This is a genomic window from Stenotrophomonas sp. pho (assembly GCF_006228405.1).
Lineage (GTDB): Bacteria > Pseudomonadota > Gammaproteobacteria > Xanthomonadales > Xanthomonadaceae > Stenotrophomonas > Stenotrophomonas sepilia.
This window is the reverse complement of sequence record NZ_CP029759.1, coordinates 1788990-1904332: the sequence shown is the minus strand read 5'-3', so window position 1 is coordinate 1904332 and position 115343 is coordinate 1788990. Positions and strand designations below refer to the sequence as shown.

At 66.1% G+C, this 115343-nt stretch carries 85 protein-coding genes and 13 pseudogenes (1 of these 98 only partly in view); 38 read left to right on the top strand and 60 right to left on the bottom strand.

The window, feature by feature from the left end; translation table 11 throughout:
• Window positions 1-379 precede the first annotated feature (379 nt).
• The gene (locus DL544_RS08975; RefSeq protein ID WP_065177495.1) at window positions 380-3499 is read left to right on the top strand and encodes a discoidin domain-containing protein; all 3120 of its coding nucleotides are present in this window, start codon (window positions 380-382) and stop codon (window positions 3497-3499) included.
• A 174-nt stretch (window positions 3500-3673) separates the two neighbouring features.
• On the opposite strand, the gene DL544_RS08970 is transcribed toward DL544_RS08975, so the two are convergent.
• From DL544_RS08970 to DL544_RS08930, 9 genes and pseudogenes are all read right to left on the bottom strand, one after another.
• Window positions 3674-4651 carry an ABC transporter substrate-binding protein gene (locus DL544_RS08970; protein WP_139727019.1) on the bottom strand — a complete coding sequence of 326 codons (978 nt, stop codon included), beginning with the start codon at window positions 4649-4651 and terminating at the stop codon, window positions 3674-3676.
• A 16-nt stretch (window positions 4652-4667) separates the two neighbouring features.
• Window positions 4668-6410, bottom strand: coding sequence for an amino acid ABC transporter permease/ATP-binding protein (locus DL544_RS22225; protein ID WP_139727018.1), 1743 nt, complete (start codon window positions 6408-6410; stop codon window positions 4668-4670).
• A pseudogene (locus DL544_RS08960) lies at window positions 6407-6957 on the bottom strand (GNAT family N-acetyltransferase). The gene DL544_RS22225 and the pseudogene DL544_RS08960 overlap by 4 nt, the downstream one beginning before the upstream one ends.
• Entirely contained in the window at window positions 6954-8174 is a 1221-nt protein-coding gene (locus tag DL544_RS08955; protein WP_139727017.1) for a M20 aminoacylase family protein, read from the bottom strand. The pseudogene DL544_RS08960 and the gene DL544_RS08955 overlap by 4 nt, the downstream one beginning before the upstream one ends.
• A gap of 4 nt (window positions 8175-8178) precedes the next feature.
• The gene (locus DL544_RS08950; protein ID WP_139727016.1) at window positions 8179-9522 is read right to left on the bottom strand and encodes an LLM class flavin-dependent oxidoreductase; all 1344 of its coding nucleotides are present in this window, start codon (window positions 9520-9522) and stop codon (window positions 8179-8181) included.
• A 19-nt stretch (window positions 9523-9541) separates the two neighbouring features.
• Window positions 9542-10519 (bottom strand): MsnO8 family LLM class oxidoreductase, encoded by a 978-nt coding sequence (locus DL544_RS08945; protein ID WP_005416278.1) that lies wholly within the window; start codon window positions 10517-10519, stop codon window positions 9542-9544.
• A 14-nt stretch (window positions 10520-10533) separates the two neighbouring features.
• Complete coding sequence (locus tag DL544_RS08940; RefSeq protein ID WP_139727015.1) at window positions 10534-10896, bottom strand: DUF3088 family protein; 363 nt, start codon at window positions 10894-10896, stop codon at window positions 10534-10536.
• A gap of 156 nt (window positions 10897-11052) precedes the next feature.
• A complete protein-coding gene (msuE, locus tag DL544_RS08935; protein ID WP_139727014.1) occupies window positions 11053-11634 on the bottom strand; it encodes an FMN reductase in 582 nt (193 codons plus the stop codon).
• A gap of 52 nt (window positions 11635-11686) precedes the next feature.
• The gene (locus DL544_RS08930) at window positions 11687-14263 is read right to left on the bottom strand and encodes a TonB-dependent receptor plug domain-containing protein (protein ID WP_139727013.1); all 2577 of its coding nucleotides are present in this window, start codon (window positions 14261-14263) and stop codon (window positions 11687-11689) included.
• A 338-nt stretch (window positions 14264-14601) separates the two neighbouring features.
• Between DL544_RS08930 and ftrA the strand changes: the two genes are divergently transcribed.
• From ftrA to DL544_RS08915, 3 genes are all read left to right on the top strand, one after another.
• Entirely contained in the window at window positions 14602-15603 is a 1002-nt protein-coding gene (gene ftrA / locus DL544_RS08925; RefSeq protein ID WP_065177487.1) for a transcriptional regulator FtrA, read from the top strand.
• A gap of 95 nt (window positions 15604-15698) precedes the next feature.
• Entirely contained in the window at window positions 15699-16142 is a 444-nt protein-coding gene (locus DL544_RS08920; protein WP_139727012.1) for a BLUF domain-containing protein, read from the top strand.
• A gap of 148 nt (window positions 16143-16290) precedes the next feature.
• Entirely contained in the window at window positions 16291-16707 is a 417-nt protein-coding gene (locus DL544_RS08915; RefSeq protein WP_255313101.1) for a chemotaxis protein CheW, read from the top strand.
• 11 nt (window positions 16708-16718) lie between these two features.
• Here the strand turns inward: DL544_RS08915 and DL544_RS08910 are convergent, their stop codons facing one another.
• A complete protein-coding gene (locus tag DL544_RS08910) occupies window positions 16719-17219 on the bottom strand; it encodes a hypothetical protein (protein ID WP_065185144.1) in 501 nt (166 codons plus the stop codon).
• 92 nt (window positions 17220-17311) lie between these two features.
• Window positions 17312-17899, bottom strand: coding sequence for a TetR/AcrR family transcriptional regulator (locus tag DL544_RS08905; RefSeq protein WP_139727010.1), 588 nt, complete (start codon window positions 17897-17899; stop codon window positions 17312-17314).
• A 233-nt stretch (window positions 17900-18132) separates the two neighbouring features.
• Here DL544_RS08905 and DL544_RS08900 point away from each other — a divergent pair.
• The 3 genes and pseudogenes from DL544_RS08900 to DL544_RS08890 all read left to right on the top strand — a co-directional run bounded on the left by DL544_RS08900 (window position 18133) and on the right by DL544_RS08890 (window position 19374).
• Window positions 18133-18587 (top strand): annotated as a pseudogene (locus tag DL544_RS08900) (SRPBCC family protein).
• An 11-nt stretch (window positions 18588-18598) separates the two neighbouring features.
• Complete coding sequence (locus tag DL544_RS08895) at window positions 18599-18913, top strand: ArsR/SmtB family transcription factor (protein ID WP_005416268.1); 315 nt, start codon at window positions 18599-18601, stop codon at window positions 18911-18913.
• Window positions 18914-18915: 2 nt separating this feature from the next.
• On the top strand, window positions 18916-19374 hold the full coding sequence (locus tag DL544_RS08890; protein WP_139727009.1) for an SRPBCC family protein: 459 nt from the start codon (window positions 18916-18918) through the stop codon (window positions 19372-19374).
• Between the two features lie 53 nt (window positions 19375-19427).
• Here the strand turns inward: DL544_RS08890 and DL544_RS08885 are convergent, their stop codons facing one another.
• On the bottom strand, window positions 19428-20714 hold the full coding sequence (locus tag DL544_RS08885) for an alpha/beta hydrolase family protein (protein WP_139727008.1): 1287 nt from the start codon (window positions 20712-20714) through the stop codon (window positions 19428-19430).
• A 143-nt stretch (window positions 20715-20857) separates the two neighbouring features.
• On the opposite strand from DL544_RS08885, the gene DL544_RS08880 reads away from it, so the two are divergent.
• Complete coding sequence (locus DL544_RS08880) at window positions 20858-21229, top strand: DUF4180 domain-containing protein (protein WP_139727007.1); 372 nt, start codon at window positions 20858-20860, stop codon at window positions 21227-21229.
• Here the strand turns inward: DL544_RS08880 and DL544_RS08875 are convergent.
• The 4 genes from DL544_RS08875 to DL544_RS08860 all read right to left on the bottom strand — a co-directional run bounded on the left by DL544_RS08875 (window position 21226) and on the right by DL544_RS08860 (window position 24942).
• Window positions 21226-22008, bottom strand: coding sequence for a 3-hydroxybutyrate dehydrogenase (locus tag DL544_RS08875; RefSeq protein WP_139727006.1), 783 nt, complete (start codon window positions 22006-22008; stop codon window positions 21226-21228). The two genes, DL544_RS08880 and DL544_RS08875, sit on opposite strands and share 4 nt — an antisense overlap.
• 83 nt (window positions 22009-22091) lie before the next feature.
• Entirely contained in the window at window positions 22092-22571 is a 480-nt protein-coding gene (locus DL544_RS08870; RefSeq protein ID WP_235645942.1) for a hypothetical protein, read from the bottom strand.
• Between the two features lie 78 nt (window positions 22572-22649).
• Window positions 22650-23381: a hypothetical protein gene (locus DL544_RS08865; protein WP_139727005.1), complete on the bottom strand. Its 732-nt coding sequence runs from the start codon at window positions 23379-23381 to the stop codon at window positions 22650-22652.
• A 91-nt stretch (window positions 23382-23472) separates the two neighbouring features.
• Entirely contained in the window at window positions 23473-24942 is a 1470-nt protein-coding gene (locus tag DL544_RS08860) for a DUF1963 domain-containing protein (protein ID WP_139727004.1), read from the bottom strand.
• A 281-nt stretch (window positions 24943-25223) separates the two neighbouring features.
• Here DL544_RS08860 and DL544_RS08855 point away from each other — a divergent pair, with 281 nt between their 5' ends.
• On the top strand, window positions 25224-25799 hold the full coding sequence (locus DL544_RS08855; protein ID WP_139727003.1) for a 5' nucleotidase, NT5C type: 576 nt from the start codon (window positions 25224-25226) through the stop codon (window positions 25797-25799).
• A gap of 88 nt (window positions 25800-25887) precedes the next feature.
• On the opposite strand, the gene DL544_RS08850 is transcribed toward DL544_RS08855, so the two are convergent.
• Complete coding sequence (locus tag DL544_RS08850; RefSeq protein ID WP_139727002.1) at window positions 25888-26727, bottom strand: type 1 glutamine amidotransferase domain-containing protein; 840 nt, start codon at window positions 26725-26727, stop codon at window positions 25888-25890.
• Window positions 26728-26823: 96 nt separating this feature from the next.
• Here DL544_RS08850 and DL544_RS08845 point away from each other — a divergent pair, with 96 nt between their 5' ends.
• From DL544_RS08845 to DL544_RS08830, 4 genes and pseudogenes are all read left to right on the top strand, one after another.
• Window positions 26824-27741 (top strand): LysR family transcriptional regulator, encoded by a 918-nt coding sequence (locus tag DL544_RS08845; RefSeq protein WP_139727001.1) that lies wholly within the window; start codon window positions 26824-26826, stop codon window positions 27739-27741.
• 544 nt (window positions 27742-28285) lie between these two features.
• Entirely contained in the window at window positions 28286-28642 is a 357-nt protein-coding gene (locus DL544_RS08840; protein WP_139727000.1) for a hypothetical protein, read from the top strand.
• Window positions 28643-28800: 158 nt separating this feature from the next.
• A pseudogene (locus DL544_RS08835) lies at window positions 28801-31454 on the top strand (TrlF family AAA-like ATPase).
• Window positions 31455-31869: 415 nt separating this feature from the next.
• Window positions 31870-32397: a hypothetical protein gene (locus tag DL544_RS08830; protein WP_139726999.1), complete on the top strand. Its 528-nt coding sequence runs from the start codon at window positions 31870-31872 to the stop codon at window positions 32395-32397.
• 166 nt (window positions 32398-32563) lie between these two features.
• On the opposite strand, the pseudogene guaA reads toward DL544_RS08830, so the two are convergent.
• The 13 genes and pseudogenes from guaA to ndk form a co-directional block, all read right to left on the bottom strand.
• Window positions 32564-34128, bottom strand: a pseudogene (gene guaA, locus DL544_RS08825) (glutamine-hydrolyzing GMP synthase).
• Window positions 34125-34601 (bottom strand): hypothetical protein, encoded by a 477-nt coding sequence (locus tag DL544_RS08820; RefSeq protein WP_171955986.1) that lies wholly within the window; start codon window positions 34599-34601, stop codon window positions 34125-34127. Before DL544_RS08820 ends, guaA begins: the two are co-directional and overlap by 4 nt.
• 107 nt (window positions 34602-34708) lie before the next feature.
• Window positions 34709-36166, bottom strand: a complete 1458-nt coding sequence (gene guaB, locus DL544_RS08815; protein WP_032958143.1) for an IMP dehydrogenase — start codon at window positions 36164-36166, stop codon at window positions 34709-34711.
• Between the two features lie 420 nt (window positions 36167-36586).
• On the bottom strand, window positions 36587-37465 hold the full coding sequence (gene folD, locus DL544_RS08810; protein ID WP_005416247.1) for a bifunctional methylenetetrahydrofolate dehydrogenase/methenyltetrahydrofolate cyclohydrolase FolD: 879 nt from the start codon (window positions 37463-37465) through the stop codon (window positions 36587-36589).
• A gap of 377 nt (window positions 37466-37842) precedes the next feature.
• Window positions 37843-39675, bottom strand: a complete 1833-nt coding sequence (locus DL544_RS08805) for a monovalent cation:proton antiporter-2 (CPA2) family protein (RefSeq protein WP_139726997.1) — start codon at window positions 39673-39675, stop codon at window positions 37843-37845.
• Window positions 39676-39998: 323 nt separating this feature from the next.
• Entirely contained in the window at window positions 39999-41135 is a 1137-nt protein-coding gene (gene moeB / locus DL544_RS08800; RefSeq protein ID WP_139726996.1) for a molybdopterin-synthase adenylyltransferase MoeB, read from the bottom strand.
• Between the two features lie 185 nt (window positions 41136-41320).
• Window positions 41321-42718, bottom strand: a complete 1398-nt coding sequence (gene der / locus DL544_RS08795) for a ribosome biogenesis GTPase Der (RefSeq protein WP_005413118.1) — start codon at window positions 42716-42718, stop codon at window positions 41321-41323.
• Window positions 42719-42737: 19 nt separating this feature from the next.
• Window positions 42738-43946: an outer membrane protein assembly factor BamB gene (bamB, locus tag DL544_RS08790; RefSeq protein ID WP_139726995.1), complete on the bottom strand. Its 1209-nt coding sequence runs from the start codon at window positions 43944-43946 to the stop codon at window positions 42738-42740.
• Entirely contained in the window at window positions 43946-44584 is a 639-nt protein-coding gene (locus DL544_RS08785; RefSeq protein WP_005416242.1) for a YfgM family protein, read from the bottom strand. The genes bamB and DL544_RS08785 overlap by 1 nt, the downstream gene beginning before the upstream one ends.
• A 65-nt stretch (window positions 44585-44649) precedes the next feature.
• A pseudogene (locus tag DL544_RS08780) lies at window positions 44650-45517 on the bottom strand (RodZ domain-containing protein).
• A gap of 18 nt (window positions 45518-45535) precedes the next feature.
• Window positions 45536-46319, bottom strand: a pseudogene (gene pilW, locus DL544_RS08775) (type IV pilus biogenesis/stability protein PilW).
• Window positions 46306-47511: a dual-specificity RNA methyltransferase RlmN gene (rlmN, locus tag DL544_RS08770; RefSeq protein WP_005409296.1), complete on the bottom strand. Its 1206-nt coding sequence runs from the start codon at window positions 47509-47511 to the stop codon at window positions 46306-46308. Before rlmN ends, pilW begins: the two are co-directional and overlap by 14 nt.
• Before the next feature lie 10 nt (window positions 47512-47521).
• Window positions 47522-47947, bottom strand: a complete 426-nt coding sequence (gene ndk / locus DL544_RS08765) for a nucleoside-diphosphate kinase (RefSeq protein ID WP_005409295.1) — start codon at window positions 47945-47947, stop codon at window positions 47522-47524.
• A gap of 369 nt (window positions 47948-48316) precedes the next feature.
• Here ndk and DL544_RS08760 point away from each other — a divergent pair, with 369 nt between their 5' ends.
• The 3 genes from DL544_RS08760 (at window position 48317) to DL544_RS08750 (ending at window position 52660) form a co-directional block, all read left to right on the top strand.
• Window positions 48317-48970 (top strand): TetR/AcrR family transcriptional regulator, encoded by a 654-nt coding sequence (locus DL544_RS08760; protein ID WP_005416238.1) that lies wholly within the window; start codon window positions 48317-48319, stop codon window positions 48968-48970.
• 39 nt (window positions 48971-49009) lie between these two features.
• Window positions 49010-51382, top strand: coding sequence for a 3-hydroxyacyl-CoA dehydrogenase/enoyl-CoA hydratase family protein (locus DL544_RS08755; RefSeq protein ID WP_111201353.1), 2373 nt, complete (start codon window positions 49010-49012; stop codon window positions 51380-51382).
• A gap of 69 nt (window positions 51383-51451) precedes the next feature.
• Window positions 51452-52660 carry an acetyl-CoA C-acyltransferase gene (locus DL544_RS08750; protein WP_005416236.1) on the top strand — a complete coding sequence of 403 codons (1209 nt, stop codon included), beginning with the start codon at window positions 51452-51454 and terminating at the stop codon, window positions 52658-52660.
• Window positions 52661-53032: 372 nt separating this feature from the next.
• Here the strand turns inward: DL544_RS08750 and galU are convergent, their stop codons facing one another.
• The 8 genes from galU to cmk form a co-directional block, all read right to left on the bottom strand.
• Window positions 53033-53911 carry a UTP--glucose-1-phosphate uridylyltransferase GalU gene (galU, locus tag DL544_RS08745; protein WP_032954121.1) on the bottom strand — a complete coding sequence of 293 codons (879 nt, stop codon included), beginning with the start codon at window positions 53909-53911 and terminating at the stop codon, window positions 53033-53035.
• Complete coding sequence (locus DL544_RS08740) at window positions 53908-55821, bottom strand: polysaccharide biosynthesis protein (RefSeq protein ID WP_032954120.1); 1914 nt, start codon at window positions 55819-55821, stop codon at window positions 53908-53910. The genes galU and DL544_RS08740 overlap by 4 nt, the downstream gene beginning before the upstream one ends.
• A gap of 3 nt (window positions 55822-55824) precedes the next feature.
• Window positions 55825-56814 carry an MraY family glycosyltransferase gene (locus DL544_RS08735; RefSeq protein ID WP_139726994.1) on the bottom strand — a complete coding sequence of 330 codons (990 nt, stop codon included), beginning with the start codon at window positions 56812-56814 and terminating at the stop codon, window positions 55825-55827.
• A gap of 3 nt (window positions 56815-56817) precedes the next feature.
• The gene (gene lapB, locus DL544_RS08730; RefSeq protein ID WP_005416232.1) at window positions 56818-57996 is read right to left on the bottom strand and encodes a lipopolysaccharide assembly protein LapB; all 1179 of its coding nucleotides are present in this window, start codon (window positions 57994-57996) and stop codon (window positions 56818-56820) included.
• Window positions 57927-58286: a lipopolysaccharide assembly protein LapA domain-containing protein gene (locus DL544_RS08725; protein ID WP_139726993.1), complete on the bottom strand. Its 360-nt coding sequence runs from the start codon at window positions 58284-58286 to the stop codon at window positions 57927-57929. The genes lapB and DL544_RS08725 overlap by 70 nt, the downstream gene beginning before the upstream one ends.
• 77 nt (window positions 58287-58363) lie before the next feature.
• Window positions 58364-58669: an integration host factor subunit beta gene (locus DL544_RS08720; RefSeq protein ID WP_005409286.1), complete on the bottom strand. Its 306-nt coding sequence runs from the start codon at window positions 58667-58669 to the stop codon at window positions 58364-58366.
• A gap of 87 nt (window positions 58670-58756) precedes the next feature.
• Window positions 58757-60442, bottom strand: a complete 1686-nt coding sequence (gene rpsA, locus DL544_RS08715; protein ID WP_005416230.1) for a 30S ribosomal protein S1 — start codon at window positions 60440-60442, stop codon at window positions 58757-58759.
• Window positions 60443-60640: 198 nt separating this feature from the next.
• Window positions 60641-61318 (bottom strand): (d)CMP kinase, encoded by a 678-nt coding sequence (cmk, locus tag DL544_RS08710; RefSeq protein WP_049411481.1) that lies wholly within the window; start codon window positions 61316-61318, stop codon window positions 60641-60643.
• 197 nt (window positions 61319-61515) lie between these two features.
• Here cmk and ykgO point away from each other — a divergent pair, with 197 nt between their 5' ends.
• The 6 genes and pseudogenes from ykgO to DL544_RS08680 all read left to right on the top strand — a co-directional run.
• Complete coding sequence (ykgO, locus tag DL544_RS08705; protein WP_005409283.1) at window positions 61516-61641, top strand: type B 50S ribosomal protein L36; 126 nt, start codon at window positions 61516-61518, stop codon at window positions 61639-61641.
• Between the two features lie 175 nt (window positions 61642-61816).
• Complete coding sequence (locus DL544_RS08700) at window positions 61817-62116, top strand: hypothetical protein (RefSeq protein WP_227837998.1); 300 nt, start codon at window positions 61817-61819, stop codon at window positions 62114-62116.
• Window positions 62117-62155: 39 nt separating this feature from the next.
• Window positions 62156-63193, top strand: a complete 1038-nt coding sequence (locus DL544_RS08695) for an agmatine deiminase family protein (RefSeq protein WP_005416227.1) — start codon at window positions 62156-62158, stop codon at window positions 63191-63193.
• 161 nt (window positions 63194-63354) lie between these two features.
• Complete coding sequence (locus DL544_RS08690) at window positions 63355-64242, top strand: carbon-nitrogen hydrolase (RefSeq protein WP_005416226.1); 888 nt, start codon at window positions 63355-63357, stop codon at window positions 64240-64242.
• Between the two features lie 14 nt (window positions 64243-64256).
• On the top strand, window positions 64257-64787 hold the full coding sequence (locus tag DL544_RS08685) for a GNAT family N-acetyltransferase (RefSeq protein ID WP_005416225.1): 531 nt from the start codon (window positions 64257-64259) through the stop codon (window positions 64785-64787).
• A 4-nt stretch (window positions 64788-64791) separates the two neighbouring features.
• A pseudogene (locus DL544_RS08680) lies at window positions 64792-66009 on the top strand (TraB/GumN family protein); the annotation flags it as partial.
• A 254-nt stretch (window positions 66010-66263) separates the two neighbouring features.
• Here DL544_RS08680 and DL544_RS08675 read toward each other — a convergent pair.
• From DL544_RS08675 to DL544_RS08665, 3 genes are read right to left on the bottom strand one after another with little or no spacing between them, the layout of a single operon-like run.
• Window positions 66264-69350, bottom strand: a complete 3087-nt coding sequence (locus tag DL544_RS08675) for an efflux RND transporter permease subunit (protein WP_065185171.1) — start codon at window positions 69348-69350, stop codon at window positions 66264-66266.
• On the bottom strand, window positions 69347-72868 hold the full coding sequence (locus DL544_RS08670) for an efflux RND transporter permease subunit (RefSeq protein WP_053499673.1): 3522 nt from the start codon (window positions 72866-72868) through the stop codon (window positions 69347-69349). The genes DL544_RS08675 and DL544_RS08670 overlap by 4 nt, the downstream gene beginning before the upstream one ends.
• Window positions 72865-74010, bottom strand: coding sequence for an efflux RND transporter periplasmic adaptor subunit (locus DL544_RS08665; RefSeq protein ID WP_005416220.1), 1146 nt, complete (start codon window positions 74008-74010; stop codon window positions 72865-72867). Before DL544_RS08665 ends, DL544_RS08670 begins: the two co-directional genes overlap by 4 nt.
• A 205-nt stretch (window positions 74011-74215) precedes the next feature.
• Here DL544_RS08665 and DL544_RS08660 point away from each other — a divergent pair, with 205 nt between their 5' ends.
• Together DL544_RS08660 and DL544_RS08655 are read left to right on the top strand one after the other, a co-directional pair.
• Entirely contained in the window at window positions 74216-74599 is a 384-nt protein-coding gene (locus tag DL544_RS08660; protein WP_061477913.1) for a c-type cytochrome, read from the top strand.
• Window positions 74600-74608: 9 nt separating this feature from the next.
• Window positions 74609-75070 carry a c-type cytochrome gene (locus DL544_RS08655; RefSeq protein ID WP_005416218.1) on the top strand — a complete coding sequence of 154 codons (462 nt, stop codon included), beginning with the start codon at window positions 74609-74611 and terminating at the stop codon, window positions 75068-75070.
• 159 nt (window positions 75071-75229) lie between these two features.
• Here the strand turns inward: DL544_RS08655 and DL544_RS08650 are convergent, their stop codons facing one another.
• The gene (locus DL544_RS08650; RefSeq protein ID WP_065185173.1) at window positions 75230-77113 is read right to left on the bottom strand and encodes an ATP-binding cassette domain-containing protein; all 1884 of its coding nucleotides are present in this window, start codon (window positions 77111-77113) and stop codon (window positions 75230-75232) included.
• A 408-nt stretch (window positions 77114-77521) separates the two neighbouring features.
• Window positions 77522-78396, bottom strand: a pseudogene (locus DL544_RS08645) (LysR family transcriptional regulator).
• A 102-nt stretch (window positions 78397-78498) separates the two neighbouring features.
• Here DL544_RS08645 and DL544_RS08640 point away from each other — a divergent pair.
• Together DL544_RS08640 and dbpA are read left to right on the top strand one after the other, a co-directional pair.
• On the top strand, window positions 78499-79578 hold the full coding sequence (locus tag DL544_RS08640) for a YeiH family protein (RefSeq protein WP_053501305.1): 1080 nt from the start codon (window positions 78499-78501) through the stop codon (window positions 79576-79578).
• Between the two features lie 102 nt (window positions 79579-79680).
• Window positions 79681-81057 (top strand): ATP-dependent RNA helicase DbpA, encoded by a 1377-nt coding sequence (gene dbpA / locus DL544_RS08635; RefSeq protein ID WP_139726992.1) that lies wholly within the window; start codon window positions 79681-79683, stop codon window positions 81055-81057.
• 92 nt (window positions 81058-81149) lie between these two features.
• Here dbpA and DL544_RS08630 read toward each other — a convergent pair whose 3' ends face one another.
• The 4 genes from DL544_RS08630 to DL544_RS08615 all read right to left on the bottom strand — a co-directional run bounded on the left by DL544_RS08630 (window position 81150) and on the right by DL544_RS08615 (window position 84757).
• Entirely contained in the window at window positions 81150-81686 is a 537-nt protein-coding gene (locus DL544_RS08630; RefSeq protein ID WP_065185177.1) for an adenine phosphoribosyltransferase, read from the bottom strand.
• 387 nt (window positions 81687-82073) lie between these two features.
• Window positions 82074-83675, bottom strand: a complete 1602-nt coding sequence (locus tag DL544_RS08625) for a protein adenylyltransferase SelO (RefSeq protein ID WP_139728094.1) — start codon at window positions 83673-83675, stop codon at window positions 82074-82076.
• Window positions 83671-84360, bottom strand: coding sequence for a glutathione S-transferase family protein (locus tag DL544_RS08620; RefSeq protein WP_065195926.1), 690 nt, complete (start codon window positions 84358-84360; stop codon window positions 83671-83673). Before DL544_RS08620 ends, DL544_RS08625 begins: the two co-directional genes overlap by 5 nt.
• Before the next feature lie 187 nt (window positions 84361-84547).
• A complete protein-coding gene (locus DL544_RS08615; RefSeq protein ID WP_005416210.1) occupies window positions 84548-84757 on the bottom strand; it encodes a cold-shock protein in 210 nt (69 codons plus the stop codon).
• Window positions 84758-85059: 302 nt separating this feature from the next.
• Between DL544_RS08615 and DL544_RS08610 the strand changes: the two genes are divergently transcribed.
• Window positions 85060-85548, top strand: coding sequence for a YaiI/YqxD family protein (locus DL544_RS08610; RefSeq protein ID WP_065185179.1), 489 nt, complete (start codon window positions 85060-85062; stop codon window positions 85546-85548).
• Between the two features lie 13 nt (window positions 85549-85561).
• On the opposite strand, the gene DL544_RS08605 is transcribed toward DL544_RS08610, so the two are convergent.
• The gene (locus DL544_RS08605) at window positions 85562-86431 is read right to left on the bottom strand and encodes a pseudouridine synthase (RefSeq protein WP_065195925.1); all 870 of its coding nucleotides are present in this window, start codon (window positions 86429-86431) and stop codon (window positions 85562-85564) included.
• Between the two features lie 123 nt (window positions 86432-86554).
• Here DL544_RS08605 and DL544_RS08600 point away from each other — a divergent pair, with 123 nt between their 5' ends.
• From DL544_RS08600 to DL544_RS08590, 3 genes and pseudogenes are all read left to right on the top strand, one after another.
• The gene (locus tag DL544_RS08600; RefSeq protein WP_139726991.1) at window positions 86555-87103 is read left to right on the top strand and encodes a YaeQ family protein; all 549 of its coding nucleotides are present in this window, start codon (window positions 86555-86557) and stop codon (window positions 87101-87103) included.
• Window positions 87100-88283 (top strand): annotated as a pseudogene (locus DL544_RS08595) (BaiN/RdsA family NAD(P)/FAD-dependent oxidoreductase). The gene DL544_RS08600 and the pseudogene DL544_RS08595 overlap by 4 nt, the downstream one beginning before the upstream one ends.
• A 91-nt stretch (window positions 88284-88374) precedes the next feature.
• On the top strand, window positions 88375-90444 hold the full coding sequence (locus DL544_RS08590) for an EAL domain-containing response regulator (RefSeq protein ID WP_005416205.1): 2070 nt from the start codon (window positions 88375-88377) through the stop codon (window positions 90442-90444).
• 108 nt (window positions 90445-90552) lie between these two features.
• On the opposite strand, the gene fabV is transcribed toward DL544_RS08590, so the two are convergent.
• The 6 genes from fabV to queA all read right to left on the bottom strand — a co-directional run bounded on the left by fabV (window position 90553) and on the right by queA (window position 98296).
• Window positions 90553-91812, bottom strand: a complete 1260-nt coding sequence (gene fabV, locus DL544_RS08585; RefSeq protein WP_065195923.1) for an enoyl-ACP reductase FabV — start codon at window positions 91810-91812, stop codon at window positions 90553-90555.
• Between the two features lie 715 nt (window positions 91813-92527).
• Window positions 92528-93508, bottom strand: a complete 981-nt coding sequence (secF, locus tag DL544_RS08575; protein ID WP_065185182.1) for a protein translocase subunit SecF — start codon at window positions 93506-93508, stop codon at window positions 92528-92530.
• A gap of 16 nt (window positions 93509-93524) precedes the next feature.
• A complete protein-coding gene (gene secD, locus DL544_RS08570) occupies window positions 93525-95381 on the bottom strand; it encodes a protein translocase subunit SecD (RefSeq protein WP_065195922.1) in 1857 nt (618 codons plus the stop codon).
• A 61-nt stretch (window positions 95382-95442) separates the two neighbouring features.
• Window positions 95443-95787 carry a preprotein translocase subunit YajC gene (yajC, locus tag DL544_RS08565; RefSeq protein WP_005416201.1) on the bottom strand — a complete coding sequence of 115 codons (345 nt, stop codon included), beginning with the start codon at window positions 95785-95787 and terminating at the stop codon, window positions 95443-95445.
• Window positions 95788-95921: 134 nt separating this feature from the next.
• Window positions 95922-97052, bottom strand: coding sequence for a tRNA guanosine(34) transglycosylase Tgt (gene tgt / locus DL544_RS08560; RefSeq protein ID WP_014646826.1), 1131 nt, complete (start codon window positions 97050-97052; stop codon window positions 95922-95924).
• Window positions 97053-97228: 176 nt separating this feature from the next.
• The gene (queA, locus tag DL544_RS08555) at window positions 97229-98296 is read right to left on the bottom strand and encodes a tRNA preQ1(34) S-adenosylmethionine ribosyltransferase-isomerase QueA (RefSeq protein ID WP_065185185.1); all 1068 of its coding nucleotides are present in this window, start codon (window positions 98294-98296) and stop codon (window positions 97229-97231) included.
• A gap of 210 nt (window positions 98297-98506) precedes the next feature.
• On the opposite strand from queA, the gene DL544_RS08550 reads away from it, so the two are divergent.
• Together DL544_RS08550 and DL544_RS08545 are read left to right on the top strand one after the other, a co-directional pair.
• A complete protein-coding gene (locus DL544_RS08550) occupies window positions 98507-100003 on the top strand; it encodes an aminotransferase class III-fold pyridoxal phosphate-dependent enzyme (RefSeq protein ID WP_139726989.1) in 1497 nt (498 codons plus the stop codon).
• A 344-nt stretch (window positions 100004-100347) separates the two neighbouring features.
• Window positions 100348-100941, top strand: coding sequence for an LOG family protein (locus DL544_RS08545; protein ID WP_005416197.1), 594 nt, complete (start codon window positions 100348-100350; stop codon window positions 100939-100941).
• A 19-nt stretch (window positions 100942-100960) separates the two neighbouring features.
• Here DL544_RS08545 and DL544_RS08540 read toward each other — a convergent pair whose 3' ends face one another.
• Window positions 100961-103801 carry a bifunctional diguanylate cyclase/phosphodiesterase gene (locus tag DL544_RS08540; protein ID WP_065195920.1) on the bottom strand — a complete coding sequence of 947 codons (2841 nt, stop codon included), beginning with the start codon at window positions 103799-103801 and terminating at the stop codon, window positions 100961-100963.
• Window positions 103802-104047: 246 nt separating this feature from the next.
• Here DL544_RS08540 and DL544_RS08535 point away from each other — a divergent pair, with 246 nt between their 5' ends.
• From DL544_RS08535 to DL544_RS08515, 5 genes and pseudogenes are all read left to right on the top strand, one after another.
• On the top strand, window positions 104048-104566 hold the full coding sequence (locus DL544_RS08535) for an RNA polymerase sigma factor (RefSeq protein ID WP_229298559.1): 519 nt from the start codon (window positions 104048-104050) through the stop codon (window positions 104564-104566).
• Window positions 104563-105558, top strand: coding sequence for a hypothetical protein (locus DL544_RS08530; RefSeq protein ID WP_065185188.1), 996 nt, complete (start codon window positions 104563-104565; stop codon window positions 105556-105558). The genes DL544_RS08535 and DL544_RS08530 overlap by 4 nt, the downstream gene beginning before the upstream one ends.
• A 40-nt stretch (window positions 105559-105598) precedes the next feature.
• Window positions 105599-106194 (top strand): annotated as a pseudogene (locus DL544_RS08525) (IMPACT family protein).
• Window positions 106187-107958, top strand: a pseudogene (locus tag DL544_RS08520) (ABC transporter transmembrane domain-containing protein). The pseudogenes DL544_RS08525 and DL544_RS08520 overlap by 8 nt, the downstream one beginning before the upstream one ends.
• 70 nt (window positions 107959-108028) lie before the next feature.
• Window positions 108029-108223 carry a hypothetical protein gene (locus tag DL544_RS08515; protein ID WP_005416191.1) on the top strand — a complete coding sequence of 65 codons (195 nt, stop codon included), beginning with the start codon at window positions 108029-108031 and terminating at the stop codon, window positions 108221-108223.
• 259 nt (window positions 108224-108482) lie between these two features.
• Here DL544_RS08515 and DL544_RS08510 read toward each other — a convergent pair whose 3' ends face one another.
• The 3 genes and pseudogenes from DL544_RS08510 to DL544_RS08500 all read right to left on the bottom strand — a co-directional run bounded on the left by DL544_RS08510 (window position 108483) and on the right by DL544_RS08500 (window position 111989).
• The gene (locus DL544_RS08510) at window positions 108483-109607 is read right to left on the bottom strand and encodes a prephenate dehydrogenase (protein ID WP_065195917.1); all 1125 of its coding nucleotides are present in this window, start codon (window positions 109605-109607) and stop codon (window positions 108483-108485) included.
• The gene (gene pdxY / locus DL544_RS08505; protein ID WP_139726988.1) at window positions 109604-110512 is read right to left on the bottom strand and encodes a pyridoxal kinase; all 909 of its coding nucleotides are present in this window, start codon (window positions 110510-110512) and stop codon (window positions 109604-109606) included. Before pdxY ends, DL544_RS08510 begins: the two co-directional genes overlap by 4 nt.
• 279 nt (window positions 110513-110791) lie before the next feature.
• Window positions 110792-111989 (bottom strand): annotated as a pseudogene (locus DL544_RS08500) (MFS transporter).
• 72 nt (window positions 111990-112061) lie between these two features.
• On the opposite strand from DL544_RS08500, the gene DL544_RS08495 reads away from it, so the two are divergent.
• Window positions 112062-112859 (top strand): AraC family transcriptional regulator, encoded by a 798-nt coding sequence (locus DL544_RS08495; protein ID WP_139726987.1) that lies wholly within the window; start codon window positions 112062-112064, stop codon window positions 112857-112859.
• A gap of 122 nt (window positions 112860-112981) precedes the next feature.
• Here the strand turns inward: DL544_RS08495 and dnaJ are convergent, their stop codons facing one another.
• Window positions 112982-114106 (bottom strand): molecular chaperone DnaJ, encoded by a 1125-nt coding sequence (gene dnaJ, locus DL544_RS08490; protein WP_065179664.1) that lies wholly within the window; start codon window positions 114104-114106, stop codon window positions 112982-112984.
• 154 nt (window positions 114107-114260) lie between these two features.
• Window positions 114261-115343: pseudogene (gene dnaK / locus DL544_RS08485) on the bottom strand (molecular chaperone DnaK); it runs 839 nt beyond the window's last position.

Below are 115343 nucleotides of genomic sequence, written 5' to 3'. Positions count from 1 at the left end.
CCGCATCGGCAATCGGTGTCGTTGTAAGGGCAATACATCCGGCCCCACGCATGGCCGCCCGCCATACGGAGCCTCCACCCACGATCCTCCGCGAACTGCAACGCCGCTTCGATGTCCTTGTCTGGATGACGCGCTCGAGACATTCCTTGTTCTCCATAGTCTGCACACGGCTCACATTGGTTGTCAAATGACAACCACGTGGACGGACTTTCGACGTGCCCTAGCCAATCCGCGCTACACGTCCAGAGCCACATCCGTCAGCCCTCCCGTGATGGCAGCGCCAGCGTCCAGCGGCGCTGCAGTGCGTCATGTAACCGTTTACATCCCTTGCTAGCGTAGCGCTCGCCCGATTCCGGTCGAACCTGCGAGGCTGTCCGTAATGACATTGCGCGCCGAACGCTACAAGGTTTCCACACCGTTCTTCCCATTGCGCCCTGCCGCTGCCCTGCTGTTGGCCGCCCTGGCCTCCAGCGCACAGGCACAGACCCTTCCCCCGCGCAGCCAATGGCAGGCCAGCAGTTCCTCGCAGCAAGTGCCGGCGATGGCGATCAGCCACCTGATCGACGGCAACCCGAAGACCGTTACCGGCGGCGCGTTCAGTCCGGGCCACTGGTTCCAGATCGACCTGGGCGCGCCCACCCTGCTGGCCGGCGCACGCCTCACCTGGGACGTATCGAACCCGGAAGGCTATTCACTGCAGACCTCAATGGATGGCAGGCAGTGGCAGACCGCGTACACGATGGCCGATTCGCTGGGCGATGTGGAAACGCTGTACTTCGCGCCGCGCCAGGCGCGCTACCTGCGGCTGGCCAGCCCGCAGCGCACTTCCGATTGGGGCGTGTCGATCTTCGAGATGGAGCCGCTGGACAGCACGCTCAGCGCACGCATCAGCGGTATCGATGCAACGCAGGCAGCGGCGCTCTGGCAAGGCGGCGGCACCGTCGCGATGCCGGCCGGGGCAAATGGATCCCATACGTTCGAGATCACGCTGCCGCAGGCCCAATCAACGGCTGGCCTGGTGGTCGACTGGGCCGATGGCGCACGAGGCGCCGCCCGACTACAGGCGCAGGATGCACAGGGCCGTTGGCAGGACCTCGCACACGATGCACAGGCGGCCAGTCACCGGCAAAGCTGGCTGGCCGCCACTGCAGCACAGCCATTGCGTGCTTTCCGCCTGAGCGTGGACGGCGCTGCGCCACGGATCGCACGCCTGCGCCTGCTCGGTCCTAAAGCCGTGATGACGCCGATGAAGCAGTATCAGATCGTTGCCAGCGGCGCCCAGCGCGCGTTGTTCCCGGCCTCGCTGCAGATGCAGCAGACCTACTGGACGGCCGTGGGTGTGCATGCAGGACGACAGAAATCGATCTTCGACGAGTACGGCAACCTGGAAGCCTTCAAGGGCGCGCCACTGGTGCAGCCGATCTGGCGTAGCGCTGACGGGCGCGCCGCAGGTGCCGCCGGGCAGGCAATGCAGCATGCCCTGCGCGACGGCTGGAAGCCGATGCCCTCTGCCACCTGGTCACCGCAACCCGGCCTGCAGCTGCGCAGTGAAGTATTTGCCATCGAGCGCGATGGCCAGCCGGTGACCTTCCTGCGGCATCGGCTGCAGAACACGGGAAGCACCAAGATCGAAGGCACGCTCAGCCTGGTGGTGCGCCCGATGCAGATGAATCCACCGTGGCAGAACGGCGGGCTGTCCCCGATCCGCGAGGTCACCATCGACGGGCAAGCCCTGCGTATCAATGGCCGCACGCTGCTGCAGTCGCTCACGCCGGTGGCTGCGTCGGGTGCGGCGCCATTCGGCAAGGATGGCGCAACGGAGATCACCGCGACCCTCGCTGCCGGCCAGCTGCCTTCCACGCAACAGGTGCGTGATGATCAGGGGCTTGCCTCGGCTGCATTGAACTACCGCGTCTCGTTGGCGCCGGGAACCAGTGATGCCGTCGTGGTCGCGTTCCCGTTGGGCACCGCCGCCGCCGATGCCAATGGCGTGCTGCCCGAAGCGCCTGCGCTGGATCTGGCCACGCTGCCCCACGATGCCAGTGCGGCGTTTGATTCACTGGCCACGCAGGCGTCTGCGGACTGGCAGGCACGGCTGGGCCAGGTCGGCCTGCGCCTGCCCGATCCGTCGCTGGTGGACATGCTGCGCGCGCAGGCCGCCTACATGCTGATCAACCAGACCGGTCCAGCCATGCAGCCCGGCCCGCGCAACTACAACCGTTCCTTCATCCGCGACGGCATGGCCACCTCGGCGGTGCTGCTGCGCATGGGGGAAGCCCGCGTGGCGCGCGACTACCTAGCCTGGTACAGCGAGCACGGCGTGCATCCCAACGGCCTGGTCTCACCGATCCTCAACGACGATGGCAGCGTCAACACCGGCTTTGGATCAGACATCGAGTACGACAGTCAGGGCCAGTACGTCGCGCTGGTGGCCGATGTCGCGCGCCTGGACGGCGGCCCCGAGTCTGTGCGTGGCTATCTGCCGAAAGTGAAAGCAGCGCTGCGCTTCCTGCAGGAACTGCGCGAACGCACGCTGGTGCCCGGTTACAAGGCTGACCAGCCTTCGCCGGAACGGTTCGCGGGCATTCTTGCGCCGTCGATCAGCCATGAGGGCTACCCGTCACCCACCCACAGCTATTGGGATGACTATTGGGGCCTGAAGGGCTGGCACGACGGTGCCTGGCTGGCCGAATCGCTGGGCGACCACGAGACCGCAGCCTGGGCGCGCGAACAATACAAGCTGCTCTACGACGCACTGCATGCCTCGATCCGGGCGACGATGGCGTGGAAGGGCATCGACTTCATTCCCTCTTCGGCCGACCTGGGCGATGGCGATCCCACCGGCGTTTCGATCGCACTGGACCCGACCGGCGCACAGAGCGTGTTGCCCGCCGACGCGTTGCGGACAACCTTTGCGCGCTATCTGGAGGACGTGCGCAAGCGCAGCCAGCCCGGTGCGCTGTACGCGTACACACCGTACGAGATCCGCAACGTGCTGAGTTACGTACACCTGGGCCAGCCGCAGGTCGCCGATGAGCTGCTGCAGGGGCTGCTGCATGACCGGCGCCCGCTTCAGTGGCAGGTGCTGGCCGAGGTCGTGCACTCACGCCTGCGCTTTCCTCGCTACCTGGGCGACATGCCGCACACCTGGATCGGTGCCGAATACGGCCGCACGCTGTTCGGCATGCTGATGCGCGAAGACGATGATGCGCTCTCACTGCTGCCGGGCACGCCCCCCTCGTGGGTGGCGGGCGATGGATTGGCGGTGGAACGCCTGCCCACCGCGTATGGCACGTTGCAGATGCAGGCACGGCAACGCGACGGCACGCTATCGATCACGCTGGGCAAGGGCCTGCGCAGTGGGACGGCGGTGAAGGTCTGGTGGCCGGCGCGGACGATGCCGAAGACCGTGCGTGTGGATGGGCGCGACGTTACCGCGTTCGATGCGGAGGGCGTGCGCCTGGCAAGACCATTCAGAACGCTGGAGGCGCGTTGGTAGAGCAGCCGAGCATGGCTCGGCTCTACGGAAAGCAGACTCCACCAGTAGATCCACGCGATGGGTGGATGCTCCTGCAGAGTCGAGCCATGCTCGACTCATCGCGCACCGCGCGAACTGCAGCCGAGCATGGCTCGGCTTTACAGAAGCAGCGGTAGCGCCGGGCCACGCCCGGTGTCATTGCAGCGTCGGCAACCCCGGCGGATTGGTCTGCGATTGCGGCACCGCCTCCTCGGCCAGGTTCCAGCGCGCCAATGCCTGCGCATAGGTGCCGCTGCCGATCTGGGTGTTCAACGCCTGCGTCACCGCATCGGCCAGGCCGCTGCCCTTGCGCGTGGTCACCGAGATCGCCGCAGCGTTCGGCCAGCCACCGGGGAACAGGCCCACGCGCCGCACCTTGCCATCGCGTGCCGAGTAGGCGCCGGTGGCATTGGGCTCGAACGAGACATCGGCGCGGCCAGTGATCACCGCCAAGCGGCCGACCACGGCGTCGTCGAAGTACTGGTACTCCACCGGCTTCAGCCCGGCCGCAATGTTCTGCCGGTCCCACTGCCGCAGGATCTGGTCCTGGTTGGTGCTGGCACCCACCACCACTTTCAGCCCGGCCACATCAGCGGGCTTTTCGATCTTCTGGATGGGCCCGTCGCTGCGCGTATAGATGCCCAGAAGATCGTAGCGGTAGCTGGAGAAGTCGAACTTCTTCTTGCGCTCTTCGGTCACCGTCACGTTCGACAGCACCGCATCGTACTTGCCCGATTCCAGCCCCAGCGGCCAGTCCGCCCACGCGACCGGCACGATCACCAGCTTCAGGCCCAACGCACCGGCGATCAGCCGCGCGATGTCCGGCTCGATGCCGACCACGTCCTTGCTGTCGGCGCCGTAGTCGGCCAGCGGCAGCTGCCCCGGATGGGTGGCCACGGTAAACGCCCCAGGGGTGACGAACTGATAACCGGCGGGGATCAACGCCTTCGCCTTCGGGTCGAAGGTGCCCTTCAGGACGGCCGTGTTCGCGCCGGCCAGGCTGGTCGCGGCTATGGTGCCTGCATCCGGTGCCTGGCGCACGCGCGAGTAGACGATACCGGCAATGCCGATGACCAGCACCGCCACGATCAACAGGGTGCTGCGCGAGGGACAACGCGATGCTGCACGACTCATGGTGCTCCTTCCGGGGTTACAGGGTCTTGGCCAGGAAATCGGCCGTGCGTTGCTGGCGCGGCTGCTCGAACACGGCGTCGGGCGTGCCCTGCTCGATCACCCGGCCCTGGTCCATCATCACCACGTGGTCGGCCACGCGGCGGGCGAAGCTCAGCTCATGGGTGACGATCACCAGCGTGGTACCGGAACGGGCCAGTTCTTCGATCACGCTCAGCACCTCGGCCACCAGTTCCGGATCCAGCGCCGACGTGGGTTCGTCGAACAGCAGCACCTTCGGCTGCAGCGCCAGCGCGCGGGCAATCGCGATGCGCTGCTGCTGGCCACCGGACAGCTGGCGCGGGAAGGCATCGGCCCTGTCGGCCAGGCCGACCCGCTCCAGCAGCGTGCGCGCCTGTTGTTCGGCCTGCGCACGTGGCACGCCACGTACCGCGATCGGTGCCTCGATGATGTTCTCCAGCGCGGTCAGGTGCGGGAACAGATTGAAGCCCTGGAACACCATGCCCACCTCGGCACGCCGACGGCGGATCTCACGCTCGGGCAGTTCGTACAGGGTGTCACCGTCACGGCGGTAGCCGATCAACTGGCCGCCGACGGTCACGTAGCCGCTGTCGGCACGCTCCAGGTGGTTGATCAGCCGCAGCAGCGTGGACTTGCCGGCGCCCGATGGGCCGATCAGCACCGTCACGCTGCCGGCGCGCAGGTCCAGGTTCACATCCTCCAGCACCGGCTGGTCGCCAAACACCTTGCCTACGCCGTGCAGCGACACCGCCGCGCCCTCGCCGGCATCCACCTGCGCGGCGATGCGCGGGCGGTTGACCACGCGCGGTGCGGCATCACTCTGCACGCGCGGCGATGACACGCGCGATGCCGAGCGCTCGCGCTGCAGTTGGCCGCGCGCGAAGCGCTGCTCCACGCGTCGCTGCAGCAATGAAAGTACGGTCAGGATCACCAGGTACCAGACCGTGGCCACCATCAGCAGCGGCACCACTTCCAGGTTACGGCGGTAGATCACCTGCACGGTGTAGAACAGCTCCGGCAGCGCCAGCACGTAGACCACCGAAGTGCTCTTGGCCAGGCCGATCACATCGTTGAACGCGGCCGGCAGGATCGAGCGCATCGCCTGCGGCAGGATGATGCGGCGGACCTGGCGGCCACGTGGCAGGCCCAGCGCTGCCGCGGCCTCGTACTGGCCGTGGTCAACCGACAGGATGCCGCCCCGGATCACTTCGGCCGAGAACGCGGCCTGGTTCAGGGTCAGGCCCAGCACTGCGGCAGTGAACACACCGATCAGCTGCGTGGTCGGGTACGAGAACAGGTTGATGCCGGTGAACGGCACGCCCAGCTCGATGGTGCTGTACAGGTAGCCCAGATTGTTCAGCAGCAGCAACAGCACCAGCAGCGGGATCGAGCGGAACAGCCACACGTAGCCCCACGACACCGCCGACAGCAGCGGCGAGCCGGAGACGCGGGCCAGCGCAAGCAACGTGCCCAAGGCGAAGCCGAGGCCAGTACCGAGCGCGGTCAGCAGCAGCGTGCGGCCCAGTCCCTCAAGCACCGGGCGCGCGAAGAACCATTCGGCGAAGGTGCCCCAGCCCCAGCGCGGATTGCCCAGCACGGACTGCAGCCCGATCAGGATCAGCGCCAGTGCCAGCACCGTGCCGAAGACCTGCAGCGGATGCCGGGCCGGCACGATCTTCAGCGCCGGCGCTGGCGCCGGCCGGGTTGCAATGCCATCCAGCGCGGTCGAAGGCGTGCTCACGCGTGGGCTCCTTGCAGCTGGGTCTGTGCAGGCACGATGGGGGGCGCCGGTGCCCGCAGGTGCTTTTCGAACGGCAGGTGCGCAATGGTTTCGGGATCCGCATCCAGATCGAACAGCGCGGTGTAACCATGGCTGAGGTACAGGCCAACAGCTTCAGGCTGGCGGAAGCCCGTCGTCAGGAACACCCGCCGATACCCTTGCCGCGCCGCCTGCTCTTCCAGCTCCTGCAGCACGCGCCGCGCAATGCCCTGGCGACGCAGCCCGGGCAGCGTCCAGATGCGTTTGAATTCGGCGGTATCCGGATCACGGTGCGGCATGAACGCACCGCCGGAAATCGCCACCCGTCGCGCAGCAGCAGCACGAAGGCGCCCACCGGGGCCGCAAAGGCCTGCGCCGGATAGCGCTGCAGCTCCTCGCGGGCGCTGCCACCGATGCGTCGACGCACGTCGGCGTAGCGGCTGTCGTACTCCTGCTCCAGGCCGTCGAACAGCGGCCGCGCCAGTGGGTCATCCACCGAGGTGTAGAGGAAGCGTTCGTTGCTGCTCATGCCACGTCCTTCACCAGATAGTCTTCGGCCAGCCGTGCCCACAGGCTGGCAGCGGGTGCAATGGCGGCGTCGTTGAACACATAGCGTGGGCTGTGCAACGGTGCGCTGTCGCCGTTGCCGACGAACACGAAGCTGCCGGGCCGCGCCTGCAGCAGGAAGGCAAAGTCCTCACTGGCGGTGCGCGGTGCGAAGTCGGGCACCACCTGTTCGGCGCCGAAGCCCTGCACCGCCACCTTGCGGACGTAGGCGGTCTGCTGCGGGTGGTTGATCACGCTGGGGAAGCCGCGCGGGAATTCAATCTCGGCGCGCGCGCCGAACGCGGCGGCGGTCTGCTCGGCAAGTTCCGTGACCCGGCGTCGCAGCGTGTCGCGCACCTCGGGCAGGTAGGCGCGCACGGTCAGCTTCAGCTCGACCACGTCCGGAATCACATTGGCGGCCTGGCCGCCGTGGATCGAGCCGACGGTGACCACGCCCATCTGCCGCGGATCGACATTGCGCGACACCACGCTCTGCAGCGCGGTAACGATGTGCGCTGCCGCCAGGATCGGGTCAATGCTGCCCTGCGGCTCGGCACCGTGGCCGCCCTTGCCGATCACCTTCAGCCGCGCCCAGTCCACCGACGCCATCGCCGGGCCATCGACAAAGCCGAAGTGCCCCACCGGCGCGCCCGGCCAGTTGTGCAGCCCATAGATCGCATCCACCGGGAAGCGTTCGAACAGGCCATCGGCAATCATCTTCGACGCGCCCGAACCCGTCTCCTCTGCAGGCTGGAATACCAGCTGCAGGGTGCCGTCGATATTGCCGTGATGGGCCAGGTAATGCGCGGCGGACAGCAGGATGGCGGTATGGCCATCGTGACCACAGGCATGCATCAGGCCCTCGGTCTGGCTGGCGTAGGCCAGGCCGGAGTCCTCGCGGATCGGCAGCGCATCGATGTCGGCACGCAGCCCCAGCCGACGACTGCCCTGCCCACGCTGCAACGTACCGACCACGCCGGTACCGCCGAGGCCAGTGGTCACGTCATAACCCCATTGCTGCAGAAGTTCGGCCACACGTGCGCTGGTGCGATGCTCCTCGAAGGCCAGCTCCGGGTGCCGGTGCAGGTCATGGCGGATCGCAATGGCGGCCTCGACGCGTGCTGCGATTTCGGGCAGTACGCCTATTGTTGGGGAGTTCCGCCGGGCCTGGCCCGGTGCTACTGCGGTTTCTCCGCTCATTGCCCTACCCCACCTTCCGCGCCGGTTCGGCGTCGGTCGCATACCGGCTGGCCTTGTACGGCAGGCCCAGATGCTCGCGCAGCGTCTGCCCTTCCAGCGCGCGCTGGTGGTAGCCGCGCGCCTGCAGGATCGGCAGCACCTGGGTCACGAAATCGTCCAGGCCCTCGCGCTGCGCGGCGAAGCCGAGAATGAAGCCATCGCTGGCACCGGCATCGAACCAGCGGATCAGCTCATCGGCCACGTGCTCCGGTGTGCCGATGAAGTTCGGCCGTGGGCTCACTGCTTCCAGTGCCACCTGGCGCAGGCTCAGCCCCTTTTCTCGCGCATCCTGCTTGATGCGATCGGTGGTGGAACGGAACGCGTTGCTGCCAATGTCACCCAACTCCGGGAAGGGCGCGTCCGGATCGTACTGGCTGAAATTATGGTGATCGAAGAAGCGCCCCAGGTACGCCAGCGCATCCTCAAGCGTGGCCAGTGCGGCAATCGCCTGGTACTTGGCTTCGGCCTCTTCGGCCGTGCGGCCGACGATGGGGCCGATGCCCGGGAAGATTTTCACATCGTTGGCGCTGCGGCCATGCGCGATCGCCGAGTTCTTCACCTTCTGGGTGAACGCGCGGGTTTCTTCCAGCGACGGCGAATGAGTGAACACCGCGTCGGCATACTTGCCGGCCAGCGCGATGCCGTCGTCGGACGAACCGGCCTGGAAGATCACCGGCTGGCCCTGTGGCGAACGCTGGATGTTGAGCGGCCCTTCCACCTGGAAGAAGCGGCCCTTGTGGTCGAGGCGGCGGAACTTTTCCGGCGCGAAGAATGTACCGCTGTCGCGCTCGCGCACGAAGGCGTCGTCGTCCCACGAATCCCACAGCCCCTGCACGACGTCCAGGTACTCATCGGCGATCTGGTAGCGCAGCGCATGTTCCGGGTGTGGCCGGCCATAGTTGCGGCCCGAACCCTCCAACGGCGAGGTCACCACGTTCCAGCCGGCGCGGCCGCCGCTGAGCAGATCCAGCGAGGCGAACTGGCGGGCCACGGTGAACGGGTCGCTGTAGGAGGTCGACAGCGTGCCGGCCAGGCCGATCTTCTTCGTTGCCGTGGCCAGTGCCGACAGCAGCGAGATCGGCTCGAAGCGGTTGAGGAAGTGCGGGATCGACTTCTCGTTGATGTACAGGCCGTCGGCCACGAAGCCGAAGGCGATGCCGTTGTCCTCGGCGGTGCGCGCGATGTCGATGTAGAACTGCAGGTTGACGCTGGCATCAGCCGGATTGGACGGATGCTTCCAGGCATGCATGTGGCTGCCGGGGCCCTGCAGCATGATGCCGAACGGAATGTGGCGCGCGGTCGTGCTCATTGGGGATCGCTCCTGCAGGTCAGGCCACCGCCGCGCGCGGCGCGGGCGACAGCAGTTCGAGGGATGTCAGGCGTGCGTCGAGGTCGGCCACCGGCGCGTCGAGGATGAACTCACCCACGCCGAAGCGTCGGTGCAGCGCATCCAGTTCGCCGCGTACCTGTTGCGCATCGCCGGACAGCACGCTTGGCCGTGTTTCCTCGATGCGGAAGTCCGCCACACCTACCTGGCGTGCATACTCGGCAGCTGCCTCGGGGCTGGGCAGGTTCACTGTCTGCCCCGGGCCAAGATGCAGCTTGTAGACGCGCAGCGCACCGATATGGCGTGCGGCTGCTTCGGCAGTCGGCGCGGCGAAGGCCACCGTGGCCAGCAACGGCGGTTGCGTGGAGACACCGCGGTAGGCGTCGAACGCGGCCTCGATGTGTTTCGGGTCGCCATCAAAGTGCGCGGCATACACGAAGCGCCAGCCGAGCTCGGCCGCCTGCTGCGCACTCTGCGGGCTGGCACCGAGCAGGAAGCGCTCCGGCGCCTGCTGTGGAATCGGGCGCGCCAGCGCCTCGGTTGCGGCACCGGACAGATAGCCCTCCAGGTCGCGCAGCTGCTGGTCGAAATCGGCGAATGCCGGGCGTCCCGCCGCCAGCGCGGCGGTCGATGCTGGCAGGCCACCGGGCGCCTTGCCCACGCCCAGATCCACGCGCCCCGGTGCCAACGCCGCCAGCAGGTTGAAGCTCTCGGCCACCTTGTACGGCGCATAGTGGCGCAGCATCACTCCGCCACTGCCGATGCGGATGCGACGGGTCTGCGCCAGCACCCAGGCGGCCAGCACTTCCGGCGCCGGGCTGGCAAGCGCCGGCGCGGCATGATGCTCGGCAAACCAGTACCGGTGATAGCCCAGCTGCTCGGCACGCTGCGCCAACTGCAGGCTGTTGCGCAGCGCCTGCTCTGGCGAGGCGCCTTCGGCCACCGGGCTCTTGTCCAAGACGCTGATCAGATAGCTCAAGGTCGTGTCCTCGCTCAGGGGTGGGCCACGGGAATGCCAAGCAATCCGTTCAGCGCAGCCAGGATCGGCTCGGCACCGGAGATGTACTGGCGGTCCTGATGCGCGCCACTGGCCAGCTCGCTGCGCACGCCCTGCGGCAGCACCAGCGTGGGCAACGACTGGTCCTGCTCGCCGATCTCGGCGATCACCTCGCGGCGTGGCCGCGCGAAACCAATGCGACGTACGTCCAGCTGCGCGTCGAGGCCGTCGATGCTCGACAGCGCCCCTTCCAGCAGCAGGCTGTGCCGGCAGAAGAAGCGCTGGCCAGGAATCTGGCCATCCTCGAACTCGCGGTCGAGCAGGAACAGGATGGGTTTGCTTGCTGCGTCCAACGCCACGGGAGTGTCCTCATCAGGGCCGGCAATGCGATGCCGCTTCGATTTCGATGCTAGGGATGCCGGTGCTTGCGGTGGCGGTGCCAGGCGACAATCGGCGGTCAGATCCGGCCACGCAGATGCGCCTTGGCCATATGCAAAGCGCCGCCGGTTATGGCATCAGGCGATGCGTCGCAGTGGCGCCGCTACCGCCAGCGCCTGCGTAGCCAGATGCCCGACCGCACGCTCGGTCGCCAGCGCGATGCGGGCCTGCAACGCTGCACTGTTGAGGTGCTCGCCATCAAAGTCGGCCGGCGTGGCATACACCCCGATCGGCAGCGTGTGCGCCTGCAGGAAGCTGAACAACGGCCGCAACTGGTGGTCGATCACCAGTGCATGGCGCTCGCTGCCACCGGTCGCCGCCAGCAGCACCGGTGTATCCACCAGCGCCTCCAGCTCGATGAAGTCGACCAGGTGCTTGAACAGCCCCGGATACGACCCCCGATACACCGGCGCGGCCACCACCAGCAGCTCGGCCGCCTCGATCGTCTGCAACGCCTGCTCCACCGCAGGCTCCGCCTCATCGCGCGACAACGACTGCCCCAGCGAGCGCGCGATCGGCGCCAGCTCCACCACCTCCACGCTGGCGTGTACCCGCTGCTGCAACGACGCCAACAGGTGCCGCACCAGCAGCAACGTGCGCGATGTCGCCGAACTGGTCGGCGACCCCACCACTGCCACCACCTTCAATGCAGAAGACATGAAATGCTCCTCGATGATGCCGGACCACGTCCGGCCGCCTTTGGCGTGAACCTCAAAACCGGTAACTGACCCGCCCGTACCAGTACGCGCCGACGTTGCTCAACACGTCGCCGTTGTCCCAGGTCGTCTCGATGCTCGCCACATCGGTGGCACTGCGCGCGTACTCCGGCACCCTGCGCGTGCGCTTGTCGAACACGTTGTTGACGCCCAGCGCCGCGCTCCAGCCCGCACCCAGCTCCACCGCACCTGAAAGGTTGGTCACCAGCACCGGCGGCTGCCTGTATTCCACGCCGTTGTTCAGGCGCTTGATCGGTCCGTAGTAGGTGAAATCCAGGTTCGAGCGCCAGCGCCCGTTCTGCCAGCCCACGCCCGCCACCTGGGTGTAGCTGGGCGTGCGGAAGCGCAGTGCGTACTCGCTGGATTTGGTCAGCAGGTTGATATTGGGCAGCCCCTGCAGCGCCGCCGGAATATCACTGACCTTCCGGATCGTGGTGCGGCCGACGTTGGCCGCATAGCTCCAGCGCAGCTTGCCCCACGCCGTTTCCTGGTTCGCTTCCAGGGTCAGCTCGACACCGCGTGTGCGGGTATTGCCCACATTGGTGAAGTAGCTGGCATAGAACGCATCACCCGGCAGGATGCTGATGCCGGCCGACCCCAGCAGTGCATCGATGGTGTTCTTCTGCGCTGCGCTCAGCACCGTGCCGCTGTTGTCGGTGATGCGCGCCGGATCCTGTGCGTTGTAGCCGATCTGGCTGGACTGACCGAGCTGGCCACGGATGTCGATCTGGTAGGCATCCACGGCCAGGTGGAACGCCGGGCTCGGGTCCCAGGTCACGCCCAGGCTGTAGTTGGTGGCCTTTTCCGGCTTCAGCGGTGTGGCACCCAACGCATTCGCCGCCGGCGAAGACACCTGTGCCACCAGCGTGGTGCCGCACGGGCAGCTGCCGGTGGCCTGGTAGAACTGCGCGCCCAGGCTGGGCGCATGGAAGCCATTGCTGACCGTCGCGCGTACACCCAGCGCATCGGTGAAATCGAAGCGGGTGGTCAGGCGGCCGGTCGAGACACTGCCGAAGTCGGAATGGTCTTCCCAGCGCGCGGCCGCATCCAGATACCAACGTGAGGTGATGTTGGCGGCCGCACCCACGTACACCGCCTTGCTGTTGCGGGTGGCCTTCACCGCGTCCGCAGTGGAATAGCCGACGAACGCTGCAGCACCAAAGCCGGTGTACGACTCCCACTGCCCCGCCCCGCGCTCGTACTGTTCATGCTGGTACTCAGCACCTGCGCTCACTTCCAGCGGCGAAGCGAATGCCGCCACCTCGAAGCCACGGCGCAGGTCGAGGTTGGCGATGCCCTGCTGGTAGTCCAGCTTGCCGTCGTAGAAATCGGTGGGCGAGCCGGGGTACTGCAGCGAGTAGTTCACCGAGTTGCGGGTATAGGTGCGCACCGTGCTGCGATTGCCGGTCAGGCTGGCGTCGTAATCCCAGCCCGCGATCTGGCCTTTCACACCTGCGGTGCCGGTGTACTGCTTCTCCTTGGTTTCCAGCACCGGCAGGAAGCCATCGGGAAACACGCTCAGCACACCCGGCGCCTTGTAGGTGGTGAAGATGGTCGCCGGCAGGCGGAAATTCTGGATCGCCTGCGCGGTTCGATCACTGGCGGTGGCATTGGCGTAGAACTGGGCGCTCTCGCCCAGGCCATGGCCCACGTTCACCGCAAACGCCTTCAGCGCATACGATGGCGAACTGAGGATGGTGTTGGCCTCGGCATCGCGGTTGGCCTCGGCCGGGTTCGGCGATGCGCCGGCCGGCAACCGGTTGTTCGGTCGCAGCGCGACCAGATTGCCGTTGGCATCTACCGCCGGATAGCTCAGATAGCCATCGATGTAGCGGCGGGTACGGATCGCGTGGTGCTGCCGCGTGGTTTCGCCCGACAGGTTGACGAAGCCATCGGCGCCCCACGGCAGGCCCACGTTGGCACGCACGCTGGTGCGCGCGCCATCGCCATCAATGCTCTGCCCGCTTTCCACGGAAAGCTCGCCACCGTGTGCCTGCGATTTCAGGATCACGTTGACCACGCCGGTGATCGCGTCCGAACCATAGATGGCCGACGCGCCATCGCGCAGCACTTCCACATGGTCGATCGCCGAGACTGGAATCAACGCCAGGTCAGCCCAGGCATGGCCGGGGAAACCGCCGCCGTTGGCACCGCTCACATAGGCACTGGCATTGCGGCGCTTGCCGTTCACCAGCACCAGCGTGTAACCCGGCGAGAGATTGCGCAGCTGGTAGCCACGGATCAGGCTCTCCTGGTCGCTCTGGTAGCCACCGATCTGGCTCAGCGACGGCAGGCTGCGCTGCAACGCTTCCAGCAGGTTGGCCTGGCCGGTCGCAGCAAGGTCCTCTGCGGAAATCACATCGATCGGGGTGGAACTGTTCTTCACCGTGCGCGTGCTGGTGCGCGACCCGGTAACGACCACCGCATCCAGCGTGGACGCTGCCACGTTGGCCGTTGCAGCGGTGGCAGCAGGATCCGCATCGGCGTCAGCCGCATGGCCAGGCGATGCGGCCAGAACGCTGGCGATCAGGACGGCGAGAGTGTTCAGCACAGGGGCGTGGGCAGCAGGCATGGGGGCTCGTGGGGGTGGGCCGGAAACACGCTTCCATTCAAGGGCCTGTTCACCCACCGCGACAGGCGCGATCGCGTCACCCAGCCGTAACATCCGGCCACCCACATGACCGCTGGTAATGACGTTAGGTGGCCGCAACGGTGCGCTGCTGCCTGTAGAGCCGAGCCCACGCTCGGCTGCTCTTCGCGACGGCGTCAGATGCATCCCCCCTGCCGGTATTGAGCCGAGCGTGGGCTCGGCTCTACAAGAGGGGAGCGACTGCTCCATATGCCTGGCAGGCATCACCTCATGCCCGCGCACCACGCAGCGCCACGCATCTCCACCCGTAGCATCAAACCATGCCCAGCCCACCCGCTGATCCCACCGCGCCGCTCGTCACCATCGTCGCCTGCCACGGCCAGGGGCTGTTCGAGTTCGGTTGTGCGGTTGGCCTGTTCGCACCGGTGCGGCCAGAACTGGGCGTGGCCTGGTACCGCACCCAGCTGTGCGCGGGTGAACCCGGCGCACTGCGCATGCTCGGCAATGTACAGGTGCAGCTGCCCTACGATCTCAGCACTGTTGATGACGCCGACATCATCGTCATTCCCGGATGGCGCGAACCCAGCGAACGCCCGCCGCAGGCACTGCTCGATGCACTCATCCGCGCCCACGCCCGTGGCGCACGCATCGCCTCGATCTGCTCTGGCGCCTTCGTGCTGGCCTGGGCCGGGCTGCTCGATGGCCGCCAGGCCACCACGCACTGGCGCCTCACCGAAGCACTCGCACGCGACTTCCCGCGCATCGACGTCCGCGAGGATGTGCTGTACGTGGATACCGGCAGCATCATCACTTCGGCCGGCTCGGCCACCGGCATGGACATGATGCTGCACATGGTGCGCAAGGATTACGGCGCGCGCGTGGCCAACCTGGTGGCCGAACGGCTGGTGCTGGCGCCATGGCGTGATGCCGAACGCAGCCAGCGTGTCAGCCGTGCCATTCCCAACGGCGAGCCCACGCGGCTGGCGAAACTGATGGAATGGATGCGCCGCAACCTGCGCGAGCCGCACTCGCTGGGCAGTCTTGCCGAGCAGGCCGCGCTCAGCCAGCGCACGCTGCAGCGGCAGTTCCTGGAAGCCACCGGCCTGTCACCCATCGACTGGCTGATCCGCGAGCGCGTGGCATTCGCCCGCGAGCTGCTGGAAACCACCGACCGGCCGCTGCAGTGGATTGCCGAGCAGGCCGGCTTTGGTTCGCAGGAGTCGTTCCGCCGGCACTTCCGCGGCCAGGTGGACGCCAGTCCTACCCAATACCGCAGCCAGCATCGCGGCGGAATTGGCGCGGATCGGTTGGTGGGCTGCTGATCCAACGCATCACTCCCCGGTGATGCGTGAGGAAAGGCTCACGGCAGGCTATGGCGGCCCACGTATAGTGACGGGCGTCACAAGAAGCCCCTTCCATGCTCCACGCATTTGCCTACTCCAGCCACATGTCGACTGGGCTTTCCGATGAAATGCTCCGGCAGATCGTGTCCCGCTCTGCCACGTTCAACCGTCGCGTGGACGTTACCGGAGCGCTGCTCGTCGACGGGCAGCGGTTTTTCCAGTACGTCGAAGGCCCGCCCGACGGCCTGGAGGCGGTCAAGCGCCGCATCCATGACAGTCGCTCGCATGCTGCCGTCGTGCCGGTACTGGACATGGCCATCAGCGCGCGTGCGGTTCCCTATTGGGCCATGACCCGCATCGAGACCGGGCAGGTCGTGGTGTCCGGCCTGGTCAATGCGCGATGGGACGAATTTGGCCATGCCGTTCCGGGCATGGATCAGCTCGTCGGCCTGCTGCGTCCGCACTTTCCGCGCATCGGCCTGCTCAGTGCGCACCATGCGTCCGTCGGATCCAGCTGAACCGCCGCCCTGCGCGCGTAGTCCCACGCGGCCGCGTGCTCCCTGCGCACGTCATCATTCAAGCCGCGTTACCCATCGTTCCTGCCAGATCCACAGCATGCCTGTACCCGCTCAACCTTCAACGCAAACACGTGCCTCGCCCGCCGAGTTGTTCGAGGTCATCGTCCTTCGTGCAGCCACGGCCCTGTTCGCGATCGACGTCCAGGCTGCCGTGGAAATACGCGGCCCCGAGACCTTCGGCCCCGCAGATCATCAGGGCCGGCGGACCCTGGAGGTACGGGGGCAGCCGTTGCCGGTAGCCGACCTGCGCAGGCTCAGCGGGCAACCGGCATTCGATGGCGGCAGCCCAGCCATGCTGTTGATCAGCGCCGGCACCGCAACCCTGGCGCTGGCGGTAGATGAAGTGCTGGAAATCGAAACACCGGACGCATCTCCAGACGCAGCCTCGCCGGCGCAGGGTCGACCGTTCAACTTCTGCAGCCGGCACGTTCGGGTGGATGCCACACGTTCGGCTGCGCTGATCGAACCGCAGTCGCTGCTGGCCGCGCTCGCGGTGCGGGACTGAGGCGCCTCTGCTCAAGGGCGCCTGCGAACCGGTTGAAACCGCATGCGCCAGCACTGCGCGGCAAAGCCGATCACAAACACCACCGTCAATCCCAGCAGCGTGTGCAGCACCACCGGCGCCATCGGCGCAGCCGCAATCGGATGCGCTGCCGGCAACCGTGTCAGCGTTTCATTCACGCCTGGCACCAGCGACAGCAGGAAGCTGAAGGACAGCGCAAATGTCGACAGGTAAGGTGCGGCGCCACCCAGCCAGCGCAGCCGGGCCGCCAGCACGCCGCCGAACGCCACCAGCAGCACGATCACTCCGAATGCGTGGCCCGGGTTGATCCCGCCCGTACTGGAGACGGTGAACGACGTTGCCACCGACAGCACCAGCCCAAGCAGGTACAGCTTGCCGGAGCGTGTCGCGGGGTCGATCGCGCGATGGCGAATGAAGGCATACAGGCCGGCGAACACCGGTACAAGGCTGACGGCCGTGTGGATCACGCCCAGCGTGGACAGAGAGTGCGACATGGAACATCTCCAAGGGTTGATTGAACCTACTAGTAGGTAGACTTCTAGATCAAAGAAAAGGCCTACGTTGCCGCAGGCCCACCACACATCCATCAGGCAGCCGCGCTCACCCGCGCGATGGCCAGCCGTGCCAGCGCAGCAAACGTCGCCGCATCGCCGAAACCGCGCGCGGCCAGCATCGCGCCATGCACCGATGACATGAACGCCCTGGCCTCATCGGCCACCGAACCCTGCAGGCGCAGTTGACCCAGCGCCGCGCCCTTTTCCAACGTGAGCGCCAACCAGCCACTCAAATCCTCGAAATGCCCGCGTACTTCTTCGGCAATCTCCGCAGGGATCATCGGCGCCTCGGCCGCCAGCATCGCGCAGATGCAGAACGAAGACGTGCCACCGCCAATACAGCTCGACCAGTAGTCCACATACGCGTTGAGCTCCTGCAGCGGGTCGTCCAGCTGCCGGTCCAGCAGCGCCAGGCCTTCGCGCGCCTCGGCCCGGTACAGCTCAACCACCGTGCGCACCAGGTCCGCCTTGCTGGGGAAATGGTGATGGATGCTGGCCTTGCTGATGTTCACCCGCGCCGACACATCGGCGTAGCTGAAACCGTTGTAGCCACCGGCCTCCAGCAGCGAACGGGCATGCGCCAGGATCTCCTGGGCTTTGGGCGAGAGCGACTCTTTCATGCCGCCAACCTACTAGTAGGTTGAATCGCTGTCAACTCCCCGCAGCCGGGTGGGCAGCATCTGCTAGTGCCGGCCGCTGGCCGGCAACTGCACGCACCCAACTCCACCGGGATGCCGGCCAGCGGCCGGCACTACCACATCCGGGCGTTCGTGGCCGGTTTTGACATGCAGGTATTTACCTGCATATAGTCCACTCAAGGGCGGCGCCTGCCGGCCCATGCGAGGAACCTGCAATGGTGGATATCACACACCGCGTCGGCATCAAGGCCCCGCTAGCCAGGTGTACCAGGCCTTGGCCACCCCCGAAGGAGTTGCCGGATGGTGGGCTGAGGATACCCATGGCGACCGCGAGGTTGGCGGCACCGTCAAGGTGCGTTTCACCAACAACGGCCAGGAAATCGGCGCCATGGAAATGAAGCTGGAACAGCTCATTCCCGGCGAGCTCGTGCTCTGGCAGTTCCTCGCCGGTCCTGCTGAATGGATAGGTACCCACGTGCGCTTCGCGCTGAAGCAGGAGGGCGACTACTGCATCGTCCTGTTCACCCACGAAGGCTGGAAGGAACGCGTCGAGTTCACCTCCCACTGCAGCACCAAGTGGGCGGTCTTCCTGCTGAGCCTCAAGTCCCTGCTGGAAACCGGCAAGGGCCAACCCAACCCCCACGACGTCAGGATCGACAACTGGAACTGAAGACGCCCCGCATGAATGCAGACAAGGTGTTCAAGGCCTTGGCCGACCCCACGCGCCGGACGCTGCTGGACCTGCTCTGCGAAGACAACGGCCAGACGCTGGGCCAGCTGTGCGAGCACCTGGACATGGCCCGGCAATCGGTCACCCAGCACCTGGGCCTGCTGGAAGACGCCAATTTGATCAGCACCGTGCGCCGTGGCCGCGAGAAGCTGCACTTCATCAACCCGGTGCCGCTGCATGAAGTCTACGAGCGCTGGGTACGCAAGTTCGAGCAGCAGCGCCTGAGCCTGCTGCATGACCTGAAACGCGAACTGGAAGGAGAATGACGATGTCCGCAGAGACCACCCGCTTCATCCACGTGATCTACATCGCGTCCACGCCACAGAAGGTGTTCGAGGCCATCACCCGCCCCGAGATCGCCAGCCGCTACTGGGGCCACGAGAACGTCTCGGACTGGAAACCCGGCTCGCGCTGGCAGCACGTGCGCGCCGACGAAACGCGCTCGGTCGAGCTGGTCGGCGAAGTGGTGGAAAGCACCCCGCCCTCGCGGCTGGTCATCACCTGGGCCGCCGCCTCGCAGGCCGACAATCCCGATGCCTACAGCCGGGTCACCTTCGAGATCGTGCCCTACCAGGACATGGTGCGGCTGACCGTCACCCACGACGAATTGGAACCCGGCAGCGACATGGATACCGGCATCCGCCAGGGCTGGCCGATCGTGCTGTCGAGCCTGAAGTCGCTGCTGGAGACCGGCAAGGGATTGGATGTGTTTGCGAAGCCGAGCTGAGTCGTGCCGCTATCGGCGGCGGAGCGCCATCCGCCGCCTGCGCCACCATCCGCTCAATCGCTCACTGTGCGCGCGCGCCCGTATTGTCCGTGCACATCCTGCTTGATCCAATCCGCCAGCAGGCGCAGATAGCCGTCGGTGATCCGCGTCGACACGCGGTTGCCCTCGGCATCGGTGCGGAACTCGACCATGCCATGGTCGGTGTCGGGGAACAGGTAGGTCTCGATCGGCTGTCCTGACGCGCGCAGGCGCGACAGGATCGAACGCGTGGCGGCAATCGGCGCGGCGCGGTCCTGCTCGGCCAGCACCCATAGCAGCGGCACCTTCAAACGGCGCAGCGCAGCCTCGGCATCGTAGTCCCAGATCAGCTCCAGGTTGTCGAAGCGCGCGCGACCGATCCGGCGCAGGTCGGCGTCGCTCATGCGCAGCATATCGCCGCTGTATTCGCCACTGATGGTCTTTGCCCACGGCGCGGCACCCACCTGCGCACGCACCTTCGCCAGCGCCTCGAAACCTTCACTGAAATGCGTGCGCATCAGCTGCGCGGTGGCCCCTGACAGCTGCCCGACCTGCGCCAACGCCGCCGCATCCAGCTGCATGCGCCGTGCCTCATCGAACAGCTGCTCGCGGTCCTCCTCGATGGGCGAGACCACCAGCCCGAAACCGATCGCCACGAAATCCGCCTGCGAACGCGTGGCCGCCAGCGGCGCGATCCAACCGCCCTGGCTGCCACCGAAGTAGCCGGCACGGCCGAAGCGGCCTTTGGCCAGTTCACGCGCCTTCGCCAGCGCCGCCGCCGCGTCGTCGGCCAGCAGCTCGAAGTTCTGCGTGTACTCGCCTTCCGAATCGCCGGTGCCACGCTTCTGGTAGGCGAACACCGAGATTCCCTGCGCCACCAGCATGCGTTGGTAGATCGCCGCCACCGCCATCGTGCGTTCCGAGCCATGCACCAGCACCACCAGCGGCCGCTTGGGATCGGCCGGACCGGCGGGTTCGATGAACTGCCCGACCAGCTTGGTTCCGGCACTGGTGAACGTTGCATCGGTATCGCGGGTGGGCAGTCGCTGCCAGCGCTGCGTGGCCCCCGCAGGCGAGCTAAAGCTGACCACATCGCCGCTGCAGCTCACCGGTGCGTTGGCATCGCCGGTGGCGCCACGTCGCCCGTCCAGCATCAGATAACGCTGCCCCGTGGCCGGTGCCGCAGCGGGTGCGCCCAGCACCACGATGTTGCCCTGCCCATCACCGTAGGCACTGGCCGTGCACAGCTCGGCGGCTGCAACCGGCAGGCCCGAACACACCAGCACCGCGCTCAACAACGAACGACTCTTCAACCCTGCCATGCCCTTCCCCATTACAGTGAACCCGCGTCGTGCAGGCGCCGGGCGCAGCCTAGCGCGTTCGTTCGCCAGATTCATGCTGCACCCGCTCGCTGTCGCCCTCTTCCACGGCCATACTGGGAGGACGATTCGGACTTCAGAGCGCCATGTACCCACACTTGGAACACATCGGCACCACTCGCATCCTCCGCGTCGACCCGCAGGGCCCGTTGCTCGATGCCGGCGCCCTACGGGACCTGGTCGGCGATGCCCTCGGGCACCAGACCGAGTGGATCGCCGTACCGGTGCAACGCCTGTCGGCAAACTTCTTCGAGCTGCGCTCCGGCATGGCCGGGCAATGGCTGCAGATGCTGGTGAACTACCGCCTGCGCTTCGCCGTACTGGGCGACGTCAGCGCCTACCGCGCACAAAGCGCGTCGCTGGATGCATGGATCACCGAGTGCAACCGCGGCCACGACGGCTGCTTTGTCGCCGATTGGGACGCCCTGCTGGCACGTCTTCCCGTGTCGGCCAGCTAGCGCGCCGTCCAGCCCCCATCCACCGGCAGCGCCGTGCCGGTGATCTGTGCCGCCGCATCCGAAGCCAGGAACACCACCATCCCGCCCAGTTGCTCGGGTGTCACGAACTGCAATGACGGCTGCTTCTCAGCCAGCAGCGCACGCGCGGCGTCCTCCTGATTCAGGCTCTCGCGCTCGGCCAACGCAGTGATCTGCTGCTCGACCAGCGCCGTTCGCACCCAGCCCGGACAGATGGCATTGGCTGTGATGCCGGTGCCCGCATTCTCCAGCGCGGTCACCTTGGTGAAGCCCACCACGCCATGCTTGGCCGCCACATAGGCCGACTTGTTTACGGAGCCAACCAGGCCGTGCACCGACGCGATGTTGATGATGCGACCGGCGCCCTGCTGCTTCATGTGCGGCAAGGCCGCCGCCGTTGCATGGAACACCGCCGACAGGTTCAGCGCCAGGATCGCATCCCACTTCTCGACCGGGAACTCCTCGATCGACGCGGTGTGCTGGATGCCCGCATTGTTCACCAGGATGTCGATACGGCCCATCGTCGCCACGGCGCGGTCGATCATCCCGCGCACCGCCTCGCCCTTGGAAAGGTCGGCACCGTCATGCGCCACCTGTACACCGAACTCAGTTTCCAGTTGGGTACGGATGCGCTCGATTTCCGCTGCGTCGCCAAAGCCATTCAGCACGATGTCGGCGCCCTTCCGCGCCAGCGCCGTGGCAATGCCGAGACCGATACCACTGGTGGAGCCGGTGACCACCGCAACCTTTCCAGAGAACATGGGCGAGCTTCCGTTGGGTGTAGGCCGCCAGTGTACCTACACGGGCCAACTCCCTTTAACTGGCGTCCCATGACGACCCACCGCTAGAAGCGGATGCCCGCCGGATCAACGGTCGCCAGCGGATTGGCCTTCCGTACCGCCTCCAGGAACAGCAGGAAATCCCGATTGAACAGCGTCAGGTTGTTGGTGAACGTCACACACTTTCTCCCCGATGCTCTGCTGAGGCACACCTGCCAGACATAGCGCCCGTAGATCTTGTCGGACGTTCGTGTGACTGAGGTGATCTGCGAGAGCGGAACCGCCGTAGGCACCGGCCCACGCTGCAGGTAAAAGGACGCCGCATCGAAGAAGTAGTGCTCGCGATCCTCTTTGCCATCCACCATCACCAAGGTCATGGACCTGCCGGAAATCCGGCGCGGAGCATGCAAACGCAGCCCCGATTTCACGGACGAGCGAGCACTTGCTGCCATTCGCCGAAGGGTGAACCAGAGGATCACCAACGGAAGCGCCGCAAGGACAATAAAGCCTACGGTCTTCAAAACAGTTTCCAGCGTGCTGGGCACACAGATCTCCAGGATGAACGTTCAGGCGATGCCCAAGTAGATCCACGCCATGCGTGGATGCTCTCCCTCAGCGCCCCATCACTTCCAATGATCCGGCCCCAGGAACGGCAGGCTCAACACAAACACCGGAACCGCCACAGGGATCAGCGCCGCGCCGAGCACCTTGCCCGCCGCCGAACCCACACCCTGCGTGTCCTCCCTCTCCGGCAGGATCCGCTGCGCCCGCGCATTGATCGGCTGTGCCAGCTTCCCCTTCTCTGCCAGCGCCGCAGCATCCGGCAACTTCACCCGCTCGCCGTCGCCCTCGAACAGCGCGCTGTAATAGCTGCCGCCCTTCCTTGAAAGATTGCAGGCCCGGTCAAACGCCAGCGCGTAACGGGTCCGGTCCATCGGCAGGTAGTAGCGTGCCCGCTCCTCCACGGCCTTGGCCTCACGCGAGGGGACCTCAATCCGCTCCAGCTTGAACTGCGCGGCCTGCTCCGCCGTCACCTGCTCCGGCCGCAGCAGCAGCGCATAGCTGCCGTGCACCTTGGCCTTGTTGGCCGGGTCGCGCCAGTCCTCATGGAAGTACATCTGCGCGCAGGCCACCGCCTCGCGCAGCGGGCTGTCCATCAGCGCGCGGTACTCACGGAACGGCGCGGCATTGAAACGCATCGGCTCGTCATAGCGCGGCAGCAGGTACAGCTGGCCGTCGTCGGCCACGAACGCACTGGTGATCTCGCGGCTTGAGGCGTGCTCCTCCGGGCCACTGGCACAGCCGGACAGCAGGCCAAGGCACAGGGCGGAGAGAATGAAGAAGGACGTTCGCATGTCGTGTTCGAGGGCTTCCCTGGGAAAACGGCCCCGCCCGGAGGGACGAGGCCAGCCCGTCATGGTGCCATGCCGGGCTTGCCATGCCCAATCAGTGCGACTCCACCACACCCACGACGCGGTCAAACCTGCAGTTGCGCAGGTCCTCACGACTCAACCAGAACGTGGCCTGGCCACAATCACCAAAGACCAGGTCAATCGCCGGGTCACACGCCAACTGCAGCAGGCAGACCGCGTCGCCCTCGCCTTCCACGTCGGGCACGATGCCGTGCAAGCGCGGTACGTGCCCCAGCATCTGGTGCACCCGCGTCTCGGCGCAGCGCTTGCGGCCATCAGGCAACGTGCCCAGGCTTTCATCAAACGGCAGATGTTCGTCCTGCAGGTGGCGGTACATCAGTGCAGGTATGCGCGCGGCCGCAGCCGGCGAGCCCGCCGCGTAGGCAACTGCCGCCAGCAGTCCCTTGGTGAACGCCCGGCCCATGCCCAGGTCGGTCAGCGTCATACGCTCGAAGTCGTCGCTGATCTGTCCGATAATCCACTCACGGAATGCCTCCCGCGTTGCATCATCCGGGGCTTCATCCAGACCAACGGCGGCGGCGCGCTTCACCCACGCGCGTACGTCGGCGTAATCGATTTTCCCGCGCTTGCCTGCACGCCGTTCATTACCGATCACCCGCGAAAGGCGGTCAATGATGATGCCTACCTGGGGAAAATCGGTCTGGTAACGCAGCCATTGCACCGGGAACGTCCACGCAGGTGACTGCGGGCGCTCCCATTCCGTGGCGGCGTCCGCGCGCGGAAACAGGCCCGTGGCCGCCACCACCGCACCCAGCCGCATTTCGTCCCGGCGCGAGGGGTAGATCTCGTAATACGGCCGATCCTCCTCACCCGGCGGCAGCCCCAGCTCATCCGGCCAGGTATCCATGTGCCGCGCCACCAAGGGCCATTGAACATGCACGCACGGCCCGTCTTCCTCAGGCAGCAGCCATGCAGGATTGCGGTGCGCATGGTCCGAAGGGCCTTCATCCAGAATCGGCCGCATGCCGTCCGGCAGCGCACGCACGTGCTGATCGGCCGCGACCTCGGGCGCGTACAGCACACGCACGCGTTGCTGTGGTTCGTCCGTGTCCCATATCTGTTCTTCGTCGTTCATGGCGAAGAAGAACAGCATGCCTTGCGAGGGCATATCGGGATCCACGCGTGGCAGCTCGGCGCAATCGATCTGCGCCAGGAAGTGCATCGGCGCCGCTTCGCCGCAACTCTCGCCAACCGGCCAATCCATCCCATCGGGCAATTGCGGCAGACCGCCTAGACGGCTGCGAACCCTGGGGAATGCCGCCGGCGGGTAGAAACGCTGCAGCACCAGGGCCGGGGTGCGGTGCTTGGCGAAGAAGGCCTCAAGCACGGCTTCGGCATGGTGGTCGCGCTGGTCGGCGTGGTACATTGAATCTGCCTGAGCATCCATTTCGGCGACGTCCTTTTGAGTCTGGATCGACCACCACAGGTATATCATCACCCGGCCTGCCTGTAGCGCCCGGCGATGATCCAACCACCAGCGCACCAGATTGCTCCTTGGTTGGCGAAATGAGCCAGCCGCTGCGGGCCGTGCGTCTTGCCCAAGGGCCAGGTCAGCCACCCGGCAGGCCTTTGAAGAAGCGCCGCGACATAAGCCGCATTTCCAGCATGCCGATTACGGCATCCGTGGGTCGCCGGCCCCTTCAGCCGTGCCGGCGCAGTCGGCATCGCGATTGCTGCCATGTTTGTCGCATTCGCCAAACACTTTGCCCCGCTACTGGGGAACCGATGAAGAAGAAAGCCCACTCTTGAGAGGAGAGCGCGTAAATGAACGCTGATGATGTGAAGTCAATACCGATGATGGACCCGCTCGCGAACCAGCACACCGGTGGATCAAGTGCATCCAGACGCACCATCTACGTAGATCTTGATGGCGTAATGGCCGACTTCGAAGCGGCATTTCCCGCCCTGTTTGGCCTGGACCACCGCGTGCTTGCCGACGATGAAATGTGGAGGCACATCAACAACCACCCATCATTCTTCCGCGACCTTCCGCCGATGCACGGTGCAGTAGAGTTCTTCCACAGCATCCACCACTTGAACCCGGTGATTCTCACGGCCTGCCCGAAATCGAACTATCCACTCGCTGCCATGCAGAAGCGGCAGTGGGTCCGCGAGCACCTGTCAGCAACCTGCCTGGTGTTGCCTGTGCTCGGCGGCAGGCACAAGCCTCTTTTCATGCACCAGCCAGGCGATGTTCTGATCGACGATTTCGAAGCGAACTGTGATGCCTGGACAGCGGCCGGAGGCGTGGCGATCAGGCACGCCGGCGATTGGACTGCGACGCGTCACGCGCTTTCCCAGATTGAAGATCTGTCAGGGGCAGCGCTCGCGAAGGGCTGATGCCCTCTCTTCCGACCACGTTGGCACTTCCATAGACAGGCCGAGGCGCTGGCCCCTCGGCCCAGAGCTGGCAACCTGCTGTGCAGCCCTACTTCAACCGCTCCACCAACCGCTGCCCCACCTCCAGCGCCGACGCCGGGTTCTGCCCGGTAATCAGCTCGCGGTCCACCACCACATGCCCGGTCCACGGCGCGGTGTTGCTACTGAACTTCGCACCCGCACGCTGCAGCGCCGTCTGCGGGTAGAACTTCATCTCACCGCCGCCCAGCAGCGGCTTGGCCTGCGCTTCTTCCTGGTTGCTGATCACCGTCATCTGGTAGCCGCTGTAGATCCACTTCGGCGTGGCCGGCATCGCACCGGCTTCCAGCTTTGCCACGAAACCCGCAGCATCCGGCAGCGTGGACAGCAGCGCGATCGGCCCGTGGCAGACCAGCGCGGTGGTCTTGTTGCGCTGGTGGAAGTCGGCCAGCAGCCGGCCCAGCGCCGGGCTCTTCAGCAGGTCCTGCATCGGCGCGTGGCCACCGGGAATGTAGACCGCATCGAAACGCGCGTAGCCCTGCTGCTCGACGCGCGCCAGGCTGACCACCGGCAAGGCCGTCGGCGAGGTCAGCGCCAGTTTCTCCAGCAGGTCCTTGTACAGCGTCATCTGCGCGGCATCGTTGCCGAAGTAGGCCGGCGTCACCGAGGACGCATCCACCGTCGGCGCCCGCCCCTGCGGCGTGGCGAAGGTCACCTCGTGGCCCGCGTCCAGCAGCAGCTTGACCGGCTGCATCAGCTCATTGAGATAGAAGCCGGTGGACAGCACCTTGCCGTCCTTCAGGTCCAGGTGGTTTTCGTCGGACAGCACCACCAGCACGTTGGCGGCGTGCGCGCCGGTGGCGGCCAGGGTCAGGGCCAGCGCTGCCGCCAGCCGGGTCATCAGGTTCATGGGGAGCTCCTATCGGGGAATGGCGGCCACTTTATTCATCGCCTCAGCGGCGATAAATTGGCCCCATCGCAAAACATCTGTTCCCCGGAGAGCCAAATGAGCCGCAAGTTCGACTACCTGGGCGATGTGGAGGTGTTCCTGGCGGTGGTCGAGCACGGCTCGTTCACGGCCGGCGCGGTCGCGCTGTCCACCACGCCCTCGGTGCTGAGCCGCGCGGTCACCCGCCTGGAAGCGCGGCTGGGCCGGCAGCTGCTGCAGCGGACCACCCGCCGCGTGGGCCTGACCGACGCCGGGCGGCTCTATCTGGAACAGGTGCGCACCGCCTTCGGCCTGCTGGACGACGCCGAGCGCGACGTACTGGCCCAGGACGGTGCGCTGGCCGGCCGCGTGCGCCTGAGCGTGCCCACCACCTATGGCCACTACCGGCTGCCGCCCGTGCTGGCGCGGTTTGCGCAGCAGTATCCGCAGGTGCAGGTGGAACTGAACATCACCAACCGCAACGTGGACCTGGTGGCCGAAGGCTTCGACCTGGCCATCCGCCTGGGCCAGCTGCCGGACAGCGGGCTGGTGGCGCGAAAGCTGGAAGACGCCCCACTGCTGCTGGTGGCCGCGCCGGACTACCTGCAACGCCGCGGCACGCCGCAGACGCTGGACGATCTGCAGCAGCACCTGTGCCTGCCGTTCGTGATGCCGCGTACCGGGCGGCTGGCCCCGTGGATCTTCCGAGACGACGGGCGCGACGTGGACTGGCCGCCGCGTTCGTCCATCGAGACTTCCGACGATGTGCTGGGCGTGGTGTCGCTTGCCGAACAGGCCATTGGCATCTGCCAGAGCTATGAGTTCATCGTGCGCGAGCGGTTGCAGCGTGGGGAGCTGGTGGAGGTGCTGCCGCAGTTGCGGGGAAGATCGCGGCCGTTCTCGGTGATCTACGCGCCGCATCGGCGGCAGTCGGCGGCGGCGCGGGCGATGATTGAGTTGCTGGTGGAGAATGCGGCTGAGACTGGCGTTGGTTGAAGCTGCGAGGTTCGCTGGCGTTGTCGGAATTGAACCGATTTTCTGGGTGTGCGGATGATCCGGCGCCGCTGCTCGTCGAGGCGGACTAAGAACCGTTGCAAAGAAGGCTGTCGCGCTATTCGCTTGTGGCATGGGCGATTGCGCCACTTTGATTCGCCATCAGCAGAGCAGCTACGCGAATGCGTCTGCTGGCGTCGCGTGCTGCACGATTGGCGCGTGCAACAATAGTTCTTCGCTCTCGGATTCCGCGATTCCTTCGCGAATTTCTATTGGCATTCGAAGCGGCTGCGTAAACACCATGGCGCGCCACCGACAACGGGTGGCAGCGGGCGTCCAAACCCGAGACAGATAGTTGTTTACGCTTGCCCGTCGGCACCGTCCTTAACCGGTGCCGGCGGGCAATCCGTCGGCCTTTATGGCGGGCGGTGCGTGGGGGTCTTCGGACCCGCCGGTTATTGACAACTGTCTGTCCCGGTTTGGAACCCGCACCGTCCGCCACCCCTTCGCGGTGGCGCTGTTAAGCACAGCCACGGAAGCCGACGCCATGAACGAATCCGACACCTTCTCTTCGTACACCGCTGTTGAACCCATCAACGACGACACTCCCCTGCCCGACCTGAACTCCCTGCTCGGCATCCTCAAGCGCATGCGCGGCTGCGAGGGGGCGGATGGGCATCCTTGGCCAGAAACCGATGTATCACCCGGCCGCCGCGTGAGCCTGGCGAGGACCGAGCGCGCGTTGGTGGGGCTGCTGACGGTGCTGGAGGTGCTGCACGCAGCGGACCGCTGCCGGGTGGCAGCGGAGCCGGAGCGGCATCTGGATGAGGGGGTTGTGGATGGGTTGTTTCTGGCTTGCCGGGGGCTGGTTGAGTGGGCTTGTCGGGAGGTGAGGCCGGACTGAACTCCAATTGCGATTCTTGGGACAGGTGGGCACTCTGCCATTACGGCAGCGCCCGCCTCCGACCAGAGGCAGACAAACACCGCTCGAACGAACTAATCTATCTTGAGAATATGTAACGTGACTTAGAGCATTGGTCCGGACAATCAAGGGCAGCAACGATGACCCAGCAGTTCACTTATGCAAGCTTCTGGCGCTGCGCGTTACAGGTTAATCCCGTCGGCTATACTGGCACCTACAGAGGCGTCGATCACGGACTGGACGAGAGCAACTACAACAAGGCCTTACTTCAAAAATGCCTTGAGCTAGGCATTAAGGTTGTTGGGCTTGCTGACCACGGCAGCGTAACCAGCGTTGATGCCTTACGAAAGACCCTGCAGCCGCACGGCATCGTAGTTTTCCCGGGTTTTGAGATCGCCTCTAACGACAAGACTCACTATGTCTGTCTTTTCCCAGAAGAAACGAGCGTACAACAGCTTGAGCGTTACCTTGGCAACCTTAAGCTACATGATCCAGCAGATGGAATCAGGCCATCCCGTCTGAGTTCAGAAGAACTGATCGAAGAGATCGATGTACTCGGCGGCTTCATCTACGCAGCACATTGCACGCAGGAAAGCGGGCTGCTGAAGAATCGGCTGAACCATGTATGGAAGAATCCCAAGCTGCGCGCAGCCCAGATCCCCGGCGGGATAGACGATCTCACTGGTGTCGAGAGCGATTTCTATCGCAAGGTATTCTTGAACAAGAATGATAGCTATCGGCGCGAGCGACCCATGGCAGCGATTAATGCCAAGGACGTTGCCAGTCCTGACGACTTAGATCAGCTGAACGCAACTTGCCTAATCAAGATGACGCGGCCCACCTTTGCTGCCTTCAAGGTTGCCTTTCTCGACCCCGGGTCGCGCGTCCGCCTTAATTCCTATAAGACGCAAAGCCCAATTGGCAGATTGAAGCGGGCTCTCGTGAACGGTGGCTATCTCGATGGCCTTCAAGTGGACTTCTCGGATCATCTCAACACGGTGGTTGGTGGTCGTGGAACGGGAAAATCAACCTTGCTCGAGTGCATTCGCTTCGCTTTGGATCTGCCCCCCAAAGGAAAGCAGGCTCAGAAGCTCCACCATGAAATCATCAAGGAGAATCTTGGGCGCTCATCCGGTCGCGTCGAGCTAACAGTGATCTCATCTTCACAGAACGGTAAGCAGTACACAATTTCGCGCCGTTTTGGTGAGCCACCGACATCCCGTGACACGGACGGCAATGTCTCCACGCTTGTTCCACGCGACTTACTCCCTGGCGTCGAGGTATTTGGTCAAAACGAGATCTACGAGCTCGCCCAAGATGAAAGCAGCCGACTCCAGCTGCTGGATAGATTTCTTCCCCGGGACGACGGATACGGAGCGACGAATGATCTCCTTCACAAGCGCCTGAATGAGAACCAGCAGAAGCTCACGAGGTCCCTGGCCGATCTTGACGAAGTTAACGGACAGACCGAGCGATTGCCGAAGCTCGAAGAGCAGCTTCGCGGATTCGACGAACTCGGGATCAAAGAGAAGCTCGCCACCACCCCACTGCTTGCTCGCGAGCGAGAGATTGCCGGAGGCGCAACTGACGCTATGCAGAGCTTTCGTAACGTGCTCTCGGATGCGCGCGCCGGCTTGCCCAATCTCAATTTTCTCAATGATGATTCGCTTGACGGGCTACCGGACATTACACAGCTTCTCGATTTGCGCGCCACGCTTAATGAACTCACCCAAGGGTTCTCAGATCACTTGAATGCCTTGCAAATGCTGATTGAAGATAAATCGCAACAGCTTACTTCAAAGCACGACGCATGGCGGCAGGCGATTCAGAAGCACGACGCTGAGTTGGAGAAGGCGCTACGAACGTTACCCGCCGCCGCTGGAAAGAGCGGACAGGAAGTCGGCGTTACATATCAAACGTTGACTATCGAGATCGAGCGCATCAAGACCTTGAGCTCGCGCGCAGCTTCCTACAAGTCCCAGTGCGACTCGCTACGTCAGGATCGACGAAATCTGCTAGGCGAGTTGTCCAACCTGCGCGCGCAGCGTGTACAAGCATTGCAGAAGGCCGCAAAGACGCTGAGCAGGCGACTTGACGGCAAGCTCAAGGTAGAAGTTGTACCGGAAGCTGACCGCACTTCGCTTGTGACATTTCTCCTTGACTGCAAACTAGATGGAGTCGGTGAGAAGCGCCTCGGGTTCATTCATGACGCCGATAGCATCAGCCCACTAGCCCTCGCCAGATCGATAGAGAATGGATCGTCCGCCGTACAACGAGATTGGGGTGTCACGCAGGTTGTTGCTGACGCGCTTACCAGACTCACAGGCTCTCAACAGATGGAACTGGAGACCTTGGAACTAGAGCACCGCGTTGAGATCTATTTGAACGTCGCCCACGGCGAATCCGAGCCAGTGTTCCGACCACTCGGCAAGCTCTCTACTGGGCAGCAATGCACGGCGATCCTGCACATGCTACTACTCGAGAACACGGACCCCCTTCTCATGGATCAGCCTGAGGACAACCTGGACAATGCGTTTATTGCGGATCGAATTGTCACTGAACTGAGGGAGGCCAAGACAACTCGCCAGTTCCTATTCGCGACTCACAACGCGAATATTCCGGTGTTCGGCGATGCCGAATGGATTGGCGTATTCACCACCTCTGATGGCCAGGGATATCTCAGCCCGGAAGCACAGGGTTCGATTGACGTTCCAGCGATTCGAGATCAGGTCGCTAACCTGTTGGAAGGGGGCGGGAAGCCTTCATCCAGCGAAAAGAGAAGTACGAGTTCTAACGTTACGAAGCTGCTCTGAAAGTGCCTCAGAACTTCCCAGGAAATTGGCACCTCTCGAGAGGCCAAGCCGAAGTAGCCGGTTGTAGCCCAAGAAGTGGGATTCAATGTGAATCATCCTAACGCGACAATGCAGATATTTCGAGAATAAGAGAATTTCAAGACAAAGAAGGGAAATATGCGATTGACAGAAACGAGGAGGTTTGCTGAGGCGCTTGGAAGCTGGATGCACTTTGAGGCTTGCTGCTTCAGAGCGGGGCTCTTCTCCGAAAGCTCGTTCAAGAGTGCAATAGGGAGTGTCGCGAGCTCTTTACATGCGAGGCACAAAGCGGCCCGCGTCCATGCTGACTACCCACTTAGCTCCATCCAGAAGGTCCCAGATGCGGAGCGAAAAGCCGGTGGCGGACGAAAGCGGAGCGTGGACTTCGCGATCATCTACGATGACGGACGGGAACCGCCGTCGGATCCGGAACTTCTAATTGAAGCGAAATGGGCCGGATCTTCACACTGCACCATCGCGAACATCACGGCCGACTTGATTCGCCTTTGCATCATGAAGAAGGCGCATCCAGATGCCACTTGCATGTTCGTACTTGCGGGGCATGCCCGGGATGTGGACAAAGTTCTGTCACGAAGGCCATTCTTAGGTGGCCGGAAGGATGCCATTCGTACTGATGGAAGTGGAACCATCAGAAAGTTCAAGTTTCTACCCAAGAACTCAGAGCATCAGCATGCCTTCGCCTCTGCGATTTCGAGCTTTCATGCGGTCAATCTTCGCGTACCGATAGCGTTCTGCACTTCCGGCAGTGCGCCCTATCCATCAGCACCAGCAAAGTTCAAGGCAGCTGCGTGGGAAGTGCACAGCGTGGACCCACAGAATCTCGCTGTGGGCGATTGGAAGAAGCCCAGAAAGAGGTCAGAGCTTGCAGAGAACGCGATCCTATGACCCTGCTCGCCCGGTCTTGCTGTGTACGTTATGAGTGACACTGACCTCTTCTACCTCACCCCCTATAGCAGACCCCTTTATTGGCCGAAGGCTGGAATTCCTACGGAGCAGTTCCATCTCAACTTGAACAAACAAGGGCGCCTCTCGGCGCCCTAGTTCTCTCAACTCATTCCCACTCAATAGTAGCCGGCGGCTTCCCCGAGATGTCATAAACCACCCGCGACACCCCCGCAGCTCATTGATGATCCGGTTGCTCACCGTACCCAGGAACTCATACGGCAGATGCGCCCAATGCGCGGTCATGAAGTCAATCGTCTCCACCGCACGCAGCGCAATCACCCACTCATAAGCGCGCGCATCACCCACCACGCCCACCGACTTCACCGGCAGGAACACGGCAAACGCCTGGCTGGTCTTGTCGTACAGGTCGGCCTTGCGCAGCTCATCAATGAAGATGGCATCGGCCTTGGCCAGCAGCTCGGCGTACTCGCGCTTCACTTCGCCCAGGATACGCACGCCCAGGCCCGGGCCCGGGAACGGATGGCGGTAGACCATGGTGCGCGGCAGGCCCAGCTCAACGCCCAGGCGGCGCACTTCGTCCTTGAACAGCTCGCGCAGCGGCTCCACCAGGCCCAGCTTCATGTGCTCCGGCAGGCCACCCACGTTGTGGTGGCTCTTGATCACATGCGCCTTGCCGGTCTTGCTACCGGCCGACTCGATCACGTCCGGGTAGATGGTGCCCTGCGCCAGCCACTTGGCGTTGCTCAGCTTGTTCGACTCTTCGTCGAAGATCTCAACGAACAGATTGCCGATGATCTTGCGCTTGGCTTCCGGGTCGCTCACGCCTTTCAGCGCGGCGAAGTAACGGTCGGCGGCGTTCACGCGCACCACCTTTACGCCCATGTGCTCGGCGAACATCGCCATCACCTGGTCGCCTTCCTGCCAGCGCAGCAGGCCGGTATCCACAAACACGCAGGTCAGCTTCTCGCCGATGGCCTTGTGCAGCAGCGCGGCCACCACGGACGAATCGACGCCGCCGGACAGGCCCAGGATCACTTCGTCATCGCCCACCTGTTCGCGCACGCGGGCGATCTGGTCGTCGATGATGTTGGCGGCGGTCCACAGGGTCTGGCAACCGCACACGTCCACCACGAAGCGGCGCAGCAGCGCCTGGCCCTGCAGGGTGTGGGTCACTTCCGGGTGGAACTGCACGCCGTACCAGCGCTTTTCTTCGTTGGCCATGGCGGCCACCGGAATGCGGTCGGTGGTGGCGGTGATGGTGAAGCCCGGCGGCGCAACGGAGACGTGGTCGCCGTGGCTCATCCAGACATTCAGCTTCGGCTCGCCGCCGTGGTCGCTCAGGCCCTTGAACAGTGCATCGGGGTTGATCACGTTCACTTCGGCGTGGCCGAATTCGCGCTGGTCAGCGGCTTCGGTGGCACCGCCCAGCTGTGCGGCCAGGGTTTGCATGCCGTAGCAGATGCCGAAGATCGGCAGGCCACTGTCGAACACTTCCTGCGGTGCGGCCGGCGCACCGGGCAGCGTGGTCGATTCCGGGCCACCGGACAGGATGATGCCCTTGGCGCCAAACGCAGCGATCTCGGCCGGGTTGTGGTCCCACGCCCAGATTTCGCAGTAGACGCCCAGTTCGCGGATGCGGCGGGCGATCAGCTGCGTGTACTGCGCGCCGAAATCGAGGATGAGGATCTTGTCGTTATGGATATTGGTCATGGTGCCGTTCCAGTGGTGTTTTTCGCAGCGCCCGGCGCTTCGAGGCTCTGCGTCAGCGTGGCGATGAACGCCTCGCGTTGTTGAATATGTGAGGGGTCTTCCTCGTCCCAGCGCAGCATCAGCAGGCCGTGCGGTGCGTTGGGGTTGGCGCGGTCAGCGCGCGGCAGCTCGGCGATTTCCTGCACTTCGGTGCCAGGTACGAGGCGACGTTGCAGTGCGGCCATCGAGAAGCCCGAATCTGCAGCGCCCCAGGACGCCCATTGCACGCTCATCCGTGCGGGCTCCAGCGCGCCCAGTACTGGCGTCAGCACCGGATCATCCGGCCCGTGCAGCAGCTCGGTAATGCATTGCAGCGTGACCTGCAGCGGGCGCTCACCGGTGCCTTTCAGCAGCCAACGCTGCGCGCCAGCGGCCTGCACCTGCCAGCCCTTCGGCAGCGAGAACGCGTTCTGGCACGCCTGTACGTCCTTCACTTGCGAAACCGCCGCGCCCGGAGACCCGGAGCGCGGCGGCGGTTCGGACAACGAACAGCCTGCCATCAGCAGGCTGCCCGTAATCGCAAGAGCAGTTCGCAAGCGCATCAGGCGCGGTAGTTCGGCGGCTCTTTGGTGATGGTCACGTCGTGGACGTGGCTCTCACGCTGGCCGGCGCCGCTGATCTTCACGAACTTGGGCTTGCTGCGCATCTCGTCGATGGTGGCGCAGCCCACGTAGCCCATGGTGGCGCGCAGGCCGCCCATCAGCTGGTGGATGATGCCGCCCACCGGGCCGCGGTACGGCACGCGGCCTTCGATGCCTTCCGGCACCAGCTTGTCGGCGGTGGCAGCGTCCTGGAAGTAGCGGTCCTTCGACCCCTTCTCCATGGCAGCCAGCGAACCCATGCCGCGGTAGCTCTTGTACGAACGGCCCTGGTACAGCTCGGTCTCGCCCGGCGATTCCTCGGTACCGGCCAGCAGGCCACCGACCATGATGGTCGAGGCACCGGCGGCCAGCGCCTTGCCGATGTCGCCTGAGTAGCGGATGCCACCGTCGGCGATCAGCGGGATGCGGTCCTGCAGGGCTTCGGCCACCAGGTCGATGGCGGTAACCTGCGGCACGCCGACGCCGGCAACCACGCGCGTGGTGCAGATCGAGCCCGGGCCGATGCCGACCTTGACTGCGTCCGCGCCGCTGTCCAGCAGCGCCAGTGCGGCTTCGCCGGTGCAGATGTTGCCACCGATGACCTGCACGTTCGGGAAGTTCTTCTTGACCCAGCTGACCCGGTCCAGCACGCCCTGCGAGTGGCCGTGCGCGGTATCAACCACGATCACGTCCACGCCGGCGGCGACCAGCGCTTCCACGCGGCGATCGGTATCGCCACCCACGCCGACGGCCGCGCCGACCAGCAGGCGGGTCGACAGATCCTTGGCAGCGTTCGGGAAGTCGGTGTTCTTCTGGATGTCCTTGACGGTGATCAGGCCACGCAGTTCGAACGAATCATTGACCACCAGCACCTTTTCGATGCGGTTGCGGTGCAGCAGTTGCAGCACTTCGTCGGACGCGGCGCCTTCCTTGACCGTGATCAGGCGATCCTTCTTGGTCATGATGTGGCGGACCGGATCATCCAGCTCGGTCTCGAAGCGCATGTCGCGGTGGGTCACGATGCCGGCCAGCTGGCCGTCGCTGCCCACCACCGGCACGCCGGAGATGTTGTGCGCCTGGGTCAGGGCCAGCACGTCGCGGATGGTGGTTTCCGGGCCGACGGTGATCGGGTCGCGGATGACACCGGCCTCGAACTTCTTGACCTTGGCCACTTCCGCGGCCTGCTGTTCCAGGCTGAGATTCTTGTGGATGATGCCCATGCCGCCGAGCTGGGCCATGGCGATGGCCAGGCGGGCTTCGGTGACGGTATCCATGGCGGCGGACAGGATCGGAAGCTTCAGCTTCAGGTCTCGGGTCAACCGCGTTTCGAGGTTGACGTCCTTGGGCAGGATGGTCGAGTGGGCGGGGACGAGCGAGACGTCGTCGTAAGTGAGTGCTTCAGCCTGGATGCGCAGCATCGGCATACCCGAGATGTGGGGAAGCGCGACATTTTACCCTGTTTTCGCGCCGCGTGGCAGGGGGTAGATGCGACGCAGTGTCGCGCGGGCGGTGGTCGGTTCAGGAGGGTTTGGAACCTGCCTCGGTGGGTGCGGACCGTTGGTCCGCACTGCCTTCATATACCTGTGCACCGGCATTGTGCCGACCAACGGTCGGCACCCACCTTGAGAGGATCACCCGAGCCAGCCCTGAAGCGCCCTTGGTGGGTGCGGACCGTTGGTCCGCACTGCCTTCATATACCTGTGCACCAGCATTGTGCCGACCAACGGTCGGCACCCACCTTGAGAGGATCACCCGAGCCAGCCCTGAAGCGCCTTTGGTGGGTGCGGACCGTTGGTCCGCACTTTCCCTCAGACACCTGAGAACAGCCCCAGGTGAGGTCAGCTCAGCGCTTCCGCCGCTTCCAGGGTGTTCTGCATCAACGTGGCCACGGTCATCGGGCCCACACCACCCGGCACCGGGGTGATCCAGCTGGCCCGCTGGGCCGCCGCCTCAAACCCGACGTCGCCCACCAGGCGGCCGTCATCCAACCGGTTGATACCGACGTCGATCACCACCGCGCCCGGCTTCACCCACTCGCCCGGCACGATGCCCGGGCGGCCCACCGCCACCACCAGGATGTCGGCGTTGCGCACGGCCTGTTCCAGCACGTCCTTGGGGGTGAACTTGTGGCAGCTGGTCACGGTGCAGCCGGCAATCAGCAGCTCCAGGCCCATCGGCCGGCCGACGTGGTTGCTCACGCCGACGATGGTGGCATTGCGGCCACGCACCGGCTGGTCGGTATGGCCCAGCAGCGTGGTGATGCCGCGCGGGGTGCACGGGCGCAGACCGAATTCGCGCAGGGCCAGGTGGCCGACGTTTTCCGGGTGGAAGCCGTCCACGTCCTTGCGCGGGTCGATGCGCTGGATCAGCCGGCGCGCATCGGGGATGCCCGGCAGGGGCAGCTGGATCAGGATGCCGTTGATCTTCGGATCGGCGTTGAGCTGGTCGATCAGGTCGAGCAGCTCGGCTTCGGTGGTCCCGGCCGGCAGATCGTAGTCGTGTGCCTCGATGCCGACCTTCTCGGCGGCACGGCGCTTGTTGCGCACGTACACGGTCGAGGCCGGGTCGCCACCGACCAGCACCACGGCCAGGCCCGGGCGGCTGCCACCGGCGGCCACGCGGGCGTCGACGCGCACCTTCAGGCTGTCGAGCAGGTCCTCGGCGATGCGGCGGCCATCAAGGATGCGGGCAGGATGCGGGGCGGCGGAATCAGTCATCGGGGGCAGGCGTGGGGCGGCGGGGACGCTATTGTCCCCGATTCAGGCCCCCTCGCCCACCGCCGGCTTGGGTAATCCCCACCCGGTTGTGCCGGCCGCTGGCCGGCAACCCCATGACGCCGGAACGCTTGCGTATCTGCCGACCAGCGGCCGGCACTACCACCCACCGGCTTCGGCAATTCCCAACCCGGGTAGTGCCGGCCGCTGGCCGGCAACCTCATGACGTCGGAACGTTCGCGCATCTGCCGGCCAGCGGCCGGCATTACCAACCGCCGGCTTCGGCAATTCCCCACACGGTAGTGCCGGCCGCTGGCCGGCACCCTCATGTCGTCGGAACGTTTGCACATTTGCCGGCCAGCGGCCGGCACGACCGGGCTTTATTCTTCCTCTTCCGGCACGTCCTGCGGGTTCAACGTCTTGCTTGCCCGCTTCGGTGCGGTGAACGGCGTCGGCGTCGGCACGCCCTGGCCGGAGTTGCCGAACACCATCTTGGCGCCGGCATTCAGACCACCACCGGCAATCTCCAGCTCGAAGCGCTCGGCGTCGCGGCGACGGATCTGCTCGGCAATTTCGATCGCATCGTCCCCGTCCGCACCCAGTTCCACCAGTGCGGCCTGGCCGAACAGCACCGCCGATTCAAACGTCTCGCGGATCTGGAAATCAACACCGGCATGGATCAACCGCAGCGAATGCTCGCGGTCGAACGAGCGCACCATCAGCTTTGCCTGCGGGAACTCGTGCGACACCAGCTCAACAATGCGGTCAGCCGCCTCGGCCTTGTCCACGCACACCGCAATCGCACGTGCGGTGGCCGCGCCCGAGGCATGCAGCACGTCCAGTCGCGTACCGTCGCCGTAGTAGATCTTGAAACCGAAGCGCGCCGCGCTCTGGATCATCTCCACATCGTTGTCGATGATGGTCACGTCCACGTCGCGCGCCAGCAGCGACTGGCTGGCGACCTGGCCGAAGCGACCGAAGCCGATCAGCAGCACACTGCCGGACAGGCCATCGGCCTCGTCCACGCCGTCCATGTTCACCGTCGGCTTCGGCGCGATGCGCTTGTAGAGCAGCACCACCAGCGGGGTCAGCGCCATCGACAGCACCACCACGGCGGTGAAGTTGGCATTGATCTCCAGGTTGATCACGCCGGCCGATGCGGCAGCGGAGAACAGCACGAAGGCGAACTCGCCGCCCTGCGCCATCAGCACGCCCCGGTCCAGCGCCTGCGCGTGGTCGCTGCCCATGATGCGCGCGACCACGTAGATGCACAGCGCCTTGGCCGCCATCAGCGCCAGCACCAGGCCGAGGATCAGCTGCCAGTTGCCGGCCACCACACCCAGGTCCAGCGCCATGCCGACGCTGAGGAAGAACAGGCCCAGCAGGATGCCGCGGAACGGCTCGATGTCCGCTTCGATCTGGTGACGGAACGTCGATTCGCTCAGCAGCACGCCGGCCAGGAACGCGCCCATCGCCATCGACAGGCCCGACAGCTGCATCAGCAGCGCCGCGCCCAGCACCACCAGCAGCGCGGCGGCGGTCATCACCTCGCGCGCCTTCGATTCGGCCAGCACGCGGAACAGCGGGTTGAGCAGGAAGCGGCCGACCAGCACCAGGCCGACGATGGCACCCACGCCGATCGCCACCGACAGCCAGCGCGAGCCCTCGCCATCGGCGCTGCCAGCGCCCGGCGCCATCCAGGCCACCAGCGCCAGCAACGGCACGATCAGCAGGTCTTCGAACAGCAGGATGGAGACGATCTTCTGGCCCGACGGCAGCGCGATGTCACCACGCTCGGCCAGCAGCTGCATCACCACCGCGGTGGAGGTGAGCACGAAGCCGGTGGCGCCGATGAAGGCCACCTGCCACGGCAGGCCGAACAGTTTGGCGATGCTGGTCAGCACCAGCGCACAGGTGACGATCTGCAGCGTGCCCAGCCCGAAGATTTCCTTGCGCAGGCTCCACAGATGCGAGGGCCGCATTTCCAGGCCGATCACGAACAGGAACATCACCACGCCGAGCTCGGCGGTATGCAGGATCGCCTGCGGGTCGGAGAACCAGCCCAGCCCGAACGGTCCGATCGCCAGGCCAGCGGCGAAGTAGCCCAGCACCGAGCCTAGGCCGGCCCGGCGGAACAGGGGCACCATCACCACCGCCGCGCCCAACAGGGCCACGACCTTGACCAGCTCGCTGGTCGCTGCCTCTACCGCCATGCGGTGTGTTCCCCAAGATCCAGAATCGGGTTCAACAATAGAGCAATGCCGATGACGGCAATAGCACGCATGTTGCGCCGGATTGTCTTGGAAGTGGAACGATGCAGGGAGTGACTCCCAGCATCATCCCGAAACCATGCACATGCTTGGGTGGGCGCCATGACCTGTAGAGCCGAGCCCACGCTCGGCTGCTCTTCGTGCCGAGGCCAGAAGCAGCCGAGCATGGGCTCGGCTCTACAGTAGATCCACGCCATGCGTGGATGACGCACAGCCGCCGCGCCCCGGTAGATCCACGCCATGCGTGGATGAATCCCCGGCCAGCTTCACCCACCCCGGCAGAACGCGGCGTAATCGATATATCCCGGGAACGGCACACCCGGCGCGCAGACCGGACACTGCGGGTCCGGCCGGATGCCGGTCTCGCGGAAGCGCATGCCCAGCGCATCGAAGCGCAGCAGGCGGCCCACCAGCGGCTCGCCGATGCCCAGCAGCAGCTTCAGCACCTCGGTGGCCTGCAGCACGCCGGCCAGGCCAGGCAGCACGCCCAGCACACCGGCCTCGGAACAGTTCGGCGCAAACTCCGGCGGCGGCGGTTCCGGGAACAGGCAGCGGTAGCACGGCGCCACGCCGCGCTGGCGACCGGCGTCAAACACGCTTACCTGGCCGTCAAAGCGCTCGATGGCGGCATACACCAGCGGTTTGGCGTGCTTGATGCAGGCGTCGTTGAGCAGGTAGCGCAGCGGGAAGTTGTCCGAGCCATCCAGCACAACGTCCACGCCCTCGAGCAGCGCATCCACGTTCTCAGAGGTCACCCGCTCCGGCACCGCCTCGACCTCGATGGAGGGATTCAGCGCCAGCAGGCGCTCGCGCGCGGAATCGACCTTGAGCTGGCCGACGCTGGCTTCGGTATGCACGATCTGCCGATGCAGGTTGCTGCGCTCCACGCGGTCGTGGTCGGCAAAGCGCAGGTGCCCTACCCCGGCGGCGGCCAGGTAGAACCCAGCCGGTGCGCCCAGCCCACCCGCGCCCAGCACCAGCACGCGCGACTGCTGCAGCCGGCGCTGGCCGGCCTCGCCCACCTGTGGCAGCAGCAGGTGGCGCGAATAACGATCAAAGAAATCGCGGTCGGCGGCACTGGCCAGCGGCTGCACCAGTGGCAGCGACTGCTCGCGCCAGGCCACGGTGCCGCCCGTCACGGAAGCGACCTGGGCGTACCCGGCCTCCAGCAGGAACTGCGCGGCATCGGCCGAGCGCTTGCCGCTCTGGCAGATCAGCAGGATCTCCTGGTCGCGCCGCGGCAGATGCGCGGTCGGGTCGGCCTGCAGCTCGCCCTTGGCCACGCCGCGCGCGCCCTCGGCCATGCCGCCGGCCCGCTCGTGCGCCTCGCGCACATCGATCAGCACGGCGCCATGGGCCAGGCGCTCGCGTGCCTGCGCGGGGGAAAGCTCTTGGATGCTCATGGCCGCATTATCGCGCACGTGGCGGCAAGCCGCCTTGACCGATACCTGCAAACATGGGGTAGTGCCGGCCGCTGGCCGGCATGGCCATGAACGCACCGGACGACCCGAGGTTGCCGGCCAGCGGCCGGCACTACCGGTAGGGGCGCGAACAAAAAAGGCGGCCCTGCGGCCGCCTTTTTCGTGAATCACTTGCCCTTGACGTGCTTCATCAAGCGCCGCTTGGCCTTGACCTGCCGCTCGGTGAGGACGTTCTTCTTGCCCTCGTACGGGTTGGTCCCCTCGCGGAAGATGAAGCTCACCGGCGTACCGATCAGCTTGAAGCGCTTGCGGAAGAAGTTCTCCAGGTAGCGCTTGTACGACTCCTGCAGCTCCTTCAGGCGCGTGCCGTGCACGATGAAGGTCGGCGGGTTGGAACCGGCCGGGTGCACGTAGCGCAGCTTGGAGACATGGCCGCGGATGGTCGGCGGCGGGTTGGTCTCGTAGGCCACTTCCAGCGCCTTGTTCACTTCGCTGGTGGTGAAGGTCTTGTTCGCCGATTCGTGCGCACGATGCACCGCACGGAACAGCTCACGCAGGCCCGAGCCGTGCTTGGCCGAGATGCGCACCGATTCGGCCCACGGCACGAAGCCCAGCTTCAGCGACAGCATGGTTTCCGCCTGCTCGCGCTGGTACTCGGTCAGGCCATCCCACTTGTTGATGGCGATCACCAGCGCGCGGCCGGCGTCGAGCACGGCACCGAGCACGGTGGCGTCCTGGTCGGTCACGCCTTCGGTGGCGTCGAGCATCAGCACGGCCACCTGGCACTGCTCGATCGACTGCATGGTCTTGACCACCGAGAACTTCTCGACGACCTCATCCACGCGCGAACGACGGCGCAGGCCGGCGGTGTCGATCAGGCGGTACTCACGGCCGTCGCGCTCCAGGTCCACCGCGATCGAGTCGCGGGTGGTACCCGGCACGTCGGAGGCGATCATGCGCTCCTCGCCCAGGATGCGGTTGACCAGGGTCGACTTGCCCACGTTCGGGCGGCCGACGAAGGCGATGCGGATGCGGTTCGGGTCGTTGTCCAGCTCTTCGCCGCTGCCTTCTTCCGGCAGGCGCTGGATCACTTCGTCCAGCAGGTCGTCCAGGCCCTGGCGATGCGCGGCCGAGACGGTCAGCATCTCGCCGAAGCCATAGCGGGCGAACTCGGAACGCACGCTGTCCTCGTCGGTGCCATCGATCTTGTTGATCAGCAGCAGCGTCGGGCGCGACAGCTTGCGCAGCCAGGCCAGGATCTCGTCGTCCAGCGCCGAGGTGCCCTCGCGGGCATCGACGACGAACAGGATCAGATCGGCTTCGGCCGCGGCCGCACGGGCCTGGCGCGTGGTGGCGCCGGCCAGGCCTTCGTCTTCCCCGGCGATACCGCCGGTATCCACGACGAGGAAATGGTTGTCCTCGTCGAGGCGGCAGACACCGTAGTTGCGGTCGCGGGTGACGCCGGGCTGGTCATGGACCAGCGCGTCACGGGTGCGCGTAAGCGCATTGAAAATAGTCGACTTGCCGACATTCGGCCGTCCAACCAGGGCGACCAGAGGCAGCATCGCGATTACTCCAATTTTTTTAGTTTGCCAACCGGAAGGCGGTCAGCTTGCCATCCACGTTCTGCACCAGCAGCACCCCGTCGACGACGACCGGCTGGGCCAGCAGGGCGTCGCCGCCACTTTTTTCCCGTGCCGCCATCGCACCATCGGAGGTCTGCAACCAGTGCACGTATCCCTTGTAGTCACCGACCACGACGTAGTCGCCGTGCAGTGCCGGGCCGGTCAGGGAGCGACGGGCCAGTGCCGTCTGCGACCACATGGCTGCGCCGCTGGCCTTGTCCAGGCCGAACACGCCGCCCTTGTTGTCGGTCACGAACACATTGCCCGACGACACCGCCACGCCACCTGCGCCGCCATGGTCGCGCGCCCACAGCGGGCGACCGGTCGGGCCTTCGATGGCCATGGTCTGGTTCTTGAAGCTGCTCACGTACAGGGTGTTGCCATCGAGCACCGGTGCGCCGTCGACGTCCGCCATGCGCTCCAGCTCGGTGCGGCCTTCGCCGTTGCCGAGGTTCTGTTCCCACAGCGTGCGGCCATCCTGCTGGGCCAGGGCCGCAACCGCGCCCTCGTCCTTGCCGATGAACAGCACACCCGGGCCGGTCACCACCGGCGCGTTGCCGCGCACGGTCAGCGCCGGCAGCTCGCTCGGGTTGAACCACTTCTGGGTGCCGTTGCCGACATCGAAGGCGGTCACACGACCGTCGTTGCTGCGCACGTAGACCATGCCCTGGGCAACGGCCGGCGCGGCGATCACTTCACCCGGAACACGGGCGCGCCACTTCTCGCTGCCGTCGTTGATGTCCAGCGCGATGACCTGACCGTCCAGCGTGCCGATCACGACCAGGTTCTCACCGACACCCGGGCCGCCGGACAAGCGCAGCTTGGCCTTCTTCTTTTCCTTCTTCGGCTCCCAGGTCCAGACCTTCTTGCCGGTCTGCAGGTCGATGGCGTGCACGCCACCGGTGATCGCCGCAGCGAACACGTGGCCGTTGGCCACCGCCGGGCCCTGGCGCACACCGATGCGACGCTCGCCCTTGCCGAGGTTGACCGACCAGATCTTGCTGACCTTCACGGTCGGCTCGAACTTGACCAGCTCAGCCGGTTCCTGTGCCTTCTTCGCCGCCGCGTCCTTGCCAGCGAACCAGCCCTTCATGGTACCGCAGCCGGTCAGGGCCATGCCCATCAGGAGCACGGTGGCGACGCGGGTGATCATGACCTTCTGACTCATCAAACCGACTCCGCAGGGGCGGCAACGGTGCCGCCGGCGTCCATAACCTTGGTTTCCAGCAAGCGCCGCTGCGGCGCTGCCACGTCCAGCGTCTTCAGCGCCTTCTCGTACTGTGCACGGGCCTCATCGCGCTTGCCCTGCGCCATCAGCGCATCGCCATGGATTTCCAGGCTGCTGCTGTCGGTGGCGCTGCCCAGCAGCTTGATGGCCTCGTCGCTCTTGCCGGTGGCCACCAGCAGGCGGGCCACACGCTGGTCGACCACGCGCTGCAGGTCGCCTTCGACCTTCACGTTGCGCAGGGTGGCCAGTGCCTCTTCGTTCTTGCCGGCGTCGACCTGGGCCTTGGCCAGCTGCAGCGCCGCGAGGTCGCCGTAGATGCTGGACGGGCCGGCTTCGAGCGCCTTGACCGCCTTGGCGGCGTCGTCAAGCTTGTTCTGCTGCAGGCCCTGCAGGGCCTTCTGGTACTCGACATTGGCCGAGGCCAGCTTGCTGCCCTGCTCCTTCTGGTACCACTGCCAGCCGGCAATGGCACCGATGGCGATGACTACGCCACCGAGGATGCTGGCGCCATTCTTCCGCAGCCAGCTGCGGACGCGTTCACTTTGTTCGTGCTCGTCGAGCAGATCGTCGATCGCCATGCGTACTCTCGCCCCGCCCGTCGGGAGGGACCATTGGGTTTAATCGAAGGTGGTGAAACCGCGCCTCAGTGCGAAACCGGGACTACGGAGCCTTCAGAGGATACCTGAAAGCGTGCCACGTTGGCTCGCTGGTAGGGGTCAGATCGACGATAGCGCCGTTCTGCTGAACCTGGACCGCCGAGGCGTTGCCCAGGGTCACCCGGGCCACCTGGCCCGGCGTGAAGCTGCGGGTCTCGCCGGACTTGATCAGTGCCTTCTCGACGGTGCTGCCGTCCGGGCCGCCGATGTCGACCCAGCTGTCGCCGCTGAACTGCATTTCCAGCGCATTGCCGGCAGCCGGGGCCGGCGCCGGGCGCGGCACCGGGGCCAGCGAGGCGACGTAAGGGGTGGCCGCCGGCTTGCTGGCCGGGGCCGTGGTCGCTTCGGCCGGGGCGGCCATCTCGCTACCGGCTGCGGACGGCGTGACCGGCACGGCGGCCGGGATCACGTCCAGCGAGGCGGTGCTCGGCGACGGGGTCGCGCTGCCGTCGAAGTGGCCACGGGTGGCGAACCACACCGGCACCGCCAGCACGGCGGTGATGCCGACATACAGCACGCGCCGACCGAGATTCTCGGCAATGCGGCGCGCACGGGGGTATGGGTATGGCTGACCAGGGTGGGCGGAACCACCGGGCCGACCTGGGCCTGTTCCAGCAGCTCGCCCACGTCCACGTCGAGCAGGCGTGCATAGCTGCGCAGCTGGCCGCGCACGAACACCGGCGCCCCCAGCTTCTGCCATTGTTCCTCTTCCAGCGACTTGACCACCTGGACCGGCATGCGCAGGCGCGAGCCGACATCTTCGAGGGTCAGTCCGGCCGCTTCACGGGCCTGGCGCAGGCGGGTGCCGCAGCCGGCCGCAGTCTCGAGAGCGCTCACAGTCTGGTCATCAATCACAATGCATCAACCCTGGAGTTAGGAGCCCGCTTCCTGCGGAAATTCCTGTCGAATCCGCTGCAGATAACGATCAGATGCCGCCCGATCGCCCAGCTTCACTTCGATTTGAGACGCAAGTTGTAACACGGAACGCGTTGCGGGTGCAGCCGCAATCCTACGTTCGGCGAACGCCCGGGCCTCCATGTAGCGGCCCTGGCGGAAGCTCAGCTGGGCCATCGACTCCAGCGCAACCGGGTTGGCCGGCGCCGCGACGAGTGCCGCGCGCAGGTCGCGCTCGGCACGTTCGAGCTGCCCAGCGTCCAGTGCGCAGCTGCCGGCATTGGCCTGCGCTTCGCCCGGGGTGGCATAGCCCGGCGCCTGCAGCGCCCGGTCGAACCAGACCAGCGATTCGGCCGACTGGCCCTGCTGGCACAACCAGGCACCGTAGTTGTTGAGCACGTCCCCGCTGCGGCGCCAGCTCGGCGGCCTTGCGGAAATTCTCGCCCGCCTGGCGGGTGCGGCCACGACGGTCATCGATGCCGGCCTGCAGCACCAGCGCATCGGGCGCCTCGGGCGCCAGCTTCAGCGCTTCGCGCACCTTGCGCTCGGCGGCGTCGAGATTGCCGACCTGCATGTCACGGGTCGCCAGGGTCAACAGGTCGCGCCAGCGCACTTCGCGCCGCACGCTTTCCGGGTCAGCCACCGAATAGACCGGCGCCTGGCTCGGCCCAAGCTTGGCCTTGGGATGGGATTTGCAGCCGCCGACCGCAACGGCCAGCCCGCCTGCGAACAGAACCAGCCAGAGGCGGTCAGGCCGCGGCATCGCTCCCCTTCCCCGCCTGCAGCGTCTTGTTGAACTCCGCCTGGCGGCGGGTGCGGTCCATCACCTGGCCCTTGAGCTGGCCACAGGCGGCGTCGATGTCGTCGCCACGGGTGCGGCGGACCATGGTCAGCACGTTGCTGTCGAGCAGGATCTTCTGGAAGGCACGGATGTGCGCTTCTTCCGAACGCTCGTAGCGGGTGCCCGGGAACGGGTTGAACGGGATCAGGTTGACCTTGCCCGAATCCTTGGCCTGCACCGCGTTGTCGAACTGGCGCATCAGGCGGGCCAGCTCGCGGGCATGCTCGGGCTTGTCGTTGATGCCCTTCATCAGGGTGTATTCAAAGGTGACCGACTCGCGGCGCTTGTTGGCGCGCAGGTAGCGTGCGCACGAGGCCATCAGCTCGGCGATCGGGTACTTCTTGTTGAGCGGCACCAGCGTCTCGCGCAGCGCGTCGTTCGGCGCATGCAGCGACACCGCCAGCGACACGTCGCTTTCGGCAGACAGGCGGTCGATCTGCGGCACCAGGCCAGAGGTCGACAGGGTCACGCGCTTGTTGGCCAGGCCGTAGCCCAGGTCGTCGCGCATCACGCTCATGGCGCGCACGACGTTGTCGAAATTCATCAGCGGCTCGCCCATGCCCATCATCACCACGTTGGTGAGGCGGCGCATCTGGTGCGGCACGTTGCCCAGGTGGCGTGCGGCAACCCACACCTGGCCGATGATCTCGGCGGTGGTCAGGTTGCGGTTGAAGCCCTGGGTAGCGGTGGAGCAGAACGTGCAGTTCAGGCCGCAACCGACCTGCGAGGACACGCACAGCGTGCCGCGGGTCTTGTCCGGGATGTACACGGTCTCGATGGCGTTCTTGCCATCCACGCCCATCGCCAGCAGCCACTTGTGGGTACCGTCGGCGGAGGGCTTGTCGAACACGATGTTGGGAACCAGCACCTCGGCATGGGCCTGCAGCTTGGCGCGCAGGACCTTGCCGAGGTCGGTCATTTCATCGAAATCGGTGACGTAGCGATGGTGGATCCACTTCATCACCTGATGGGCACGGAACTTCTTTTCGCCGAGAACCTCGACGAAAAACTTCTCCAGGCCCGCGCGATCAAGGTCGAGCAGGTTCTGCTTGCCAGCCGTGGGTGCCGACTTCGGCAGCGGCTGGATGGCGGGGGACTGTACGACCTCGTTCACGGCATTACTCTCAGCGCGAGACGACTTCGGTGGCGGCGAAGAAGTAGGCGATCTCAATCGCGGCATTCTCGACCGAGTCCGAGCCGTGGGCGGCGTTGGCATCGATGGATTCGGCGAAGTCGGCGCGGATGGTGCCCGGCGCGGCTTCCTTCGGGTTGGTGGCGCCCAGCAGGTCGCGGTGGGCCAGGACGGCGTTCTCGCCTTCCAGGGCCTGGATCATCACCGGGCCGGAGATCATGAACTCGACCAGCGCGTTGAAGAACGGACGCTCGCGGTGCACGGCGTAGAAGCCTTCGGCTTCACGACGGGACAGCTGCTTGTACTTGGCGGCCACGACCTTCAGGCCGGCCTTCTCGAAGCGGGCGTAGATTTCGCCGATGACGTTCTTGGCAACGGCGTCCGGCTTGATGATCGAAAGGGTGCGCTCCAGCGCCATGGGATGTCTCCAATGGAATCGGGCCGCTGATGGCCCGAAGGGTAACATGAAAAAAACCCGCGTCGGGACGCGGGCTTAGCCTGATAAACGTAGGCGAATTGTAAAAGATAAAGCCGCGGCATGGTAGTGCCGGCCGCTGGCCGGCAACCCCGTCGCGGGCCAAGGGTCGGATTCCCGCAGGGGCTCTGACCCATTCCGGGGCCCACCGTTGGGGTCGGAGCCCCATTCGAGGATCCGACCCCACCCCATCGCATTCACCCACCTGAGTGAAATCTGACCGGCCCGGGCAGTTTTGCTGCACTGCAAAATGCCATACGCTACCGTCTGGTCCTAGTATCAAACAATCGTTTGATTAAGGTCCGCCCGCCGATGGCCAAACCCGCCCACTTCTCGACCAAGGACCGGATCCTCGGCGCGGCCGAGGAGCTGTTCGCCCAGCACGGCTTCGCCGGCACCTCGCTGCGCCAGGTGACCAGCCAGGCCGATGTCAACATCGCTGCGGTCAACTACCACTTCGGCTCCAAGGAAAACCTGGTCAACGAGGTGTTCCGCCGCCGCATGGACGAGATGACCGGCGCCCGCCTGTCACAGCTCGAACGTGCCCGCGCCGAGCACCCGGGCGAACTGCGCCCGGTGCTGGCCGCCTTCGTCGAGCCGGCGCTGGCGCTGGCCCAGGACCGCCAGAACGGCGGCGCCTTCGTGCGCGTGATCGCCCGCGCCTACGCCGAGAAGAACGACAACCTGCGCAAGTTCCTGTCCGACCACTACGGCCACGTGCTGCGTGCGTTCGGCAAGGCCATCGGCGAGTGCGTGCCGGACCTGAGCAAGGAAGAGCTGTACTGGCGCCTGGACTTCCTTGCCGGCTCGCTCACCTATGCCATGGCCGATTTCGGGCTGATCAAGCGTCCCGCCGGTGTCACCGAAGCGGCGCATCGTGCCCATGCCGCCCACGAACTGATCCATTTCGCCGAAGCCGGGTTCCGCGCCGCCGCACGCGCCAGCGCCCTGCCTGCTTCCGTTTGATTCCACCCAGTAACTGCTGACCAACAAAGGCCCTACACCATGTCCAATTCCCTGCTAGTCCGCCGCGCCGCCGTGCTGGGTGCCGGCGTCATGGGTGCCCAGATCGCCGCCCACCTCACCAACGCTGGCGTCGACACCGTGCTGTTCGACCTGCCTGCGAAGGAAGGTCCGGCCGACGGCATCGTGCTGAAGGCGATCGCCAACCTGGGCAAGCTGAGTCCCGCGCCGCTGGCCAGCAAGTCGCTTGCCGAAGCCATCACCCCGGCCAACTACGAGTCCGGCCTGGAGCAGCTGAAGGACTGCGACCTGATCATCGAGGCCATCGCCGAGCGCATGGACTGGAAGCAGGACCTGTACAAGAAGATCGCCCCGTTCGTGGCCGACCACGCGGTGCTGGCCTCCAACACCTCCGGCCTGGGCATCAACAAGCTGGCCGACGTGCTGCCCGAACAGCTGCGGCACCGCTTCTGCGGCGTGCACTTCTTCAACCCGCCGCGCTACATGCACCTGGCCGAGCTGATCCCGGCCACCACCACCGACGACGCCGTGCTGGAAGGCCTGGAAGCTTTCCTGGTCACCACCCTGGGCAAGGGCGTGGTGTACGCCAAGGACACCCCGAACTTCATCGGCAACCGCATCGGCGTGTTCTCGATTCTGTCCACCATCCACCACACCCAGCAGTTCGGCCTGGGCTTCGACGAAGTGGACGGCCTGACCGGCCCGCTGGTCGGCCGCCCGAAGTCGGCCACCTACCGCACCTCCGACGTGGTCGGCCTGGACACCATGGCGCACGTCATCAAGACGATGGGCGACACCCTGCCGAATGATCCGTGGCATGAGTTCTTCAAGTCGCCGAAGTGGCTGGATGCGCTGATTTCCAAGGGCGCGCTGGGCCAGAAGACCGGCGCCGGCATCTTCCGCAAGGTCGGCAAGGACATCGTCGTACTGGACCTGGAGAAGCAGGACTACCGCCCGGCTGATCGCGCTGCCGCGCCGGAAGTGGTCGAGATCCTGAAGATCAAAAATCCGGCCGAGAAGTTCGCCAAGCTGCGCGAGAGCCAGCACCCGCAGGCGCAGTTCCTGTGGGCGACCTTCCGCGATCTGTTCCACTACAGCGCCTACCATCTGGCCGACATCGCCGAGACCGCGCGCGACGTCGACCTGGCCATCCGCTGGGGCTACGGCTGGTCGCTGGGCCCGTTCGAGACCTGGCAGGCCGCCGGCTGGAAGCAGGTGGCACAGTGGATCGCCGATGACATCGTGGCCGGCAAGAGCATGAGCAACGCCCCGCTGCCGGACTGGGTGTTCGATGGCCGCGACGGCGTGCATGCCGCCGAAGGCAGCTACAGCCCGTCGCGCAACGCCAAGCTGCCGCGTTCGTCGCTGCCGGTGTACCAGCGCCAGCGCTTCCCGGATCCGCTGTTGGGCGAGAAGTTCGCGCCGGGCGAGACCGTGTTCGAGAACGACGGCCTGCGCATGTGGCACGACGGTGATGGCATTGCCGTGGTCAGCTTCAAGACCAAGATGAACACCGTGTCCGACCAGGTGCTGGACGGCCTGCAGGAATGCGTCAGCCGCGCCGAGAAGGACTTCCAGGGCCTGGTGATCTGGCAGCAGAAGGAGCCCTTCTCTGCCGGTGCCGATCTGGCCGGTGCACTGGGCCTGCTGCAGGCCGGCAAGGTCGACCAGTTCGAAGAAATGGTTGCCAACTTCCAGCGCACCAGCCAGCGCATCAAGTACTCGCTGGTGCCGGTGGTTGCCGCCGTGCGTGGCCTGGCGCTGGGTGGTGGCTGCGAGTTCCAGATGCACAGCGCCAAGACCGTGGCCTTCCTGGAAAGCTACATCGGCCTGGTCGAGGCCGGCGTCGGCCTGCTGCCGGCCGGCGGTGGCCTGAAGGAACTGGCCGTGCGCGCCTCGCAGGCCGCAGGCCCGGGCGGTGATGTATTCGCCGAACTGAAGAAGACCTTCGAGACCGTAGCGATGGCCAAGGTGTCCAACTCGGCGGTCAACGCCAAGGAACTGGGCCTGCTGCGCAGCACCGACAAGGTGGTGTTCAACAGCTACGAAGCGCTGCACATCGCCAAGGCCGAAGCTCGCGCCCTGGCCGAAGCGGGCTACCGTCCGCCGCTGCCGGCACGCCGCATCCAGGTGGCCGGTGACGTGGGTATCGCCACCTTCAAGATGATGCTGGTCAACATGCTGGAAGGCCGCTTCATCAGCCCGTACGACTACGAGATCGCCGAGCGCATCGCCACCGTGCTGTGCGGCGGCAAGGTCGACCGCGGCACCCTGGTTGACGAAGAGTGGCTGCTGACCCTGGAGCGCAAGCACTTCGTCGAACTGGCCCAGCAGGAAAAGACCCAGGCCCGCATCGCGCACATGCTGAAGACCGGCAAGCCGCTGCGGAACTGACGGAAGACATCGGTAGTGCCGGCCGCTGGCCGGCAACCTCTTCCAACCCCTATTCAAGAGATCATTGCAATGACCAAGCAAATCCAGGACGCCTACATCGTCGCCGCCACCCGTACCCCGGTTGGCAAGGCGCCCAAGGGCATGTTCCGCAACACCCGCCCCGACGACATGCTTGCGCACGTGCTGCGCAGCGTCGTCGCCCAGGCCCCGGGCGTGGACGTCAACCGCATCGATGACGCCATCATCGGCTGCGCCATGCCGGAAGCCGAGCAGGGCATGAACGTGGCGCGCATCGGCGTGCTGCTGGCCGGCCTGCCGAACACCATCGCCGCGCAGACCGTGAACCGCTTCTGCTCCTCTGGCCTGCAGGCCGTGGCGCAGGCCGCCGACGCGATCCGCCTGGGCAACGCCGACCTGATGCTGGCCGGCGGCACCGAGTCGATGTCGATGGTGCCAATGATGGGCAACAAGATCGCCATGGCACCGAGCGTGTTCGACAACGACCACGTCGCCATCGCCTACGGCATGGGCATCACCGCCGAGAAGGTGGCCGAAGAGTGGAAGGTCTCGCGCGAAGACCAGGACGCGTTCGCCCTGGCCTCGCACCAGAAGGCCATGGCCGCGATCCAGAACGGCGAGTTCAAGGACGAAATCAGCCCGTACGAGATCGTCTCGCACCTGCCGGACCTGGCCGACGGCCAGCGCATCATCACCCGCAACAAGGTGGCCGACACCGACGAAGGCCCGCGCCCGGACTCCTCCGCTGAAGGCCTGGCCAAGCTGCGCCCGGTATTCCGCAACGGCCAGTTCGGCGGCACCGTCACCGCCGGCAACTCGTCGCAGATGAGCGATGGCGCCGGTGCCGTGCTGCTGGCCTCGGAGCAGGCGATCAAGGATTACGGCCTGACCCCGCTGGCGCGTTTCGTCAGCTTCTCGGTGGCCGGCGTGCGCCCGGAAGTGATGGGCATCGGCCCGATCGCCGCGATCCCGAAGGCCCTGAAGCAGGCCGGCCTGACCCAGGACCAGCTGGACTGGATTGAACTGAACGAAGCCTTCGCCGCGCAATCGCTGGCAGTGATCCGCGATTGCGGCCTGGACCCGAGCAAGGTCAACCCGCTGGGCGGCGCGATCGCCCTGGGCCATCCGCTGGGCGCGACCGGCGCGATCCGTACCGCCACCCTGCTGCACGGCCTGCGTCGTCGCCAGCAGAAGTACGGCATGGTGACGATGTGCATCGGCACCGGCATGGGCGCGGCGGGTATTTTCGAGGCGCTGTAAGGTTCAAGGCGTTGCCGGCTGATTGTTGGTTGGCTGTGGGGCCCGGGTGGGTGAGGCTGCCCGGGACACGCCGTAAACCCGTCCCTGGGGGCTTGGCAGCGGCATCCATGCCGCTGACAGTCCCGGTCAGCCTCACCCACCCGCGCCACCCGGCATTGCGCTCGGCGGAAGGGTGAGCAAAGGCAAGGCAAGAGCCGGGGTCAGAGCCCTTTGCTGCGCACGGGGATCTGACCCCAACAAGCAAAAAAGGCAGCCATTGGCTGCCTTTTTTGCTTTGCTTCTGCCTTTGATTCCGCCCTTCCCGTCCGCGCCCGCAGGAAACTGTCGAGAGGCGCGGGCAGGAAGGCGCTGACGGAGCGCTTGATAGAACCCTTATTCCGCCAGCATCGCCGCAAGCTTCTCCCGCGCCGGGCCGGCCAGCTTCGGGTTGTCCAGCGCGAAGCGGATCGTCGCCTCCACCAGACCCAGGTGCGTACCACAGTCGAAGCGGGTGCCCTCGAAACGATAGGCATCGACTTCTTCGGTCTTCAGCAGCTCGGCAATCGCATCGGTCAGCTGGATCTCGCCGCCGGCACCGGTCTGGGTCTGTTCCAGCAGTTCGAAGATCTTCGGGCTCAGCACGTAGCGGCCGACCACCGCCAGGTCACTCGGCGCGTCCTCCGGCTTCGGCTTCTCGACGATCTGCGAAATGCGGCCCTTGCGGCCATCGAACGCCTCAGTGGCGACGATGCCGTAGCTGGCGGTCTTTTCGTGCGGCACGTCTTCGACCGCGATCACGCTGGCACCGCTGGCCTCATTGAGGTCGGCCATCTGCTTCAGCGCACCGGCACCGCGATTCCAGATCAGATCGTCGGGCAGCAGCACCGCGAACGGCTCGTCACCGATCACAGCCTTGGCACACAGCACTGCGTGCCCCAGGCCCAGCGCCTCGGCCTGGGTCACGAAGATCGCGCGCACGCCGTTGGGCAGCACATGCCGGATCAGCTCCAGCTGCTCCTGCTTGCCGGCGCGCTCGAGCTTCTGCTCCAGCTCGTAGGCCTTGTCGAAATAATCGGCAACCGCGTGCTTGTAGCGGTTGGTGATGAACACCAGCGTGTCGCAGCCGGCTTCGATGGCTTCATCAACGGCGTACTGGATCAGCGGCCGATCAATGATCGGCAGCATCTCCTTCGGCACAGTCTTGGTTGCTGGCAAAAAACGCGTTCCCAGTCCTGCCACCGGGAAAACTGCCTTGCGAATTCGCTTGCTCATTGGTGCCTGTTCGCCTCACGTGCCGGAAAGGGCACGACTTTAGCGGATGAAATGTAAGCATCCTGTTCGATTGGCGAGAATTCCGGCATCGTCGCAAACAGGATTTCCTGGATGCTGGCAGTGTCGTAGCTGGCAATCGCCTCACGCAGGCGCGGAACGTTGCCCAGCACCAGGTCGCGCGAGAACGTACGCACGCCGGCCTCGAGAATCTTCGGGTGCGCGGTCGAACGGTAGTCTTCGTCCGAATAGAACAGCGTCTCGTGCAGCTTCTCGCCCGGGCGCAGGCCGGTATAGATGATCTGGATGTCCTTGTACGGCTGCTTGCCGGTCAAACGGATCATCTGTTCGGCCAGCACGCGGATCGGCACCGGCTCGCCCATGTCCAGAGTGTAGATCGCACCATGCGACGCCGACGCGGCCGCCTGCAGGATCAGCTGGCAGGCCTCGGGGATGGTCATGAAGTAACGGCTGACTTCCGGGTCGGTGACCGTGACCGGACCACCGCGCAGGATCTGCTCGCGGAACAGCGGCACCACGCTGCCGGCCGACGCCAGCACGTTGCCGAAACGCACCGTGACGAAACGGGTGTGCGTGGACTTCTGGTCCAGGCTCTGGCAGATCATCTCGGCGTAGCGCTTGCTCGCACCCAGCGCATTGACCGGGTCGACCGCCTTGTCCGTGGAAATGAACACGAAATGCTCCACGCGGGCTTCCAGGCACGCGCGGGCGACGTTTTCGGTCGCCAGGATGTTGTTGCGCACCGCTTCGCGCAGCTGGCGCTCCAGCACCGGCACGTGCTTGTAGGCGGCCGCATGGAAAGCGGTATCGACCGGGTGCAGCGACAACGCATGGCGAATCACCGCCGGGTCACCGCAGTCGCCCAGCACCGCCTCGATCTCGACATCGGGGAAGCTGCGCCGCAGCTCGCCCTCGATGGTCAGCAGCAGCAGCTCGCTGATCTCCAGCAGGATGATGCGACCTGCACCGTGCCGCGCGCACTGGCGACAAAGCTCCGAGCCGATCGAACCACCGGCGCCGGTGACCATCACAGTGCGCCCACCCAACCAGCCGCGGATCAGGTTCCAGTCCGGCATGATCGGCTTGCGGCCCAGCAGATCCTCGATCGCCACTTCCTTCAGCTGGCCCGGCAGCGACTGGCCCTGCAGGATGTCGCTGAGCTTGGGCACGGTACGGAACGGAACGCCGGTGCTTTCGCAGATCGCGACAACGCGCTGCATGCCTGCGGCGTCCAGTGACGGCATGGCAATGACCAGCAGCTTGGCAGCGGTCTCGCGGACCACTGTCGGGGCGTCATCCAGGGTGCCGAGGATCGGCAGGCCCTGCAGCTTGGCACCCCGCAGGTGCGGTGCATCGTCGAGCAGGCCGACCGGCTCGAAGTTGCCGGAACGACGCAGGTCGCGCACCAGTGTTTCCGCCGCCTGGCCGGCGCCGAGGATCAGCACGCGGCGGGCGCTGGAATCGGACTGCAGGGCCTGATAGTCCTTCCAGGCCCGGTACAGCAGGCGCGGTGCGCCCAGCAGGGCCGACAGCGCGAACGGGTAGATCACCAGCACCGACATCGGCACGCCGTCGAAGCGCTTCCACATCAGCACCAGGACAATGGCGACCATGCCGATGAAGCTGGCCTTGAAGATGTTCAGCAGGTCGCTGACGCTGGCGAACCGCCACAGCCCGCGATACAGGCCCACGCGCCAGAACACCAGGCCCTGCAGCAGCAGGACCAGGGTGGTATCGACGTTCCACAGGGGCAGCGCCGGAGCGTTGGGCAGGATCGAGTAACGCCCTGCATGGAGCAACTGCCAGCATGCCCAGACCATGAAAAGGTCGTGGCAGACGATGGCCGAACGCGGCATCAGGCCGAGGATTCTGTCCCGCCAGGGTGAAGCCATAAGTCAGGTATTTCCTTGTCGGTAGCGCATTCCATTGCGCAGGAGGAGCCAGAGGACGCTCAGCGCGGTGAACCACGCGATCGCCACGGCAGCCTCCCACCTCGGCTGCAAATTGGAGCAGACATTGAACACTGTAATACTGAACAGGCCCAAAGCAAAGTACATCCCTGTCACCTGGGGGTGACTGGCTCCTGCCTGCACCGCGCGCTGGTAGACGTGCTGGGTGTGGGGTTCCATCCAGCGTTGTCCTGAAATGATGCGCGCCAGCAGTGTGAAGCCCGCGTCCACGAGGAACGGCGAAACCGGGACCAGCAGCAGGATCCAGTTGATATCGGTACGCATGCTGGCGAGTGCCAGCACCGCTGCGACCGCATACCCCAGCGCTCCACTTCCGACATCGCCCATGAAGATCCGGGCCCGAGGAAAGTTGAACGGCAGGAATCCAAGGCAGGCCAGGCCCAGGGCCACGGCAGCCAGCGAGTACGGCCACGGCAGCACCGGCGCCAGCCCCAGCATCGCCACGACGGCCTGGCTGGCTGCAATGCCGTTGATGCCGTCCATGAAATTCCAGATGTTGATCAGTGAGGCGGTGAACAGCAGCACCAGCGCCGCCAACAGCCAGCTGCCGCCATTCATCTTCACCAGGCCGGCCAGCAGCGTCGCGGCGATGAAATGCACCAGCAGGCGACGCATCGCTGGCAGGGGCTTGTGGTCGTCCCACCAGCCGATACCGGCCACCAGCACCAGCCCAAGGCTGGCCACCAGTACTGTCGGCGTGCTCTCGGGCCAGGCCCAGATGGCCACGGCTGCAGTCACCAGCAGGCTGATGACGATGGCGATGCCGCCACCGCGCGGTGTAGCGACGCTATGGCTGCGGCGTTCGCCGGGCTGGTCCATCAACTGCTGGCGCAGCGCATAGCCGCGTGCCGCCCAGGTCAGCACCGCACTCAGCAGGGCGAGCGCCAGCAGCGCGCCCATCACAAGCCAGGGCATGGATCAGAGCACCGCGTAGTTCAGCAGCGGCTTGACCGTCCCCCACTCCTTGCAGCTCGGACACTGCCAGTGGTGGGTACGCGCCCCGAAGCCGCAGCGGGTGCAGCGATAGGCCGGGTTGCGCACCAGCAACTGGTCAGTGATGTGCTTGAGGTCATGCAGGGTGGCTGTGGAATCGGCGCCCTCGGCCAGGGTGAGGTCGATCAGCGCGGACTCGCCACGCACCGACGGGCGATCCTTCAGCTGGCGGCCGAGGTAGGCACGCGCCGGGGCCACGCCTTCCTGCTCTTCCATCAACCGGGTCAGCGCCAGCACCGGGGCAATGCCACGGTAATGCTCTGTCATCTCCGACAGGAACGCGCGCGCACCTGCCAGATCGCCCACCTTGCGATAGTTCTGCATCAACGCCGGCAGCAGTTCCGGCAGGTATTCGGGGTCGTTGCGCGCGGCGCGCTCGAAGGCGCGCACGGCGGCCTCAGGATTGCCCGCGTCGGTTTCCAACCGGCCCTCGATGATGCCGGCGCGCACCGACATCGCATCGGCCTGGTAGGCGCGGGCGATCGCTGCCCTCGCCTCTTCCAGCTTGCCGGCGCCACGGAATCGCTCAGCCAGTTCGCACTCGAACTGCCCGATCAGCTTGCCCATCGGCTCGCCGGTGACATCCTCGAACCGGGTGGCGTTGTCGATGGCCTTTTCCCAGTCGCGCTCGGCCTGGTAGATGCCGATCAGGTGCTTGAGCGCCTGCGGTGCGCGCTGATCCAGCTGGGCCAGCTCGGTGAACACGGTCTCGGCACGATCCAGCAGGCCGGACTTCATGTAGTCCTCGCCCAGGGCCAGCAGGGCCTGCACGCGCTGTGCGTCACTCAGGTCATGGCGATTGACCAGGCCCTGGTGCAGGCGGATGGCGCGGTCGACTTCGCCACGACGGCGGAACAGATGGCCCAGCGCGACCTGGGTCTCGAAGGTTTCCTTGTCCAGCTCGGCGATGTGCAGGAACAGCTCGATGGCCTTGTCCGGCTGCTCGTTGAGCAAGTAGTTCAGGCCACGGAAATAGGTGCTCGACAGGCGGCTGACCTGGCTGTCACCGTGGCGTTGGCCACCACGCCGCCCGATCACCCACCCGGCCAGTGCGGCCAGCGGTACGAACAGGAAGAACCAGAACCACTCGGTGACGAAATCCATCTTCGATCAACGTCCATCAAAAGATTGGGGGAAGCAACCGTGGCCGGCGAAGCGGCAGCGGACTTGTTGGCGCGACGCAGCTGGCCGTAGAGCGGAATGACCACGCTCACCAGCACCAGCCCGGCACCGACCACGACACCGACCAGCAGCGCGGCAATCAGGGCCACGCCCACCGAAGTGTGCAGTTGGGTAAACAGCAGGTTGATCGACATTGCGGTCATGTTGACCGCACCGATGATCAATCCAAGGATCAGCACCGCCAGCAGGACCAGTAGACGAAAAACCTTCATGCGACAGCTCCAGTGGCAGGAGTCCGTAGCTTATCCGACTCGCGGCTGGATTCGCACGCGGTGGCGCGACGGCAGGCTCAGGCCGGATCGGCGTCCAGCGGCAGCACACTGCTGACCCGCTCGCGCAGTTCCTTGCCCGGCTTGAAATGGGGGACATGCTTGCCCGGCAGGGCAACCGATTCGCCGGTCTTCGGGTTGCGACCCAGGCGCGGCGGACGATAGTGCAGCGAGAAGCTGCCAAATCCACGGATTTCGATGCGATCCCCGGCGGACAGCGATCCGCCCATCATTTCCAGCAACGACTTCACCGCCAGATCGACATCATCGGCCTTCAGGTGCGCCTGGCGGCGCGCAAGGATTTCGATCAGTTCGGATTTGGTCATTACCGGCTCACATCAGGGGCATCTCAGCCTGAAACGGCCCGGGCAATGCCCGGGCCGTCCAGGAAACAACGAACAGCCTAAGGCCGATTACTCGGACTTGTTGCCGTTCAGCTGTGCACGCAGCAGCGCGCCCAGCTGGGTGGTGCCGCTGGAAGCCGAAGAGGACTGGTATTCCTCCAGCACTTCGCGCATTTCAGCGTCGTCCTTGGCCTTGATCGACAGCTGCAGGGTACGGCCCTTGCGGTCCATGCCCACGAACTTGGCTTCGACCTTGTCGCCGACCTTCAGGTGCTGGGTGGCGTCGTCAACGCGCTCGTTGGCGATGTCGCGGGCCGAGACGTAACCTTCGATGCCGTCAGCCAGCTCGATGATCGCGCCCTTGGCGTCGACTTCCTTCACCACGCCTTCGACCTTGGAACCCTTCGGATTGGCAGCCATGTACTGGCCGAACGGATCCTGCTCCAGCTGCTTCACGCCCAGGGAGATGCGCTCGCGCTCCGGATCGACGGCCAGGACGACGGCGTCCAGGGTATCGCCCTTCTTGAAGTTGCGAACGACGTCTTCGCCGGTGGTGTTCCAGCTGATGTCGGACAGGTGGACCAGGCCGTCGATGCCGCCGTCCAGGCCGATGAAGATGCCGAAGTCGGTGATCGACTTGATCTGGCCCGACACCTTGTCACCCTTCTTGTGGGTGGCAGCGAAGGTTTCCCACGGATTGGCGGCAACCTGCTTCATGCCCAGCGAGATGCGGCGACGCTCTTCATCGACGTCCAGCACCATCACTTCGACTTCATCACCCACCTGGACAACCTTGGACGGGTTGACGTTCTTGTTGGTCCAATCCATCTCGGAGACGTGCACCAGGCCTTCGACGCCCGGCTCGATCTCAACGAACGCACCGTAATCGGTGACGTTGGAGACCTTGCCGAAGACGCGGCTGTTGGCCGGGTAACGACGGCCGATGTTGTCCCACGGATCCTCGCCCAGCTGCTTCAGGCCCAGCGAAACGCGGTTGCGCTCGCGGTCGAACTTCAGCACGCGGACGTCCAGCTCGTCGCCGACGTTCACGACTTCCGACGGGTGACGCACGCGCTTCCACGCCATGTCGGTGATGTGCAGCAGGCCGTCGATACCGCCCAGGTCCACGAACGCGCCGTAATCGGTCAGGTTCTTGACGACACCCTTCAGGATCGCGCCTTCCTGCAGCTTGTCCATCAGCTGCTCGCGCTCTTCCGAGTGCTCGCTTTCGACGACAGCGCGGCGCGAGACCACGACGTTGTTACGCTTGCGGTCCAGCTTGATGAGCTTGAACTCGAGTTCCTTGCCTTCCAGGTAGGCCGGATCGCGCACCGGGCGCACATCGACCAGGGAACCCGGCAGGAAGGCGCGGACATCCTTGATGTCCACGGTAAAACCACCCTTGACCTTGCCGCTGATGCGGCCGGTGATGGTTTCGTTCTTTTCCAACGCTTCTTCCAGCTCGTCCCACACCATCGCGCGCTTGGCCTTCTCGCGCGACAGGACGGTTTCGCCGAAGCCGTTCTCGATCGAGTCGAGGGCGACCTTGACGATGTCGCCTTCGGCGACGTCGATTTCGCCAGCGTCGTTACGGAACTGTTCGATCGGCACGATGCCTTCGGACTTCAGGCCAGCGTTGATCACCACGACGTCGCCGCGGACTTCAACAACGGTACCGCTGACGATGGCGCCCGGCTTCAGCTTGGCCAGGTTGGCCTGGCTGGCTTCAAACAGTTCGGCAAATGATTCGGTCATTAGATTTACTCTGTTGGACACATGGGTCGGTGGCGTCCCCTTCAGGGGAATGGCGACCGCCCGCCTGTTGGTCGACCCCGGAAACGCAGGTCGTGTGTAGTAGGAAAACCGCCACGCATCATTGCGCGACGGAGCGGGTACAGCACTGCTTTGCGCGACCACTGCCGATGCGACTGGCAGTGCTCCCGCGCGAACGGATCAGGCAGCCGGAACCGGAAGCAGATCCATCACTCGGGCAACGACATCATCGATGCCGATGCCTGTGGTGTCGATGAGGACAGCATCGTCTGCCGGCTTCAGGGGCGCCACGGTACGCTGAGCATCACGGGCGTCGCGGGCCATGATCTCGCGCAGGAGGTCATCAAAGTTAACAGAAACCCCCTTGTCTTTCAACTGCTTATGCCGGCGCTCGGCGCGCTCCTCGGCACTGGCGGTCAGGAAGACCTTGTAGGGGGCGTCCGGAAAGATCACCGTGCCCATGTCGCGGCCGTCGGCGACCAGGCCTGGCAGTTCCCTGAATGCGCGCTGGCGCTCCTTCAGGGCGGCCCGGACCTCCGGGATGGCGGCAATGGCCGAGGCCAGCGCCCCGGTGGTCTCCAGGCGCAGCTCGTCGGTGGCATCGGTGCCGTTGACCATGACCCGCATCGCATCGCCCTGCTCGACAAACTGAACGTGGGTGTCGAAGGTGCAGCGGACCAGCGCGGAGGCGTCGGAGGTGTCGATGTCGGCCCAGCTTGCGGCCACGCCCACCGCCCGGTACAGCGCGCCCGAATCCAGGTAATGCCAGCCCATCCTGCGCGCGATGATGCGGCTGATGGTACCCTTGCCGGCCCCGGATGGGCCGTCGATGGTCAGGACGGGAGCGAGTGGATTCATGGGGGTCCCAGAGCGTGTGAAGAGGCCATTCTAGCCCCTGCCAGACGCCCCCAGCGGGATCTTTTGTGCAACCACTTGAAACCATGAGGAAAAGCCCGGTAGAATGGCGGGCTTGAACGAGCGTCAACTGCCGATTGTCTTTCGCATATCGCGGCCACGCTCCACCCGAACAACTACTGTTTACGCCGAGGTATGCCATGAAAGTCCTGTCCTCCCTGAAGTCGGCGAAGGCCCGTCACCGTGACTGCAAGGTCGTGCGTCGTCGTGGCAAGATCTTCGTCATCTGCAAGTCGAACCCGCGTTTCAAGGCGCGTCAGCGCTAAGCCTCACAGCCTTCCGGCTGCGGCTGGCCCTACGCGGGGCCGACCCGATGCAAGAAACCGCCTTCGGGCGGTTTTTTGTTTATGCGGCTTTTTCCTGCCGTTTTTGCTGTAATCGCCTTTCTTGACCACTGGGGAGTAGATCGAGATGAAGCGTTACCTGTCCGCCCTGGCCGTGATGGCCACCCTGGCCGCCGCCACACCGGCACTGGCCGATACCCTGCTTGTCGACCGTGCCCGCGAGAAGCCGGCCGGTGCCCTGCCCGTGCGCGGCCAGAGCATGCAGCAGGTGCAGGCGCAGTTCGGCGCGCCCAGCGAACAACTGCAGCCGCGTGGCGGGCAGAAGCGGCAATGGCCGACCATCAACCGCTGGGTGTACCCGCAGTTCACCGTCTACTTCGAGAAGCAGAAGGTGATCGACGTGGTGGCCAACCAGGCGGACCCGAACGAAATCGGCCCGAAACCACCGATCCGTTGATCCCTTTACCCGCCCTGGGCGGGCCTGTGTAGCGAGACCATGAACCAGACCCTTCGTTTTCCTGCCGAGTGGGAAGCCCAGAGCGGCGTCCTGATTGCCTGGCCTACCGCCGACACCGACTGGGCCGACCGCCTGGGCCAGGTGGAAGAGACCTACATCGCCCTGGTCGCGGCCATCACCCGCTTCCAGCCGGTGCTGATCTGCGTGGCCGACGACGATGTGGAGACCTATGCCGAAATGCGGCTGCGCTCCAACCGCATCGACATGGACAAGGTCCACTTCACCACGGCCGCCTACGACGATACCTGGCTGCGCGACTCCGGCCCGATCACCCTGCGTCGCGCCGACGGCGGTTTCCAGCTGCTGGACTTCCGATTCACTGGCTGGGGCGGCAAGTTCGACGCCACCCTGGATGACCAGCTGGTGGGCGTGCTCGACCAGGCTGGCGTGTTCAACGACGCCCCGGTACGCAGCATTCCGTTCGCGTTGGAAGGCGGTGGCATCGAGACCGACGGCGAAGGCACCCTGCTGACCACCTGGAAGTGCCTGCACGAACGCCACCCGGACCGCGACCGCGCCAGCCTGAGCGCCGACCTGGCCGACTGGCTGCAGCAGGACCGCGTGCTGTGGCTGGACCACGGCTACCTGGAAGGCGACGACACCGACGCCCACATCGATACCCTCGCCCGCTTCGCCTCCGCTGACAGCATCGTCTATCAGGCCTGCGACGACGAGAGCGATTCGCACTACGCCGAGCTGCAGGCGATGGGCAACGAGCTGGCCGCGCTGCGCACCAAGGACGGCCAGCCGTATCGCCTGTTCCCGCTGCCGTGGGCGCGGCCGGTGATCGACGAAGGCCGCCGTCTTGCTGCGTCGTACGCCAACTACCTGATCGTCAACGGCGCGGTGCTGATGCCGGCCTATGGCGACCCGGCCGACGACCTGGCCCGTGATGTGCTGGCCCAGGCGCATCCGGGTCGCGAGATCGTGCAGGTGCCTTGCCGCTCGCTGATCTGGCAGAACGGCAGCCTGCACTGCATCACCATGCAGCTGCCGGCCGGGTTGTTGAAGGTCTGAGAAAAGGGAGTGCCGGCCGCTGGCCGGCAACCAGGCAATGCCTGACGGATTGATGGGGATGCCGGCCAGCGGCCGGCACTACCATCACCCATTCAGCGCGCAACACGCCGTCGCCGCCCATCCGCGCTAACATGCAGGTTTTCCCCCGCAGGAACGCCCGCATGAACTCGCGCAGCCCCCTTACCGTCGCCCTGATCCAGGAGCGCAACCACGGTGATGCCGCCGCCAACCTGGCGGTGATCGAAGCACGCGTGGCCGAGGCGGCTGCGCAGGGTGCCAAGCTGGTGCTGCTGCAGGAACTGCACAACGGCCCGTATTTCTGCCAGCACGAATCGGTGGACGAATTCGACCTGGCCGAATCCATTCCGGGCCCGAGCACCGAGCGCCTGGGCGCACTGGCGAAGAAGCATGGCGTGGTGCTGGTCGGCTCGCTGTTCGAGCGCCGCGCTGCCGGCCTGTACCACAACACCGCCGTGGTGTTCGAGAAGGACGGCAGCCTGCTCGGCAAGTACCGCAAGATGCACATCCCGGACGACCCGGGCTTCTACGAGAAGTTCTACTTCACCCCGGGCGACATCGGCTTCAAGCCGATCGATACGTCGGTGGGTCGCCTTGGCGTGCTGGTGTGCTGGGACCAGTGGTACCCGGAAGCGGCGCGCCTGATGGCGCTGGCCGGCGCCGAGCTGCTGCTGTACCCGACCGCGATCGGCTGGGACCCGGACGACGTGCAGGACGAGAAGACCCGCCAGCGCGACGCCTGGGTGCTGAGCCACCGTGGCCACGCCGTGGCCAACGGCCTGCCGGTGCTGAGCTGCAACCGCGTCGGCCACGAGGCGTCGCCGCTGGGCGCGTCGGGCATCCAGTTCTGGGGCAACAGCCACGTGCTCGGCCCGCAGGGCGAGTTCCTGGCCGAGGCCGGCACCGAGGCCACCGTGCTGCTGTGCGACGTCGACCTGCAGCGCAGCGAGCATGTGCGCCGCATCTGGCCGTTCCTGCGTGATCGCCGCATCGATGCATACGGCGACCTGCTCAAGCGCTACATCGACTGAGCCGGAGCCCGCGCATGGCCGTCCTCATCCGTGATGCCGGCCCGGCCGACATCGACGCGATCACCGCCATCTACGCGGTGGAAGTGACCGATTTCGTCAACACCTACGAGTACGACATCCCGGACGCGACCGAGATGCTGCGCCGCATGCGCGACATCATTGATCGTGGCTTCCCCTACCTGGTCGCCGAGATCGACGGCCAGGTGGCTGGCTATGCCTATGCCAACACCTATCGCACCCGCATTGCCTACCAGTGGACCGTGGAGAACTCGGTCTACGTCGATGCCGCGTTCCAGGGCAAGGGTGTCGGCACCGGCCTGCTGCAGGCCTTGATCGACGCCTGCGTGGCACGTGGCTACCGGCAGATGGTGGCGGTGATCGGCGAACCGACCAACACCGCCTCGATCAAGCTGCACGAACGCTTCGGCTTCGAGCTGGTGGGCGTGTTCCGTGGCCTCGGCCGCAAGCATGGCCGCTGGCTGGACACCGTACAGATGCAGCGCGCGCTCGGCGATGGCGCCGACACCGCACCCTCCAATGAATGAACCCATGACCGAAACCCTTCCCGAGACCGGCGACGACCTGTTCGCCGGCCAGCCGGTGCGCGTCGTCGAACGCGACGGCGTGCGCTACACCCTGCTGGGCACCGCCCACGTCTCCCGCGCCAGCGTCGAGGCCGTTGAAAAAGCCATCGACAGCGGCCGCTTCGATGCCGTTGCCGTCGAGCTGGACCCGCAGCGCCTGCAGGCGCTGAGCGACCCTGACACGCTCGCCAAGCTCGACCTGGTCGAGGTGATCCGCAAGGGCCGCGTCGCCCTGTTCGCCGCCAACCTCGCTCTGTCCGCCTATCAGCGCCGCCTGGCCGAGCAACTCGACATCGAGCCCGGCGCCGAGCTGAAACGTGCGGTGGAACTCGCCCGCGAACGCAACCTGCCGGTGCACCTGATCGACCGCGAGGTCGGCCTGACCTTCCGCCGCGCGTCGCAACGGCTGGGCTTCTTCGGCAAGCTGAAGCTGGTTGCCGGCCTCGGCGCCGGCCTGTTCTCGTCCGAGGAAGTGGGCGAGAACGAGATCGAGAAGCTCAAACAGGGCGACATGCTGGAATCGAGCTTCGGTGAGTTCGCCAGCGAGAGCCCGGCGCTGTACGAAACCATCATCGGCGAGCGCGACCGCTACATGGCCACCCGCCTGCGCGAAGAACACGACCCGCACCAGCGCGAAGTGCTGGCAGTGGTCGGAGCCGGCCACCTGGCGGGTCTGGCACGCCACCTGGAAACCGACACCGAGGCACCGGCGCCGCTGCGCGCCGAGCTGGAGGCGGTGCCGAAGAAGCGCAACATCCCGTGGTTCACGCTGGGCATCCTGGCGATCGTGGCGACCGGCATCGGCGTAGGCTTCTACCGCGGCGGCCTGGGCGTAGGCACCGAGCTGCTGGCAACCTGGGCGATGTATACCGGCGGCCTGGCCGGCCTGGGCTGCCTGCTGGCCGGCGGTCACCCGCTGAGCATCCTCACCGCGATCGCGGTGGCCCCGTTCAAGCCGTTCCGCCTGAGCATCCCGACCGGCGCCTTCTCGGCACTGGTGGAAGCGCGTGTGCGCAAGCCAGCCTACGAGGACTTCTTGAAGCTGCGCGACGACGCGCAGAGCCTGAAGGGCTGGTACCGCAATCGCGTTACCCGCGTGGTGCTGACCTTCATGCTGACCAACATCGGCAGCATGCTTGGCCTGTGGCTGACCACGTTCAAGGTGTGGGGCAAGGTGGCGGGTAAGCCTCAACCGGCCACAGAATCTGTAGCGCCCGAGCCCATGCCCGGGCGATGCCGCAACGCGGCGAACAGCAGCCGAGCATGGCTATGCCGGCCGTCCTGGCCGACACCCTCCGGGCCGTCGCAAGCGACGTTGGCAGCGGCTCCTGCCGCTGCCTTCGGCTCTACAGAGGCAAGCAGACTCGGCGAGCAAAAAAAGGGGGAGGCCGCCCCACTACGACCGGCCTCCCCCACACCACAACACGTTGACGTGCATTACAGCCGGGCAGCGCCCGGCTCTACCATCTCCACTCCACGCGCGCGACGGATCAGCCGCGTCACGGCATTGCGCAGGTCATCGAGCACCGCGTAGATCGTCGGCAGGAACAGCAGGCTGACCACGGTCGAGAACGCCAGGCCGCCGGCAATCGCGCGCGCCATCGGCGAGTACTCCGGGCCATTGCCGAACATCTGCGTGTCGGTCAGCGAGATCGGCACCATCGCCAGGATCGCCGTGCCCATGGTCATCATGATCGGGCGCAGGCGTTCGCGTGAGCCTTCCACCAGCGCCTGGGTACGGCCCATGCCGCTGCGCCGAAGGTTGTTGATGTGCTCGATCATCACGATTCCGTTGTTCACCACCACGCCCATCAGCACCAGGATGCCAATGAAGGACATGATCCCGAACGAGGTGCCGGTGATCCAGAACAGCCAGAACACGCCGAAGATCGAGAACAGCACGCCACTCATGATTGCCGCCGGGAACAGCAGCGACTCGAAAACCGCCGCCATCACCACGTAGATCATCACCAGCGCGATCAGCAGGTTGAACACCATCTGCTGCATGGCTTCATCATCGTTGCCGTAGTCGCCGCCATCGAAGGTGAAGCCGTAGCCGGCCGGGAAGTTCATCGGCTTGAGCACGGCCTCTATCGCCTTGCGCCCGTCCGGTGCGGTGACCTTCCCGGCCAGGTTGGCCTTGATGGTCAATGTCGTCTGACGATTGGTACGGCCGATCTGGGTGGCCGACGAACCAACGTCCACGGTGACCAGGCTCAGCAGCGGCACGCTGCGGCCATCGCCGGTACGCACGCTGAAACCGGCCAGGTCTTCCGGGCTGCTCTGCTCGGCGCCGGCAAAGCGCACCCACACCGGCACTTCATTGTCACCGCGACGGAACTCGCGCATCGGTGCGCCGCGCAGCGCCAGGCCGACGAAGCTGGCCACCTGTTCGGCGTTGAAACCGAACGCTGCGGCACGCTCACGGTCGACGCGTACCTTCAGCTCGCCGCCCTTCTCGCCGTTGTCGATGCGCACGTCCCGCAGTTCGGCACGCTGCGCCAGCAACGGCACCACTTCCTGGCCGATCTCCTGCAGCATCGAGCTGGAATCGCCCACCAGCTGCACCTGCACGCCCTGGTTGCCGCCACCCCCGCCATCGCCGCCCTGGTTGCCGACGAAATAGTCGGTGCGGGCGGACTTCGGCAGGCCCTTGCGCAACTCTTCCTGCAGCGCCTTGATGTCCTTGGCGTACTTCTCGTCCAGGGTGACCACCGTGGAGCTGCCTTCCTGCTCGCTGTACCAGGAGTACACCTGCTTCACGTGCAGGCGCTCGCGGTTCTGGTCGATCCAGCTCTCCACGCGCGCCACTTCCTCGGACATCTGCCGGTAGGTGTAGGCGCCCTTCCACATGTAGCCGATGAAGATGTCCTTGCCGCCCTCGCCACCGAACATGTCGACCTTGGTCAGCTTCATCGGCACCAGGCTGACCAGCACCACCAGCAGGATGCCGAGCAGGCTCCAACCGCGGTGATGCAGTGACCAGTCCAGCAGCTGTGCATAGCGCCGTTGCAGGCGCGCGATCAGGCCGGTCTGCGAGTGCACCAGCTTGGGTGTGGCCATGCGTGCGGACAGCATCGGAATCAGGCTGACCGCGACCAGCCACGAGGCCAGCAGCGAGACCGAGATGGTGATCGCGATCTGCGCCATGAAGATGCTGATGTTGTTGGTCTCGCCGAACAGGTTCGGCACGAACACGATGCAGTGGCACAGCGTACCGGCGCTGAGCGCGATGGCCACGTTGCGGGTGCCGATGATCGAGGCCAGCCGTGGCTGCCCCGGCATGCGCTCGCGCTCCTGGTAGATGCTCTCCACCACCACCACGGCGTTGTCGACCAGCATGCCCACGGCCAGCAGCAGGCCCATCATGGTCAGGATGTTCAGCGTCACCCCGACGAAGTACATGAAGCCCAGGGTGATGGTGAAGCAGATCGGAATGGCCAGGGTCACCATCAGCGTCGACGGCCAATGGCGCAGGAAGAAGAACAGCACCGTCACCGACAGGATCAGGCCGACCGCACCGGCTTCGGCCAGCTCCAGCAGTGACGAGGTCACTGCCTTGCCCTGGTTGTCGATCACCTTGATCTGCACGTCGCGCATCGACGGCTGCGCGCGGATCGCCTCGACTTCGGCCAGCGCCGCACGCGAGACGTCCACCAGGTTGGCACTGCGCTCCTTGAAGATATCCAGGCCCACCGCCGGGTTGCCGTCCAGACGGCGCCCGTAGTTCATCCGCGCCGGCTTCAGGCGCACGTCGGCGATATCGCCCAGGCGCAGGCCCTTGGCGTTGATCACCAGGTCGCGCATTTCCTGCAGGTCGGTGATCTCGCCCACCGGCTGCACGCGCACGCGCTGGCCGTTGTCGTCGATCTGACCGGCCGAGATCGAGAAGTTCAGCGTGCGCAGGCGCTCGCTCAGCTCGTTGATGCTCAACCCATGCGCGTTGAGCCGGTTCGGATCGATGGCGATCTCCACCTCGTTCGGCGGTGCACCGGTGATATCGACGCGGGCCACACCCGGGATGCGCTCGATGCGCCGCTTGAACTCACGGTCGAGCATGTCATAGGCAGTGGTCAGGTCGGTGGTGCTGGCCAGGCGCACCTTCAGTACCGGCTGGTCACTGCTGGACCACTTGAACACGTTGTAGCGCTGCAGGTCGTCGGGCAGGTCGCTGCGGATCGCATCGATACGCTCGCGCGCGTCGGACGCGGCAATGGCGATGTCGCGGTCCCAGTCGCTGAACTCGATGTAGATCAGCGCCGCCTCGGAGGTGGCCGATGAGCGCATGCGTTTGATGCCGGTCATCGTCGCCAGCGACTCCTCGACCGGGCGGATGATGGTCCGCTCCACTTCCTCGGGCGTCGAACCGGTGTACGGGATCTGCACGAACAGGAACGGCGCGGAGATGTCCGGCAGCGCCTCCAACGGCAGGCGGAACGAAGCGATCAGGCCGATCACCACCAGCGACACGAAGCACATGATGGTAGTGACCGGGCGGCGGATGGAGAACTCGGCAACGCTCATGCCGGCTCCTCCACACCCGCCGTGCCGCCCTCGTCGCCATGCAGGCCTTCACCGGCATGCTTGCGGCCGCGCTCACGGTAATAGGCGTCGCCGCGACGATCCATCAGGTCGTACACCACCGGGATCACCAGCAGCGTCAGCAGCGTCGACACCAGCAGGCCACCGATCACGGTGATCGCCATCGGTGCACGCACTTCGGCGCCCTCGCCCATGGCCACCGCCAGCGGCAGGAAGCCGAACAGCGTGCACAGCGTGGTCATGATGATCGGGCGCAGGCGCGAGCGCGCACCTTCCACCAGCGCCTCATGCTTGGCCACGCCGGCTTCGCGCAGCTGGTTGACCTTGTCGATCAGGATGATCGCGTTCTTGGTGACCAGGCCGACCAGCAGGATCAAGCCGATGAACACCACCACCGAGATGGGCTTGCCGGTCAGCATCAGCGCCAGGATCGCGCCGACCAGCGCCAGCGGGATGGTGAACAGGATCACGAACGGGTGCAGCAGCGACTCGAACTGCGAGGCCATCACCAGGTAGACCAGGAAGATCGCCAAACCAAAGGCGAAGATCAGCGACTTCGCCGCCTGCGCCAGCTCCTCGCCCTGGCCACCGATGTGCAGGCCAACGCCCGCACCCAGCGGCTGCTCGGCCACCATCTGCTGCACTTCGCGCATGGCTGCGCCGAGGTCGATGTCGCGCAGGTTGGCCGATACCACCGCCACCCGGGTCTGGTCGGCACGATGGATCTCGCTGGGGCCGGTGGTGGCGACCACGTCGGCCACCGCGTCCAGGGTGACCGGGCGGGTGCTGCCCGGATTGACGATCAGCCGGCGGATGCTCTCGACGCTGGCGCGGTCACCTTCCTGGGCACGCACCAGCACGTCGATCTTGCGATCACGGAAGCTGTAGCGGGTGGCGACGTCGCCGCGCACCTTCTTCACCACCACGTCGGCGATCTGGCGGGTGGTCAGGCCCAGCGCACCCGCGCGCTCCTGGTCGAAGCGGATCTGGATTTCCGGGAAGCCCTCTTCCACCGTCGACTTCACGTCGGCGTAGTGCGCATTGCCGCGCAGCATCGCCGCCAAGCGCTGGCCGGCCACTTCCAGGGTCGCCATGTCCTGCCCGCGCAGTTCGATTTCCAACGGCGTGGAGAAGCTGAACAACGCCGGCCTCGCGAAGTCGACCTGGGCGCCCGGGTGCTGGCTCATGGTGCCGCGCAGGCGTTCGGTGATTGCCGCTTCAGTGCGCGCGTTGCCACCGCCTTCCATCACCACAGTCAGCTTGCCGATGTTCTCGCCGCTTTCGGTCGGACTGGCATCCAGCCGGGTGCCGCTGCCACTGACGCCATACAGCGAGGCCACGCCCTCCCCCTTGCCGTGCGCCAGCTGCAGCTCGCGCACCAGCGCATCGGTCTGCTTCAGCGGCGTGCCGGCCGGCAGCTTCACCGTCATTTCGAACCGGTCCTGCGCCAGCTGCGGAATCAGGTCCGCGCCAAGCATCGGTACCAGCGCCATGGTCGCCACGAAGATGATGGCTGCCACGCCCAGCACCTTGCCGGGATGCGCCAGCGCACTCGGCAGCAGGCGCAGGTAGCCTCGCTCGGCGCCTGCATAGGGCTTCATCGCCAGGTCGCTGGCCTTGCGCATCACCGGGCCGACCACTGCCACCACGCCACGCCACACGCGCACGACAAGCCACGCCAGCGCATAGAAGCTCCAGCGCACGCTGGCAACCACGCCACGGCGGCCCAGCGCGACCGGCTTCTGCCAGCGCTTCTGCGGCTGCCACGCTTCGTTCGGCGCCTCTTCCGGGAACGCCAGCGGTGGCCGCCCCTTCAGCGAGCTCAGCATCGGGATCAGGGTCATCGACACCAGCAGCGAGATCGCGATGGCGATCGCCACGGTCAGCGCCTGGTCGCGGAACAGCTGTCCGGCAATCCCGTCGACGAACACCAGCGGCAGGAACACGGCGATGGTGGTCAGGGTTGAGGCAACCACCGCCATGCTCACTTCGCGGGTGCCGGCAATGGCCGCCTGCAGGATGCCCAGGCCACGCTCGCGGGCCTTGGCGATGCTCTCCAGCACCACGATCGAGTCATCCACCACCAGGCCGGTGGCCAAGGCCAGGCCGCCCAGCGACATCACGTTCAGGCTCAGGCCGAGCTGGCCCATGAAGAAGAACGTGGCGATGATCGATACAGGCAACGACAGGCTGATCACGAACGTGCTCCAGCCATCGCGCAGGAACAGGAAGATGATCAGGATTGCCAGCAGGCCACCGATCACCGCGTCCTTCTTGACGTCGGCGATGGCGTGCTCGATGAAGCGCGACTGGTCCTCGATGGTGGTCAGCTCGACATCGGACGGGAACGTGCCCTTGATCTGCTCCAGGCGCTTGCGCAGCGCTTCGGCGGTGGACACGGTGTTGGCGTCGCCTTCCTTGTAGATGGCCAGCTCGACCGATTCCTTGCCGCCCAGGCGGATGATCGCTTCACGCTCCTTGTAGCCCTGCCGCACCGTGGCCACGTCCTTCAGGCGTACCGGCACGCCATTGGCGACCACACTGGAGCCACCACCGGACGATGCGCTCTGTGCCGCCGACGCGGCGGCGATGGCTGCAGCCGAACCAGTCGACGCGGCGATGTTGAACATCTGCTGCAACGCCGAGTCGGCTGCGCTGCCATTGGCGGCCTGGGTGGTCACCAGCAGGTTGCGGATTTCCTCGAGGTCGGCGAACTGGTTGACGGTACGCACCAGGAAGCGCTGGGAGCCCTCCTCCAGGCGGCCGCCGGAGATGTTGATGTTCTCGTCCTTGAGACGCTTGATGACGGTGTCGATCGGCAGGTTCAGCTGCGCCAGCTTCTGCTGGTCGATGTCGACCTGGATCTCGTCTTCCAGGCCACCGCCCACCTTCACTGCTGCCACGCCGGTGACCGGCTCCAGCTTCTTCTTCAGGTCTTCATCGGCATAGCGGCGCAGGCCGGTCAGCTCGCGGACCGCATCGGCATCGCTGGTCGGCGCCGTCTTGTTCGACAGCACCAAGCGCATGATCGGCTCGGTGGACGGATTGAAGCGCAGCAGCACCGGAGCCTTGGCCTCCAGCGGCAGGTTCAGCGCTTCCATCTTGTCACGCACCTCCAGGCTGGCCTGGTCCATGTTGGTGCCCCAGGCGAACTCCAGCACCACATCGCTCTGGCCGGTGCGCGAGACCGACTTCAGCTTGCGCAGGTTCTTGACCACGCCCACCGCTTCTTCAACCGGCTGGGTGATCAGGGTTTCGATTTCGGTCGGCGCCGCACCGGTGTATTCGGTACGCACGGTCAGCGTCGGGTAGCTCAGGTCGGGCAGCAGGTTGACCTTGAGGTTGCCGAGCGCGATCAGGCCGAACAGCAGCAGCGTGACCGTGCACATGGCGATGGTCACACGGCGACGCGTGGCGAATTCCACCAGGCCGCCGCGCATGCCGGCGGCGGCGCCGTCGCTCGCCGGCGAGGCACCGTGGTCGTGGCCCGGAGCAGTCATTGCTTGCTCCCGGCCTTGTCTGCGGGCTTGGCGGCCGCCGCGACCGCCTTCGCCTTCGGATCGGCGATCACCTGCACCGTGGTGCCGTCGCGCAGGGCGACCTTGCCGGCGGTGACCACCTGATCACCGGCCGCCAGGCCATCACGGATCTCCACCCACGGGCCCTCGGCGTAACCCAGCTTGACCGGAATGCGTGCGACCTTGCCTTCGCGCACGCGGAACACCGCAGGTTCACCGTCATCGAGCAACGCCAGGCGCGGCACCACCAGCGCATCGGCACGCTGGTCGTAATCGATGCGGATGCGGCCGAACATGCCGGGCTGCAGCGCGTGGGCGGCGCCATCGAAGGCACTGACCACGCGAAACGTGCCGCTGCCCGAGTCCACCACCGGCGCGATGCGGTCAACGGTGCCGGTGAAGCTCTGGCCCGGAAGTGCGTCGGCCGCCAGCGTCACCGGCTGGCCGGCACGCAGGGTGGCCAGCTCACGTTCGGGTACGTTGAGGGTGGCCTCCAGCCGCGAGTTGTCGACGATGCGGAAGATCGGTGTATTGATCTGCACGAAGTTGCCGGTCTTGATCGAGCGTGAGGCGATCACACCCGAGATCGGTGCCACGACCGTGGTGTAGGACAGCTCCAGCGTGGCCAGGCGGTACTGCGCACGGACGTTCTCCAGGTCGTAGCGCAGCTGGTCGACATCGGCGGCGCTGACCATCTGCTGGCCGACCAGCTTCTGTGCGCGCTGGTAGTTGTTTTCCAGCTTGCGCATCTGCGCTTCGCTCTGCGCCACGGCCAGGCGTGCACGATCCGGGTCCAGCCGCACCAGCGGCTGGCCGGCGGTGACCCGCTGCCCTTCCTCGACCAGCACCGCCAGGGCTACGCCGGAGGTCTTGGCGACCACCTGCGACTCGGCGCGTGGCTCCAGTGCAGCGGTACCGGTGTAGCTGGCCGCGACGGCACGATGGCTGGCCACCGCCACTTCGACCGGGACGGCGTCGACCTTCTTCTCCTCCTTGGTCTCGGCAGCCTTGGCTTCGGAATTGGGCCCTGCGGCGCAACCGCCCAGCAGCAGGGAGGTGGAGATCAGCAGTGCGGCAGCGCAGATTCCGCTGCGACGGCCGGACAGGAAAGTTGGGTGCGACATCGTCAGGTCCCTGGAGGATGCGTGGACAGGTGTGGTAGCAAAGTAATGCACCACTTCACGGCAACACCATATCCCAAAGGTCATGGTGTCTTCACGCCGCTGGTCGGCCCGCCCCCATTTCAGCTAGATGAAACCTGAGGCTATACTCGGGTCGTTCCGTACCCCACGCCGGAACGACCAGACCCGAATCCCCGGAAACGACACCATGCGCCCGCAGCCGCTCGCCGCTTGTCTCGCTCTGGCCGTCCTCCTGCCCCTTGGGGCCGCCGCACAGCCCGCTCCCGCTCCTGCCACACCCGCCCCGGCGCCTGCCGCCGCGCCGGCGCCTGCCACGCCCACCGGCAACTTCGACAATGGCCGTGTCCTGGCCTACACCTGCCAGGGGTGCCACGGCATCACCGGCTACAAGAACGCCTACCCCAGCTACCGGGTGCCGAAGATCGGCGGCCAGACCCAGCAGTACCTGGCCCAGGCCCTGACCGAGTACCGCCAGGGCAAGCGCCGGCATCCGACGATGCAGGCGCAGTCGATGAGTTTCAGCGAACAGGAGATCGCCGATCTCTCTGTTTACCTGTCCACCGTCAAGTAAGGCCCGCCCATGTCGAAAGCCGCGCATCCGATGCGTCACGCCATCGCCCTGTCCGTTGCCCTGCTGCTGGCGGCCTGTTCGCAGTCGCAGGTGGAAAACAGCGAGAAATCCGCCGCCGACCCGGGCCATGCCAGCGGCGAACACGGCTCTTCGTCCTCCGCCGGCCTGCCGGCAGGCCGCGAGGCCGCCGGTGAAGCCCGCGCCAAGGTGAAGGGCAAGGCCACCAACCAGAGTTGCATCGACTGCCATGGGGCCGATGGCAATGCGCCGATCGATCCGACCTATCCGAAGCTGGGTGGGCAGTACGGCGACTATCTGGCGCATGCGCTGCAGGCCTACCGCGCCGGCGACCGCCAGCATGCGCTGATGACGCCGCAGGCGAAGGACCTGAGCGATCAGGACATCGCCGATCTGGCCGCGTATTTCGGCAGCCGGCCGAGCCAGTTGCGGGATCTGCACGGGGTCAAATGACCGACGCCCCCGGTGGGGCGGACCCTGGTCCGCACGGACCGTTGATTGGTGGGTGCGGACCGTTGGTCCGCACAGATCCGCATATCCACGCATGGCGTGGATCTACCAGGCATCGGCGTCGGTAGGTGCGGACCGCTGGTCCGCACGAACCCGGCGAACTCAGCCTTCCAGCTCTTCCCAGCGCGCGTACGCGGCATCCAGCTCGGCCTGCACCTTGGCCAGCTGCTGGGTGTGCGCGGTCACTTCCGCACTGCTGCGGGTATAGAACGCCGGGTCGTTCATCGCCGAGGTCAACCCTTCGACGTCGCCTTCCAGCTTCTCGATGGTCTTCGGCAGCTGCTCCAGCTCGCGTGCTTCCTTGTAGGCCAGCTTGCGCTTGGGGGCAGCCGGGGGTGCAGCGGCCGGCGCGGCAGGTGCTGCGGCTGCCGGCTTGGCTGCGGGGACCGAGGCAGGCGCCGCGATGCTGGCCGCATAACGCTGCCAGTCGCTGTAGCCTCCGACGTACTCGCCGATCACGCCGTCGCCTTCCATCACCAGCGTGGAGGTCACCACGTTGTCGATGAAGTCACGGTCATGGCTGACCAGCAGCAGGGTGCCGGTGTACTCGCCCAGCAGCTCTTCCAGCAGCTCCAGGGTTTCCACGTCCAGGTCGTTGGTCGGTTCGTCCATCACCAGCAGGTTGGACGGCTGCGCGAACAGCTTGGCCAGCAGCAGGCGGTTGCGCTCGCCACCGGACAGGCGGGTGATCGGCGCACGTGCGCGTTCCGGGGTGAACATGAAGTCCTGCAGGTAGGCATGCACGTGCTTGCGCTTGCCGTTGAACTCGAGGAAATCGCGGCCTTCGGCCACGTTCTCGATCGCGCTCCAGTCTTCGCGCAGCACCGCGCGGTACTGGTCGAAATAGGCGATCTGCAGGTTGGTGCCGGCGTTGACTTCGCCCTTGGCCGGCTGCAGCTCGCCCAGCAGCAACTTCAGCAGCGTCGTCTTGCCGCTGCCGTTGGGGCCGATCAGGCCGATGCGGTCGCCGCGCATGATGGTGGTGGTGAAGTCGCGGACCATGGTGCGCTCACCGAAGGCGAACGAAATATCCTTGACGTCGATGACCTTCTTGCCAGAGCTGATGCCCTGTGCGGCTTCCATCTTGACGTTGCCGCTGAGATCACGGCGCTGCGAACGCTCCACGCGCATCGCCTTCAGGCGGCGCACGCGGCCCTCATCGCGGGTGCGGCGCGCCTTGATGCCTTGGCGGATCCAGACTTCTTCCTGCGCCAGCAGCTTGTCGAAGCGCGCGTTTTCCTGCGCCTGCGCGTTGAGGCGTTCCTCCCGGCGACGCTCGTAGTTGGCCCAGTCGCCCGGCCAGCTGGTGACCTGGCCACGGTCGATCTCGACGATGCGGGTGGCCAGTGCACGCAGGAAGCGGCGGTCATGGGTAACGAACACCACGCTGCCGCTCCAACCCTTCAGGAACGCTTCGAGCCAGTCGATGGCTTCGATATCGAGGTGGTTGGTCGGTTCGTCCAGCAGCAGCACGTCGGGGCTGGACACCAGCGCGCGGGCGAGCAGCACGCGGCGCTTCATGCCGCCGGACAGGCGGCCGAACTCGGCCTCGCCGTCCAGGTCGAGCTTGGTCAGGGTTTCGCTGACGCGCTGATCGAGGCCCCAGCCGTTGGCGGCGTCGATCTTGGCCTGCACGTTGCCCAGTGCTTCGCCATCAAATACTTCGGCGTGGCTCAGGTGATGGAATTCGGCCAGCCACTGGCCCAGTTCACCGAGGCCATCGGCGACGACGTCGAACACCGAGCCGGCGGCGCCATGTGGCACTTCCTGCTCCAGGCGGGTGACGCGCACGCCCTGCTGTACGCGGACTTCCCCGTCATCGGGCTTGTGATCGCCGGACAGCAGCTTGAGCAGGGTGGATTTGCCGGCGCCGTTGCGGCCGATCAGGGCGATGCGTTCGCCCGGCTCGATCGACAGTTCGGCCTTCTCCAGCAACAACGGGCCGCCGACGCTGAAGTCGACGTTCTGCAGAGTAATCAGAGGCATCCGGATATTGTACGGGTTGGGGCGTCGGCCGGGTTGCACCCGGCACCCGCGGTAGTGCCGGCCGCTGGCCGGCAACCTCAACGGCAACGTCAAAAGCTGGTTTCCTGTGGGATGCCGGGCGGTGCGGGTCTGCAGGACACGCCGTAAACCCCTCCTTGGGGGCTCGATGGCGCCATCCATGGCGCCAACGGTCCTGCAGACCCACACCGCCCCGCCTCTGACAGTTTCCCGCGATCTGTCGGAACGGCATTCTGCGCGGGTGGGTGTCGACCTTGGTCGACACGGCAGATCCAGGCCACGCGTGGATGAGCGCTGCAAGGCCTGTCGATCTGTCGGGGTCGGATCCCGTTGCTGCGCAACGGGCTCTGACTCCTTCGTGGAATTCGTGCAGTGCAAGACCGATCCCTGCTACTCCACCTCCCCCAGCAACGCCTGCAACCCCGGCAGCCATTGCTTGCCCGGGTGGCGCACCAGCCACAGGGTGCGCTGAAGGGCGGGCAGCGGCGTCTCGAGCACGCGCAGGCGGCCCAGCGCCAGCGGCTCTTCCAGCGCGTGACGCGAAAGGCAGGCCAATCCGAGGCCGGCGATCGCAGCCTGCTTGATCGCTTCGGTATTGCCCAGCTGCAGGGTCTGGGCGAAGCCGCGCAGGTGCGGCAACAGCGCCTGTTCCACTGCCTCGCGGGTGCCGGAGCCGGGTTCGCGCAGCAGCCAGCGGGCGCGGCGCAGTTCGTCCAACGACCAGCGCGGGGGGCGTCGGCGGCGCCGACGATCACCAGCGGATCCTGCTGCCATGCCGTGACCTGCAAACCGCGCTCATGGCACGGGCCTTCGATCAGGCCGGCGTCGACGTCCAGGCGCTGCACAGCGGCGACTACGCCAGCACTGTTGTCGATGCGCAGGTCGACTTCGGCCTGCGGCGCCTGCCGCAGCAGCTCAGCGATGCGCTGCGGCAGCAGGTAGTTGCCGATGGTGGTACTGGCGGCCAGTACCAACCGCAGCGGTGCCCCTTGCGACGGGTCTCCGCCGGCGGCCAGCTGCCGCTCCAGATCAGCGGCATTGACCAGCAGGGTGCGCGCCGGCTCCAGCAGTGCGCGGCCGTGCCCGTTCAGCGCCAGGCGACGGCCGATGCGGTCGAACAGCGGCGTACCGAAGTGCGCCTCCAGTTCCTGCAGGGCGGCGCTGCTGGCCGACTGCGAGAGCGCGATGGCCTGGCCGGCGGCGGTGGTGCTGCCGTGGTCGGCGATGGCGACGAAGACTTGCAGCTGGCGCAAGGTCAGGCGCATGGCATTTACCCGCTTGATAGGTAGGTTTCACCCATATTATTCGTTTTACAGGTCAGGGACGAAGGCACACGCTTGCCCCGTCACTACAGCCCTACCCCTGCCATGAACGCCCCCGCTCTCTCCTCCTGGTCCCTGCCCGCCCTGCGCCAACGCTGGCAGCCGCGCCTGCCCGGCCTTCTGCTGGTGGGCCTGATCGCGGCGGCATCGCTGTACCTGGCCGAGCTTCCCTGGTTGCAGGCGCATGGCCTGAGTGCACTGACCGTCGCCATCGTGGCCGGCATCGTGGTCGGCAACACCCTGTACCCGCGGCTGGCACCGAGCAGCGCGGCCGGTGTCGGCTTCTCCAAGCACTGGCTGCTGCGCGCCGGCATCGTGCTGTACGGCCTGCGCCTGACCTTCCAGGACATCGGCCATGTCGGCGTCAGCGGCGTGCTGATGGACGTGCTGGTGGTCGCCAGCACCTTCGGCCTGGCCTGCTGGCTGGGCGTACGTGTGTTCAAGATGGAACGCGAGGCGGCAATGCTGATCGGCGCCGGGAGCGCGATCTGCGGTGCGGCAGCGGTGATGGCCGCCGAACCGGTGGTGCGTGGCCGCGCTGCGCAGGTCACTGTCGCGGTTTCTACCGTCGTGGTGTTCGGCACGCTGGCGATGTTCCTGTACCCGGCGCTGTATGCGCTGGTGCAGTCGCACGGCTGGCTGGCGATGGACGCGCGGCAGTACGGCCTGTTCACTGGTGCGACGGTGCACGAAGTGGCGCAGGTGGTGGCCGCCGGCCGCACGGTCAGCGAAGCCGCCGCCGATACTGCGGTGATCACCAAGATGGTGCGGGTGATGCTGCTGGCGCCGTTCCTGGTCGTGTTGTCGTTGTGGCTGGCGCGTGGCGGCAAGGCCGGCGCCGACGGCAGCAAGGCGCGCATCGTAGTGCCGTGGTTCGCGTTCGGTTTCGTGGCAGTGGCCGGTTTCAATTCGCTGCACCTGCTGCCGGCCAGCCTGCAGGCCGGGCTGGTGCAGTTGGATACCGTGCTGCTGGCGATGGCGATGGCCGCGCTGGGCCTGACCACCCATGTCTCGGCGCTGCGCCAGGCCGGCCTGAAGCCACTGCTGCTGGCGCTGATCCTGTTCGCCTGGCTGCTGTTCGGTGGCCTGGCGATCCACCAGGGTGTGTTGGCGGTGCTGGGCTGAGCAGGGCGTGCCGACCAACGGTCGGCACCCACCCGTAGATCCACGCCATGCGTGGATGGCGGCCCAGGACGGGCGCTGCCGCGCAGGCAGGTACAATGCGCCATGACTGACTTCTCGACCCTGCCGCTGAGCCCGGCCCTGCAGCCCGGCCTGGACGCCCTCGGCTACACCACCCTCACCCCCGTGCAGGCGCAGAGCCTGCCGGCCATCCTCGATGGCCACGATGTGATCGCACAGGCGCCGACCGGCAGCGGCAAGACCGCCGCCTTCGGGCTGGGCCTGCTGCAGGCCGTCGACCCCAGCCTGATCCGCGTGCAGGCGCTGGTCCTGTGCCCGACCCGCGAACTCGCCGACCAGGTCGGCAAGCAGATCCGCAAGCTGGCCACCGGCATTCCCAACCTGAAGCTGTTGCTGCTGGTAGGCGGCGTGCCGCTGGGCCCGCAGCTGGCCTCGCTGGAAGGCCACGACCCGCACGTGGTGGTGGGTACGCCCGGCCGCGTGCAGGAGCTGGCACGCAAGCGCGCGCTGAACCTGGGCGCGGTGCGCACGCTGGTGCTGGACGAGGCCGACCGCATGCTCGACATGGGCTTCGAGGAGCCGATCCGCAAGATCGCCGGCCGCACCCACAGGGATCGCCAGAGCCTGCTGTTCTCCGCCACCTTCCCCGACAGCATCCGCGCCATGGCGCGTGACCTGCTGCGCGACGCGGTGGAGGTGACCGTGGAAGGTGCCGACCAGGCACCGGCCATCCGCCACCTGTTCTGCGAGGTGGAACCGGTGCATCGCCAGAAGGCGCTGGCCGGCCTGCTGCTGAAGTACGCGCCGGAATCGGCGGTGGTGTTCTGCAACACCCGCAAGGACGTGGACGAAGTGGCCAACTCGCTGCAGCAGTTCGGCTTCTCCGCACTCGCCCTGCACGGCGACATGGAGCAGCGCGACCGTGAGGAAGTGCTGTTGCGGCTGGCCAACCGCAGCTGCAACGTGCTGGTCGCCAGCGACGTCGCCGCGCGCGGACTGGACGTGGAAGAGCTGGCGGCGGTGATCAACTACGAACTGCCGACCGACGTGGAGAGCTACCAGCATCGCGTGGGCCGTACCGGTCGTGCCGGTGCCAGCGGCCTGGCGATCAGCCTGGTGGCTGGCCGCGAAAAGACCCGCGCCGAAGCCATCGAAGCGCAGCTGGGGCAACCGCTGGACTGGCAGAAGACGCCACTGGCGACCTCGCGCCCGGCCGAGTTGCCGCAGGCGGCGATGCGCACCCTGCGGATTGACGGCGGCAAGACCGACAAGCTGCGCCCGGGCGACATCCTCGGCGCACTGACCGGCGATGCCGGCCTGTCGAGCAAGTTCATCGGCAAGATCGCGATCTTCCCGACCCGCTCCTACGTGGCGATCGCGCGTGAACAGGCCAACAAGGCCGTCGCCAGGCTGGAAGCCGGCAAGATCAAGGGCCGTCGCTTCCGCGTGCGGATGATGTGATTGAAGCCGGGTTGCCAACCACGGTTGGCAACGACCGGCTCCCGGCTCTTCGCTCTGGTAGATGCCAACCTTGGTTGGCATTCACCCTTCGATCAGAACACCAGTTCGGTGTGCAGTGGCAAGCCCGCCTCCCAGCGGGCCCGGCCGCCCAGGCCATCGAGCTCGACCAGCACACCGGCGCCGACCACTTCAACACCCAGGCGGCGCACCAGCGACAACGCAGCGACCAGCGTGCCGCCGGTGGCCAGCACGTCATCGATGATCGCGACGCGGGCACCGGACGGCAACGCGTCGGCGTGCACTTCGATGCAGTCGCTGCGGTACTCCAGCGTGTATTCCTCGCGCAGCACCTGGCCCGGCAGCTTGCCCGGCTTGCGCACCGGCACGAAGCCGACGCCAAGCTCCAGCGCCATCGCGGCGCCGAGGATGAAACCACGCGATTCGATGCCGACCACCGCGTCCAGCTTCTGGTCGCGCCAACGGTCGGCCATCGCGGTGATCGCGCCGCGGAAGTCCTCGCCGTGGGCGAGCAGCGGCATGATGTCCTTGAACAGGATGCCGGGCTTGGGGAAGTCGGCGATGTCGCGCAGGCGGGAGGCCCACTGCGGAGCGACGATGGCGTCGGTCATGTCACATTGGCTATCTGATGGCGGCATAGGGTACCCGTTCCGGGCGCCGGCTGCCTGTTGGGGGTGTTCGGCCGGGCTGCGCCCGGCACCTGCGGTAGTGCCGGCCGCTGGCCGGCAACCTCAACGGCAACAGCAACAGCGTGCATTCTGTGGGATGGCGGGGTGGGTCCGGTTGCAGGGGACGCTGCAAGTACCCCTCCGGGGCCCGGCCCAGCCGCTGGCGGCTGGGCCGGTTTGGGGTTTACGGCGTGTCCTGCAGCCCCACACCGCCCCGCCAGACCATCAACAATCCAGAGCCGCTTTGGCTTTGGCTTTGGCTTTGGCTTTGGCTTTGGATTCGGCCCTTGCCTCTGCGGGTGCAGGGCGCAGCCCTGCCGAAACCCACCCTCAGGAACTGCAGGACAGCATCGAGCAACCGGCGCGGTTGTCGGCCCACGCCGGGCGCTTGCCAGCGAAGTGCTCGAGCCCTGCGCGCTCGGTGTATGGGTCTCGCAGCACGTCCTGCAGCGCATGCACACCGCCGAGGTCACCCTGCTCTGCGCGGTCGATCGCTTCCTGCGCCAACCAGTTGCGCAGCACGTACAGCGGGTTGGCCGCCGTCATCTTCGCCACGCGTTCGCTGGCCGGCAGCGGATCGCTGCGCAGGCGCTCCGCGTAGTCCTGCAGCCAGTGCTGCAACGGTGCCTGCACTGCCTGTCGCCGCGCCTCGTCGTAGTACACCGCGTCCAGAACCGTAGCGTCCGTTGCCGACGGGTCGATGCGCATCAGTGCGCGCCAGGCCAGAGTCATGTCCATGGCACCCTCCTGCATCAGCTGCTGCCAGCGCTGGTAGAGCTGCAGGTCGTCATCGTCGGCCGCGGCCAGCCCCAGCTTTGCCGCGGCATCGCGACGCGTGCAGGCCACGAAGGTGGACTGGAAGGCCGCCAGGCCCACCTGCAGCGGTGCGACATCGGCGAACAGCGGCGACAGCGCCTGGGCCAATCGGCTCAGGTTCCAGTACGCCACCTGCGGCTGGGTGCCGAAGCGGTAGCGGCGCCCCTGGGCGTCGGTGGTGTTCGGCGTCCAGTCCGGATCGAAATCCTCGACCCAGCCATAGGGGCCGTAATCCAGTGTGAGACCGAGCACGGACAGGTTGTCGGTGTTCATCACGCCATGTACGAAGCCGACACGCATCCAGTGCGCGATCATCTCGGCGGTGCGCACCGCGATCTGCGCGAACCAGTCGCCGTACCGTGCCTCGCCCTGCCCCTCCAGCCCGGGGAAATCACGTGCGATGCAGGTGTCCACCAGCTGTTGCAGCAAGGCAGTCTCGCCACGCGAGGCCGGCAGCTCGAACGAACCGAAACGCAGGAACGACGGCGAGACCCGGCACACGATGGCACCAGGCTCGGCACGCGGGTGGCCGTCATAGAACATGTCGCGCACCACCTCCTCGCCGGTACCGACCAGCGACAACGCGCGCGTGGTCGGCACGCCCAGGTGGTGCATCGCTTCGCTGCACAGGAACTCGCGGATCGACGAGCGCAGCACTGCCCGTCCATCGGCACCGCGCGAGTACGGCGTCGGCCCGGCCCCCTTCAGCTGCAGCTCCCAGTGGCGGCCATCGGGTGCCACCAGCTCACCCAGCGAGATCGCACGCCCGTCGCCGAGCTGGCCGGCCCAGTGACCGAACTGATGGCCACCGTAGTTGGCTGCCCACGGCTGCATGCCGGCGTACAGCGTATTGCCGCCGAACACCTGCGCGAAACCTTCGCTTTCGACTTCAGCGGTATTGAAGCCAAGCATTTCGGCGACGTCCGGCGCCCAGGCCAACAGCGTGGGCGCCGTCACCGGGGTCGGCATCACGGGCGACCAGGCGGCACCCAGCACTTCGCGCCTGCGCGGGCCGGATTCGGGGTCACCCGGCAGGGCATGCAGCAGGCGGTTGTCGAAACGGGGCTGTCGGTATCCATGACTCTGGAGGTGGGGGCGACCGCCGCCGGCCTCAATTGCCGCTGAGCGCCTGCAGATGGCCACCGTGGGCCTCGGCGCGCTGGTAAGCAGGCCGCTCGCTGATGCGCTTGAGGAAGCCACGCAGTGCCGGCTTGCCGTCGAGACCGCCACCGCGCGCGGCAGCAGCCTGGATCGGGAAGCTCATCTGGATGTCGGCCGCACTGAAGCGCTCGCCGGCAAACCATGGGCTTTCGGCCAGGCGGCGCTCCATCCAGTCCAGGTGCAGGCGCCGCTGCGGCCCAACGAAGCCCCGCTCGGCCTTGTCGGCAATGCTGCGTGCAATCGGGCGTGCGAAGAATGGCATGGTCGCATTACGGATGCGGCCCATCACCAGGGTCAGCAGCAGCGGCGGCATCGCCGAGCCTTCGGCATAGTGCAGCCAGTAGCGGTACGCGATGCGTTCGGTGCCGTCGGCCGGCATCGGTGACGGCGACAGCTGGCGCTGCGTGTCGTAACGGTCAGCGAGATAGTCGAGGATCGCCCCGGACTCGGCCAGTACCAGCTCGCCATCCTGCAGCACCGGCGACTTGCCGAGCGGATGCACGTTGCGCAGTTCCGGCGGCGCCAGCAGCGTCTTCGGATCGCGCGGATAGCGGCGCAGTTCGTAGTCCAGCCCCAACTCCTCCAGCATCCACAGCACGCGCAGGGAACGGGAGTTTTCCAGGTGATGAACGATGCGCATGGGGACGATCCTTGGGAAGGCCGCCATCCTACCGCGCCGGCTGCATGCCCTTTGTAGAGTCGAGCCCTGCTCCACTGTCCTTGAGAACAGTCGAGCGTGGCTCGATTTCTACAAAAAACAGCGGGCAATAAAAAACGCCGGAAGCTCTCGCCTCCGGCGTTCTGGCTACCCAACGGTAGCAGACGGATTAGACCGCCTGCACCTGGTCAGCCTGCATACCCTTCTGACCCTGGACGGCGATGAAGGTAACCTTCTGGCCTTCCTGCAGGGTCTTGAAGCCGGTGCCCTGGATCGCGCGGAAGTGCACGAACAGGTCCGGGCCGCTTTCCGGGGTGATGAAGCCGAAGCCCTTGGCGTCGTTGAACCACTTGACGGTGCCGGTCTGACGTTCAGACATTTTACTAACTCCTGAAACACATGTTGAAAAAAATCGCAGCCACCGGGTATCGGGGCCGAGACTGAGTTGCAGGCGTTGGTAAAGCGGATCGATGAGCGGATCGTGAGATCAACTGCACCAGGCCACGATTCACGGTGACCCTAGCAAACACAGTGGGTCGCACGATACGCGTGTTTTCTGCAAAAAGCGATAGTCCCGACGTTCATGGGAACACGTCACCCGCTAGGCGTGACAAGGGTTGGCAGCCAATCGCGGCTAACCCCGAGCCCCCATTCAGGTTTTTCCCACCCTACACTGGGTAAATGACTGAAGCTGAAATCCCCGCTGAACACGCGTCTCCCCGCATCTGGGTGGACGCGGACGCCTGCCCCACCGTCATTCGCGACATCCTGTTCCGGGCCGCCGAACGGGTCGGGATCGAGCTGACCCTGGTCGCCAACCAGTGGATCCGCACCCCGCCGTCGCGCTGGCTGCGCTCGATCCAGGTACCGCAGGGCCTGGACGTGGCCGACAGCGCCATCGTCGAGCGGGTCGCCGCCGGAGACCTGGTCGTCACCCAGGACATCCCGCTGGCTGCGCTGGTGCTGGAGAAGAGGGCCGTGGCGCTGAACCCGCGCGGCCAGCTGTACACCCCGAACAACATGGCCGAGCGGCTGTCGATGCGCAATTTCATGGAGGAACTGCGCGGCGCCGGGGTCCAGACCGGCGGACCGCCGCCCCTGGGGCCCCGCGACCGGCAGCTGTTCGCCGCCGAGCTGGACCGCTGGCTGGCGCGACGCCCGGCCCGCTGAGCGCCTGGCCGCCCTACGCCGGAAGGCTCAGGCTGCGGCCGCTGCTGAACGCCCGTCGTTCGCCGCTCAATGGGTCGTCGAAGGCCAGGGCCCGCGCCAGCAGCTGCAGCGGCGCCTCGGCGACGTTCGGCGGACGTTGCCGAAGCTGCGGGTACAGGTCGTCACCCATGATCGGCGCCCCCAGCATGGCCATGTGCACGCGCAGTTGATGCTTGCGGCCGGTCTCCGGCAGCAGCCGGTAGCGCCAGATCGGCCCTTCGGCCTCGATCAGCTCGATCCGGCTGCGCGCATTGGGCTCACCGGGCACTTCGGACATGCGGAAGAACGGCTCGCCCGGCACCAACCGGCTGTCCCGCTGCAACGGAAACGCCAGCCCCGGCAGCGCCGGTGCCAGGGCCTCATAGGCCTTCTCGATGCGCCGATCACGGAACAGGCGCTGGTAAGCATCGCGCGACGCTCGCTGGGTCGAGAACATCACCAGCCCGGCCGTCAGCCGATCCAGCCGGTGCAGCGGTACCAGATCGGCATTGCCGGTGCGGGCGACCAGCCGCGCCAGCAGCGTCTCGCGCACATGCCCACCCGCAGGTGTCACCGGCAGGAAATGCGGCTTGTCGGCCACCAGCAGGTGCGCATCCAGATGGACGATGGTCTCGACAAAGGGAATCACCGGTTCGTCGGCCACCTCGCGGAAGTACTGGATCTCCCGCCCGACCTGCCAGGGCGTGTCCGCAGTGAGCGCCCTGCCCTGCGCATCCAGCACACGGCCACGCGCGAAGCGATCCTGCCATTGCGCGGGCGCGATGCGCGGGAAACGTGCACACAGGCCATCCAGCAGGGTGGCCCAGGGCCCGGGCGGCAACTGCAGTCGGCTGGGCAAGGTCATGGCGTCCACTCCGGCCACGGGAAAGAACGCAAGCGTGCCACCGTTGACGCTGCGCAGACAGCCCGGCCACGGACACCCCCGGAGCAAACCTCTATCATTGTCGTCTTTAGTCCACGGACCCCCATGGCTCTTACCGCCACCATCCGCAAGGCCGAACTGCAGATCAGCGACATGGATCGCGGCTACTACTCGACCCACAACCTGACCCTGGCCCAGCATCCGTCCGAGACCGACGAGCGCCTGATGGTGCGCCTGCTCGCCTTCGCGCTGAACGCCGGCGACCGCCTGGAGTTCGGCCGCGGCCTGAGCACCGATGACGAACCCGACCTGTGGGAACACGACTACACCGGCGACATCCTGCAGTGGATCGACCTGGGCCATCCGGACGAATCGCCCATCCGCAAGGCCAGCAACCGCAGCCGCCAGGTGCAGGTGGTCAACTATGGCGGCAACGCCTCGGAGATCTGGTGGGGCAAGCAGGGCAAGGGCCTGGCGCGCTTCGACAATCTTTCGGTGGTCGATCTCGACGGTGCCTTCGTAGAGCTGTGGGGCCAGCAGATCCAGCGCGCGATGCGCTGGAGCGTGCTGATCCAGGACGGTGAAGTGCAGCTGCTCAACGATCAGATGCAGCTCGACGTGATCCCGACCTGGCGCAAGCGCGCCAAGGCATGAACACGATCCGTTGTGACGTGGTGGTCATCGGCGCCGGCGCAGCCGGGCTCATGACCGCGATCACGGCTGGCCAGCGCGGCCGCCAGGTGCAGGTGATCGACCATGCCAACAAGGTCGGCAAGAAGATCCTGATGTCCGGCGGTGGCCGCTGCAACTTCACCAACACCGGCACCACCCCGGCCAACTTCCTGTCGGCCAACCCGCACTTCTGCAAGTCGGCGCTGGCCCGCTACACGCCCTGGCACTTCATCGAGTTGGTGCACAAGCACGGCATCGCGTATCACGAAAAGGAACTGGGGCAGCTGTTCTGCGATGTCTCCTCCAAGCAGATCGTGAAGATGCTGGTGGACGAATGCAGGCGGCCGGCGTGCAGATCCGTACCGACTGCAGCGTGCAGCGCATCGAGCATGGCAGCGATGGTTTCCGCGTGCACACCACGCACGGGCTGTTCCATTGCGCCTCGCTGGTGGTTGCCACCGGCGGCCTGTCGATTCCCAGCATGGGGGCCAGCGGCTTTGGCTATGAAGTGGCCCGCCAGTTCGGCCACCAGGTGCTGCCGACCCGCGCCGGGCTGGTGCCGCTGACCCTCAGCGGCAAGCACCAGGAACGGTTGGCCGACCTCAGCGGCGTGGCGCTACCGATCGAAGCGCGCTGCAACGGCAAGAGCTTCCAGAACTTCATGCTGCTGACCCACCGTGGCGTGAGCGGTCCGGCCATCCTGCAGATCTCTTCGTTCTGGCGGCCCGGCGATGCGCTGGAGCTGGACCTGTTGCCGGGCCAGGATGCCGGCGAGTGGCTGCGCCAGATGAAGCGCGACCGCCCCGCCGCCGAGCTGCGCACGGGGCTGGGCGAGGTACTGCCGAAGCGGCTGGCACAGCGGCTGTGCGAGCACTGGCTGCCCAACCGCCCCGTGCGCCAGCTGGACGAGCCGGTGCTGCGCCAGGCTGCGCAGCTGCTGGGCGCATTCCCGCTGGTGGCCAGCGGCACCGAAGGCTACCGCACCGCCGAGGTCACCCTGGGCGGCGTGGACACCGCCGAAGTGTCATCCTCAACGATGGAATCCAAGCGCGTCCCCGGCCTGCACTTCGTTGGCGAGGTGCTGGACGTGACCGGCTGGCTGGGCGGCTACAACTTCCAATGGGCCTGGGCCAGCGGCCACGCAGCGGGCGGCGTGGTGTGAACCACTTCGCCGTTCCATGCGCGCAAGGGGTACGCGCATGGACGGTTCGCCGCGCATCGTGTATCTAGATTCGCAGATTGGGGAGCAGTGCATGCAGAACGCGAACGACATCACCATCCGCCTGCTGATCGTCGATGACAGCGGCGAGAATGCCGAAGCCATCGTCAGCACCCTGCGCAACAGCGGCATCGCGGTACGCCCGTGGCGCCCGCAGGATGCGGCCGAGCTGGCCCAGGTGCTGACCAGCCAGGCCATCGACCTGGTGCTGGCCTCGCCGTCGCAGGGCATTCCGCTGCAGCTGGCAGCCCAGCACATCGCCGCCAGCGGCAAGGACATCCCGCTGGTGCTGCTGGCCGAGCGCATCGACGAGGACGAACTGGTGCAGGCCAGCAGCCATGGCATCCGTGCCCTCGCCCTGCGCCAGCGCCCCGAGCACCTGCTCGCCGTGGTCCGCGACCAGTGGGTCGACCTGCAGGCACGCCGCGGCCTGCGCCGCATCGAGGCGCAGATGCGCGAGACCGAGCGCCGCTGCGACGCGCTGATCGCCTCCTCGCGCGACCCCATCGCCTACGTGCATGAAGGCATGCACATCCGCGCCAACGACGCCTACCTGGAGATGTTCGGCTACGAGCAATTCGACGACATCGAAGGCATTTCGCTGCTGGACATGGTCGCTGCCCAACACGTGGAGGGCTTCAAGCAGCTGCTGAAGGGCCTCAGCCGTGGCGAGGCGCCGCCGCCGCAGTACCAGCTCGACGCGCGCCACCAGGACGGCAGTGCGTTCCCGGCGACGATGGAATTTGCGGCGGCCACCTACGAAGGCGAGTCCTGCCTGCAGGTGGTGCTCCGCCGCCGCATGGAGTTCGACCCCGAGCTGGCACGCGAGGTCGAGGACCTGCGCCAGCGCGACCAGGTCACCGGCCTGCTCAATCGCCCGACCTTCATGCTGCAGCTGGAAAGCGCGGTGGCCCAGGCCGGGCGCAGCGAGGGCCAGTTCGGCCTGCTGCTGATCGAGCCGGACCACTACGCGCGCCTGCTGCCGGATATCGGCCTGGCCTCGGCCGATACCCTGATCGGCGCCCTCGCCGCCCTGCTGGCCGAAGTGGTTGGCGAGGACGCGCAACTGGCCCGTTTCGGCGAACACAATTTCGCCGTGCTGCAGGCCGGACCCTACGCACAGACCGTGGCGCTGGCCGAGCGCATCCGAGAAGCCTACGCCGCGCACGTCTTCAGCATCGGCGCACGCTCGGCCACGGTGACGGTCAGCATCGGTGGCGTGCAGGTCGGTGAGAAGATCGCCAGCATCGGCCAGGTGCTGGCGCGCGCCAGCGAATGCACCCAGGCTGCAGCCGAGCTGGGTAACACCTGCCGCATCTTCGACCCGGCTGCCGCCGACCGTGTCGAGGAAGAGCGTGTGCAGCGCTGGGTGGCGCGCATCCGCGAGGCGCTGGCCGGCGACGGTTTCCAGCTTCACTACCAGCCGGTGCTGAACCTGCAGGGCGAACCACTGGAACTGTACGAAGCCTATCTGCGCCTGGAAAACAACGGCGAGCTGCTGAGCCCGACCGCGTTCCTGGGCATCGCCGAGGAACACGGCCTGCTGGCCGACATCAACCGCTGGGTGGTTTCGCAGGCGATCGCGGTGCTGGGCGAACGCGCACGTGCGGGTCATGCCACCCAGGTGCTGGTGAAGGTCACGCCGGAATCGTTCGATGACCCACAGATGATCGCCACCCTGCACCGCGAACTGCAGGCACAGGGCGTGCCCGGCGAACGGCTGTGGCTGCATGCACCGGAAGCGAAGGTGTTCACCCACCTGCGCAGTGCACAGCAATTCCTTGCCGAAGTGGCGCCACTGGGCTGCCGCATCGGCCTGGAGCAGTTCGGTTCCGGGCTGGACTCGTTCCAGCTGCTGGCCCACTTCCAGCCGCAGTTCCTCAAGCTGGACCGGGGCTTCACCAGCGACCTGGCTGCCACCCGCGAGAACATCGACCGCATCAGCCAGATCACTGCGCGTGCTCAGGAAGCGGGCATCCGCACCATCGCCGAATTCGTCAGCGATGCCAACTCGATGACGCTGCTGTTCAGTGCCGGCGTGGATTACGTGCAGGGCGACTTTGTCGGCCCGGCGTTGCCGGAGATGGGGTTCGAATTCGGGTAACCGAGGGTAGTGCCGGCCGCTGGCCGGCAGCCTCAGGTACCCGGGGTTGCCGGCCAGCGGCCGGCACTACCAAACCAGAAGGCCGGCTTTCGCCGGCCTTCTGCTTGATCAGGTCATGTCGACCAGGTTGCCGATCTTCACGTCCGGGTTGACGTCGGCCTCGTAGTCGACGCCCTCCACGCCAAAACCGAACAGACGCAGGAAGTCGGCCTTGTAACCGGCCAGGTCGCTGATTTCGTACAGGTTCTCGTTGGTCACCTGTGGCCACAGCGCGACCACCTTGCCCTGCACGTCTGCGGCCATTTCCTTGTAGTCCGCACGCAGGCGGCCTTCCTCATCGACCAGCGCGACGGTGTGGCCGTCGCCATCGACCAGGTCGTGGCGCAGGCGATCGACCGCCACGCCATCGGACTTGCCGCCGTAAAGGATGTCGTACAGCACGTCGAGCTGCTCGATGCAGCCTTCGTGGGTGCCCTTTTCCTTCATCACCTTGAACAGCAGCGACAGGTACAGCGGCATGGTCGGAATGGCCGAGCTGGCCTGGGTCACGACGGCCTTCAGCACCGACACGCGCGCGTCGCCGCCGATTCTCGCCAGCTTTTCGCGCAGGCCCAGCACCTTGGTGTCCAGGTCCTTCTTGGCCGCGCCGATCGAGCCATTCCAGTAGATCGCCTGGGTGATCTCTTCGCCCACGTAGGTGAAGGCCGTGGTGGTACAACCATTGGCCAGCACGCCGGCATCGGCCAGCGCATCGATCCACATCTGCCAGTCCTCGCCGCCCATCACCGCGACGGTGCCGGCGATTTCTTCCGGGGTGGCCGGCTGCAGGGTGGTCTCGGTGATCACTTCCTTGTCGGTATCCAGCCCGCGCAGGGTGATCGGCTCGCCGATCGGCTTCAACGTGGAGCTGATGATCTCGCCGGTCTTCGGGTGCTTGCGGCGCGGCGCTGCCAGGCTGTAGACAACCTGGTCGACCTGGCCCAGATCGGCCTTGATCATTTCGATGGTCTTCGCCTTCACTTCATCGGAGAAGGCATCGCCATTGATGCTCTTGGCGTACAGGCCGGCTTCGTCGGCGTACTTGTGGAACGCGGCCGAGTTGTACCAGCCCGCGGTACCCGGCTTGGTCTCGCTGCCCGAGCGTTCGAAGAAGATGCCGAGGGTGGCAGCACCACTGCCGAAGGCAGCGGTGATGCGTGCGGCCAGGCCGTAGCCGGTGGACGCGCCGATCACCAGCACACGCTTGGGACCGTTCTGGATCGGCGGGCGCGCACGGATGTAGTCGATCTGCTGCTTGACCGCGGCCTCGCAGCCGGTCGGGTGGGTGGTGACGCAGATGAAGCCGCGGACGCGCGGTTTGATGACCATGGATACCTCGGGTTGGCAGATGCGGCGCGCAGGGCGCTCAGCAGGAGTAAGGGCGCGCACGCGCGCGAACCGCAGGATCGTAGTGCGCGGGGGAAGATTGCACAACCGACGCTGGCGTAGGGTGGGGTTTCTTTTGCAGGGCTTGCAGCCCTGCACCCGCATAAGCAACAGCAACGGCCGAAGCAACGTCAAAAGCCGGGCTACTGAGGGATGCCGGGGTGGGTCCGGTTGCGGGGGACGCCGTTAACCCGTCCATGGGGGCTTGGCCGCGGCATCCATGCCGCGGACACCCCGCAACCGGACCCACCCCGCCTTTGACAGTCTTCCGCGATCTGTCGGAACAGCTCTTGGGGTCAGATCCGTTTTCTGAAGGAAAACGGATCTGACCCCAGAATTGTTTCGATATCTGACAAATGTGTCGACCCAGGTCGACACCTACCGACAGCCGCGTGAACCCGTCGAAGGTGGGTCGGTGTCGGAGTGCGGGGTGTCAGCCGCATGGATGCGGCTGCCAAGCCTACACGGACGTACTTGCGGCGTCCCCGCACTCCGACACCGCCCCGCCCACCCACGGAAGGCACGCTCTTGCTGTTGCTGTTGCTGTTGCTGTTGCCGGCCAGCGGCCGGCACTACCGTGGGTGCAGGGCTGCAAGCCCTGCAACACAAAAAACCCCGCTTGCGCGGGTTCTCTGTGGGTTGCGTGCAGCGCGAACGGTTACGGGCGACGGGCCAGGGCCTCAACGTCCTTCGCCTTCGGCAGCAGGTCCTGCTTGCTGACGCGCAGGAAACCGATCGTCAGCATCGGCACTGCCACCAGGATCGAGGACAGCACCACGATCACCGCACCGATCATATGCGTCTCGGCCAGGCCTTCCATCGAGCTGCCGCCGTACAGGTACAGGGCAAGCGCGGACAGGAAGAACATCACCGCAGTGATCACCGTACGCGACAGCGTCTGGTTGATCGAACGGTTCAGCACTTCCATCGAATCCACGCGCAGGCTGCGGAAGTTCTCACGGACGCGGTCGAAGACCACGATGATGTCGTTGATCGCAAAGCCCATCACCGACAGCAGGCCGGCCAGCACGGTCAGGTCGAACTCACGGCCCAGCAGGGACACGTAAGCGACCGTCACGATCAGGTCGAACATCGCCACGATGCTGGCGGTGACCGCGAACTTCCACTCGAAGCGCACTGCGATGTAGATCAGGAAGCCGGCCAGCATGAAGATGGTGGCATACAGGCCATTCATCGCCAGGTCCTTGCCGATCTGCGGGCCCACGAACTCGTTGCGGAGCACGGTGGCCTGATTGTCGGCAGTGGACAACGCCTTCACCACGGCAGCGGCCGTGGCCTTGTCCTCGTGGGCGGCGTCGCCGGTACCCGGAGCATGCTCGCCGTGCGGGGCCAGGCGGATCAGCAGGTCGGTGTTGCCACCCACGCTCTGCACCTGGGCGCCTTCGAAGCCACTCTGCTCGAGCTTGGTGCGGACCTGCTCAACATCCACCGCCTTGTCGAAGCGGGCTTCGATCAGGGTGCCGCCGGTGAAGTCCAGCGCGTAGTTGAAGCCCTTGATGCCGATGATGGCGACCGAGGCCAGGAACACCACGATGGTGACTGCCATGGCGACATGGCGCCAGCGCATGAAGTCGATCTTGGTGTCGTTCGGGAGGATGTGCAGCGGAAACAGTTTCATTGTGCGTGTCGTCCCGTCAGATGGCCACGTTCTGGAGCTTCTTGCGACGGCCGTAGATCAGCGTCGCCAGCGCACGCGACACGGTGATCGCGGTGAACATGGAGGCGAAAATACCGATGATCATGGTCAGCGCGAAGCCCTTCAGCGGACCGGTACCGAATGCAAACAGCGCCACGCCGACGATCAGGCCGGTCAGGTTGGCGTCGAGGATGGTGCCCGAGGCACGCTCGTAACCGGTCACGATCGCCGTCTTGCCCGGCACACCGGCTCGCAGCTCTTCACGGATACGCTCGTTGATCAGCACGTTGGCGTCCACCGACAGGCCGACCGACAACGCCAGGCCGGCAAAGCCCGGCAGGGTCATGGTGGCACCGAACAGCGACATCACCGCCACTACGATCAGCAGGTTGAACAGCATCGCTGCCGAGGTGATCACACCGAACATGCGGTAGTACACGCTGAAGAACACCAGGGTGAACAGGAACGCGAACACCACCGCGCGCATGCCGTTCTTGACGTTCTCGGCGCCGAGGCTCGGGCCGACCACGCGCTCCTCGACGAAGTCCATCGGCGCAGCCAGCGAACCCGACTTCAGCAGCTTGGCCAGGTCTTCGGCTTCCTTCTTCTGCAGGCCGGTGGTCTGGAAGTTCTTGCCGAACACGCCGTTGATGTTGGCCACCGAGATCACTTCCTCGTTGACCTTGAAGCCACGCACTTCCTGGCCGTCGACGACGGTCACGGTCGGCACGCGCTCGGTGTAGACCACCGCCATCGGCTTGTTCACGTTGGCGCTGGTGAAGTCGAACATGCGCTGGCCACCGACGTTGTTCAGCGTCACGCTGACCGCCGGCGAGCCGCTGTTCGAATCGGTCACCGCCTGCGCACCAACCATCTGGTCACCGGTGACGATCACGCGCTTGTTCAGCAGGATCGGGCCACGGCCGTCGCGCTGCTGGTAGACCTTCGCTTCCGGCGGAATGCGGCCGGAGTTGATGGCGTCCTGCGCATTGCCTTCAACCACCGCACGGTATTCCAGGGTGGCGGTGGCACCGATCATGCGCTTGGCTTCGGCGGTGTCCTGCACGCCGGGCAGCTGCACGACCACGCGGTCGGCACCCTGGCGCTGGATGATCGGCTCAGCCACGCCGAGCTGGTTCACGCGGTTGCGCAGGGTGTTGATGTTCTGCTCGATGGCACCATTGGAGATCTGCGCGATCTCGGTATCGGGCACGGTCACCGTGATGCGGTTGCCGCTGACGTCGTAGCCGAGGGTCGGCTGCGCCTTGACCAGCGCGGCGCGGGCGCGCTGCGCGGCGTCATCGCCGGCGGATGGGCTCAGGTTGGCCACGATGCTGTTGTCGGCGCGGCGTTCCACCGACTGGTAGGCGATGCGCGCGTCACGCAGGGTGCTGCGCACGTCTTCGGTATAGGCATCCAGGCGCTTGTCGAGGGCAGCCTTCTGGTCGACCTGCAGCACGAAATGCACGCCGCCCTGCAGGTCCAGGCCCAGCACCATCGGGCGACCGCCGAGGTTGGCCAGCCAGTCCGGCACGGTCGAAGCCAGGTTCAGCGCCACGGTGTACTTCTCGCCGACGGTGTCACGCAGGGCGTCGCTGGCAGCGGACTGCGACTTCAGGTCCGACAGGCGGACGATCAGGCTTTCCCCTTCCTTGTCGGCACCGATGGTGGCGATGCCGGCCTTTTTCAGGTCGGCCAGCACACGGTCGCGCAGCGCATCGTCGATCTGCCCGCCACGGTTGGCGGTGATCTGGATGGCCGGGTCCTTCTGGTAGATGTTGGGCAGCGCGTACAGCGCGCTGAGCGCCAGTACGATCAGGATGACGACGTACTTCCAGCGTGGAAATTCGAGCATTGCTTGGGTCCCGCGCGGCGCCATCCCCGGCGCCGCGGTTGTGCTTCGGAAAGGGAGTGGCTTACTTGGCCGAATCCAGGGTGCCGGTCGGCAGCACGCTGCCGACAGCGCCCTTCTGCACGCGGATGCGCACGTTGTCGGCCACTTCGACGGTGATGAAGTGGTCGCCGATGTCGGTGACCTTGCCGGCGATGCCGCCGTTGGTCAGCACTTCATCGCCGCGCTTGATCTTCTCCAGCATGGCCTTGTGCTCCTTCTGCCGCTTCATCTGCGGGCGGATCATCAGGAAGTACATGATGGCGATCAGGATGATCGGGAACAGCAGCGTGGTCAGGCCCATGCCCTGCGGTTGGCCGCCGGCGGCCTGGGCGTGGGCGGCGGGAATCAGGAAAGCAAGCAGGTTCATCGTTGGTCCTTTGGTTGGGCGGCGCTCCCGTCCCTTGAGGGGCGGGGGTGTCGACCGCGGATCTGGGTCAGCCTTGAAGTATGCCACGGCCCCGGGCGTTCGTCCTTGGGCCGTTCGGCAGGGGGGCGCCGGGGTTACAGCGGCGGGGCCACCGCTCCGCGTGCCGCGTAGAAGGACTCGCGGAAGGCCAGGAAGGTTCCCGCCTCGATCGCGGCACGGATGTCGGCCATGAGCTTTTCGTAATAGAAAAGGTTGTGCAGGGTGCCCAGCATCGGCGCCAGCATCTCGTTGCAGCGGTCCAGGTGGCGCAGGTAGGACCGGGTGTAACCGCCGGTGCAGGCCACGCAGCCGCAGCCCGGCTCGATCGGGTCCATGTCCCGCGCGTACTGGGAATTGCGGATGCGAACGGTGCCGAACGAGGTGAAATAGTGGCCGTTGCGCGCATTACGGGTCGGCATCACGCAGTCGAACATGTCCACGCCGCGTGCCACGCCCTCGACCAGGTCCTCCGGCCGGCCCACGCCCATCAGGTAACGCGGGCGGTCGCCCGGCAGCTCCGGATCCAGGTGGTCGAGCATGGCGTTGCGCTCGTGCTCCGGCTCGCCCACGGCCAGGCCGCCGATGGCGTAGCCGTCGAAGCCGATCGCCTGCAGGGCGTCGGCCGAGCGGCTGCGCAGGTCGGTGTGCACGCCCCCCTGGACGATGCCGAACAAGGCCGCGTCGTTGCCCAGCTCGTCATGCGCGTTGCGGCTGCGCTGGGCCCAGCGCAGGCTCAGCTCCATGGAACGGCGGGCAACGTCTTCGGTGGCCGGGTACGGGGTGCACTCGTCGAAGATCATCACGATGTCCGAATCGAGCACCTTCTGGATCTTCATGCTCTCCTCGGGACCGAGGAACACCCGGGCGCCGTCGGTGGGCGAGGCAAAGGTCACGCCCTGCTCGGTGATCTTGCGTCGATGGGCCAGCGAGAACACCTGGAAACCACCGGAGTCGGTCAGGATCGGGCCATCCCAGCGGCAGAAGCCGTGCAGCCCGCCGTGGTCGGCGATGATGTCCAGGCCGGGGCGCAGGTACAGGTGGAAGGTGTTGCCGAGGATGATCTCGGCGCCCAGCGCCCGCACCTGGTCCGGCAGGATGCCCTTGACCGAGCCATAGGTCCCCACCGGCATGAAGGCCGGCGTTTCCACCGTGCCACGCGGGAAGGTCAGGCGGCCACGGCGGGCACGGCCATCGCGGGTCTGGAGCTGGAACTGCAGTCGGGACATGGAGCGGTCATTCGGGCAAATAGTTGCTCATTGTCTCCCAAAACCGGCTCGACCGCCCATTCAGGCCTGAACGGCACGGCAGTAGAGCCATGCCATGCGTGGCTTTCCTGGTCTCCAGGCACCTGCAAGTGCGCACCAACGGTGCGCACCCACCACAAGCAAGCAGAGGTCAGCCCCTACTCCGCCTGCGGGAACAGCAGCATTGCGTCGCCGTAGCTGAAGAAGCGGTAGCGTTGCTCGATCGCGTGCCGGTAGGCCTCGAACACGCGGTCCTTGCCTGCAAACGCCGAGATCATCATCAGCAGCGTGCTTTCCGGCAGGTGGAAATTGGTCACCATCGCGTCGACGCTGCGGATGCGGTAGCCCGGGGTGATGAAGATCTGGGTCTCGCCGGCGAACGGCAGCAGCTCGCCATCGCGCATCGCGCTTTCCAGCGCGCGCACCACGGTGGTGCCGACGCCGATCACCCGGCCGCCGCCGGCGCGCGTGCGCCGCACCTGCTGCACCAGTTCGGCGCCGACGTTCAGCCACTCGCGGTGCATAACGTGGTCCTTCAGGTCATCGGCGCGCACCGGCTGGAAGGTGCCCGCACCCACATGCAGGGTGACGTGGCCGAACTCCACGCCCTTGTCCTTCAGCGCCGCCAGCAGCGGCTCGTCGAAATGCAGGCCGGCGGTCGGTGCTGCCACCGCGCCTACCTCGCGCGCGAACACGGTCTGGTACCGCTCGCGGTCGTCCACGCCCGGCTCGCGCTGGATGTAGGGCGGCAACGGCAGGCGGCCGGCATGCAGCAGCCACTGCTCCAGCGACTCCGGCACATGGAACTGCAGCACGTAGAACTCGCCATCGCGGCCCAGCACCTCGGCTTCGCCACCGGCATCCAGCGCGATGCGACTGCCGGCCTTCGGCGACTTGCTGGCGCCGACCTGCGCACGCGCCTGCTGACCGCCGAGCAGGCGCTCGATCAGGATCTCCACGCGGCCGCCGCTGGCCTTCTGCCCGAACAGGCGCGCCGGAATCACCCGGGTGTCGTTGAACACCAGCAGGTCGCCCGGCTGCAGCAGCGACGGCAGGTCACGCACCTGCAGGTCGGTGAAGGCGGCAGGTGCCGGCGGTACCAGCAGCAGGCGGCTGGCGGAGCGTTCGGCCAGGGGAGCCTGCGCGATCAGTTCAGCCGGCAGGTCGTAGTGGAAATCGGACTTCTTCAAGGCGGTGGGCGGCAACAGGTCGACAATGGCGCGCATTGTACGTCCAGCGTCTGCGAGCCGGCGCACTTCGCGGCGAACGTCGCGCAAAATGCTGCTATGCAGCAGGTTTCTGCGGGGTTATCGCGCAAAAAAACAAGTGCTAGCATCGAACCGGAAGTCCGCTGCACGAGCCTGCCCCAAGCGCGCGTGATGACGCGCGTTTTGCTTTTGATGGCCCGTGCGACCCATTGTTTCAGGAGATCTGCAATGAGCTTCATCGAACGCCTCGCCCCCCTGCGCAACCAGCCCGGCACCCGCCTCACTACCGGCCTGGACGATGCCACCCTGACCGCCCTGTCCGCCAACCACCCGCAGCTGATCGCCGCAGTGGACGCCGCCGCCGAGGAATTCGCGCGCGTGCAGGCCGACCTGGGGCCGCTGCTGGCACAGGACGAACAGGCACAGATCGACGCGATGCAGGACGGATTCGTCAATTTCTATGCCGATGACGCGGTGACCCCGTACGTGGCGCTGGCCGCGCGCGGCCCATGGGTGGTCACCCTGAAGGGCGCCGTGCTGTACGACGCCGGCGGCTACGGCATGCTCGGCTTCGGGCACACCCCGGACGCCGTGCTGGAGGCCATGGCGCGCCCACAGGTGATGGCCAACATCATGACCCCCAGCCTGTCGCAGCAGCGCTTCATCACCGCCCTGCGCGCCGAGATCGGCCACCGCCGTGGCGGCTGCCCGTTCGCCCGTTTCATGTGCCTGAATTCCGGCTCCGAAGCCGTCGGCCTGGCCGCGCGCATCGCCGACGTCAACGCCAAGCTGCAGACCGATCCTGGCGCACGTCACGCCGGCGCTACGATCAAGCGCGTGGTGGTCAAGGGCAGCTTCCATGGCCGTACCGACCGCCCTGCCCTCTATTCGGATTCCAGCCGCAAGAGCTACATGCAGCACCTGGCCAGCTACCGTGGCGAGGACTCGGTGATCACCGTGGCGCCTTACGACGAGGCCGGCCTGCGCAAGGTGTTCGAGGATGCTGCACGCAACCAATGGTTCATCGAAGCCGTATTCCTGGAGCCGGTGATGGGCGAAGGCGACCCGGGCCGTTCGGTGCCGCCGTCGTTCTATGCCGTTGCCCGTGAGCTGACCCGTGCGCATGGCAGCCTGCTGCTGCTCGACTCGATCCAGGCCGGCCTGCGCGCGCATGGCGTGCTGTCGGTGGTCGATTACCCGGGCTTTGAAGGCCTTGACCCGCCGGACATGGAGACCTATTCCAAGGCGCTCAACGCCGCGCAGTACCCGCTGTCGGTGCTGGCGGTGACCGAGCATGCTGCGCAGCTGTACCGCAAGGGCATCTACGGCAACACCATGACCAGCAACCCGCGTGCGCTGGACGTCGCCTGCGCCACCCTGGCACAGCTGACCCCACAGGTACGCGCCAACATCGCCGAGCGCGGTGCCGAGGCCGTGCGCAAGCTGGAACAGCTCAAGAGCGAGCTGGGCGGCCTGATCACCAAGGTGCAGGGCACCGGGCTGCTGTTCTCGTGCGAGCTGGCCCCGCAGTTCAAGTGTTATGGCGCCAACTCCACCGAGGAATGGCTGCGCCAGCACGGCATCAACGTGATTCACGGTGGTGAGAACTCGCTGCGCTTCACCCCGCACTTCGGCATGGACAGCCAGGAGCTGGACCTGCTGGTGGCCATGGTGGGCAGTGCCCTGCGTGAAGGCCCGCGCCGCGAGCAGGCCGCGGCGGCGTAAGCCATCGCTTTGGTAGAACCGGAGGCAGCGGCAGGAGCCGCTGCCAACGTCGCTGGCGACGGCCCGAAGGGTGATGGTCAGGACGACCGGCATCGCCTTGCTTGGCTGACGCCTTTGCCGTGATCTGAACGAAGGGCAGCCGAGCCCGGAACCATCCCCCGGAACGGAGGGCTCCGCGCGCATTGCGATGCGAGGTGGTGCAATGGCACCGCCGGTTAAACGCGGCGCGGCTCGGCGCTACAGAAGGCCTGTCAAGGCCTCATAATCCACTGACACCCCGTCTCTGACCGCCCTGCGGTCGGCGACGGGGCGTTTTCGTTTCCGGCCAAGAGACAGGAAGATCCATGAAATCGATCTGTGTGTACTGTGGTTCCAACGCTGGCAGCAAGCCGGCCTATACCGAACGCGCCATTGCACTGGGCGACCGCATTGCCCGCGATGGCCTGCGCCTGGTGTATGGCGGCGGCAACGTTGGCCTGATGGGTACCGTGGCCAACGCCGTGCTCGCCGCTGGCGGCGAGGTGACCGGCGTGATCCCGCGCCAGCTGGCCGACTGGGAAGTGGCCCACCGCGGCCTGACCGAACTGGAGATCGTCGGCTCGATGCATGAGCGCAAGTCGCGCATGTTCGACCTCGCCGATGGCTTCGTTGCCCTGCCCGGTGGCTTCGGCACCATGGAAGAGATCTTCGAGATGCTGACCTGGCGCCAGCTGGGCATCGGCAACAAGCCGTGCGCGTTCCTCGATGTGGAAGGTTTCTACGCGCCGCTGATCGGCATGATCGACCGCATGGTGGAAGAGCGTTTCCTGCATCCGGACCAGCGCCAGGACCTCTGGTACGGCTCGGACATCGAGGAAATGCTGGTGTGGATGCAGAACTACCAGCCGGCCCAGGCCTCGAAGTGGATCGACGAGAAACGTCGCTCGGCTCTGCGCTGAAGCGAACCGTCGCGGTGGCTCACGCCAGCGTCCGTGCCCACGGTGCGGGACGGCCCAGCAGGTATCCCTGGCCATAGTCGCAACCGAGTTCGCGCAGTGTCTGCCGCTGCGCCTCGGTCTCGATGCCTTCGCCAATGGTTTCGATGCCCAGGGTGCGGGCCAGTGACAGCACGCCTTCGACCAGCGCGCGCGTGCTCTGCACTTCCGGCCCGTGCAGGCCGGCGATGAAACTCTGGTCGATCTTCAATGTACTGATCGGGAATCGGTGCAGGTAGGACAGCGCAGAGAAGCCGGTACCAAAGTCGTCCAGCTGCACCTGGATGCCACGCTCGCGCAGGCCCTGCAGGATGCGCAGCGTGTGCGGCGCATCGTCCAGCAGCGCGACCTCGGTAATCTCCAGCCGCAGCCGGCGCGGATCGGCGCCACACGCGTCGAGCAGGCCGAATAGGCGGTCGCTGAACTCGGCCGAGCGGAAATGGCGCGGCGAAACGTTCACCGAGACATAGCTCTGCCCACCTTCGGCCAGGCGCGCGATGACCTGCTCGTAGATCAGCCAGTCGACCTGTTCGATCAGGCCGCTTTCCTCTCCCAGCTCCAGGAACGCGCCGGGCAACAGCAGGCCACGACGCTCGTGCTGCCAGCGGAGCAATGCCTCATGTCCCACCACTTCGCCATCGGACAGGCGCACGATCGGCTGGAAGAACGGAACGAAATCACGGTTGTTGATCGCGCGGCGCAGATCGGCTTCCAGGTCGAGGCTGCGCATGGCCTGTTCACGCATGTCCTCGTCGAAGATCGCGCAGCGGTCATGGCCCTGCGCCTTGGCCCGGTACATCGCCGCGTCCGCATCACGCAGCAGCTCCTCGCCGGTACGGTAGCGCGGATTCCACAGCGCGATGCCCAGGCTGCCGGACGGGAACAGTTCGCGGCCGGCGATCCACATCGACTCCTGCAGTGCCAGCAGCAGGCGCTGGCCGAAATCCAGTGCCTGTGCCAGGCCCTGCGGGCATTGCAGCAGTACCGCGAATTCATCACCGCCCAGCCGTGCCACCACATCATCGGCACCGGCCATCGATACGATGCGCTTGGCCACCTCCACCAGCATGCGGTCACCCGCGGCGTGGCCGATGCTGTCGTTGACCAGCTTGAAGCGATCCAGGTCGAGGAACAGCACGGCGAACACCGGCCCACCCTCGCGCCTGGCCAGCGCCAGCGCATCCTGCAGGCGATCGAGCAGGTGCAGCCGGTTGGGCAGGCCGGTCAGCGCATCGTGCATGGCCTGATGGGTCAGGCGTTGCTCGGCCCGCAGGCGCTCGCCGATCTGGCCGAGCAACTTCTCGTTGACCTCGGCCAGCTCACGCGTGCGTTCCTCCACGCGCTTTTCCAGTTCGGCATGCGCCAAACGCAGCCGTTGCTGGTCGCGCTGGCGCGCCAACCCGGTTCCGATGTTCTGCGCAACGAACGTCAACAGCCGCTGATCGTGCACGCTGAACGTACTGTTCTCGCTGTAACTCTGCACCACGATCGCACCGACCACCTCGTCATCGCGCAGCAGCGGCACGCCCAGCCAGCAATGCGAGCGCGCGCCGGATTCACGCACCTCGCCACTGGCCAGCAGCGCATCGATCTGGGCGCGTGAGGCCAGTAGGGGCCGCCGGTTGCGCACCACGTATTCGGTCAGGCCGCGACTGAACGGACGAGGTGCACGGCTGGCATTGTGCTCGTCCACCGAATAGACGAAGTCCAGGCCGTTGCCGCTTCCGTTCACCAGCGCGATATAGAAGTTGCGCGCATCGAGCAGGCGCCCGACCACGCCATGCACCTGCCCGTAGAACTGGGCCAGGCTGTCGGCCGACATCGCCATTTCGGCAATGTTGTACAGCGCGGTCTGCAGTTGCTCGGCGCGCCGGCGCTCCGCCACTTCATCCTGCAGGCTGTGGTTGGCGCGCTGCAGTTCCAGCGTACGCCGCTCCACCTGTTGCTCCAGCCGGACCTGCGCCTGGCGCCGATCCATCGCAGTCTGCACGTGCTGCGCGACAAAGCCCAGCAACGCCCGCTCGGCCTCGCCATAACGGGCCGCCAGCTCATAGCTCTGCACCACGATCGCGCCGCATACCCGGCCATCGCGCAGCATCGGCACACCCAGCCAGTCCAGGCTTTCGGGGCCACGCTGCGGGTCGTGCTCCTGCTCGACCACGCGCGCCAGCAGTTCGCGCGAGGGTCCGCTGAGCGGCTTGCCATGGCGCAGCAGCGCGACGGTCAAGCTGCGCGGCATCTCGGCGGCGTCATGGCTCTGCGTCGGGTCGGCGACGAAATCGTCGACCTGGTCGGCGAAGTACAGGAAGCGGATCTGGTCACGCACATCATCGTATTCAACGATGTAGCAGTTCTCGGCATACATCAGCGTGCCGAGCACGCCGTGCACGTGACGCAGCATCTCCGACATTTCCAGATCGGCGCCGGCCAGATCGGCGATCTGGAACAGCGCCTGCTGCAACCGTTCAGCTTCTTCCAGCGCCTTGATCTGCCCGGCCTGGCGGCCACGCTGCAGTGCCAGTTCCATGGCCTGACGGGCCAGCCCCCACCACGCCGCGGAAGGCACAGCGCCTTCCACCGACAACTGCAGGCGTGCACCGTCATGTTCCCAGCCATGGGAGCCGTCGCCGATGCCCGGCGCAGTGAACGCGCCTGCCGCCCCGTCGGCCGGCCACCCGCCCTGACCACGCCCGAGCTGCGGGTCGTCCCAGCCGACGCGGACCAAGGCCGTTTCCGGCAAAAGCGCATGCAACGCGCGCACCAGCGCCGTGCTCAGCACGGCCTCGTGTGGTGGCTCTTCCGCCGGTTCAGCATGCGTGGACAAATGACAATCTCTTGGCGCCGTCGATGCGTCGCCTCCCCTGAGCCGACGAGCATAGCGCGCCACCCGGGGGCAATGGAAGCCCGTAAACCCCGAATCGTGCGCCCGTACGTTTTTCCTGCCGTCCGCAGCCTCTTCCGAGCCATGACCCTCGCCCTGCCCGCCCCTGCCACCGGCTATGCGCCATCGCCTGCAGGCCTTACCCTGTACGCCGTGGAAGCCAGCGCACTGCCAACCGATGAAGCCTTGATGCTGGCCTGGGCCGGCGGCGACCTGCACGCGTTCGAAAGCCTGTATGCGCGCCATCGCAAGCGACTGTTCGGTTTCCTGCTGCGCCAACTGCGCGACAACGCGCTGGCCGAGGAGATCTTCCAGGACGTCTGGCAGCGGGTGATCAGCGCCCGTGCCGGGTGGCAGCCCGAAGCAGCGTTCAGCACCTGGCTGTTCCGCATCGCCCACAACCGCCTGAACGACCATTGGCGCGCCGCCCGCCATCGCCCTGCCGCACCGGCCGACGCCGACCTGCGCCTGGCCGCGATCGAGGACGGGCAGACCCCGGAAGCCGAACTTTCCGAATTCGAACAACGTCGCCGCATCCAGCTGGCGATGGAGCAATTGCCGCCGGAGCAGCGCGAAGTGCTGCAACTGCGGCTGGATCAGGAACTGAGCCTGGAGGAGATCGGCCAGATCACCGGCGTAGGCCGGGAAACCGTGAAATCGCGGCTGCGCTATGCGATGGACAAGCTGCGTGCGGGATTGAACGCATGAACCGAGACGAACCGCTGACGCCGGAAGAACGCGAGCTGGCCCGGCTGCTCGGCCGTCGCGCCGAGCAGGCACCACCGGCCGCACTGGACGCCGCCATCCTGGCCGCGGCACGTGCCGCGGTTGACGCTCCGGGTACCGATGTTGTTGCCTCTCCCGAGGCGCCGCGCAAGCAGCGCACAGGCCCGCGTTGGCCAGCGGTGTTCGGCATCGCCGCTTCGATGGTGTTCGCCATTGGCATCGCCTGGCAGCTGCGTCCTGAACCGCCACCGGTTCCGGCGGGCGAGACTGCTGTTGCCGCAGCACCGGCTGCGGCAGAAGACGTCGCGGCTGCCGATCAGGCCGCTGGAAGTGGTTCAGCCGACAGCGCAGTGGCGGTTGCGGAACCAGCCGCTGCTCCGGCAGCACCCGAGTCCGCCCCTGTTTCCGCTGCCCCGGCACCGGCCATCGCGCGTGCGCACAAGCCTGCGCCGGCCAAGACCGCTGAAGCGCCGGCCCAGGCTGCACGGTCCGTGGCCACAGATGCGGCCGCCGACACCTCCTTTGCGGCGCTCCCGCCCGCTCCGGCTGCAGCACCGCCAGCGCCACCTGCACCGGCCGCCTACTCGGCACCCGCACCCGCACCGGCATTCGCGCCAGCAGCGTCCGGGGCAATGAAAGCACGCACGGCCGCAGCACCGGCAACCAATGCCGCCGAGGCCGAGCGGACGCAGGCGCTGGATCGGGTGGAGATCACCTCGATGAAGCGTGAGGCGCCCAGCCGTTCCGCACCGGGCATCATGCGCCGCGGCAGCGACGCGGGCCTGAGCGCGGATGCCGTGCAGGCCGAGGTGGACGCCGACGCGCGACTGCCGCGCCGGCAGTGGCTGCAGAAGATCCGCGCGCGACGCGACGACGGCCAGCGCGATCTGGCCCGCGCCAGCCTGGAGCGCTACGTGCAGCAGTATCCGGAAGCCCGCCTGCCGCGCGACCTGCGCCCGTTGCTGGACGACTGAAGCAGAACGTGACCTCCGGCGACCCCGTAGAATGACGGGAATGCTCGATACCCTCGCCCAGCCTGTCAGCCACACGCTGGAAGTCAAACACAGTCGTTTCATCGCCCATGCTGCGCCGATCGACAGCGCCGCAGCGGCCATGGCGATCCTGCAGCAGGTTGCAGCAGCCGACGCGACCCACAACTGCTGGGCCTACCGGTACGGCCGGGACTACCGCTCCAGCGATGATGGCGAGCCCGCTGGAACGGCCGGACGACCGATCCTGGCGGCAATCGATGGCCAGGGTTTCGACCGTGTGATGGTGGTGGTGACGCGCTGGTTCGGCGGCATCAAGCTGGGCGCCGGTGGACTGGTGCGCGCCTACGGTGGCGCTGCCGCCGAGTGCCTGCGCACCGCCCCCGCCTGCCCCTGGTGGCGATGGCCCGGCTGCAGCTGCTGGCCGGCTTCGAGGACCTGGGCATCCTGCACGCCACCCTGCCCGCCTTCGGCGCCGGGAAACTCGATGAACAGTTCGATGCCAACGGCGTGTGCCTGCGGGCCGAATTGCCGGCCGATCAGGTCGATGCATTGAAAATCCGCCTGCGCGACGCCACCCGTGACCGTATCCGCATACAAGACGACAACCAGGATGACTGACAAGGACGACGCCCCTGCCTCGACCCCGCCGCTGCGCCGCCTTGGCAGCCTGCGGACGTTGTGGCCGTTCGTGCGCCGCCACAGCGGGTTGTTCACCGCCTGGCTGCTTGCCCTGGCGGTCTCTTCGGCCGCCACGCTGAGCCTGCCCCCGCCGTGAAGCAGATGATCGACCACGGCTTCACCAGCGGTGGCCAGATCAACCGTGCCTTCGCCCTGCTGATGCTGGTGGCGGTGGTGCTGGCACTGGCGACGGCCGCACGGTTCTTCTTCGTGTCGCTGCTGGGCGAGAAGGTCGTCGCCGACCTGCGCAGCCGCCTGTATGCACACCTGATCCAGCTCGGCGCCGGTTTCCACGACCGCAGCCGCAGCGGCGAACTGGTCTCGCGCCTGACCGCCGACAGCGAACTGCTGCGCAGCGTGGTCGGCTCGACCATGTCGGTCGCCCTGCGCAGCAGCGTAACCGTGGTCGGCAGCCTGGCGATGCTGTTCGTCACCAGCCCTCGGCTGGCCGCGTGGTCACTGCTCGGCATCCCGCTGGCGGTGCTGCCGATCATCGTCGGCGCGCGCAAGCTGCGTACGGTTGCGCGCAGCAGCCAGGACCGCATCGCCGATGCCAACAGCCTGGCCAGCGAGACGCTGGGCGCCGTGCGCACGGTGCAGGCGCATGCGCGCGAGCCCTATGAGCGCGGGCGCTTTGACAAGGCGCTGGGCGATGCCATCGGTGCCGCACGCCGGCGCATCGGTGCGCAATCGCTGGTTACCGCCAGTGCCATCCTGTTGGTGTTTGGCGCCATCGTTGGCGTGCTGTGGCTGGGCGCGCACGATGTCATCGACGGCCGCCTCAGTGCCGGCACGCTGGGCCAGTTCGTGTTGTACGCGCTGATCGGCGGCGGCTCGGTGGGCGCCCTGGCCGAAGTGTGGAACGAGCTGCAGCGTGCGGCCGGTGGCATGGGCCGTATCGGCGAGCTGCTGCAGGAAGACATCGAGATCCGTGCGCCGGCGCAGCCGCACGCACTGCCGCAACCGCTACGCGGCGAAATCCAGTTCGACGACGTGGTGTTCCACTACCCGCAGCGCCCGGACCAGGCCGCGCTGGACCACTTCAACCTGCATGTCCGCCCGGGTGAGACCGTGGCCCTGGTCGGCCCGTCGGGCGCAGGCAAGAGCACGGTGCTGTCGATGCTGCTGCGCTTCCACGATCCGGCCAGCGGCCGCATCTGCGTGGATGGCATCGACGTGCGCCAGGTCGATCCGGCCGAGCTGCGCGCGCAGCTGGCACTGGTACCGCAGCAGCCGACGCTGTTCGCAGCCAGTGCACGCGACAACATCCGCTACGGCAGGCTGCAGGCCAGCGACGCCGAGGTCGAGGACGCCGCACGTGCAGCAGAGGCCGATGGCTTCCTGCGGGCATTGCCGCAAGGCTACGACAGTGAACTGGGCGAGCGCGGCGCACGCCTGTCCGGTGGCCAGCAGCAGCGCGTGGTGATCGCCCGCGCGTTGCTGAAGGATGCGCCGATCCTGCTGCTCGATGAGGCCACCAGCGCACTGGATGCGCAGAGCGAGCATGGCGTGCAGCAGGCACTTGAGCGGCTGATGGCCGGTCGCACCACGCTGGTCATCGCCCACCGCCTGGCCACCGTGCTCAAGGCCGACCGCATCGTGGTGATGGACCAGGGCCGTATCGTCGCCGAAGGTACCCATGCGCAGCTGCTGGCCGAAGGCGGACTGTACGCTGAACTGGCACGACTGCAGTTCATCGATTGATGACGGCCGGCTAACATCGGCAAGACCAAGCTGGCCGCGCACCCGCAGCATCCGCTGAAGGAGGTACGCGATGTCGTTCCGTCAGTTCCCCGCCGTCGACAGTAATGGCGAAAGCCACATCATCATCGAATTCAAGCCCGAGGCAAACGGCAGCGGGCACCACTCCGAAGCCACGCCGCGCTATGAGCTGGATGACGGGCGCCAGCTGGTGCGCAATGGGCGTGAGTTCACCACCAGTGGTGGTGAACTGCGGTTGACGATTTGAGGTTCGCCGGGCATGGCCCGGCGCTACCGCATTCGTGCTGCTCCGCGCTCGCGCTACCGGATCTCCATCCTCCGCTCTGGCAGGTATCGACCTTGGTCGACACGCTTTTGGCCAAAAGCACCCGAGCATGGTTCGACCCTACAGAAAAGCGTGGCCAATTTTTCGCCAGGCATCTTGACAGCCTTTGCCAGCAAGGGCTGAGAGAGGTTATCCACACGTTTGCTCAGGATCCATCCACACCGCCTGTGGATGAATGTGGTCAGCCGAGCACCCGCCCGATGCCGCTGGCGTCCACTTCCGCGGCCGCCCGGGTGATCGCTGCCGGATCACTGCCGGCGATGAACCCGATGCGGAAGTGCACTTCGCCACCAGGCGTACGTGAGGAATGGATCGAGGCCAGGCTGATGCGATGCTGCTCGAACACGTTCAGCAGCTCGCGCAGCGAGCCGGGCCGATCTTCCGGCAGGTGTACTGACAGCGCGTTGCGCTCGGTCAGGTCAGCCAGCAGATAGCCCACGCGTTCGAACGTGTAGTTGCCGTCCACCAGCGCCTGCTCGCCGAAGGCAGTGCGATTGGCCGACAGCAGCTGCTCGCGGAATGCACCACGTGCACCGTCGTCACCCTGCACGACCTGCGCCTGCAATGCCTGCAGCTGGCCCACCAGCCGCTCCAGCATCGGCGCCACGTACGGGTTGCCGAACTGGATGTCTTCGTAGATCGCCGGGTTGAGCGACAGGATGCGCGAAATGATCGCCGTATCCAGCTCGAACGATGCCGAACGGTACGGCATCATCGCAGTCAGATCGCCCAGCTGCGGCTGGTACTGGCGCAACACGCCGGCCTGGGCCAGATGGGTGGCATGCACCATCGCCTGCACCAGCGCCATCATCTGGTCGTGGTGCTGCGGCGTGGCCCGCACGCACTCGGCCTGCAGCGCGGCGCACAGCGTATCGACCCACGCCTGCCAGAGCTGCAGCCGCGCTTCGCAGACCACCATCACCCTGCCCTTCAGGGTCGGCGCCTTCGGCGGCGCGGTCATCGGGTGCAGGCCGACCACTTCGGCCCGCGACGCCAGCATCGCCTGCACCGGCGCCTCCTTTACCGAGGTCACATCCAGCCACAGCCTGCCCTGCTCGCGGCCCGCCGATTGCCGCACGTACTCGGCGATCAACGCCGGGGTGTGCCGGATCGGTGCCGAGAACACCAGCACATCGGCCTGCGCCAGCAGGTGTTCCGGCGTGTGCGAACCTGGGTCGGCCGGATCGTGGCCGATCACCTGCAACTGCAGGTGCTGCTGGAAGAAGCGGGTCAGCCAGCGCCCGTAGGCGCCAGCGCTGCCGACGATGCCGACCGTGCGCGGCGTGCGTGGGTCCAGGCCGCTCATGCAACGCGTTCGGCGCGGAAGCGCGTGCCTTCGGCCAGCGCCGCCGGCGCGGCGGCGACCACGTCGAATTCCTCGAAGCCGTTGTCCAGGGTCGCCTCCAGCGCCGCATGGGTGCCGGCAATCGCACGCGAAATCGCCTGCTGCATCGATTCGCCGCGCAGCAGGAACGACACCACCAGCGACATCAGCACATCACCGGTACCCGCCACGTCCAGCGGCAGCAGCGGCGAGGTCCAGCGCCAGGTTTCCTCGCGGCCGACGGCCAGGGTCACCAGTTCACCCGGGCTGCCGCCCACGCTGTGCGCGATCACCCAATGCGGGCCGCGATCCAGCAGCGTGCGCGCGGCGGCGATGGCATCGGCCTCGGCCAGCGCCGGCATGCCGGTCAGGCGATTCAGTTCGAAAGCGTTCGGCGTCACCAGCCAGGCATGCGGCAACAGGCGCTCGGCGAAGATCGCTTCCAGCCCGGGTTCCACGTAGGGGCCGGTGTGCGTGTCGCCAATCACCGGGTCCAGGCAATAGCGCAGCTGCGGGCAGGCCGGCAGGATGTCGTCCAGCCAGTCTGCGAAGGCGGCCCCGTTGGCGGTGCTGCCGAAATAGCCGGAGACGAGCATTTTCGCCCGCTGCGGCAGGCCGCGCTCGTGGGTGCCCAGCAACAGGTCGGCGAACCAGTCAGCGGGCAGCACGCGGCCACGCGTGGTGTCGTAGAAAGGCGCATTGCTCAGCAGCACGGTCGGGATATCCGCCACGCGCACGCCCAGCGCGCGCATCGGCGGTACGGCGGCACTGTTGCCGGCGTGGCCGTAGACAAGTTGCGACTGGACCGAGATGACATCGATCGGCGACGGGCCATCCGGCCGCTGGCGGCGGCCGTGGACCAGGTGGTTATCAAGGGATTCGCTCATGGCCGCATTCTACGCCCGGTGGAGTGTTCGGCAGGGCTTGCAGCCCTGCACCTGCCGAAGCTGCAAGCAACGGCAACGGCAAAAGCGAGCTATCCGTGGGGTGGCGGGGCGGTGTGGGTGGTCAGGACACGCCGTAAACCCATCCATGGGGGCTCGATGGCGCCATCCATGGCGCCAACGGTCCTGCCCACCCACCCCGCCAATCCACGGATAGCGCGCTTCGGCTGTTGCCGTTGCCTCTGCGGGTGCAGGGCTGCAAGCCCTGCAAACCAAACCCTCTCAGCGAGCAGCAGGCCGCGACGGCGGCAACCACGCCGCCACGATGCCCAGCAACGGCAGGAACGCGGTCAGCTGGTAGACGTACTCGATGCTGGTTCTGTCCGCCAGCAGGCCGAGCACGGCGGCACCCAGCCCGCCCATACCGAACGCGAAACCGAAGAACAGGCCGGACACCATGCCGATGCGGTGCGGCATCATCTCCTGCGCATAGACCACGATCGCCGAGAACGCCGAAGACAGCACGAAGCCGATCAGCACCGCCAGCACCGTCGTCCACAACAGGTCGGCATGCGGCAGCATCAGCGCGAACGGCGCCACGCCGAGGATCGAGGTCCAGATGATCGGCTTGCGGCCGATCCGGTCACCCAACGGGCCGCCGAGGAAGCCGCCAGCGGCGGACGCCACCAGGAACGCGAACAGGTGCAGCTGCGCCTGCGCCACCGGAATGCCGAAATGGTGGATCAGGTAGAAGGTGAAGTAGCTGCCGATGCTGGCCATGTAGAAGTACTTGCTGAAGATCAGCACCAGCAGGATCGCCAGCACCTTGGCCACCGTGCGTGGTGGATGGCGCGGCGCCATCGAGGCGGTACTGGCCGGGCGCGGCGTGCCCAGATGCAACGCGTACCAGCGGCCAACATAGGTCAGCAATGCGATGCCGATCAGGGCCGCGCCTGCGAACCACGACGCGGCATGCTGGCCGTACGGCACGATCACTGCCGCCGCAATCAGCGGGCCCAACGCGGTACCGAAATTGCCCCCACCTGGAACACCGACTGTGCGAAGCCATGACGGCCGCCCGAGGCGAGCCGCGCGATGCGCGAGGCCTCCGGATGGAAGATCGCCGAGCCGATGCCGACCATTGCCGCTGCCAGCAGCACCATCGCGTAGTTCGGCGCGAAGCCGAGCAGCAGCATGCCGCACAAGGTCGAGGCCATGCCGATCGGTAGCGAATACGGTGCCGGGCGGCGGTCGGTGGCTACACCGATCAACGGCTGGAAGATCGACGCAGTGAGCTGATAGGTCAACGTGATCAGGCCGATCTGGGTGAAGCTGAGATTGAAGCCACCCTTGATCACCGGATAGATGGCCAGGATCAGCGACTGCATCATGTCGTTGACGACGTGCGAGGTGGAAATGGCGGCCAGCACGCCGGGGCCGCCGGGCGTGAGGTCGTTGCGGGAGAAGCCAGGGTGGACATGGACGCAGTCAGGTTGGGGGCGAGCCCCGCATGCTACGGTTGCCCTTCCCTCCCTTCTGCCGCGTTCAGGTCATGCCCTATCGCAAAAAGGACATAGCCAGTGACGTCGATCCGGCCGCGCCCTGGCGGGAGGTTCCACTGCATCGCCCGGTCACCTATCGGGTCACCCAGTACCCCGTAGGTACCCACATCCCTGGTCACAAGCATCAGCGCCACCAGCTGGTCTACGCCATCTCCGGCCTGATGGTGGTGCGGTCGGAAGTCGGGCGCTGGGTGGTGCCATCGAACCGCGCGATCTGGATGCCGGCCGGCATGGTGCACGCGGTGGACTGCATCGCCGCCGTGCACATGCGCAGCCTGTACATCGACCCGCCGTTTGCCCCGCACCTGCCGACCGAGCCGTTCGCGGTGCAGGTGTCGCCCCTGCTGCGCGAGCTGCTGCAGGCCGCCACGCTGGTCAAGGGCGAGCACATCGAGGACAGCCGCGATGGCCGCGTGGTGCGCCTTCTGCTGGACGAACTGCATCGCATGGACGTGCTGCCTCTGCACCTGCCTGCGCCAAGCGACCCGCGCCTGCTGCAGATCTGCCAACACCTGCAGAAGCACCCCGGCGACGACGCCACACTGCAGGACTGGGCACAGGCGCTGGAGGTGGACGTGAAAACCATCCAGCGGCGCTTCGCCACCGAGCTGGGCATGACCTTCGGCCAGTGGCGGCAGCAGGCACGGCTGCTGGCCGCGATGGAACGGCTGGCGGTCGGTGACAAGGTCATCGATGTCGCGCTGGCGACGGGCTACGACAGCCCCAGCGCGTTCACCAGCATGTTCAAGCGCCAGCTGGGGCAGACACCTGCGGCGTTTTTCCGGTAACGCCGTCCACGCATGGCGTGGATCCACCATCGCGGCGCATGCCCGGCGGAAACCATCGCAGATCGCAAACGAGAACGCCGGGCATGGCCCGGCGCTTCCGCTCAACGCTTCCGTTGAAAAACTCAGGACGTCATCCGGTCCCAGAAGCCCTTCACGCCGTCGATGAAAGTGGCCGATTTCGGCGAATGCTTGCGCGCTTCCTCGCCGACGAAGGTGGCTTCGAACTGTTCCAGCAGCTTGCGCTGCTCGTTGGTGAGGTTCACCGGCGTCTCCACCACCACGCGGCAGTACAGGTCGCCTTCGCTGCGGCTGCGCACCGAACGCACGCCCTTGCCGCGCAGGCGGAACAGCTTGCCGGTCTGGGTCTCGGCCGGGATACGGATCTCCGCTTCGCCGCCGAGGGTGGCCACGCGCACGGTGTCGCCAAGCGCCGCCTGCGAGATGCGGATCGGCACTTCGCAGTGCAGATCATCGCCATCGCGCTGGAAGATGGCATGCTCGCGCACGCGCACTTCCACGTACAGATCACCCGGCGGCGTGCCGGCCGGGCCGGCCTCGCCCTCGCCCTGCAGGCGGATGCGATCGCCGGTGTCGACGCCGGCCGGCACCTTCACCGACAGCACCTTGTCTTCCTCGACACGGCCGTTGCCGTGGCAGGTCTTGCAGGGCTTGGCGATGATCTGGCCACGGCCGCCGCAGTTGTGGCAGGCCTGCTGCATGGCGAAGATGCCGCGCTGGATGCGCACCTGACCACGGCCATGGCACACGTTGCAGGTCTCGACCTTGCCGTCTTCGGAGCCACTGCCATCGCAGTCGCCGCATTCGGCCAGGGTCGGGATCTCGATCCGGCGCTCGACGCCGCGCACGGCCTCTTCCAGGTCCAGTTCCATCACGTAGCCGATGTCGGCGCCGCGACGGGCCTGGCGCGGACCACCGCCGCCACCGCCAAAAATGTTGCCGAAGATATCGCCGAAGATATCGTTCATGTCCGGGCCGCCCGGACCACCACCACCCATGCCATGCTCGAACGCGGCGTGGCCGTGGCTGTCGTACATGCGGCGCTTGTTGCCGTCGGACAGTACTTCGTAGGCTTCCTTGCACTCCTTGAAGGAGGCTTCGGCCGCCGTATCGCCCGGGTTGCGGTCCGGGTGGAACTTCATCGCGCAGCGACGGTAGGCCTTCTTCAGCTCTTCGTCGGTGGCGGTGCGGGCAACGCCCAGCACTTCGTAGTAATCGCGCTTGCTCATATCGTGAATCGGGTTCCGGAACGTCGGGATTCGTCAAAGCGGAAGAGCGGAACCAGGTCCGCTCTTGCGTCGGGCGCCCCGACACGCCGGTAGGCGGTCAGGACCCTGATGCGACAACGGGACGCTGGTGGCCAGCGTCCCGCGTCGGTCCGGATCAGGACTTCTTGTCGTCCTTGACTTCGGTGAACTCAGCGTCGACCACGTCGTCCTGCGCCTTGCCGGCATTGCCGGCGTCGGCACCCGGGGCACCGCCCTGGTCGGCCGAAGCAGCGGCGAACAGCGACTGGCCAGCTTCTTCCAGTGCCTTCGACTTGGCTTCGATCTGTGCCTTGTCGTCGCCCTTCATCGCGGTTTCCAGGTCAGCCAGCGCCGCCTCGACCTTGCCGATGACATCGCCGCCGACCTTGCTGCCGTGCTCGGTGATGGCGCTGCGGGTGCCGTGGATCAGGGCGTCGGCCTGGTTGCGGGCCTGCACCAGTTCCTGGAACTTCTTGTCTTCTTCGCGGTTGGCTTCCGCGTCGGCGACCATGCGCGCGATCTCCTCCTCGGACAGGCCCGAACCGGCCTTGATCTCGACCTTCTGTTCCTTGTTGGTCTTCTTGTCCTTGGCCGACACGTGCAGGATGCCGTTGGCGTCGATGTCGAAGGACACTTCCACCTGCGGCAGGCCGCGCGGGCCGGCTCGATGCCGGACAGGTCGAACTTGGCCAGCGACTTGTTGAAGCGGGCCTGTTCGCGCTCACCCTGCAGCACGTGCACGGTCACGGCCGACTGGTTGTCCTCGGCGGTGGAGAACACCTGCGAGGCCTTGGTCGGGATGGTGGTGTTCTTCTCGATGATCTTGGTGAACACGCCACCCATGGTTTCGATACCCAGCGACAGCGGGGTCACGTCCAGCAGCAGCACGTCCTTGACGTCGCCGCCCAGCACGCCGCCCTGGATCGCCGCACCCAGTGCCACGGCTTCGTCCGGGTTGACGTCCTTGCGCGGTTCCTTGCCGAAGAACTCGGTCACCGCCTGCTGCACCTTCGGCATGCGGGTCTGGCCGCCGACCAGGATCACTTCGCTGATGTCGCTCGAACGCAGGCCGGCATCGTTCAGGGCGACGCGGCACGGCTCGATCGACTTCTTGATCAGGTCGTCCACCAGTGCTTCCAGCTTGGCGCGGGTCAGCTTGATGTTCAGGTGCTTCGGACCCGACGCGTCAGCGGTGACGTACGGCAGGTTCACTTCGGTC

Excerpts from the sequence above, each read along its gene's own strand:
- DL544_RS08975 (WP_065177495.1), top strand. The coding sequence starts at position 380 with ATGACATTGCGCGCCGAACGCTACAAGGTTTCCACACCGTTCTTCCCA.
- DL544_RS08970 (WP_139727019.1), bottom strand. The coding sequence starts at position 4,651 with ATGAGTCGTGCAGCATCGCGTTGTCCCTCGCGCAGCACCCTGTTGATC.
- DL544_RS08955 (WP_139727017.1), bottom strand. The coding sequence starts at position 8,174 with ATGAGCGGAGAAACCGCAGTAGCACCGGGCCAGGCCCGGCGGAACTCC.
- DL544_RS08950 (WP_139727016.1), bottom strand. The coding sequence starts at position 9,522 with ATGAGCACGACCGCGCGCCACATTCCGTTCGGCATCATGCTGCAGGGC.
- msuE (WP_139727014.1), bottom strand. The coding sequence starts at position 11,634 with ATGTCTTCTGCATTGAAGGTGGTGGCAGTGGTGGGGTCGCCGACCAGT.
- DL544_RS08930 (WP_139727013.1), bottom strand. The coding sequence starts at position 14,263 with ATGCCTGCTGCCCACGCCCCTGTGCTGAACACTCTCGCCGTCCTGATC.
- ftrA (WP_065177487.1), top strand. The coding sequence starts at position 14,602 with ATGCCCAGCCCACCCGCTGATCCCACCGCGCCGCTCGTCACCATCGTC.
- DL544_RS08920 (WP_139727012.1), top strand. The coding sequence starts at position 15,699 with ATGCTCCACGCATTTGCCTACTCCAGCCACATGTCGACTGGGCTTTCC.
- DL544_RS08910 (WP_065185144.1), bottom strand. The coding sequence starts at position 17,219 with ATGTCGCACTCTCTGTCCACGCTGGGCGTGATCCACACGGCCGTCAGC.
- DL544_RS08905 (WP_139727010.1), bottom strand. The coding sequence starts at position 17,899 with ATGAAAGAGTCGCTCTCGCCCAAAGCCCAGGAGATCCTGGCGCATGCC.
- DL544_RS08895 (WP_005416268.1), top strand. The coding sequence starts at position 18,599 with ATGAATGCAGACAAGGTGTTCAAGGCCTTGGCCGACCCCACGCGCCGG.
- DL544_RS08890 (WP_139727009.1), top strand. The coding sequence starts at position 18,916 with ATGTCCGCAGAGACCACCCGCTTCATCCACGTGATCTACATCGCGTCC.
- DL544_RS08885 (WP_139727008.1), bottom strand. The coding sequence starts at position 20,714 with ATGGCAGGGTTGAAGAGTCGTTCGTTGTTGAGCGCGGTGCTGGTGTGT.
- DL544_RS08880 (WP_139727007.1), top strand. The coding sequence starts at position 20,858 with ATGTACCCACACTTGGAACACATCGGCACCACTCGCATCCTCCGCGTC.
- DL544_RS08875 (WP_139727006.1), bottom strand. The coding sequence starts at position 22,008 with ATGTTCTCTGGAAAGGTTGCGGTGGTCACCGGCTCCACCAGTGGTATC.
- DL544_RS08865 (WP_139727005.1), bottom strand. The coding sequence starts at position 23,381 with ATGCGAACGTCCTTCTTCATTCTCTCCGCCCTGTGCCTTGGCCTGCTG.
- DL544_RS08855 (WP_139727003.1), top strand. The coding sequence starts at position 25,224 with ATGAACGCTGATGATGTGAAGTCAATACCGATGATGGACCCGCTCGCG.
- DL544_RS08850 (WP_139727002.1), bottom strand. The coding sequence starts at position 26,727 with ATGAACCTGATGACCCGGCTGGCGGCAGCGCTGGCCCTGACCCTGGCC.
- DL544_RS08845 (WP_139727001.1), top strand. The coding sequence starts at position 26,824 with ATGAGCCGCAAGTTCGACTACCTGGGCGATGTGGAGGTGTTCCTGGCG.
- DL544_RS08840 (WP_139727000.1), top strand. The coding sequence starts at position 28,286 with ATGAACGAATCCGACACCTTCTCTTCGTACACCGCTGTTGAACCCATC.
- guaB (WP_032958143.1), bottom strand. The coding sequence starts at position 36,166 with ATGCTGCGCATCCAGGCTGAAGCACTCACTTACGACGACGTCTCGCTC.
- folD (WP_005416247.1), bottom strand. The coding sequence starts at position 37,465 with ATGACTGATTCCGCCGCCCCGCATCCTGCCCGCATCCTTGATGGCCGC.
- DL544_RS08805 (WP_139726997.1), bottom strand. The coding sequence starts at position 39,675 with ATGGCGGTAGAGGCAGCGACCAGCGAGCTGGTCAAGGTCGTGGCCCTG.
- moeB (WP_139726996.1), bottom strand. The coding sequence starts at position 41,135 with ATGAGCATCCAAGAGCTTTCCCCCGCGCAGGCACGCGAGCGCCTGGCC.
- der (WP_005413118.1), bottom strand. The coding sequence starts at position 42,718 with ATGCTGCCTCTGGTCGCCCTGGTTGGACGGCCGAATGTCGGCAAGTCG.
- bamB (WP_139726995.1), bottom strand. The coding sequence starts at position 43,946 with ATGAGTCAGAAGGTCATGATCACCCGCGTCGCCACCGTGCTCCTGATG.
- DL544_RS08785 (WP_005416242.1), bottom strand. The coding sequence starts at position 44,584 with ATGGCGATCGACGATCTGCTCGACGAGCACGAACAAAGTGAACGCGTC.
- ndk (WP_005409295.1), bottom strand. The coding sequence starts at position 47,947 with ATGGCGCTGGAGCGCACCCTTTCGATCATCAAGCCGGACGCCGTTGCC.
- DL544_RS08760 (WP_005416238.1), top strand. The coding sequence starts at position 48,317 with ATGGCCAAACCCGCCCACTTCTCGACCAAGGACCGGATCCTCGGCGCG.
- DL544_RS08755 (WP_111201353.1), top strand. The coding sequence starts at position 49,010 with ATGTCCAATTCCCTGCTAGTCCGCCGCGCCGCCGTGCTGGGTGCCGGC.
- DL544_RS08750 (WP_005416236.1), top strand. The coding sequence starts at position 51,452 with ATGACCAAGCAAATCCAGGACGCCTACATCGTCGCCGCCACCCGTACC.
- galU (WP_032954121.1), bottom strand. The coding sequence starts at position 53,911 with ATGAGCAAGCGAATTCGCAAGGCAGTTTTCCCGGTGGCAGGACTGGGA.
- DL544_RS08740 (WP_032954120.1), bottom strand. The coding sequence starts at position 55,821 with ATGGCTTCACCCTGGCGGGACAGAATCCTCGGCCTGATGCCGCGTTCG.
- DL544_RS08735 (WP_139726994.1), bottom strand. The coding sequence starts at position 56,814 with ATGCCCTGGCTTGTGATGGGCGCGCTGCTGGCGCTCGCCCTGCTGAGT.
- lapB (WP_005416232.1), bottom strand. The coding sequence starts at position 57,996 with ATGGATTTCGTCACCGAGTGGTTCTGGTTCTTCCTGTTCGTACCGCTG.
- DL544_RS08725 (WP_139726993.1), bottom strand. The coding sequence starts at position 58,286 with ATGAAGGTTTTTCGTCTACTGGTCCTGCTGGCGGTGCTGATCCTTGGA.
- DL544_RS08720 (WP_005409286.1), bottom strand. The coding sequence starts at position 58,669 with ATGACCAAATCCGAACTGATCGAAATCCTTGCGCGCCGCCAGGCGCAC.
- rpsA (WP_005416230.1), bottom strand. The coding sequence starts at position 60,442 with ATGACCGAATCATTTGCCGAACTGTTTGAAGCCAGCCAGGCCAACCTG.
- cmk (WP_049411481.1), bottom strand. The coding sequence starts at position 61,318 with ATGAATCCACTCGCTCCCGTCCTGACCATCGACGGCCCATCCGGGGCC.
- ykgO (WP_005409283.1), top strand. The coding sequence starts at position 61,516 with ATGAAAGTCCTGTCCTCCCTGAAGTCGGCGAAGGCCCGTCACCGTGAC.
- DL544_RS08700 (WP_227837998.1), top strand. The coding sequence starts at position 61,817 with ATGGCCACCCTGGCCGCCGCCACACCGGCACTGGCCGATACCCTGCTT.
- DL544_RS08695 (WP_005416227.1), top strand. The coding sequence starts at position 62,156 with ATGAACCAGACCCTTCGTTTTCCTGCCGAGTGGGAAGCCCAGAGCGGC.
- DL544_RS08690 (WP_005416226.1), top strand. The coding sequence starts at position 63,355 with ATGAACTCGCGCAGCCCCCTTACCGTCGCCCTGATCCAGGAGCGCAAC.
- DL544_RS08685 (WP_005416225.1), top strand. The coding sequence starts at position 64,257 with ATGGCCGTCCTCATCCGTGATGCCGGCCCGGCCGACATCGACGCGATC.
- DL544_RS08675 (WP_065185171.1), bottom strand. The coding sequence starts at position 69,350 with ATGAGCGTTGCCGAGTTCTCCATCCGCCGCCCGGTCACTACCATCATG.
- DL544_RS08670 (WP_053499673.1), bottom strand. The coding sequence starts at position 72,868 with ATGACTGCTCCGGGCCACGACCACGGTGCCTCGCCGGCGAGCGACGGC.
- DL544_RS08665 (WP_005416220.1), bottom strand. The coding sequence starts at position 74,010 with ATGTCGCACCCAACTTTCCTGTCCGGCCGTCGCAGCGGAATCTGCGCT.
- DL544_RS08660 (WP_061477913.1), top strand. The coding sequence starts at position 74,216 with ATGCGCCCGCAGCCGCTCGCCGCTTGTCTCGCTCTGGCCGTCCTCCTG.
- DL544_RS08655 (WP_005416218.1), top strand. The coding sequence starts at position 74,609 with ATGTCGAAAGCCGCGCATCCGATGCGTCACGCCATCGCCCTGTCCGTT.
- DL544_RS08650 (WP_065185173.1), bottom strand. The coding sequence starts at position 77,113 with ATGCCTCTGATTACTCTGCAGAACGTCGACTTCAGCGTCGGCGGCCCG.
- DL544_RS08640 (WP_053501305.1), top strand. The coding sequence starts at position 78,499 with ATGAACGCCCCCGCTCTCTCCTCCTGGTCCCTGCCCGCCCTGCGCCAA.
- dbpA (WP_139726992.1), top strand. The coding sequence starts at position 79,681 with ATGACTGACTTCTCGACCCTGCCGCTGAGCCCGGCCCTGCAGCCCGGC.
- DL544_RS08630 (WP_065185177.1), bottom strand. The coding sequence starts at position 81,686 with ATGACCGACGCCATCGTCGCTCCGCAGTGGGCCTCCCGCCTGCGCGAC.
- DL544_RS08620 (WP_065195926.1), bottom strand. The coding sequence starts at position 84,360 with ATGCGCATCGTTCATCACCTGGAAAACTCCCGTTCCCTGCGCGTGCTG.
- DL544_RS08615 (WP_005416210.1), bottom strand. The coding sequence starts at position 84,757 with ATGTCTGAACGTCAGACCGGCACCGTCAAGTGGTTCAACGACGCCAAG.
- DL544_RS08610 (WP_065185179.1), top strand. The coding sequence starts at position 85,060 with ATGACTGAAGCTGAAATCCCCGCTGAACACGCGTCTCCCCGCATCTGG.
- DL544_RS08605 (WP_065195925.1), bottom strand. The coding sequence starts at position 86,431 with ATGACCTTGCCCAGCCGACTGCAGTTGCCGCCCGGGCCCTGGGCCACC.
- DL544_RS08600 (WP_139726991.1), top strand. The coding sequence starts at position 86,555 with ATGGCTCTTACCGCCACCATCCGCAAGGCCGAACTGCAGATCAGCGAC.
- DL544_RS08590 (WP_005416205.1), top strand. The coding sequence starts at position 88,375 with ATGCAGAACGCGAACGACATCACCATCCGCCTGCTGATCGTCGATGAC.
- fabV (WP_065195923.1), bottom strand. The coding sequence starts at position 91,812 with ATGGTCATCAAACCGCGCGTCCGCGGCTTCATCTGCGTCACCACCCAC.
- secF (WP_065185182.1), bottom strand. The coding sequence starts at position 93,508 with ATGAAACTGTTTCCGCTGCACATCCTCCCGAACGACACCAAGATCGAC.
- secD (WP_065195922.1), bottom strand. The coding sequence starts at position 95,381 with ATGCTCGAATTTCCACGCTGGAAGTACGTCGTCATCCTGATCGTACTG.
- yajC (WP_005416201.1), bottom strand. The coding sequence starts at position 95,787 with ATGAACCTGCTTGCTTTCCTGATTCCCGCCGCCCACGCCCAGGCCGCC.
- tgt (WP_014646826.1), bottom strand. The coding sequence starts at position 97,052 with ATGTCCCGACTGCAGTTCCAGCTCCAGACCCGCGATGGCCGTGCCCGC.
- queA (WP_065185185.1), bottom strand. The coding sequence starts at position 98,296 with ATGCGCGCCATTGTCGACCTGTTGCCGCCCACCGCCTTGAAGAAGTCC.
- DL544_RS08550 (WP_139726989.1), top strand. The coding sequence starts at position 98,507 with ATGAGCTTCATCGAACGCCTCGCCCCCCTGCGCAACCAGCCCGGCACC.
- DL544_RS08545 (WP_005416197.1), top strand. The coding sequence starts at position 100,348 with ATGAAATCGATCTGTGTGTACTGTGGTTCCAACGCTGGCAGCAAGCCG.
- DL544_RS08535 (WP_229298559.1), top strand. The coding sequence starts at position 104,048 with ATGCTGGCCTGGGCCGGCGGCGACCTGCACGCGTTCGAAAGCCTGTAT.
- DL544_RS08530 (WP_065185188.1), top strand. The coding sequence starts at position 104,563 with ATGAACCGAGACGAACCGCTGACGCCGGAAGAACGCGAGCTGGCCCGG.
- DL544_RS08515 (WP_005416191.1), top strand. The coding sequence starts at position 108,029 with ATGTCGTTCCGTCAGTTCCCCGCCGTCGACAGTAATGGCGAAAGCCAC.
- DL544_RS08510 (WP_065195917.1), bottom strand. The coding sequence starts at position 109,607 with ATGAGCGGCCTGGACCCACGCACGCCGCGCACGGTCGGCATCGTCGGC.
- pdxY (WP_139726988.1), bottom strand. The coding sequence starts at position 110,512 with ATGAGCGAATCCCTTGATAACCACCTGGTCCACGGCCGCCGCCAGCGG.
- DL544_RS08495 (WP_139726987.1), top strand. The coding sequence starts at position 112,062 with ATGCCCTATCGCAAAAAGGACATAGCCAGTGACGTCGATCCGGCCGCG.
- dnaJ (WP_065179664.1), bottom strand. The coding sequence starts at position 114,106 with ATGAGCAAGCGCGATTACTACGAAGTGCTGGGCGTTGCCCGCACCGCC.